Here is a 115343-nt window from a genome sequence, read left to right on the forward strand (position 1 = left end):
TGAATATAGATTTATATTGATTTTTATGTGAAATTTGTTTGACTTCCTTTAATGTGAGCGTTACCATAACGATAACTTTAACTTATGAGGGAACGATAGTGGGAAATCTATATAATAAAACTAATGCGCCATATCTTATAGCTGGTACTCTTGCTACTTTGGCATTGCTTGCATCTGGGACACTCGCTGTTGCTCCTTATGTTGCATTCTTATCTTCAATTGCAGCCTTTAATGTAGCTCTTCCTGTTGCCTTGAGTTTATCTATACTATCTACTTTGATACTCGTACTTTCATGCAAGATGATTAGTCGAAATAAAAAATTAGCTGCTCAAGGAGCGGAGCTTAATGAAAAAACTGAATTAGCTGCAGAGCAAGAAAATACAATACAAAGCTTAGAACCTCAAATCAAAGGGCTAAATAAGAAAGTTAGTGATCTCGAAACAAAATTAGATGAAATTTCAAGGCAAGCTAATGGTGCTGCAACAAAAGATGAAGTGGAAGAGCTAAAGGTAAAGATTGCTAGTGTTGCAACAAAAGAAGAGATAAATAAGCTTAGTAATGAAGTTGAAAAGCTAATTGGTAGTGCTGCAACAAAAGATGAAATGGAAGAGCTAAAGGCAAAGATTGCTAGTGCTGCAACAGAAAGTAAAACACAAGAAAAGATTTTTATGAAATTTTGCGCAAAAGGTGAAAAAAGAGGGAAGAAAGCATTTGAGGATTTTATATTTATAAAAGAGATAAAAACAAAATTAGTAAATATTTATGAATCAATAAAAAATAATATTAATATAGTGTCTTCAGCAAAATCAGGTGATTCAGAAGAAGAGCAAGAAAAAATACAAAGAGGATTCATTTTTCACGGTCCAGGAGGAACTGGTAAGAGTTCAATTGTTGAGGCGATTGGGGATCAGCTGATATCTCTAACTACATTTATAAAAGTTTCTGGAGCTGATTTGCTTGAAAAATCAAATATAAATGAGCTTTTTAATAAAGCAAACGAAAACGCTCCTTGTATAGTTCTTATAGATGAAATCGACAGCTTTGGCAAGGGACGCACTGATGCCAATCGAGTACCTTTAAATTATTTTTTCACTAGATTCGATGAAGCTGATAAAGGTGTGACGGTGTTTGCTACAACTAATGTTAGTCTGCAAGATTTAGATGCATCACTTGTTAGGGGAAGTCGTTTGAGTAGTAAACTCAAGTTTACTATGATAGAAGGAAGTATACTTAAGAATATACTGAAGGATGGTCTGAATGAAAAATTAAAAAATAAAAAGTACAAGCATGCTATCTTAAGAATTTTAAACGAAACAAGACTTACAACACTCTCTATCTCAGCAGCAGATGTGGAATGTTTTATAAATTATATAGTTGAAAAGTTAAACAACAAGATTGGAACTTCTGCTTATACTATAATTAAAGATTTTTGTATTGAATATAATATTGGAGAGGTGTCGAATAAGCAGACTAACAGGAAAATTGAAAATTCTATAGGAGAATCACAGCAATACACATCCAGACCATCACATAAGCTGAATGACGCTTTATGTGATTCTGGATATACCAGTATGTTCTACCCCGATCAATAGCTAACTAGACTTATAAGTACAATGGTACACTCGATACACAAGGTCTAAGTCATTTTTTAGCTAGCAGACTGAAGATGGGAAGTTTGTTGTAGGTGCAGCACTATAATTCCTCCACAGATAAGAGAATTTTAATAAATATATACAAGACTGCTGAACGTGGGGGGGAGGGGAGTAATGAGCAATTTGCTTAGTGAGGCTAATGCATTTTATTTTGTAGCTAGTTCCTTAGCTACTCTTACGTTACTTACATCTTTAGCGCTTATTGTAACTTCTAATGTGCCTCTTCCTCTAATTCTTGCTTTAGCTACATTATCTATTTTGGTGCTTGCACTTTCATGTAAAATAATTAGTAATAATGTAGAATTGGAAGCAAAAGTAAAAGGTCAGTTAGAACATAAGGAGGAGATGCTTTCTCTTGAACACCAAGAGTTACGTGATGAAAATACAAGATTGAATGAAAGAGTGGATTCTTTAATGGAGGAATTGTGTCAATGCAAATTAGAAAGTGAAAAGAATAAGTTATGTTTAAAGTCAGAATATGAAGATGAGTTACGCTTAAGATTGGAATATGAAGATGAATTAAACTTGGAATTAGAACATAAAAGTAGGGAAGCTTCTTCTCTGCGTACTCAATTAACTATGTTAAGAAAAAAAGTAGAAGTAGAAGAAGTAAAACAATTAAAAACTTTAGAATCGGAAGAACAACATGAGAGCTCAGAAAGCGACATAGAAGAATTAGAGAAGAAGTTATGCCAGTCGGAAAAGGAAAAGAAAGAATTAGAAGGTAAAGTTAGTGATGAACGTCAAAAGCGCACTGATCTTGAAAGTAAAGTTGATAAATTGTGTACAAAGGAGAAAGAGTACTTATCTAAAATTAAGGAGCTGGAAAAGGAGTCATTATCTTTACAAAAAGAAGAGAAAGAATCTGATAACACATTAACAACAGTGAATGATGATCGCGATAATAAGGTGAAAGAATTAAACAGTTCACTTTTGAAGCAATCCTCTCAAATAGAACAACTTCAAAAAGCTTTATTGGAAAAGAAAAAAGAAGAAGTGCTTTTTTTGCAACGGATGATAGAATATGTAACAGATGAGGTAGAAAAATTAGTAAGGGAAAATGAAGTGATCAGAGATGATGATAAAAAAGTAATATTACAAGTGATTCAAGCAACAAAGTCTGTGTTAGTAGAAGAAGCTGCACAATATTTGCCAGGCGAAACGTCTGTTCCTTCATTTATGGAAGATCCTGGATATACCAGTGGATGTTCTACCCCGACCAACAGCTGCCACACATTTTGAGTACAGTTGTACACTGGATACATAAAACCTTAGCTATTTTTAGCTAGCAGGCTGAAAAAGGAAAGTTTGTTGTAGGTGCAGCACTATAATTCCTCCACAGATAAGAGAATTTTAATAAATATATACAAGACTGCTGGAGTTTTGTCCGTGGTGGGAGGGGAGTAATGAGCAATTTGCTTAGTGAGGCTAATGCATTTTATTTTGTAGCTAGTTCCTTAGCTACTCTTACGTTACTTACATCTTTAGCGCTTATTGTAACTTCTAATGTGCCTCTTCCTCTAATTCTTGCTTTAGCTACATTATCTATTTTGGTGCTTGCACTTTCGTATAAAATAATTAGTAATAATAAAAAAATAGAGGTTGAGAGAAATAAATTCGCTCAGAAAGAGCAAGAGTTGGAAAATAAAATAACTCTAGGAAAGGAAGCTGAAGAAGCTGCAAACAAAGAAGTGAAGAATCAATTACATGAATTAACTAGAGAGAAGCAAAATTTAGACAAGAGAGCAAAAAGATTGGATCAGAAAGTAAATGAGTCAGAAGTTGAGAGAGAATCTCTTCTTGAAGAAAAAAAATCTTTAGAGAAAAAATTAGAAACAGCAAAGAATCGTACGTTTGAAATAGACAATGAATTGGACAAAACAAGAAAGGAAATAGGTAAGCTTAATGAGCAGGAAGAGAAATTAAAACTTGAAATCTCATGTTTGAAGAAACAGTTGGAAGAAAGAAGTAGATTTATTGCAAAGCTGAAGATGGAAGTGGATGATAATAAACATTTAGAGCTAGAGAATAAGGGGTTAAATGATAGAATAGAAACGTCACGTGAAGTACAAAAGGCACTACGTGAGAAAAAACATGAACTTAGTGAAAAAGTAGAGGCATTGAATAAGGAAAAAAATAGATTTTCTAAAGAAGTAGAGGAATTACGTGAAGAACAAGAAAGACTGCATGCAAACTTAGATAAGCTACAATGTAAAATTAAAGAGGTCAACAAAGAAAAGAAAAATTTATCTAAAGAATTAAAAGAGAAATTTGAAGAGTTAGATGAAGCAAATGGTTTAATTAAAAATCAATCTTTTGAGTTAGATGGGATAAGAAAAGATTGTAATAATGAAGTAAAAAGTTTAAGAAATTCACTTTTAGAACGAGACAGTCAAATAGAAGATTTTTTGAAAGAGAAAGAAAAACAAGTGAATTTTGCGCAACTGTTGATAAGATGCGTAACAGACAATATAGAAGAACCAATAAGAAATAATGATGGAAAAGCAATATTAGATACGATTCAAATATTAAAGTCTGCGTTACAAGGAGAAATTGCACGGCTTTTGCCAGACGAAACGCCTTCTTCTTCGCTGGAAGATCTTGGATATGAATCATTATTTGTCAGTCGCTCATCCACCCCGACCAAGTTGCCAAATTCACTATTGACAGAATCTTATGAACGCAGTCAGTTCAATCAGAGTGAAAGTATTTGCAAAACACAACAATGAGTCTTATTATAAGATAAATCATGCAAGATAATGAACCCAATAATATGCGCACTGGATACACAAGACTTAAATAAGGCTATTTCTCTAGCTAATGCTCTGCGTGGTAAAGTTGGCATGGTAAAGCTGGGATTAGAATTTTTTGCTGCTCAAGGTCTTTCTGGAGTGCAAGAAGTTGCAAAATGCAATGTACCAATTTTTTTAGATCTGAAATTGCATGACATTCCAAACACTGTAGCCAAAACAGTTGAAGTAATAAAAGTTCTGAACATTGAAATGTTAACTCTGCACATCAGCGGTGGAACAAAAATGCTTGAAGAAGCGCTAAGTGTAGTGCAAGGCACAAAAATAAAGCTGATTGGAGTGACAGTGCTAACTAGTATGAGCAATGAGGATTTAAACGAGCTTGGAGTAGCAAGAGAGGCAAAATCACAGGTAATTTTGCTTGCAAAGCTTGCAAAAAAGATTGGACTCCATGGAGTAGTCTGTTCTGCACTAGAAGCTCAAGAAGTGCGCCGAGAATGCGGTGAAGACTTTAAAATTATTACTCCAGGAATTCGTATAGATCCAGGTCATGACGACCAAAAAAGAACAGCAACACCAAAAGAAGCAATAAATTCAGGAGCTGATTATATCGTCATTGGCAGACCCATTACAAAAACTACAAGTAGTGCGGAGCTAATATTGAAATCCATGAAAGAATTTTAATATAATAACTTAATTTATAAAAATACTAACATATTAATTAGGAATAAGCATGAGTAATATCAATAGAATAATACGCGAAGTAATCAAGGAATTCCGCTCAAAATTACCAGATAAGGAAATAGAGGAATATTCTGGCAAATTGAATAAGCTACATATCTACCAGTGCAATAAGCATATAATAGAAAATAAGAAGCTATATCATTATACAATAAATGGGAAAACCCATGCTATGGGTCAGCATGGGCATAATTTTGTCAAGAGTTTAGAAGTTATCTTGAGGAATAAGCCACAAATTTCCTTAGAAGAGGTAATTGATTTTATGGAAAAAATAATTAATTTTGGTATTGATAGTTGTTATGGAGCATTTGAGATGATATTTGAATCTCGCTCTGGTGTTACAATAGATGATGCAGTTAATTTTGTAAAAGATAGCTTATCTAGTAAATTTTATGGATTCCATGGCAGTGGGATTTTCAAAGTAATATTAGAACTTAATCCAGAGAGCTCTCTTGAAGAGATAGAGAAACAATTTAGCAAAGTAGTAGATCCTTACTTTCTTAATGCTTGGAGTCGAGAAAGTGAAAGGGCTTTTGCTAAGATATGTAGGTTATGTAGAGAAGGACATGTGGAGAGTATGCAGAAATTTGATTTTAGCAATTTTAATTTAGATCAAGATAGTGCTGGAGCATTAAGAGCACTGTTACAGTATTGTGTTGACGTTTCTAATCAAAAAGCTTTAGGTGATTCACATGAATTGCATAGAGAAGAGATGGAGGGGATATATAAATTTGATGATAATTACGATTTAAATTTAGATAGTGATCATAATGATAGTATCTGGCATTGAAATTATACTACAATAATAAAATAACTGGATAAAAATTATCACCAAAAAAATTCAAAAAAGTGCTTGACATAAAAGAACGAACATTATATAGTGTCATTATCTTTTATTTTACCTCGCTTAATTTAATTACTGGATTAAGCTTACAGTACTAAGCGTGGCACAAAGTGCCACGCTATTTTCCGGTTTACATTTTCAACAGATAAAAAATGATGCCATTTCAGTGCCAAGCACATAACTGTACGGATATTCATTTTTAAAGGTAAATTGCACAACAGATGATGTCATTCCAGTGCTTGACACTGGAATCCAGAAATTTTGCTTATAACTGAGCTGATGAGCTAAAGGTAGTTGTCTTACGCTAAAACAAACGTTTTTAATTAAGTTGCATAGAAGCTGGATCCCAGTGTCAAGCACTGGAATGACATCGTTTACTATGTACCATATTGCAATATTCGTACAACTGTGGGAAACATCTATGGATGCCATTCCTATTACCTTATTTCCATTTTTATTTCATTTTCAAAGGAGGCTATTATGTCACTTACCGATATCGCTCACCGTATCAATGAACTCGCTTCATCATGGGAGCAATTTAAATTAATAAATGATCGCAAACTAAAAGAAATTGAAAGCAAAGGGCGTGCTGATTCTGCAACAATTGAGCAGCTATGCAAGGTAAATAATGCCATTGATAGTTGCAAAGAGCGTTTAGACTTGATCGAAACTGCAGCTCAACGCCCAGAAGTAAATACAGATTTTAGCACAAGCGATAAATATTTTTCTGATTATATCCGCAAGGGAATGGAAAGCGGTTTATCACACAAAACCCTCAGTGGAGATGACAGTGATATCGGAGGGTATCTAGTTACTCCGCATATTGTAAAACGCATAAACAAGCGCGTAACTGATTCGTCCCCAATGCGACAAATATGCTCCAGTCAAAGAATCTCTACTGAAACATTGGATTACATTATAGAAGATTTTGACCGCGCCGGTGCAGGTTGGAGCAGTGAAACAGTAGATGATGAGGACGGTGGCAATAAGTCTAAGTATGATTTTGCAAAAGATACGGACACGCCCAAAATCCAAAAGATTTCCGTCACAACTTACGAGTTATATGCTCAACCACAAATATCACAAAAGTTACTCGATGATGCGTTTGTCGATGTTGAGAGTTGGCTGGTGGAAAAGATTGCCGAGAGACTTTTAGTAAGGAAGAAAGCGAAGCCTTCATTAAGGGTGAGGGCACTTTTCAACCAAAAGGAATTTTAGCTTATGAAAATGGAAACAGTTATAATAAAATAGAGCAAGTTAAAACTGAAAAATTAGATAGTGATTCAATAATGATGTTGTATTACTCTCTGGACGAATATTATTCCAAAAATGCGTCATTTTTGATAAACAGGAGTACGTTGAAGGATATCAGGCTGCTAAAATCTCAAACAGGTCAGTATCTCTGGCAGCCAAGTCTGTCGCTTGAAGCTCCAGATACTTTAATGGGAATACCAGTATATCAATCTGCCGATATGCCACCAGCGCCAAACAATCAGCTACCAGTAATTGCGATGGCAGATTTCAAACAAGCTTATAAGATTGTAGATAACAGAGGAATGAGAATATTAAGAGACCCTTATACGAATAAACCTTATGTGAGGTTTTTTGTCACTAAGCGTGTCGGCGGAGAGGTTGTAAACACCAGTGCTATTAAATTGTTGAAAGTTGCGAGCAAGTACTAAAAACTTCCGCAGCATCATCTTTATAGCTGATCAAAGCAACACGTCATACCGCGATTCATTCCATAACTGTACGAACATTGTGATTTTGGCCCATCAGGAGGGTGTCATCCCAGTGCTTGACACATATAGCTAAACTGACTTAGATTTACCGACAGTTTGAAAAACAAAAATTCGTCATTCCGCTACTTGTTAGCGGAATCTATGCTGAGATATCGCGGCGGTATGACGTAGGAAAACCTTTCTTGGGTTAGCTATAGTTTGCTATATTATGTGATTTTATTTTTAGCGTTGCTTCTTATATTATGTAATTTATTTTCCATAATGTATATTATGTAATTTTCGATGCTAAGATCTGTTATAGCTCTCAGTATGATATGAGTGATTCTCTTTTAATAATTATTTTTTAAATAGTTTGTTGGTTCATCAATTTCTTTAGGATTGATATCTACAATTATTTTTCCGTTTTTTAACAGAATAATCCGATCTGATATTTTTGTTAAAAAATCCAAATTGTGAGAAGCGATAATCATAGTAATACCCATATCTCTAACTGATTGTAGTAGTTCCACAACGTCGACTATTGTTGCTACATCTAAACCAGACGTTGGCTCATCGCATAATAGAATCCTTGGATTCATCATTAAGCTTCTGGCAAGCGCAACCCGCTGTTTTTGCCCACCGGATAGATTACTAGGGTAATCATTTTTTTTAGAAGCAATACCCAAAGACTCAAGTAGTGAATCACTTTGATCCTGAGTTTTGTTTTTAAGTTTGGGAGCATATGTAAGATTTTCCCAGACAGTCATATGTGGGAAAAGTTGAAAATCCTGAAATACAAAACCAGTACTATCATTGCATTCAATGCTACCAGAATCTAAAACTTCGAGTTTTTGTATACAACGTAACAATGTTGATTTACCACTACCAGAAGGACCAGCAAGACCAACTATAGATTGTTCTATAATCAGGTTAATATTATTAAGTACTGGAACATTATTAAATAATTTACAAACATTATGCATTTTTATCATATATACCTTTCTGTTCAATCTTTTTGCCTATATATTCAATTAGTAATACAAGAGCGTAATAATAAGCCCCAGCAAGACAAAGTGGTATAAAATAAGTAAATTGTTCTGCTGCAAGCATTTGCGCAGAGCGCATAATATCAACACCACCAATAGTAGAGATTAATGCCGTTTCTTTAAGGAGTGAAATGATCTCATTTATCATTGCAGGAAGAATATTTTTAATAACTTGTGGTAATATAATATCTCTCCACATATAGAAACTAGGTATTTGTAAAGTTTTAGCTGCTTCAAACTGGTTTTTTGATATAGTTTCAATACCAGCTCGTAAAATCTCAGCAATATAAGCACAGCTATTTAGACCAAATGCTATAATGCCAGCACTAAATATGTTTAATTTAATTCCTGCAATGGTTGGAGTCATAAAATAAACAACACTTAACTGTAATATAAGGGGGGTGCCACGTATTACAGATATAATTCCATTAATTAATGGAATACAGATCTTATTATATCTGAGTACTGAAAATAACCCTCCTAGACTCATACCTAAAAGCAGTCCTCCAATCAATAATTTTAAAGTAAAGGCAAGGCCTGTTCCAACAAACAAGAAATTAGAAATTAATTCTTGCATCAGTTATCTCCTAGCCATTTTTCTGCTATCTTTTGTATTACACCTTTACTTTCTAAACTTTTTAACGCCTCGTTTATTTTATCCTTTAAATCAGATCCTTTATTCACAGCAATAGAATAACCATTATCTGACTTAGCGATGGCTGACCATGATAGACCAGGATTTTTTTTGCTAAATACTTTACCTTGGAATTCATCAATTAGGACGCCATCAACATGACCAGACTTTAATGTTTCTACAGCTTGATTATTATTGTCTATAGCAATAATTTGAGCTGTTGTAGGAACATGCTCTTTTAGCCAAATTTCCATGACAGTTCCTAGTTGAACGGCTATCTTCTTGTGAGTTAAGTTGTTTATACCGGCTATGGGTTTATTTTTGTGATATAGAATACCAAATTCCCCTGTATAATAACTATTTGAAAAATCAAAATTTTTTTCACGCTCTTCTGTGCTACCAATAGTAGATATAGCAGCATCTACAGAATTACTTTGCAATGCTGCAAATATAGTACTAAACTGCATATCTTTAAATATCGCTTCTTTACCTAACTCTTTTGCTACTAATTGAGCAAGCTCAATGTCAAAGCCAGTAAATTTACCATTTTCATAATATTCAAAAGGTGGATAATCTGCAGAAATTGCAAATCTAATGATATTATCGTGTTTATCTTCCTTGCATCCTGTTAATAGAATACTTATCACTATAATAGCATTTAAAATATATTTTTTCATATTACTAATTTATATTCATGTTTTATTCATCTTATGAGTATAGACATTAAAAATTGAATAGTCAAGAAATAATGAATATAATTTCAAATATACTTATTACATATTCAATATGAGGAAAATGCATAATGCATGACAACACACTAGGTGAACATATTTTAAATATTATTCAAAATCACGAAATTTTAGAGCAGAGCGATTTACAGACCTTGCTTAAAGAAAGAGGGCACAACATTCCTCAGGCTACTTTATCAAGAAAATTAAAAAAACTTAAAATTGCCAAAGTTGCTGGTGTATATAAAGTAATCGATATCAACCAGTATCAATTACCATTGATACTTAATATGCAAATTTCGGATTTTGGTTTAATAGTACTACATACCCAACCAGGACAAGCTAGCAGCCTAGCTTACTTTCTAGATCAGAAGTATGTTATTTATTCATTAAATAATAGCAAAAACATAGGAATTATAGGAACTATAGCAGGTGATGATACAGTATTATTGATCATCAAAAGTAAGGCTGAACTTAACAAAGTATTACAATCAATTTATGAAACATTTCCATATTTAAGTCCTGAATAAGAATGTTGTAAGTTAAAAATGTGATATAAAGAAGATAAGAGGGATTCCTTTGTTTAAATCTTTGTCTTCTTTTTTTCAATATACCTACATATCAGAATGGACAATTCATATAGAATCAGCATTGGTATTGCAAGCCCTACTTGGCTTAATACATCAGGTGGAGTTAAGATTGCAGCGATAATAAAAATTACCACTATCGCGATTCTGCGTTTATTTGACAAATTTTGTGTAGTGAGTAACCCTACTCTCACCATCAATGTAAGTATTACTGGAATTTGAAATGCAGTGCCAAATGCAAACATAAATTGGAGAACGAGATCTAAATATTCGCTAACTGATGGCATAAACTCTATCGGTATATCGAAGGATTTACCACTGTGTTCGAAGTTGATAAAAAACTTCCAGGCTAAAGGAAATATATAGTAATAGACTACAGTAGCTCCCGTTACAAATAAAACCGGTGTTGCAATTAAGTATGGCAACAACACTGCCCTTTCACTTTTATATAACCCAGGTGCTAAGAACATATAGAATTGCCATGCAAACACAGGAAAAGAGAGCAAAAGTGCACTCATTACAGCAACCCTAAGATATACAAAAAACGCCTCTGTTAAGTCTGTATAGATTAAAGAAAAATCATCGCTATCTTTTGTGACCTCTATTAAAGGTGCAAGTAGAAAACGGTATATATTTTCCTTAAAGTAATAACAAAAACCAAAAGCAACGCAAAAAAATAGAAAGCAAAAGATAACTCTTTTTCTGAGTTCCGCAAAGTGCTCACAAAATGAAGCATATTTGTTCGAGTTTTCATTCATACTTTACTATGGCTCAATAATGCTATATCTAACATTCTCAGCGAAAAAGCCCACTCATTGTCATACCACGCTGCAACCCTGCATATATCACCTGTAACATATGTACCAGTTAAATCCACAATTGCACTATAAGGGTTATGCACAAAATCTATTGAGACTAAAGGTTCCTCGCATATAGAAAGTACATTTGACATTGGATAACCCTCTGTCATCCTAGTACCCTCTGATGTCATCTTAGTACCCTCTGATGTCATCCGAGTAGCTGACACTGGGATCCAGAAATTAGATTCCAGCGTCACGCGCTGGAATGACGTAGAGGAGAGAGCTGCATCCTTAAACATTTCATTGATTTCTTCAACGGTCGCTTTCTTATCAGTCGTAAATGTAAAATCAACCATAGAAACATTGCTAACCGGAACTCTGACGGCAGTGCCATCTAGCTTTCCTTTTAATTCAGGGATGACAGAACCAATTGTTTTTGCTGCCCCGGTTGTAGTTGGCACCATAGATAATCCGCAAGCCCTTGCTCTACGCAAATCTTTATGATTACCATCAAGAACATTTTGATCATTCGTGTAGGCATGTATAGTAGTCATAAAACCGCTTTTTATGCTTAAACTAGAATGTAGGACTTTCACAATCGGAGCAAGGCAATTTGTAGTGCAAGAACCTGCTGATATCACTTTATGCTCTTTTTCGAGCATATCGTCATTCACACCATAAACTATAGTGACATCAGCATCCGGAACTGGAGCAGAGACAATTACTTTCTCTGCATTGTGCCTTATTGCTTCTTCACGTTTGTTGAATGCACCAGTACATTCAAGTATTACATCAACATTCCAAGGAATATTTTCAGGGCTCCGTTCTCTATACAAAGAAAACTTTCTGCCATTTATGGATAGCCAATTTTGAGACTCATTAAAATCAATATCACCACTGAATTTGCCATGAACAGAATCATATTTAATCAAATGTGCATGCTGCTTTGCACTGAGCGATCCATTGACAGCTACAACTTCTATTTGTTTGCTATATTCTTCTATTTCGAAAATAGCACGCAATACGCCTCTGCCTATTCTACCCAGACCATTAATTCCTACGCGAACCGTCATCTCTTCATTCAAAAAATTTAATTATAGAGGATATCACTTGATATTTCATTTTATTCTTTTGACTGCTAATTGGCAGTTTTAACCTTAATATATTAATATTCACCTTGACTAAAGAACTATAATACTGTATTATTTTATCAATAGTATTGAAACTTTAATAGGAGGCTAATTATGTTATTACAGAGGATCATTATAGATCAATTAGAAAAAATTTCAGGCCAATCATTTCTACACAAACTTGCTACCGATAAAGAATATTTTAAGGAAGTGTCAAGGTATTTGGAAGAAAATCATAAGATGAGCTTAGAAGAGTTTATAATTAGCGTTTATAGATCAAGTGGAGGAGATGTCAATTTTCGTGATTATAAGGATGAGGCAGCATTATATTCTGCATCAGAAAACGACAATCAAGATATGGTTCGTATTTTAACATCATGTGGTATAAGCATTGATGACTTTAATTGTGAAATTAGTAATAGAATACAGGAAAAATCTGAACAATCTAGGAGAATTTCATTAAGTAATAATGCTAATGTTTCACATATCTACGAAATAATACGCAGAATTACTAATATAAGAGATGCTTTCCAACATTTGGACCTTAGACACAGTGATAAGAGACCTTTTATTGTTGGGTGTATTACTAGCTTTGTGAGTTTGATGGCTATTAATGCTATTAAAGGTAATTACTATAATGGTCCTGGTAGTCTTACTTGCATTCCTGTTTTCCATGCCAACATGTCAAACTTTTCTGATTTTACTACTGATAGAATTAATACCTTTGCTAGCTTTATTATTGGAACAATAGCATATAAGGCCGCACAAAACATTTCTACGTTAGTAAGAGATGTTTCTAGTTTACTCCATAATAGATTGGAAGTGCAAAAAAATGAATCAGAAATCGCTAGATATAAAAAAATACAAGAGAACGTTATCTCTATTCTGTCAGAAGTAAAAGTAGGATCAAATTTGTCTAGAGATATCAATTGTTGATGTTACCTGAGTACAGATTTTTCTCATATCTCAATACTTTCTAGACTGTTATTGAGTGCTTTCACATCTGAGTTTTCCTACTGTCATCCCAGCGCGTGACGCTGGGATCTTTATTGCTTTCATAGTCTCATTTATTATTTTGTAACTAAAAAAAATACTTTCCCTTTTTAGAGAACTGCATATAATAGATTTGACATTGCAGTGCGTTGTGCAAACAGAATTCCCAATACTATAACCTACAGGAGGCCTTATGAATAAGAAATTTCTCTATTCACCATTGTCAATAAAAAGTATAGGAGAAAACGGTGTATTTTCTGGTTATGCGAGCGTTTTTAACATAGTTGATAAACAAAATGATCTGATATTGCCCGGAGCATTTAAGGAAAATTTAAACAGAAATAAAATAAAACTCCTTTGGCAGCATAATCCTGACGAACCTATAGGTAGCATCATAGATATTTATGAAAATGATGTTGGCCTGTATATAACCGCACATTTACTTTTGGGTATTCAGAAAGCAGAAGAAGTGTATTTGATGCTCAAAACTGGGGCAATTAACGGACTTTCCATCGGCTATATACCTATAGAGTATGATGTTGATCATAAAAGTGGAGCTAGAGTGTTAAAACAAGTGGAATTATGGGAAGTCAGTTTGGTCACTTTTCCTGCAAACTTGGCTGCTCAGGTAATCAATGTGAAAAATCAGAACAATGAACAGGAAGTGTTAGCAAGAGCGATAGAAAAAGCAAATGCTGTACTTGCAGACATGTACATTTCTGCTTAAAGTGTATTAGGCGGGCAAAGACTTTACCATAATTTGACACCTGCGTTAGTATTTGTTTAACATTTATACTAATATATATAACTTTATTACTATTAAAATTTTCTGTAAATTAAAGTTAAAAAATAAGGTAATTTTATGCTAAATATTAATAATAAGGTTAATTATGAAATTAATATTAAACGAAAGGAAAAAAAATACAGTTGGTCTACTGTATTTGCTTGGTTATATCTAAAAACGATTGGACGAATATTGCCCAAGAGATGGAATAGATGGGCAGAAAATATTTTGTACTACGATAAAACTACTGCAAACAATGAAGTTCAAACTGATGCTTTTAAGACAATAGATGGAAGTGTTCAAGTTGACTTAAAACCTGAAGTAGCAGTAAGAGAGAGCCAAAGTGGAGTAATAAGTAAGGATGGAGAGGTTCAAACTAATAAAGTAACATTTCACGATATAGCAATGCAGACCGAATACGTCGAAACAACGGATAAAAATAGTGATCAAGCACAGCAGGTTGAAGACTTACAATCAAAAAATGGCTTATTGGAAGTGAAAATTGAAGAATTGCGATCTATAATCATAAGGCTTAAAGCGGACTTACAATCAAAAAATAGCTCGTTAAAAAAGGAAAATAGAGAATTGCAATCTATAATCATAAGACTTAAAAAGAATTATAGAGAATTGGTAGAAGTTACAGATAAACAAGAGAAAGGGTTTTTAGTAAAGTTGAAGGCAAAATCTGAGATGATAGGGTGCCAGGGAAGAGAATTAACTGAACTCAGAGCAGAATTTACCAATAAAATAAACGAGCTTTTTGAAAGGGTGGAAGAAGTCAGGAAAGAAAAATCGAAGAAAAAAAAAGAAGAGTTACAAGAGCAAGTTGAACATCTGAATGCAAAATTAGAAAGAGCAAGAAATGTTGCAATATTTTCTATTGGAGAGCGTACAAAAACACTTGATGAAAATCTGACATTAAAAAATCAACAAATTGAAAGTTCACCAGCTAAAGATGAACAACAAAATGGGAAGTTAACAGAGAAAGATACACAAGGGCAAACAAAAACTAAAGCGCCAGATACAGTGAGTACAGTATCTACTGCAAAATCAACTACTGGTTCTATGAAGTCAAAAATTCCAAAGGGTTTATCTAAGCTTCGTGGGAATGAGAATTGCGATAAATTTTTATCTGATAAAAATAAAGAGTTGAAAAAAAGTTTTTCTGAATTTGAAAAGAAACACTTTTGCCATAACGTGCTTAATGAAACTATAAAGTCTCTATCAAATCAAGATGATGGCAAATTTGAAAGCAGTAAGCTGCTTGAATTATTAGAAAGTAATTTGAAACAATCCGCAAGGGAGATCATAGAAGCTAAGGTTAAAGAAGTTGTCAACGAACATTGTAACATTGGAAAAAATATGGGTAAAGAACTACGAGATGACACGTTAAAAGCCAAGTTGTCACCTTCTGTTAGAAAATGCGTAAAAAAATTAGAATTTAACAAACAAGAAGGGGTAAATAAGATTGTAGACTCTATCTTGCACAGCTTTAATAGCAAGAATAATAATAATAACGACTCAGGAGAATTGCTTAAAGAAATTGTTACAGGAAAATTAACAGAGGCTAAAATGAAATGTTTTTCAAATAAGATTCAAGAGTTACAACTGGCATTAAGCATAAGAGATAAATTTTTATCTCCAGATCAGGGAATGTGTAATCAAACTCAAGGAGGAGTAAACGAATATCAATTAACAGAAAAAGCTAAAAAAGAACATATACCTAATTCCTCTATGAGTTCCCCTAATATTGCAAGCATACATTCATTGAACAGTCAGAAAGCAGTTAGAATAGGCTCTTAGCATAAAGCACCAGCTCCTCTTTTGTTAAAGTGTAGGAGCTATCTTCCCAATGTTGTTTTAGCAATTCCAAGTTTCTACCTAAACTTTTTCCTGGCTGGTGACCTATACTTATTAAATCATCGCCAGATAAAGGAAATTTTGGAATATTGAATGTGTTAGCAAATGAAATGTATTCATCAACATTTTCTCCAGACTCAACACCACAAATTTTCACTAAATCACAATATAATTCTCTACCAAATAAAGATATGTATTTTTTTTGCTCTTTTTCTGAGAGTTCTGTTTTGATATCGTTGGATAATAAAAATAACAGCTTTTTCTTTTGCTTGTTTGAAAGACGTAGAAACTTACTTACATATTCTCCAAGACTTAGCCTGTCATTTTTGGTGGTCCTAAGGAGTAACGCTAATTTTACTAGTGCATCAGTGCCGAAAAGAAGTGACGAAGACAGAATTTCGCATTTTACTTCTTTTGGGATAATCTTTTGCAAAACATCAGATTCTTGCATGCTCTTAAGTGTTGGAAAAGGATCATTGCACTCCAGCAATTTAAGTATTTCATCTCTTATTCTCTCTCCAGAGAGGTTTTGAATCATATGCGAATGCTTTTTGCATACGTTTAGTATTTCATCACTCAAATCTCCGACACATATTTTTGCATGAAAACGAAATGCTCTTAAAATACGTAGATAGTCTTCTTTAATTCTATCTTCAGCGTTGCCTATAAAGTTTAACCTTCGCGCCTTTAAATCCTCAATGCCACCAAAGTAGTCATATATATGGCCATGCTTATCTGCATATAGAGCGTTAAATGTAAAGTCACGCCTTGAAGCATCAGCTTGCCAATTATTAGTAAATTCTACTTTTGCATGCCTACCATCACATTTCACATCATGCCTTAGTGTCGTAATTTCAAAAGACCTCTGATTTAAGATTGCAGTAATAGTTCCATGGTTTAAGCCAGTTGGAATAGTTTTTATATTACGGAGTTTTAGCGCTTTAATTGTTTGATTGGGAAGCAAATTAGTAGCTAAATCGATGTCGTGGACATCACGCTGCAAAATTGAGTCTCTCACACATCCGCCGACAAGCCTAGCCTCACCACCAAATTCCTCTATGGCATCAATAATTAAACTAGTTTCACGGTCAACTTGCATTTAGGTTAGTACGTACTGCAAGTTCATATTATATGAAATGCTTGCAAAAGCCCTATATAAAAATATACAGGGCTATGAAGATTTATTTTACACTTCCAATTGTGATATTTGTTGTTGATGAAATGTTTTTTCTGTTCTTGATTCCTCCATACTACATCTTGGTAAGCTTGAAGGGTTTTGCTGCTCTATGCGCTGCTTTATATCACTAACGCACTGCCCTACAACATCACGAATTTTTCCATCAGCATTTTCTGCCAATAACTTATCAAATCCCTTTTCAACCTCTGCTCTCTCAGAGATATCCTTTGAAAGGTTACAATATTCTAAGATCTCATCTAACTGAAGCTTTTTTGCTAATAGGAAATCTTCTTGTTCTTGCTCTTGTTTAAGTTTGGTTTCCTCTTGCAGTTGTTTTGCTAAACTTTTATTTCTATCAAGCAATGGTTCGAAATGCAATCCGCCTTTGTTTATTATATGCACAATACTACTATCATCATAATCAACTTTATTGTATTCACCTGCACTTTTTGAACCTGAATTGTCTATTAATTCATGCAAAGACAGATCTTGGTTATCAACAGTCTGGTTCTCTATAACATGTAGCTTTACCTTATACTTTTCACAAAGTATTCTGCCTTCAACGTCAGGATCACCCCACCTACTGTTACGCATAATGTCTGCTGTATAATCATCTACAGTTTCACTACGGTGCTGGCCATTGTTATCATGACTATTGACAATTGCATTTGTAAACCACTTTGGTGGATTCTTTTGCGCAAATTCCCTACAATCATTTCTTAATTTTTCGGCAGTAACTTGCTCTCCTGTCTGTTGTTCTAGACTTTGCCTGAACGAGTCAAAAAAACAGCTTCCATTACCAATTGCTTGTCCTACATAGAAATTGTCAGGGTAAGGGTTACTATTTAAAAGAGTTATTTCTTGCCCTGAGATCCTGGGCCTTTTTATTCCAACCTCAACATCATGAAAGTCACTTGGTAGTTTCCGTTTCTTAGCTGTAGTCATAGTTTTACCTTAATTTAAGCTATATATTACTATACCAACAAAATTGTCAATAAGCGACTAATTAAGTATAGCAGAAATTTTTAAATTATGCAATAGTTATAATTTTACATAGCAAATATGAGTTTTAACTGCGGTATAGTTGGGTTACCAAACATAGGAAAATCAACCTTATTTAATGCGCTTACAGAGTCAAGTGCAGCCGAAGCTGCAAATTATCCTTTTTGCACAATCGAGCCAAATATAGGCAAGATTTCGATAAAAGATCAACGTTTGAAACAAATCGCAGCAATTGCAGGCTCAGAGAAGGTAATCTACAACCAATTAGAAGTTGTAGATATTGCAGGTCTGGTAAAGGGTGCGAGTAAAGGCGAAGGGCTCGGCAATAAATTTTTAAGCCATATCAGAGAAGTTGATGCCATCGTTCATCTGCTCAGGTGCTTTACGGATGACGATATCAGCCATGTACACAGTAAAATAGATCCAATATCAGATGCTGAAGTGGTAGAAATGGAATTAATCCTAGCTGATATTGATAGCATAGAAAAAAGGCTTCCTCAATTGGAAAAGAAAGCAAAGCAAGGTGATAAAGAGCTAAAGAGACAACTTGAATTAATGCAAGAGGTATTAGCTACTTTAAAATTAGGTAAACCTGCAAGAAGTTTGGAGAATATCAATGAAGATGAGATGAAGTTGCTTCAATTGCTGACAACAAAGCCCGTTATGTACGTTTGCAATGTTGAAGATACAAATGTTATAACTGGCAATGAATTATCTAAAAAGGTAGAGAGAATGGCAGAGGAAAATAAAAGCAAATTTTATTGCATTTCAGCAAAACTCGAAGCAGATATTGCAAATCTTGATAGTGAAGAGGAAAAACAGAGTTTTTTATCGGAATTTGGCTTACAAGAATCAGGCCTTGATGGAGTAGCGCGTATTATGTATGAAGTGCTGAGTATGATAACTTTCTTTACTGTGGGCCCCAAAGAAGCACGGGCATGGCCAGTAAAAATAGGGTCAACAGCGGATAAGGCAGCAGGTATAATCCACACTGATTTTGAGAAAGGCTTCATAAAAGCAGAAACAATAGGCTTTGCAGACTACATAAAGTATGGAAGTGAATTAGCTTGCAAAGACGCAGGAAAAATTCGCTTCGAAGGCAGAGATTACATCGTGCAAGATGGTGATATAATGCACTTTAGGTTTAATGTGTAGCTTTCTGGGGAGCAGTCCTACGTCATACCGCGATTCATTCGCGGTATCTCTGAGCATAGATCCCGCTAACAAGTAGCGGGATGACGGTTGTCAGGGTGTCATGCAAGTAGCTGACACTGGTTCCTTTATGACGGTGTCATTCCAGTCTGGAATCCAGCTTTTAATACAACCCCTCACCAAAAATATTGTGTTTTAACATAAGGTTAGCTACTTTTATACTCACCAACTTAATCTCTAATCAAAATTCCTGGATCCAAGTAGTCAGGGCACTGGGATGACATCCTCCCTAGCGGAGATTGCTCTCAAATCACAATGTTCGTACAGTAAGCACTGACCACTTTGCTTCAATATTTGCGATGCCCCTGAACAGATACAAAAAATCTATTGTTTTTTTATAAATTAAATCCTAAGGCATTTTTTACTGTAGATTAATCATTTGATTATAGTATCATTTTAATTAAGCTTATGCTTGGGATATTTATGAAAAATATTTTATATTTTATATTATTAGCTGTTGTATTCGGATCACTGAGCCTATTTGCTGTAGAGCAATTTGAAGAAAAGAAAATTGAATCAGTTCATAAAAACGAAAATGTAGGTGTAAGGAAGCAAGATAGCACAAATCAAAAAGATGAGTTAAAAAGCAACGTCGATGCTAAACAAACACAAGAGGCTGAGAGCAAAAGATTAGACGGCACTACCGATAAAGAGAAACTGCAACACAACGAGAACAAAGCTTTCGTGGTTGAAAAAACTATAAGTGAAGGTGAAAGGATTGATAAAGATTTGCCAAATGACCAGCTAGAAGGAAGCACAGACAAATTTGCTCAAAATTTACCAAATGTGGCCAATAAAGAAGTGAATAAAGATTTGAAACCAGAGCCTTTGCCTTTAAGTGCTGATTTAAATGAGAATACAGCTAACCCGCAAAAAAATCTACAAGCTGATCAGAAGATTGATATAAAAGATAATGAACTTTCAAAAAGTGATGCGAGTCAATTATTAGAGGGAAAAAAAGAAAAAGTAGAGAATCAGTCTGAAGAAAAAAAAGTGAAAGAAACAAACAGTAATTCCAAGGACCGCAATAGAGTAAAACCTATAACTAAAAAAGATGAAGAAGAGCAAAGTGAAAAGAAAAGTTTACAAAAATGGACAAAGCTAAACAGAGAACCAATAAAAGAATGGGGTCATAAAGACATACAAAGCAAGTCAATATATAAACGACAATATGATAGCCTTAATGAGCATCTTCCTACAACTGTGTTTATTGATGATTACAGTAAGCAATTTTTTTACTGCATTAAGAAGAACAACTTAACTTGCTTAAGAGGAGTAATAAGTAAGCTAGAAAAAATTGGATTAACAATTCAAGAGATACTAAGGTTTAGAAATAAATTGGGTGATACTCCTCTCATTTATTCAGTTAAACAAGGTGAGGTAGACATAGTGCGCTTTCTCTTATTACAAGGTGCTGATCTTAGAGTAGTTAACAATAATTTTCAATCCCCAATTGATATAGCAATCGAAAAAAAGCAGATCAATATAATAAATGCGATTGCCGAAATGATGCCACATCTTTTGGAGGATAGAAAAATAGACAATAAAGAAAGCTCAGCAATGTACGATTGGGCTGTGAAAACGAAAGAAATACAGTGCGATAAGCAAGATGATTAGATTTTTGATATTAATTTTAGTTGGTCATTTATGTTATGGAAACGAAACAAATGATGAAAAAAATCAGATTAGTGATTTTTTAAACGCTTTGCGTGATGCAAAATACGTATCTTACAGTAAAAAAGACTTTGCTGAATTTTTGGTGCAGTGCCACAAAGAGGGCGTGCCAGAAGATTTTAAGAAAGGTTTTGGTTCTAACTTAAATGGAGCTAATTTTAACCAACTGTACCTAAGTAAATCTGTTTTTGATGGAGTAAGTCTGATTGGTGCCGATTTTTCTAACACCGATTTATCCGATGTGTCTTTCATTGATGTTGATTTACGTGGTGCTAATTTTTCCAATGCTAATTTACATGGCATTAAAATAAAAGGTACAAATTTGAGTTTTACAAAATTTGTTTCTGCAAACTTAACAGATATCGTATTTGATCAGTCTAATGTTAGTTATGCTGATTTTATCAGTTCCGATCTCAAAAAAGTGAGTATGCACAACGTAATTGGTTTGCATACTAATTTCTCGAATGTGAAAATGAATTTCTCCAACTTATCAAACTCGAATGTTAGCCACGTAAATTTTAGTGATAGTGAAATAAACGATACTGTTATGCAGAAAAACAACCTTAATAATGCAAGTTTCTTTGGAGTGGATGCATATAAATTAAAGATACAATTTTCTTCATTAAAAAATGCTAACATATATGGTGCAGAGTTAAAAGAATCAGACTTTACAGGTAGCAATCTTTCCGATGCTTGCCTTAATTCTTCTATCATAATTAACAGTAACTTCGACGAAACTGATTTAAGCAACACACAAATTTCCTATGTGAATGACGATAATTCAAGTTTTGTTCAATCTATACTAAATGGTTCCAAGATAAAACATGCATATGTTTCTGAAGCAAATCTTCATGATGCTGATTTATCCAATATTGATTTTAGTTTTAGTGAACTGCATCAAGTTAATGTCTCTAATGCTGACATTCGTCACGGAAAGTTTCATAATACTAAAGTTGCAAATTCTAACATGAATGGCTCATTTTTTGACCATTCACTATTTACCTCTGCAAAGATAGAAGATTCAGACCTTTCTACAACTTCAATGTATAAGATAAAAATCCAAGACTCTCAAGTTTATAACAGTACACTTTCTCGCCATAATATTGATTCCAGTGAAATAGAAAATTCAACATTCTTTAATTTATTAGCTGATAATTCGAGTTGGTCCAATTTAAAAGTAACTAATTCAAATTTTATTGAAAGCGATTTCAGATCTTCTTTGCTTCACGCTAATGCCTTTAGGAAAACTAGTTTTTTTCTTAGCAATTTGAGTAATTCAACAATTAGTGATATGTCTTTTCTCTCTTCAAGCATATATAAAAGTTCAGTTGCTAATGCTCATTTAACAGGTTGCAAGTTTGATAATTCAATTTTGATTGACAATCAAGGGCAGAAAAAACTTGCAGGCTTAGAAAATGCTATAACTTCGATTAAAGATTTGCAAGAGAAAATATCACAGGGTGAAAAATTTAATGTAAATTATTCTTACTTTGAATTTAAGAATATGAATTTAGAAAATGCCGATTTTTCTAATTCAACATTGAGTAGAGCAAAGTTTGTAAACGTTAATTTGAATAAGGCAAATTTTGAAAAGACCGATTTGCGCTATACTGTCTTTGATAACTCTTCTCTCATTGGCACCAACTTATCAAATTCTAATTTAGAAGGTTCTAGCTTTTTAAACTCTGATCCAAAAAGCACCATGTTAAAAAATGCAAAGAAAAATGACCGTAAAAAGTGAGGGCGTATTATTGGTTCTATCCTCCCCTTCTGGAGCTGGAAAAACTACTATATCAGCAAAATTACTTGAGCAATCAACTAATTTAGTTAGGTCTGTTTCTATGACTACACGCAAGCCTCGCCCCGGCGAAATAAATGGAAAAGACTATTTTTTCGTTACCGAAGAAAAATTTCACGAGTTATGCAAAGCTGGCCAAATGCTTGAATACGCCAAAGTTTTTGAGAATTTTTATGGTATACCAAGAGATTTTATAGAGCAAAACTTAAGCAATGGAATAAGCGTTTTACTCAGCATAGACTGGCAAGGAGCATTTCACTTATTCAAGCTCATGAGAAAAAAAGTTGTAAGTGTTTTTATACTTCCCCCTTCAATGGAAGAGCTTAGGTTGCGTTTGCAAAAGCGTAATAGTGATGATGCAAGCGAAATAGAGCGCAGATTAGCCGAAGCTCAAAAAGAGATAAGCAAACGTGATAAATATGATTATGTAATAATCAATGATGATATTGATAAAAGTGTAGAAGAGATAAGCTCCATACTAAATAAAGAAAGACTTAAAAAACTAAAAGAAAAACCAAGTCTGGAAGACTGATAAAAACATCAATTTGGATATTTGCAGCTATAGTTTCTTATCCTATTTTAGCCAGTAGCACGTTTCGCAGTTTAGCTATATTTATTATTTTTTAAGATTAAATGGTTAAAATAGTAGCAACTGTTCAAGTGAGGATTTGACTATGATAACAGATTTTCTAATAGAAACTAGTTTTCTGCCTTTCCACCTATACATATACAACGTTTAGCTCAATTTAAAAGTCAAACTTCTTGGTTGTTAGTTTAGTGCTGACAACTTAAATAGCTTTTAATATTGAGGTTTTAGTATGGGTATAGATATAACTGCACTAACTACTAATGCAGATAAATTAGGTGAATGCATAGATAAAAATAAAAAGCAAGAGCAGGATAGAAAAGACGAGCAATTGTATGGCATTATAGAGAGAAAGGTAAAAAAAGAAGAACACAAGCGTGAAAAACCAAGAGGTCAAGATGGAACCCTCAAGGAGTGTAAAAGGTTATTCAAGGAAGGTGCTAGCCCTGAAGTATTAACTAAATTAGAAGAATCACTTAGAGAACAAGAAAAATATTATAGGTATTATGTCCAATGCTTCCTTCCAGTGCTAGATAAAGCAATAGAACGATCGAAAAAAATATCAAATGAAACAAAAAAGCAAGTAATTTCTAAAATTACTGACAATAGCAGATATTGTTTTACCCACAACCGTAGGGACAGCGAAACAGAGAGTGGCTACGGCAGTGATGTTGGAGATGATCATGAAGTAAATGGAACAACGGACAACGACGCTCTATTACTAAAAGCGATCAAAAATGGAAATAACAGGAAATTTAGAAAATATCTAAAAGATTGTACGGATATTAGCAGCATAAAAGATGAAAAAGGAAATAATATTTTACACCTCATTGCGTCGTTGGAAAAGAAACAGAAATGCAAGTTTCTGGGTACCCTAATAAAAACGGTCACCAAGGAAGATCTAGCACAACTTGTTGATAGTGAAAATCAGGACGAAAAAACTCCTCTTCAGGTGGCACTAATTAACAAGATAACAAAAGAAAAACATGAGTCTCATACAATCCAAGATAACGATAACACACTTAAGTTTCTTACAAAATTGTTAGAGCATGGGGCCAGCTCTGATAATTTAGAATTATCTACAGAAGAATTACAAAACTTAAAAGAGGAGCAAAAGACATACTACCGTAATTTCTTAGAAAAATTAGCAGAGCAAGGAAAGAAATCTAAATTAAAGCCAGAAATAAGAATCAATACAGAAGCAAAAATTAAAGAAATTATACCACATACCATAAATACTCCAGATAGTAATGATAATTATCTATTACATCCAGTAATTAAAAATAGTGATAAAAAACTTTTTAAAGAACTATTGGAAAAAGGTGCGGATATTAGCCTTAAAGACACAGATGGTAACAATGCTTTACACTTGATTGTTAAACCTGAAACAAAACAAAAACTTAAACTTCTCAATATATTGCTAGAAACAGGCCAAAAAGAACAATTTATAAAAGCTGTAAATGATAAAAAAGAAGGGCAAACACCGCTCCATCAGATACTCCAGCGCATACAAGAGAAGAGTGAGAACCGATCACTTAAGAAATTTGAAAAAACTAAAAGGTATGAAACCCTAGAACTATTGCTAAAAAATGGTGCAGATATTACTGTGCAAGATAAAGATGGAAAAAATGCTCTGCACTATATTGCTTCATTCAAAGGAGAACAAAAAGTTGCATGTTTGAAGTTGACTTTAGGTAAGGATGAATTTAGTAAGGCTATAAATGCTGTTAACGGGAAAGAGCAAACACCGCTCCATCAGGTACTCCAGCGCATACAAGAAAAGAGTAAAGAACCTTCATTGAAAAATAAAATAAAAAATGTAGTAAAAAAAGAATTTAAGGATACTGGCAGGTATAAAACCTTAGAGTTATTTCTACAAAACGGTGCAGATATTACTGTGCAAGATAAAGATGGAAAAAATGCTCTGCACTATATTGCTTTACTAAAAGGAGAACAAAAAGTTACATGTTTAGAGTTGATTTCAAATAAAGATGATGCTGTAAATACTACTAACAAGGAAGGGCAAACACCGCTCCATCAGGTACTCCAGCGCATACAAGAAAAGAGTAAAGAGCCTTCATTGAAAAATAAAATAAAAAATGTAGTAAAAAATGTAGTAAAAAAAGAATTTAAGGATACTGGCAGGTATAAAACCTTAGAGTTATTTCTACAAAATGGTGCAGATATTACTGTGCAAGATAAAGATGGAAAAAATGCTCTGCACTATATTGCTTCATTCAAAGGAGAACAAAAAGTTACATGTTTAGAGTTGATTTTAAATTCGGTGGAAAAAGAGAAATTTAGTAAAGCTGCAAACGCCGCTAACGAAAAAGAACGCACACCACTACAAGTAGCGCTAATTACTAAGACGACAAAAGATAAACATAATTTGGTCAATCCTAAGAGCCGTGATAACACGATCAAGTTCTGTGTAAAATTATTGCAAAATGGTGTTGACCCAAAGCAGTTAATACTACCCGAAAGATTATGGAGCAAAGAGTATTATAAAACTATAAAAGGAATAGAGAAATCAATGGGTAGAGCGCTTATTCCAGATGATATGAGAACTGAACTGAAGTGCAACTTTGGCAGGAAGTTAAAAGCACGCGATATTGTGAAGTACATCAATAATGTTGCTTGTAAAGCAGTGACAACGCTTGTATTTGCTGCTTTAGCCTGTGCAGCAATATTCAGTGCTTCTCAAGGAATTATTACAATTGCAACTGCCTCATCTATTATAGCAGTTATTGGAGTTTGTTATCTTATTTACTTGAATTTAGAAAATATTTATGAAGGATTTGGAAAAATTAAAGGAAAGTTTACTGAAGAAAAGCAACTTACACTTCAAGATAACGCACCAAAAAATGATACACAATGCAATAACTCTGTTAAAGATATAGAAAATAAGTCCAACGATTTAGAAGAGCAAGAGGTGCAAAAATCATCAAATCAATCAGAGCATACTGAGAGTCCTCCAGACACTAAAATGAGTGCCATATCAATAAACTCGTTGAAAAATTGTGTAGGGATAGTGTAACTAGTAAACCCTCTTCTCTGGCGCTATGAAATCAATCTCACCGCTCAGAGTTTTTTCAGCCACTTTTTTATAATCAATTTTTACGTTAATTTGCCCTTTCTTTTCTTCAAGCCACGCTATAGTGTGCTTCATCCAGTTTTTGTCATCACGTTCAGGAAAGTCTTCACGAGCATGGGCACCTCTGCTTTCCTCGCGATTAGCTGCGCATTCCATGGTAATAACCGCTTGTGGGATCATGTTAGCAAGCTCCAGTGCTTCAACTAAATCACTATTCCACATCATACTGCGATCCTCAAGTGAAATATCAGGCATCATTTTTGCTACCTTTTTTATAGCTTTTTTGCCTTCTTCTAAAACTTCAGCAACACGGAACACTGATGCGTACTTTTGCATAGTGTTCTGCATTTCGCTGCGTATTTTTGCTACTTTTAGCCCACCGGAGGCAAATCGCATTTTATTAAATCTATCTACTATCCAGTCTGTGCAGTCTGAATGCAATTTTTTATGTGGTGTACCGGATTTTAGTTTCTCTCTTGCTCTGAGCGCTGCAGCTCTACCAAAAACCACAAGATCAAGAAGCGAGTTAGAACCAAGTCGATTTGCACCGTGCACAGAAACACATGCAGCTTCTCCAATTGCAAATAGTCCATCTACCACTTCTTCCTTACCTTGCTTCAGCGTGATCACTTCTCCATAATAATTGGTTGGAATGCCACCCATGTTATAGTGAACAGTCGGAATGACCGGTATTGGATCTTTAGTGACATCAACTCCAGCAAAAGTTCTTGCGGTTTCGCTGATGCCCGGCAATCTGAGTTTTATTACTTCCGGATCAAGATGCGCTATAGTTAAATACATATGATCTTTTTTTGGTCCAACCCCCCTTCCCTCTCTAATTTCAATTGTTATTGCGCGACTTACCACATCACGGGAAGCTAAATCTCTTGCTTTTGGTGCGTAACGTTCCATAAACTTCTCGCCCTGAGAATTAACGAGGTACCCCCCTTCACCACGGCATCCTTCTGTCATCAAGCACCCTGAGCCATATATTCCTGTTGGATGAAATTGTACAAATTCCATATCTTCAAGTGGTAATCCAGCCCTTACTACCATGCCATTACCATCACCTGTGCAGGTATGCGCACTTGTTGCAGAGAAATAAACACGTCCATATCCACCTGTTGCTAACACCACTCTATGCGCACGAAATCTATGTAATGTGCCGTCGCATAGCGACCAAGCAAGAACTCCGCAGCATGTTTCGCTATCCATAATTAAATCAATCACAAAGTATTCAACAAAAAATTCAGCGTTGAATTTAAGACACTGCTGATATAGAGTGTGAAGGATTGCGTGCCCAGTCTTATCTGCTGCCGCACAAGTGCGCTGCGCTGATTTTCCTTTACCAAAGTGAGTTGTCATTCCACCAAAGGAACGCTGGTATATTTTGCCATCTTCTGTACGAGAAAAAGGTACGCCAAAATTTTCAAGTTCAATAACAGCTTTAGCAGCGTTTTTACACATATATTCTATTGCATCTTGATCACCAAGCCAGTCTGAACCTTTTATTGTGTCATACGCATGCCAGCGCCAATCGTCTTCACCGATATTACCTAAAGCTGCACTAATTCCGCCTTGTGCTGCAACTGTATGACTTCGTGTAGGGAAAATTTTAGAAATGCAGGCAACTGAAAAATTAGTTGCAGCCATCCCAAGCGTTGCTCTGAGCCCTGCTCCACCTGCACCTACTACTACCACGTCATACTCATGTTCTATGATCTCATACGCTGACTTATCCATATTTACTTATTTTATCATTACAGGCTTATGATATCACAGAAGTAGAAAAAATCTATACAAGTTTTCTATAGTTAAGACGTCATGCCGCCGCGGCGCTAACAAGTAGCGGGATGACAGCAATCCTACGTCATACCGCCGCAGTATCTCAGCCACTAACACGTAGCGGGATGACGAGCTTATTGTCATGCCGCCGCGAACCGTCATACCGCGATTCATTCGCGGTATCTCTAGATCCCGCTAACAAGCAGCGGGATGACGATTGTCGTTTAGCTATAAACATTAAGAAATTTACCAAACGAAAAAAAAGGCAAAAGAAGCCCCGTGGTTATTATCCGCTTTAAAATATTGGCGTTTTTTATGTTTTAAACGCTTGACAAGCGAAATTCAGCTGCTTTTAATTGCAACTAACCTACGCTGCAAATGTTTAAGAAATTTACCAAGCAGAAAAAAAGACAAAGAATCCCCGAGTTAGCTAGTCTTTTACTATCTTTGTCGAGTATTGGCATTTTTTGATGTCTTGTAACGCTTTGTAAGCGCGTTCAGCTTATTTAGATAAAAATCTAGATGTAGATGAAGTTTTGTAAAGACATACAGTATCTATATACTGCAAAAAATTAAACATAAGACGCCGATACATTAAGTAATCCTTACCTTTTAATCTGCAGATTGGCGAAAGCAAATACAATAGCTTCACTGTCATGATAAAGGGGCTGGCAAAGCTTGTCAAGAAATTTTCTTATTTCATTTAAATTGCTTGTAACCTTCTTATACACTCATCTTTACCAAGAATCACCATGATATCAATGATTCCAGGTGCATCCATTACTCCAGTTATAGGGGCGCGTAATGAGTGGTATACATCGCTTATTTTCATATCGTGCAATTTTGCACATTCCTTGATCTGAGAAGATAAAAAACCCTTATTCCAATTTTCATCACCGATCTTTGACAGAAATGACGCGAGTAACTTGATTATATCGAGGTTAGATTTGACAATTTGCTCAGCCTCTTCACTTAAATCAAGTGGCGGATCTTGAATATAAAATTTTGCTAAATCCAATAATTCGGTCAGGTAGTTTGCTCTTTTTTTTAGCTCTGTCAGTCCCTGCAGTAAATAGCCCTTTTTTTTGTCAGTTAGAGTATTTTCTCCAAGCATTAGAGTCAGAATATCTTCATTGCTCATATTACTAATATAGTGGTTATTCAAATGCTCCAGTTTTTTGAAATCGAGCCGTGCAGGTGAACGACCAATACTTTCTAAATTAAACCACTCTATTGCTTGCTCATCGCTAATAATCTCATCGTTGCCGTGACTCCAGCCAAGTCTCAGCAAGTAATTACGCATCGCTTTTGGCAATATTCCCATCTTTTCATAATCGCAAACGCTTGTTGCACCATGCCTTTTGGATAGCTTATTCCCATCTTCCCCATGGATAAGCGGCACATGTGCAAAGCGTGGAATGTCAAAATCAAGAGCCTGGTATATTAGCAGATGTTTAAAGGTATTAGTGAGATGGTCAGAACCGCGTATTATATCAGTTATTCCAGCATCATGATCGTCAATTACGACAGCAAAAATATATGTTGGAGTGTTGTCAGAGCGTAAGATCACTATATCATCAAGCTGGTTGCTATTTACTTTGATTTGGCCGTATATTTTATCATCAATAACGATCTCTTGCGAATCTGGCACTTTAAAGCGGACAACTGACCTCACACCCGATGTCATTCCAGCGCGTGACCACATATTTTCTTCTGGATCCCAGTGTCGGCTACTTGGATGACAAGAAGGAGGTTTTGTAGTACATTTATGCTTGTATATCTTGCCCTCTTCTCTTGCTTTTATTTTCTTTTCTGCAACTTCATCCTCAGGGCAATAACAGTGATACGCCCTACCCTTCTCAACTAAAAGGTTTGCTACTTCTTTATGCCGCTCTATTCTTTTTGACTGATATACTATTTCCCCATCATAGCTCACACCGAGCCATCTTAGCCCTTCTATAATTGCATCAATTGCTTCTTTCGTTGAACGTTTTCTGTCGGTGTCCTCAATTCTTAGCAAAAACCTGCCACCATGATGCTTTGCATAGAGCCAATTAAATAACGCAGTACGAGCCCCACCAATGTGCAAAAACCCTGTTGGTGATGGAGCGAATCTCGTGACTACGTCTAGCATGTTATTGTTACAGTAAAGTATAGGCTATGATACCTAAAATCCACGTTTGTAACAATGTAGAATTTATTTATCCTGAGAGATTAAATTTTCTTTATTTTTAATAAATCGTGTTGTATAATTTAGTGTTGGTTAAATATAGCGAGGTGAGTTATGTATGAACTTGTAGATATAGCAAAATTGCTTTCAGATAATGAAGCTAATATCAATTGGCATTACACCGGCCCATTTGATAAAACAAAACAAAGAATTAGGGGAGATAATCTCCTGCATTTAGCTGCAAAAACAGGAAAGGTTGATAAGTTTTTATCTATTTTCAAGAAAAGTGTTGAAAGTAATGTTCATTTGTTAGAGTACAATAAAGATCATGAAAATCCATTTCATATAGCAGCAGAAGTGGGGATATTACCAAGTGTAGTAAAAGGAATATTCAAGCATTTGGAGTCTGAAAAAACTAACCCAAATTGTGATCCGAAAAAATTAGAAAATGTCAAAAATTATGTTAAAGAGGCATTGTGCAATAGATGTGCGCTAGATCAATCTAAAAAGACTCCTCTTGACTGGGTTAGTAAGACAGTCAAAAAAGAAATAAAAGAAATCGCAGGCATAAAAGACAGCTTTATATGTAACCAGAAGTTTCGCCTATGCTTATATATAGTAGGAGCGATAGCATGTATTGCTGCTTTATGTTTGTCTTTATACTTTTTATTTTTAGTTTCTCAGTCTCTTGCATTGGCTTCGATGGCTGGGATAATTTCTGGTGGGGCTGCGTATCTGTCAGGCAAAGTATTTAGTGAGATACATGACTTGCATGACGTGAGCACTCCAGTAGAAACTTTTAGTAATGCGGATCTTGCAAGGATATAACAAAAAATTGCAGGCAATGATATAGAAATTTACTTTCTCAAGCTAAGAAAGTATACTGATAAGATGACGGAAAAGAAGTACAGTAAGATTTTAATAGCAAACAGAGGAGAGATTGCCTGCAGGATTATCAGAACTGCCCATAAGATGGGTATATCTTGTGTGTGCATATACTCGGATGCAGATGTAAATTCTGTGCATGTAAGGCAAGCAGATGAGTTAAGATATATCGGCCCTTCGCCTTCTTGCCTCAGTTATTTAAACATTGAAAAAATATGTGAAGTAGCAGTTGAAACAGGTGCTGAGGCAGTTCATCCTGGCTATGGTTTTTTAGCAGAAAATCCAGATTTTCCACGTGCTCTTCAAAAACATAATATAGACTTCATCGGCCCCAGTGCAGAAACAATAGAAGTTACAGCCAACAAAATAACAGCAAAAGAAGCGGCAAAAAAAGCTGGAGTGAATGTAGTGCCAGGATATATGGGTAAGATTAGCAACGCTGCCCACGCAGCTCAAGTTGCTGAAGAAATTGGCTTTCCGGTTATGCTTAAAGCTGCATCAGGCGGTGGTGGCAAAGGAATGCGAATTGTAAACTCCAAAAAAGAAATTGAACTAGCATTTACATCAGCCACAAATGAAGCAGAGAAAAGTTTTAAGGATGGCAGTATCTTTATAGAGAAATATATAGAGTTGCCAAGACATATTGAAATACAAATCATAGCAGATAAATATGGCAATATAGTTTGTCTTGGAGAAAGAGAATGCTCGATACAAAGGAATAATCAGAAAATAATAGAAGAAACGCCAAGTCCATTCATTAGTGAAGAAGTAAGACAAAAAATGTATGTTCAATGTGTTTCTCTGGCAAAGCAAGTTGGCTATTTTTCAGCAGGCACTGTTGAGTTTGTTGTAGATAAAGACCAAAACTTCTATTTTCTTGAGGTAAATACGAGATTGCAAGTTGAGCATCCAGTAACAGAATTTATAACTGGAATAGACATAGTAGAAGAAATGATTAGAACTTCCTGTGGAGAGAAATTGAGATTCAATCAGGATGATATTAAACTTACTGGTTCTGCAATAGAAAGTAGAATTTGCGCTGAAGACCCATCGAAGAAATTTTTCCCTTCCAGCGGAAGAATAAAATATTACGATAAACCGGGTGAAAATGATTATGTAAGAATAGATGATGGAGTTGCTGCAGGTTCAGAAATTAGCACGTTCTATGACTCAATGATTGCAAAAGTTATAACATATGGAAAAGATAGAGTAGAAGCGATTAGCAGAATGCAAAAAGCATTGTCTGAATGCTATATAGAAGGAGTAACAAATAATATAGAATTTCTAGAATCCATCTTCCATCACCCAAATTTTATCGCAGCAAAGCTCCATACGAGATTCATTCCAGATCATTACCCTAGTGGGTTTCACGGCGATTTTGTTGCAGAGGAGTATATTAAAATATTTATTTTCACTGCGTTATATGTTCATTTGGAAAATGAAGAAAGGTACCATCATAAAGCAGTGAATGAAACATCTCAGGTGTCATTCCAGTGCGTGACACTGGAATCTAGTAAAAAAGAAGGGGCACCAGTATCAGCTACTCGGATGGCAGGTGACCGTGCAAGAGATTTATTCATAGTGAATATAAATGACAATGAGTACTCCGTAAATGCAAAATACCAAGATAATATATTAATAACAGTATATAATCACAATAAATACTCCGTTATAGGCAAGTGGAAATCAAGTTATAGATTGCTATATATCACAATTAATGACGATACCAATATAGCACTTAAAATAGAAAGACAAGGCAGCAAGTACTTCATAAGACATGCAGGCATGAAAGCTGAGTGTTGTATATTTAAGCCTCATGTAGCTGAATTAAGTAGGTTAATGCTAAATAATGAAACAGAAGGGATTTCAGCAGATGCTGTAAAATCCCCAATATCTGGTTTATTAGTTAAATTACACGTAAATGTAGGAGATCAGGTAGAAATAGGACAACCTTTATTTGTTGTGGAAGCGATGAAAATGGAAAATATTATATGTGCTGAAGCAGCAATGGTGATAAAAAATATTCCCGTTCAAGAAGGAAAAAATGTGCAGATCGGTGATGTAGTCTGCTTTCTTAAATAACACAAGAAGTACAAACTTGACCCAAACAAGATAAATGAAAACACTTGATGAGCTATGGCAATGGCTATTGGTATGTGTAACAAAAGAGTAACCACTCCTAAAATTATCTGAATGATGATGGAGAGCAGCATAATATATACCGGTTTTACGCTAGCATTTTTTACTGTGAGTATTACTACCAAAGTTAGTATTAGCAATGCCAGTGCTCGATGTATAAATTGCACTGTCGCTCTGTTCTCAAAGATATTCAGCCATATAGGCTGTAAGAAAAATAAATCTTCTGGAACGATTTGTCCGTCCATTAGTGGAAAGGTATTGTAAATCAAACCAGCATTTAATCCCGCAACAAATGCGCCGAAAATTATTTGTATTACAATTAGGACCAAAATCATCCTTGCGTAGTATATAGTGTTACCACTAACCTTAAGTTTTGTTTGTTGTGGCCTTATCTGATAATCAAAAAATTGATATGACAATAATGCAAAGATAACTAATGCTAATAATAAGTGAAGTGCGAGCCTATAGTGGCTAACATGAGGCTTGGCTACCAAGCCGCTTTTTACCATATACCAACCAGCAAAAGCTTGCAGCGCTCCAAATAACAAGACTATCAATAGCCTTATTATTACCTTTTTAGATATTTTTCTTCTTAATGTAAAATATATAAATGGCAGGACAAAAACTAAACCTGTTAGTCTTGCAATTAATCTATGCACATACTCTATTAAGTATATAGCGCGAAACTCCTCCATACTCATACCATAGTTGAATGCTTTATACTCAGGTGTAGCTTCGTATTTTAATTTTTCTTGTAGCCAGTCTTGCTCATTCAGTGGTGGTAATGTTCCAGTGATGGGTTTCCACTCCGTGATTGACAATCCCGCTCTTGTAAGTCTGGTAAATCCACCAATTCCTACCATAAGAATTACCATGACCGAGCAGAGAAAAAGCCAAATGGCTACAGGTTTTGCTTCCATAAACCATGTTTAGTTTTGTTCCATCGCTCAGGGTAAAGAATAAACTCCCACAAGGCAAGAAAAGCTGCAGAACCAACAAAAAGATTCAATAGCAAAATTCCCTTAAATCCAGTGTGTTTATAAAGAGACTTTATATTTTTTAAATGAACAATATAAGTTTGCATATAGCCTTTGATCCAGCGCGCTCTTTGCTTAATCCAAGCAAATACAGCAATTGGTGACTCTTCCAATGTTTCTGAGTCAATCATCCTGGTTTTATATCCCATTTGCGCAAGTCTCAAACCGAGGTCAGCATCTTCGGTAACACTATAAGCATCCCAGAAAAACATTTTTCTTAGAATTTTTACTGAAAAATGATTACTGCTACCACCCAAAGGCATTGGCATGTTCATTTTTTGGAATCCAGGCAATAAGTATTGAAACCAGTTCATATACTCCAGAGAAAAGGATTTTGTGAGAAAATTACAATCACAATTATAGTAATTTAATTTCGCCTGTACACAGGCTAACTTATCGTCGCCCTTATTAAATTCAATCAGTGCTTTTTTTAACTGCAATGGGTCTGGTTTATCGTCCGCATCATATATTACTGCATACTTTCCTCTAGCAAAGCTCATAGCATAATTGCATGACTTGGCTTTTGTTCTAGGCAAAGAATGAGGCACTTTTATTACTTCAAAATACTGCGGTAAAGTGTACTTTTCTATAGCTGCTAGCGTTTCTTGGTCATCACTTTCTACCTGAAGCTTCACATCTAATTTTGATTTTGGATAATCCAAACTTTCAATGCTTTCGATCAATTGCTCTATCACTGCACTTTCTTTAAAAGCAGGCAATAAAATAGTATATATAGGAAAATCTTCTTCATTCAGCTTACTATAATCCACTTTTTGATTAGAGGTTTCACATAAGTTAAAAATTGTAGCTATAAACTTGAATAAATAACTAGAACATCCGATTATAAATATCAACATCAAAGCAAAATATGTATATTTCTCTGTTAGTGTTAAAATTGAAGTTACAATAAAGAAAGAAGCAAAAAATATTGAGCTTAGTTTAATGCTTTTAGCTGAAAAATTAGGATTCTTGTAATATAAGTAGTTGCTTGCAAATTCTGAAATACCAAAGTGCGAGTTAAGAAGATTTAAAATCTGTTCGCTATCCACTTTTATTAATACATAGTCAATACCGTAATGAGCTTCGACCCAACGGTTGATATCTCGGCTTGTGTCTTCAACCATAAAAAAAGTAGTATTATTTAATTTTTGCCAAGGAATTATATTAAATTTATAGTAAAAAAGTTTCTCTGGCTCTTTGCACAAACTAGAATCAAACTTAATTTTTTCTACATTATCAGCTTGAAGTATAGGCAATTGTTGCATTGAACCTAATGCAATTTTTTATTTAAGTCACGTGAAAATGAAGATATGACCTCGCTACTACGCTTATCATCTTTACGTTCATGCATTATTTTTTTTACAGCATCAGCAGCTATATTCACTGTGTTAGTCTGTAAATCCCCAAGAGCTTTTTCAACTTGGTCAGTGACTTTCTTCAAGTTAGAATGGGCATTGTCATCTAATGTCTGATCTAGCTGCTGTCTATTGTGCTTAATGATACTATTAGCTTTATCAAGTGCTTCATTCATCATTTTATTAACTTCTGCATCTAATTCTTTGTATTTTTTAGAAGATTTTTTGTAATACTCCAACATATCTTTCCTGAATTTTTCAGTTTCTTCACTTGAAAATTTGCTTTTGTTACGCTTATTGTTAAGCGCATTTTTTATCACTTTCTTTAGCAATTTATACGAAAGGACAAAACTTACCAAGAAGGCAAGACCGATAATCAGTGATGTAGACATAAAAACCCCTAAAATTCTTTGGACACCAAGTCAGCAATAAATTCCTCTTCAATTTCATAATTAGTCAATTTAGTATAATAAATTAAAGCAATACTAGTAGCCATTTGTTTTAACTGATCAGTATATTCAGATTTAAATTCTGCCACTTTTTTTTCAATAAGCTTGCTCTTTTTTTTGTCTTCCTCTTCTAATATATTCTTAACATTAGCTCTCATTTCTTCTACCTGAGCAAGTGCATCATCTATGATTTTTTTTGCCTGTATTCTAGCTTGGTTTAAAGCGGCATTATACTTGGCAACCTGATCTTCCGTGAGTCTTAAAAGATGAACAGAACTATTAAAAGAATCCAATACTTCTTTACTTCTAGTGCTTATTATTTCATCTAACTTTGGCAAAAATAAACAACTTACTACGAAAAAAAGTGAAGAGAAAAAAATTAAAAACCAAAAAACTTGAGAAAAGAAGGTTGAAACATCAAGCTGTGGCATCTGTTAAGCAGCAAATATTAATAACATTGCAAGTACAAACGCAAGCAATCCCATGATTTCAACCATGGCAGCACCAATATAAACATAACTTTTCATTTTACCTTCTGATTCAGGGTTTCTCGCAATCCCATTTAACATAGCAGAGAAGATATTAGCTATACCTAAACCAGCACCGAGCATTCCAAACACAGCTAAACCAATTGCTATAAACTTTAAAGCTACTAAATCCATATATTACCTTTAATTATTTCTTTATAATATAATTGTAAAATATTCTACAAGGAAGTCAATTACTTTACTGCATCTGACAAATATACACATGTTAATATAGTAAATATATAAGCTTGTAAAATTGCAACAAATACTTCAAATCCTATCAATGCAATTATGAACAAAAACGGCGCAGGAGTGAAAAATATGTTCATATTTACAATAAACCCTGCTATCACTTTGATGATTGTATGACCAGCAATCATATTTGCTGCAAGCCTTATTGATAGGCTAACCGGCCTTACTAAATAAGCAAACAACTTAATAATAATTATTATAGGTGCAAGCCACGAAGGAGTTCCTTTTGGTAGCAATATGCGTAAAAATTCTACTCCCCTTTCTTTAAATCCAACAATCGTTATATAAATAAAAACCACCATCGATAAAGCGAAGGTGACTATCACATGACTTGTGACCGTGAAACTATAAGGAAGAACACCAACCAAATTACATGATAAAATGAAAATAAACACTGTAAATATCAATGGAATGTGCTGCAAGCCTTTGCTTCCAGTGTTATTTTCTATTATTGAAATAACAAAATCATATACATACTCAACTGCAGCTTGCAAATATCCTGGTATTACTGCCCCCTTCTTTATTCCAAAAAGCAAAAAGAGTATCACCAATATCACCGAAATCATCGTGAAAAGAGATGAATTGGTAAAGCTTACGTCATACCCAAATAACCTAGGTAACTCTATTACCGTATATACTTTAAACTGTTCCAGCGGATTTAATGCCATTTTAATCTGAATTATAAACAGTAAATAAAGTATGAATTTTATAGGACAAAGTCAAGAATTAAGATAAGGCTCTGTATTATTATAACATTAACATATTAACAAAATATGTAATTAGAATGTTAATTACAGTCAGCTCTGTATTTTAAAATTTACTAATCTTGTTAAATTATTCAATATCTTGACTTAATATCTTATTTTGATTATAATTTAATTTTTAGTGAGGTATATAATGAACGAAATAGATTTTATTAACACTAATCATCCTTTAAATTTGGAGCAGGAATTTGGTAACGGATACATCGAATCAGTAGATTGTTTCCTTGACGAAGATACTCGCGATTATTACATAGGACTCAACAATGCAATAATACACTTCTTTTTTGATGGTAACATTGATGAGGATGCCTGGGATTATGAAAGTCTTAAATTCTTTCTGGAGATAGATTTAAAAGGTGATATAGAAAAAATTCTTTCTCTTCGCAAGAAGATATAAAGTTACAAAAGCTTCTACATCATAAACAATGATGTAGAAGTATTCCACTACAACAAGCTTTAAAAGCACTACATTTTATATTACAATAACTTTTTTGTTTCTTGTTAGATCGATGAAATTCACGTTATCTTGGTTACTGGAGTATTTAGAAACCAATGCTAGTTTAGAAGAAATTACCGATAAATTAACTCACATAGGGTTAGAAGTAGAAGATGTGATCGACAATACAAAATTAGCTGGTTTTATTGTTGCAGAAGTATTAGAGGTGATACAGCATCCAAATGCTGATAAATTAAAATTATGTAAAGTAGATGACGGAAGTAAAATTCTACAAATAGTTTGCGGAGCAAACAATGTTAGAGAAGGTATGAAAACTGTGCTTGCATCTCTTGGTAGCACATTGCCAGAAAGTGATTTCACAATCAAGCCTACAAAAATACGAGGAGTGCTAAGTGAAGGGATGCTCTGCTCTGCTTCTGAACTTGCGTTGGTTCAAGAGGAAAGTGAAGGAATAATCGAGCTTTCCGATGATTATAAAGTAGGGGATAAATTTTTCAATTGTGACCCTGTAATTGATATAAATGTTACCCCAAACCGTGGAGATTGCTTAGGCATTTATGGAATAGCTCGCGACCTTGCTGCAACTGGAATTGGGACATTAAAGACTTTAAGCATTCCACAACTTACCAGCTTCATAAATTCACCAATCGATGTTGAAGTTACTGACGGGGAAAGTTTTATTAGTGGAATATACATCGCCAATGTAAAAAATCAAGAAAGCCCAAAATGGTTAAAAGATAGGCTGGAATCGATAGGAATGCGCTCCATTTCTGCAATAGTTGATATCACGAACTATATTATGATATCTTTCAGCCGCCCAATGCACGCGTATGATGCAAAAAAAATAGAAGGAGAGCTCACAGTACGCAAAGCAAACGACGGAGAAAAATTTGCTGGTTTGAACGGTAAAGAATACTTATTAAACAAAGACATAAGCGTTATTGCAGGTGATAAAAATATTCATGGAATTGCTGGAATTATAGGTGGTAAGTGCAGTGAATGTACTCTTGAAACTACTGATATCTTTTTAGAGTCTGCTTGGTTCGATCCCATCTCTATTACTAAATCTTCAAGGCAGCTCGGCATCTCCACAGACGCTAGTTACAGATTTGCACGTTCAGTTGATCCTGAATTTACTTTTGATGGACTCAACCTTGCAGCTAAAATGATTCTGGACTTATGTGGTGGAGAAACCTCAAGCGTAGTGTCTGCTGGCAGTTTAGATAGTGCTGACACCAAGGTGAGCTTTGATTATCAGGATGTGAACAAGTTTGGAAGTGTGTCTGTATCGCCTGATGAGGTGCTTGATATCTTAACGAAACTAGGGTTTAGTATTGATAAAAAAACCGAAGGCAATTGGAATGTACAAGTACCAAGCTGGAGACCGGACGTGACAATACCGGCTGACCTAATCGAAGAAGTAACAAGGATATACGGCTATGACAAAATAAAAGAAGAACCACTACCAAATAATGTTGAAGAAGTAGATAGTACATACGACAATTTGCGTATTTTGATGACAAACAGAGGGTTTCATGAAGTGCTAACCTGGTCGTTTATGAGTGAATCAACAGCTGAAAAATTTGGTTACTCGAATAAGTTATTTATCATCGATAATCCGTTTAACAATAGCTTTAATATAATGAGACCAAGTATTATGCCAAATTTATTGCAAGTTACTGCTGATAATATTGCCCATGGAATATCTGATCTTGCAATCTTCGAAATCGGGCCGATTTACGATGGTGAAGCTCAGTCTAAGTATGTTTTAAGTGGAATTAGGTCAGGAAATAATTTACCGCGAAACCATTATAATACTGATAGGAAAGTAGATGTTTTTGACGCAAAGGCTGATTGCATAGCAGCTTTGGAGTTTTTTAACGTTAATTGTGATAATTTAACGATAGAGAAAGCAGAAAAAGAACATTACCACCCAGGAAAGTCAGGCACTCTCTCTTTTAAGAATAAAGTAGCAGGTTATTTTGGAGAGTTGCATCCTAATATATTAGATCTTTTTGATATCAAGCAAAAAGTTGTAGGTTTTGAGGTAATACTAGAAAATATTGAAAATTTACCTGTAAGTAGAAAGAAATTTATCGATTATAAATACCAAAGTGTAAAACGTGATTTTGCATTTATAGTAAATAAGGATGTGGAAGTAGGTAACATAATCAATGTGATAAAAAAAAGCTCAGAGCTCATCACAGAAGTTTTGATATTCGATGTATACCATGGAAATAATATAGAACCGAATAAGATGTCTATAGCGTTGTCAGTTACTTTTTGCTCTCCAATCCACACTTTAACTGAAAAAGAGATCCAAAAAGAATCAAGTGCTATAGTTAATTTAGTATGTGAAAATACCGGAGGAACTTTGAGAACTTATCGTTGAGTCACAATCATAGTTTCCTGCCGTTGCTGTGTCACACTTACTTCATCCAATTTATTTCCAATATTGAATTCAATATCCTTGAAAAATCTATCCCACATTCCATGCAAATGCTCTTCTATTTTAGGCCACACATCATTTTTAAATGTTACCCCATCATCAGAAAATAAATTACCTAAAAAGGCTCCAATACCTTCATAATTTGACTGAAAACATTGAAGAAATGTCTCTCCTTCTTTATAAGTATTATGTGCCACATTTAACGCTTTTCTCTCTGTAGTCTCTTTATAAGCATTTGATGCTCCAATCTTTATTGCACCAAACATAACTTTACTCCAGTTCTTAACTTTCTGTATACAACCTTCACTATTTCCTGGTATATTATTTATTATATTTTTTGTCAAATTGTCTATCAAAGGAGACAATAAATTTTGACTAAAATGTTTGATATTATCTTTTGTTTTAATTACAGGATATTTGATGCGTTTTTCTGCTAAACAGTACTCCAGTTCTGCTCTTTCTAATAACTTCTTGATTTCTTTTTCATCAAAAGTTTCAAGCTTGAATACCTTCAGTAAATCATCTTCTATTACTGCAAATTTTATTTTTTCACGAGACGTTAGTTCTTCTTTATAATCATTTTTTGTTTCTTCATTTATCAATAATTCTTTTTTGCCTAATTCTAACTGTTTTAATGCTTTCAGAATTTCTTCATTCCTTTTTAAGAGCACTTCTATTGATCTTGTACCCGGATGCCCTTTTTCCCTGTTATTTTGTTCAGCTTGTAAACGCTTATTTTGATCTTTGAGTGTTTGTTCTAATGTAGATTTTTCTAAATGTCCTTCATCTTGCACGCGAAAAGCTTCAATTATTTCTGCTAGACCTGATTCACCATATTTTCTTAATTTCTTGCATAAACGTAAAACACCCTTTTTTTGTTCTCGAAGTAACCTTTGCACTTTATATTTTTTTATTTCTAAATACATCTTTTCTATAAAGTCATTTATTTTAGCTGAAGCTTCCTTATCCGATGGAACCTTTACTTTTTTTTCTAAATCTTCAAGCTGCTTCCTTAGGCTTTGCTTCTCCTTATCCGGTATATCTGATTGACTTAACTTACCTTGAACTTTTTTCATTACTGATTTTATCAGCCTGCGCTCAATCTCTTGATCATCATATTCGAATTTAAAAAGGTCTTCTAACCCCCTTTTTAAGGTGTCATTTGTTAAGCTACTGTTTTCATGTATTTCTTTTAATTTCTTATATATATTGTTACACCTTGTTTGACCTATTCCTCTTAAACTCTCTAATTCCTGTCTCACTAAAGAATTTTTTATCTCATCTTCCAGCGAAAAATCTTCTCCCCGTCTATCTCGCTGAAACTTAATTGCTTGTATAAAGGCAACTTGATAAGCACTTTGTATTAAGTGACTTGTCAAATTAGGACCTATACTATCTACCACTTTCGACTTGAATTCGTTCAATAATTCCTTCAATTTATCATATGTAATCTCTTTCTTTTCTAGCTTTATCAGTTCTTCCATAGTCTTCGCAAATTCCTGAATAGAAGTTGCAAGCACATCCTTGATTTCATTGCGTAAGGGCTTAAGACCATTTTTTAAATTGATGTTAGTTGACAATTTCAGTACGATGCTATGCTCTGAATTCCGCGTCACATCAAACCACTTGTTATTTTCATTTTCATACAAATCTCTAAGCAATCGTTTAAATTGCGGTGGAAATTCTATTTCCATATCCCACGCAATATTTGGTCCAGTAACTTCCTTTTCATGAAAAGACACCTCAATATTTTGATGCTTATTAGAATACCGCCCCATACTTATTTTAAGAGCAGTAACTAAAGAGTGAGATAAATCTCTATTTAAAAGATAAAAAGTAGCCAAAGCAATTGTTGCAGGAACAACTAAGGCTACAAGTACAGCCATATTAACAAAAATTGCTATTGCAGCAAGAACACCATATGCCAATCTTTTTGGCACGCCAGTTTCACTCTTTTTTGTCTTATCTTCCCCTACACTGTCTTGTGTCTTGCTGTTTGCTTGAAATCTACTGCATACGACTAATCCCAGTGCAGTAAAAGCAATATAAGGAAGCATTAAAACTGACAGAGCTAAATTTAATATTTTCTTTTCTGGGCAAGTTCTATTTATTTCCTTAAATATTTCGCTTGATATATTATACCAGGAAGTAAAAAAATCAGAGTTATAATCTTTATAATGAAATATACTGAGTGGAACGTTAAAATTAGCTAACGGCTCTTGTTCTTCCACAGCATCAAAAAATTCTTCTTCCTCTTCTGAAGTAGCAAGACCTAAATTATTCCCTTCTTCTACATTAGAAACAGCTTCCATAGCATCAAAAAACTCTTCTTCCTCCTCCAAAGTAACAACAGATTCTGCTTTACCTAAACCACCACTACTGTTAACAACTTCTTCATAATCATCTGCAACAGCTTTATTCATATTATAACCTTATCCAATTACCTTAAGTATAGCATAAATACTGACAATCTTGCAACTTTATTAAAAATTTAACGCTCAATACTAACACTTAAATCCTGATATTCCTTAGAATAGAAGTTAGTTCCAATTTCTGTATTAATGTCCAAAGATAAGGCAAGGGTCTGCTCTTTTATATATTCAAACCACGTATTTATTGCTTCCTTAATTTTCTCTTCTTCTGTTTTGATTATTACTCTGATTCTATCTGATATATGAAAATCAGCTTGTTTTCTGGTTTCTTGAATGAGCCTCACGACATCTCTCGCTAACCCTTCTAGAATTAATTCATCATTTAGTTCAGTATTTAGAATGACAACTCCTTTGTTGTTATCAAACACAGCAGAATATCCACTATTTGCTTTTAACAATAGTTCATATTCGCCTTTTTCTATGATGTAATTTTCTGACTCATTACCTAAAAAAACTTGCTCATTTTCAACTTGCTTCCATTTTCCCTCTTTGACATATTGAACTAGTTTCTTAATTTTATCTGGTATTCTCTTTCCAAGCAGGGGAAAACTTAGCTTTAACTCTAGTGATGCAATATCTTCAAGTCTGTTTACTAACTCCAGTTTTTTTACATTTACCTCATCTTTTATCATCTCTTGATATTCATTCATGCTTGGTGTCATTCCAGCACTTTTTTCTTTCTGGATCCCAGTGTCAGCTACTCGGATGACAGGAGAGAACTCTGGGATGACGGGAGAGAGCTCTGGGATGACAGAAAACGGCTCACCTTCAAGAAAACTACAGGAAGACTGATGATAAATGATCATACTGCCAAGTGGCTGTCTGATACGTATGTTAAAAGTGTTTCTAATAGAGAGTGCAGAGTTGCATATCTCTCTCACCAAATCCATCTTGGCAATGAGCTGACTATCAAACTTCTCTAATTGTGGAAAATTAGCCAAATGAACAGATGTTTCTTCATACTTAAGCCCTTGCCATATATTCTCTGTTATAAGTGGCAACAAAGGAGCTGCAGCTCTTAGTATGTAATAAAAAACCGTATATAGAACATTATAAGCATCAGTTTTATCCTGATCCAAATCACTTTTCCAAAAACGCTCGCGACTGCGACGAATATACCAATTATTTAGCACTTCAAAAAAGTTCATTAAAATTTTGCAAGCCTCTTGGGAGTTATAGTTGTTCATAGAAGCTTGGATACCTTCTACAGCTTCAAAACACTTGGAAATCATGTAACGATCAATAGTGCTTTGATAATCCTTACAAACTTCAGCTTTAATCCCATCTGCATTTGCATACATGGTAAAAAAGTGATAGCTATTCCAAATAGGTTTTATTACGTTTTTCAGAACATCTCGTATTGAGTTTCCTTCTTTATCGAGTAGCAAATTACCACCACAAACAATAGATCCAGAAAGCATAAGAAAACGCAGCGCATCAGAACCGTATCTATCAAAAACCTCCATTGGATCTGCATAGTTATTCAAACGTTTGGACAATTTTTGCCCTTTTACATCCAAAACAACACCGTGGCATATGCAGTTCTTAAATGGTTCCCTATCAAACAAAGCAGTAGACAATACAAAGAGCGTATAAAACCACCCCCTGGTTTGTGCTATGTACTCGGTAATAAAATCCGCAGATTCAAACCACTCCTTATTTTCAAACGGATAGTGGATTTGCGCAAATGGCATCGAGCCAGATTCAAACCAGCAGTCAAACACGTCAGGTACACGGCGCATAACTGATTTTCCATCAGGATTTGGTCTTGTTAAAGTATCGATAAATGGTCTGTGCAAGTCGTCTATTTTAACATTAAAATCTCTCTCCAGTTCTTCTATTGAACCATATACATCTACTCTTGGATATCTCGCATCGTCTGATTTCCATACAGGGATTGGCGTACCCCAGAATCGATTGCGTGAAATTGACCAGTCGTGTGCCCCTTCAAGCCATTTTCCAAATTGACCATCTCTAATGTGGTTTGGTATCCAATTAACTCTCTTATTTAGCTCTACCATTCTGCTTTTGAATTTTGTAACAGCAACATACCAAGAAGGCATAGTGCGATAGATCAAAGGAGTGTCAGTTCTCCAGCAGTGTGGATAATTGTGAATATATTGCTCAGTTTTAAACCAATTCCCTTGCTCTTTTAATTTTTTTATTACTGTATCATTGGTATCAAAAACATGAACCCCTGCCAAATCTGAAACTTCAGCAGTAAATTTTCCACTGTTATCAATTGGACAAATAACTGGAATATCATGGCTTTGGCAAAGGTAAAAATCTTCCTCACCAAATCCAGGAGCAGTATGCACAACGCCAGTACCGTCTTCTCCTGTAACATAATCAGCAATAAAAACGCGAAATGCATTTTTTGTGTCTTTAAAATAGTCAAACAGTGGTTTGTAAGAAAGACCTGCAAGATCATTCGCTTTAAGTTTTATATTGCAGTTTTCATATGGAATATTGTTTTGTTCAGAGTGGCTGATAAATTTCTCTAGGTAACTTTCAGCAAAGATATATATTTCATTAGGTTGATTTGATGTCACTTCAGCATGCAAACATTTATTACCTTCCTGGATTCCAGCTTCACGCGCTGCCAAAGAGTGGACTGACACTGCACAATACTTAATATCTTTTCCTATTGCTAAAGCCAAGTTGCTCGGCAACGTCCAGGGAGTTGTAGTCCAAGCAAGTAATTTACATTTTTGTTTAACACTTTTAAATTGCTGTGGGTTTTCTAAAAGCTCAAATGCAACAGTTACAGCTTTGCTAACTTTTTCTCTATACGCGTTATCAAGCCTTGTTTCGAAATTAGATAATGGAGTTTCGCATGCCCAGCTATATGGTACAACGCGCACTGATTCATACACCAGACCCTTATCATAAAGCTGCTTGAATGCCCACATGACCGACTCCATGAATGATTTATCCATAGTCTTATAGTCATTGTGAAAATCTACCCATCTTGCTTGTCTATTGACATATTTTTCCCACTCTGATGAAAATTTCATCACAGAAGTACGGCAATGATCGTTAAATTTATCTATACCAAACTTCTCTATCTCAGTTCTACCAGATATTCCAAGTTCTTTTTCTGCACCCATCTCAGCCGGCAATCCATGGCAATCCCAGCCAAATCTACGTTCAACCCTTTTTTGAAGCATAGTTTGATATCTTGCAAATGCGTCTTTGATGAAACCAGTGAGTAAATGTCCATAATGCGGAAGTCCATTTGCAAACGGAGGCCCATCGTAAAAGACAAAACAATTATCCTTGGAACGTTCTTCAACTGACTGCTCAAAAACTTTATTTTCCTGCCAAAATTTTATGATTTCCTTTTCTAACGACGAAAAATCAGGATTACTTACTGTATCAGGATAATGCTTTGACTTCATGTTCGCTATGTAAAACTAAAGAATATAGGGCTTTCTGAAAAATTACAAATTCAAAAATATTTCCGTAGCCCACACCCCAACAAATTACTTTGCCAAGCTTCTAATACTTTTTTTTTAATTTTACTTGCAGTTTTTATTGTTTTACTTAATGTTAACTCAAGCTTTAGAGGTATTTTATGGATCAGAAGGCAAGTAAGTTTCCACAATTTTTAAAAATGTTGTGCTTTGTTGAAATGTGGGAACGTTTCTCTTACTATGGAATGAGGACACTTTTGGTCCTATTTTTGACTTCTCACTTAGGTTTCACTGATAAGAGGGCCTTTACTGTTTACTCATTATTTGCTGCAACAGGTTATGCTATGCCAATACTTGGAGGTTTTTTAGCTGATAAGTTGATGGGATTCCGCAACATGGTATTGCTTGGAGGGATAGTGATAATAGCAGGTCATGCTTGCATGTCATTAGTTGAGTTTGAACCAGGTTTATTATATTTAAGTTTATCTCTAATAGCTGTAGGTACTGGTATGTTTAAAGGAAATGCAACTAACCTACTTGGTTCATGTTATGGTAAAGGCGATCCTGAACGTGGCAGGGGCTTTACTTTATTTTACGTAAGTGTGAATATTGGATCAATGTTGGCTTCCATTTCATGTGGTTATGTAGCCCACTTGTTTGGCTGGCACTATGGCTTTGGTTTAGCTGGTATTGGGATGTTCATAGGGCTCATCATTTTTCTCAAATTTCAGAGTCTTTTAGGAGATAGCGGCCTTTCTCCTTATCCAGAGCTTATGAATAAGCGCATATTCGGAATTAAAATTTTTGGTATAGTATTGATAGGAAGTCTTCTGTTATCATCAATAATTGCTAAAATGCTTATACATAGTGAATTTTTTACTAATGTGCTTATATTTGTTGGGATAACAGCTCTAGGCATATTTATTTATATAATATCTAAATCATCAGCAGAACAAAGACGAAAATTAGTGGCATTATCTATTCTTGTGATATTTTTCTTGTGTTTTTTTGCTTTAGAAATGCAGCTTGGCTCCTTGATTAACTTATTTACCGAAAGAAACGTTATTAACAATGTATTAGGTATAACAATTCCAGCTTCAGTTTTTCAAGCTATAAATCCTTTGTCAATTATAATATTTGGCTTTCTTTTTGGAACATACATGAAGTTTAAGAAAGAATATGCAACTTCCATATTTACCCTTGGCCTTCTGACAATGGCTATGTGTTTTTTCACACTGTACATAGGATGCCTAAACTCTAACAGCGAAGGTAAAGTAGAATACTTATATTTAATAATTGCTATCTCCTTTATGGGACTGGGAGAATTATGTATTGCTCCATTAGTCCACGAACAAACAACTACACTAGCCCCTAAATACCTTAGAGGAGTAGTGATGGGTATAGTAATGCTGTCATTAGCGTTTTCTAACCTAGCCGGAGTTGCAATATCAAAATTTATGTCAGTTCCTTCAGTAAATGGTAAAATAAATTATTTAGAATCTTTAGAAATATATAAAGAAGGTTTCTTAAAGTTGGGAATATTGAATCTAGTAATAAGTATTATATTTTTACTTTTCTTTAACTTAATACATAAAGTTATTACTAACTCATCTTACACAAAAAATTGATATAGGTAAGCTCAAATTTGTAGGTTTAAGGTACCCGTTCAGCAGAGGTAGCAATTAAACTTTGTAACTTTTGAAAAAGATTATGATTGCATTTTTTCAATACTCTTTGCTTAATGACTTATATTTAACGCTGCTTAAAATCAGTGAAAGGCACGCCCCAACAAACTATTTTGCCGAGCTTCCAACACTTTCACGTTTACTATTTTGTCCCTGTATTTACCTTCAGGATCATCAATGCACACTGATTGCATATATGGGCTTTTACCAATAATTTGGTTTTGGTGTTTGCCTTTTTTATCGCTAAATAGAACAGGAATAGTTTTGCCTACCATACTCTGGTTAAACTCAAGTTGTTGCTTACTAATTAATTTCTGTAAACGAAGAAGGCGCTCTGTTTTAACCTCTTCTGGTACTTGATCTTTTCTTTCCGCTCCCGGTGTGCCTGGTCTTGGGCTGTATTTAAAACTATAAGCCTGAGCGTATTTTACTTTTTCTACTAATTTCATAGTTTCTTCAAAATCTTTTTCGGTTTCTCCAGGAAAACCAACAATAAAATCAGAAGAAAATTCGATTTCAGGTTTCAATTTGCGAATTCTGTCTATTATTTCCAAATACTCCTCTGCAGTGTGTTTCCTGTTCATCACGCGCAATATTTTATTCGAACCTGACTGCACAGGCAGGTGAACAAACGGCATGAGTTTTGGTTCCTCCGCATGTACCAAGTAGAGAGATTCGTGCATATCTCTTGGATGAGAAGTTGTATAACGAATCCTCTCTAGCTTTTCAATTTTAGCAATATGACTAATTAATTTTCCTAAATCCCACACTTCCCCTTCGCACTCCCCATGGTAAGCATTGACGTTCTGACCAAGCAAATTGATCTCATTTGCCCCATTTGCAACTAATTTCAATGCTTCACGAAATATTTCATTCACTGGCCGTGAATACTCAGCTCCACGAGTATAGGGCACTACACAAAACGTACAAAATTTATCACAACCCTCTTGTATGGCAAGAAACGCAGAAGACCCCTGGCTATTGCCATAGCATTCATCTGGCAATTTATCAAACTTTGCAACTTCAGGAAAATCAGTGTTTATTACATGACCTTTACTTCTGCTTGCTTTGACTATCAGTTCCGGTAAGATAGCGATACTCTGCGGACCAACAACAATATCAACAAAAGGAGCCCTTCTGAAAACTTCTTCTCCCTCTGCTTGCGCTACACACCCAGCCACCACTATAGTCATTTCTTTTCGTAACGAATGAATCTTCCCAAGCTCTGAGTAAAGTTTTTCTGCTGCCTTCTCTCTAATGTGACAAGTATTCAGTATCACTAAATCGGCTTTCCCTGCATCACTAACAACGTTGAACCCCAAAGGTTTAATTACATTTTCCATTAAAACGGAGTCATAAACGTTCATCTGACAGCCGTAAGTTTTAATATATAGGCCTTTCATATTTGGTATGTCTTTTTCAAAATTTCTTCACCCTACACGTAAATGTCTAACAGACCAGCGCGTGACGCTAGTGAACTTGCTAGCACAATAGATTTTGACAAAATTATACGAAAAACTGGATCCCAGTGTCAAGCACTGGGATGACAAGTTCTCGGCAACCCCTACGTCATACCATCACGGTATCTCTAGATCCCGCTAACAAGTAGCGGGATGACGGTTGTCAGGGTGTCATGAAAGTAGCTAACACTGGCTTCCATCCAAGAGGGCAGTGCCCTCTTCTTGTCATCCCAGTGCTTGACACTGGGATCCAGGAAAAAGAATGGTGTCATGCAAGTAGCTAACACTGGGATCCAGGAAAAAGAATGGTGTCATCCGAGTAGCTTGACACTGGCATCCAGGAAACTTAATTGCAAGTAATGCATTGAGTTTGGTGAGTATGGGTTTTGCGTTATAGAATGAAGCACTTTTGGTGAATTTGTAAAGAAAGCTGGATCCCAGTGTCAAGCACTGGGATGACAAGAAAGGGAGCACTGGAATTTTTATTTCAGTATTGTACATTAGCCATGCATCTGAACAGATACGAGCTTTCTGCTTTTTTTGGGTAAGGTCAGTCAAAAAGGTTTTACAACAACCATAATAACTATAACTATTATCAATACTGTAACTGCTTCATTTAAAACGCGAAAATAAATATGTGACTTCTTATTCGAACCCATTGCAAAATTTTTCCTATATTTTGCAAGTAGCATATGAATAATTAACATCAAAAGTATTGCAAATGCTTTTACATGAAACCATCCTTCACGATATGCTTCCCTAATAACCATTAGTGTAATTCCAAGACCAAGTGAGAAAAGCATTGCAGGGTTTATGATATATCTAAGTAGCCTCTTTTCCATTGTTTGAAGCAAGCTATCATTTTCCGATCCCGGTTTTACAGTTGCATGGTAGACATAAAGCCTGGGTAAATAAAGCATACCTGCCATCCACATGATAACAGAGATAACGTGAAAAGCCTCAAGCCAGTGGTAATAGTTCATTAGCAAAAATTTAAAATTCCTGGTATTGTGTTAGTTTAATGAAAAAGAAATCGATATGAAAGCAGAAAATTTCACTAAAGAACAGATAATTGGATTCTACAGGAAAATGCTACTCATACGCAGATTTGAGGAAAAAGCAGGACAATTATATGGGATGGGATTAATAGGCGGGTTCTGTCACCTATCAATAGGACAAGAAGCAGTTGCAGTTGGAACTCAAGCTGCATCAAAATTAGGTGACGCTTTTATCACAAGTTATAGAGACCATGGCTTAATGCTCGCATGTGATTCTGATCCAAATGTTGTAATGGCAGAGCTTACCGGCAAAGAAACAGGATGCTCGAAAGGTAAAGGTGGTTCGATGCACGTATTTGACGTTGAAAAAAAATTCTTCGGCGGGCATGGAATAGTGGGAGCACAAGTTCCAATTGGCACAGGAATAGCATTTGCTAATAAATATAAGAAAAAAGATAATGTGGTATTTACATATTTTGGCGACGGTGCTGCAAATCAAGGACAAGTATATGAATCGTTTAATATGGCATCTTTGTGGGAGTTGCCTGTGGTTTACATCATAGAAAATAATGAATACGCAATGGGAACCTCCGTGCAAAGGTCAACTTTAGTAACAGAGTTATATAAAAGAGGAGAAAGTTTTGGTATTCCTGGAAAACAAGTTGATGGAATGGATTTTTTCTCTGTTTATGAGGCTACAAGCGAAGCAGCGGAACACACACGCAGCGGAAAAGGGCCTATCCTGCTTGAAATGAAGACATATCGATATCGCGGTCACTCAATGTCAGATCCTGCTACTTATCGCTTAAAAGAAGAAGTTGAAGATATGAAGCAAAATCATGACCCTATAAGCACTTTAAAGAAATACATGACAGATAATAAAATGGCTTCAGAAGAAGAGTGCAAAGTAATTGATAAGGAAATACGTGATTTAGTAAAAAAGTCGGAAGATTTTGCCAAAAATAGTAAAGAACCAAGCGTTGATGAGCTGTATACTGATGTTTATAAATTTGTTAGCTAATTTTTTTATCCAGAACTGTACAAACATTGTATAGTAAACGATGTCATCTAAATAGCTCCTTCTCCCGTCATCCAAGTGCCCTCCTTTTTTTGTCATCCCAGTGCTCTGACTACTTGGATCCAGCTGAGTTGGTGAGTATAAAAGTATAGCTAACGCAAGCTCTACGTCATGCCGCCGCGAACCGTCATACCGCGATTCATTCGCGGTATCTCTAGATCCCGCTAACAAGCAGCGGGATGACGGTTGTCAGGCTAGCTGTCATCTCAGTAGTCTCCTTCTCCTGTCATCCGAGTAGCTGACACTGGTTCCTTTATGACGGCAGTAGCCCCTTCGGTGTCATTCCAGTGCTTGACACTGGAATGACACCAATAATTGACATTTCACTAGATATTCATTATAAATAATGGAATGCTACAAAGTATAAAAACCATATTAATAGAAGACGATAACGTTAGGCTGGATAGGTACATCAGAAGAATCTTTCCTGATCTAAAGCAATCTGTAATTGAAAAATCTTTAAGGAAAGGATTAATCAAAGTTGATGATTGCAAAGCAAAGTCCAGTGATAGAGTAAATTCTGGGCAAACTATAACGCTGAAGCACTTGAATTATATTGAAAACGCTAATTCTGATCGCAAATATAATGAAAAGTTAGTGAATCTACTAAGAGAGAACATATTATATGAAGACGAATATATACTAGCTATAAACAAACCCGCAGGGGTCATCGTTCAAGGTGGCGTAAAAGTAAAGATTAGCATGAGTGATTTGCTTGACCAAATAAGAGAGGGAGAAACATTTAAAATTGTCCATAGGCTAGATAGAGATACGAGTGGAGTGATAATATTCGCACGCAACGCTAATGTTGCCAGATACCTTATGGAAGAATTTAAAGGACGAAGAGTAAAAAAAACTTATTTAGCATTAACTTCTGGCATACCGAGCAAGGATAGTGGAACAATAGACTATCCATTGGTGAAAAAATATGTTTCAGGTCAAGAAAAAGTGGTCGTTGATGAAAATTCACCTCAGAATGCCACTACGCATTTTTCAATTATAGCAAAATCCAAACACAATGTTGCTTATTTAAAATTACAACCAATTACCGGCAGAACCCATCAGTTACGTGCACATTTAGCTCATATAAATTGCCCTATTCTTGGTGACGGTAAATATGGTGGTAAAAAAGCTTTTATTGATGGGATAGCAAATAAAATTCACCTTCATTCGCATTCTTTATCTTTAAAACTGCCAAACAATAAAGAAATCACTATCACCGCTCCTATCACTAAACACATCGAAAAATCCATTGAAGCGCTATTTTTCGACTGAAACGATTTCACCAATCAACTTTTCTGTCTTTGGCTTTAATTTGAAGCACAGATATTAGGCTAATTAATGCGCAGGCAGTAAGATAAATGCCTGCTGCAAGTTTTGTTTCGGTTTTTTCTATAAGCCACATGCATATGTATGGAGAAAGGCCACCAAAAATTCCTGCAGATATATTATTTGCTAAGCTTACGCCAGTGCATCTTACTTTTGTTGGAAACAGTTCACAAATAACAGAACCATATATTCCAAAAGATGCACCTACTGGTATAGTAATCAATAAGTAAGTTATTATTACGACATAGTGGTTAACGGAAGATAATAATGGTAATACACATGTACCAATCAGAGATAGCATAATCAGTACAGGAATCATTACGCGTTTTCTTCCAACTTTATCAGATAAAATTGCAAAAAGTACCGCAGATGCTGCAAATACAACCTGTATTACTATCCTCATTAAATCTTTAACACTAATAGATAAAATAACTAGCTCTTTTATTGATATATTATAAAACATTATTGCTGCGTAGACAATTGCATTCTGAGCAATTCCCAGATTGATTGAAATAATAAGCGGTCTTTTATAGTTTCTTACTAGTTCTAACAATGGTGAATGTGCTAAATTATTAGCGTACTTATTAGTTTTATATGCTAAGCTTTCTTTTAATATGTACCTAGTTAAAAAACCTATTGTCCCCAAAAAAAAGCAAAAATAAAAAAGCAACTTCCATCCCCATATTTCATAGTTCTCACCTGTAACTCTTTTGCAGATAAATATCATTGTTATGCATAAGAGCGTTCCAAGGGCTCCGCTAAAGGGCTTCATACTTCCTAAGAAACCTAGATTTTTTTTATCTTTTGAATGCTCTATCGTAAATGCTGTATTAATGCTTGTTTCACCTCCTGCAGTTATTCCTTGCACTATTCTACAAAACACAAGCAATACAGGTGAAAGCAACCCTATTTCTTTATACCCAGGTATAATTCCCATAATTGTGGATGATATTGAAATTAATATTACTGAAGTAAGTAAAGTCTTTCTTCTGCCATACTTATCTCCCATATAACCAAAAATTACTGCACCAATTGGTCTAAACGCAAAACCAATTGCAAAAACACCAAGGAATTTGAGTGTACTCAAATAATGATCTTCTGATGGGAAAAAAACGTTGATGATTGTATCTGTTAATACTCCAAAAAGAGTGAGTTCATACCACACAATCATGTTACAGATCATGCCCGATAGTATTGCTTTTTGGATATTATTCATGGTCTTTCAATTTAACATAACCTAATATATCATTAACCGGTGCTCCTTGCTATAAAATTTTTCATTCAATAACCTTCAAGGATAATTCACGTAAATGCTTATCCTCCACCTTGGAAGGAGCACCCATTAGAACATCTTCACCTTGCTGGTTCATAGGAAAACAGATTACTTCACGAATATTTGGCTCATCAGCAAGCAGCATAACTATTCTATCAACTCCTGGTGCTATTCCACCATGAGGAGGAACACCAAATCTGAATGCACGTACAAGTGCACCGAATCTTGTATCAACTTCTCCCCGGCTATAACCTGCAATGGCAAAAGCTTTATACATGATATCCAGTTTGTTATTACGAATCGCCCCACTTGACAGTTCTATTCCATTGCAAACAAGATCATATTGGTAAGCAAGGATATCCAGTGGATTTTTGTCCTCTAAATCTTTCAGACCACCGTGTGGCATGGAGAATGGGTTATGAAAGAAATCGATTTTTTTACTTTTATCGTCATATACAAAATATGGAAAATCAATGATCCAACAAAACTTGAAGATATTATCATCTATAAGACTGAGTTCTGACCCTAAAAGAGTGCGTACTTTTCCTGCAATGTTTGCCGCCTCATTCTCTTTGTCAGAAGCAAAAAATACACTATCTCCTGGCTCTATGTTTGTTGCTTCTCTTATGTGGTTTAGCCTATTTTCATCAAGAAATTTAGCAATTGGGCCTTTCGCAGTTCCATCTTTATCAAACGTTATATATCCGAGACCCTTAGCACCGAATTCTTTTTGCGCATGTTCTATCTTTTTATCAAAGAAGCTGCGTGGTTCCTCTGCTGTTTTAGGTGCAGGGATGGCTCTCACTACCATACCACGCTCAATATTGCTTTTGAAAATATTGAACCCTGAATCACGGAAAATTTCTGTAACATCGCTGATTAATAGTGGATTACGCAAATCTGGCTTGTCAGAACCATACTTAAGCATTGCCTCTTTGTATGTAATGCGTGGAAAATCTTTATCGACAGACTTGCGAGAAAATTTGGCGAACACTTTATATAAAGCAGATTCAATAACGTCAAATATGTCCTCTTGAGTCACAAAAGACATTTCAAGGTCTAGCTGGTAAAATTCCCCAGGAGAGCGGTCAGCCCTTGCATCTTCATCACGAAAACACGGTGCAATTTGGAAATATTTATCAAACCCTGAGACCATGAGCAACTGTTTGAAAATCTGCGGAGCTTGTGGCAATGCATAGAACTTGCCAGGATTTAGCCTGCTTGGCACTAGGTAGTCGCGTGCTCCTTCAGGAGAGGAAGCAGTGAGTATTGGAGTTTGAATCTCTAAAAATCCTCGCTCTATCATGAGCTTGCGGAGCTCTGCAATAATTTGTGAGCGCAAAATAATATTGTTGCGGACTTTTTCACGTCTTAAGTCAAGAAATCGATATTTAAATCTCATGTTTTCTGGGTATTCTTGCTCGCCGGTAATGCTTGCCAATATACTTCTTTCTTCTTTTGCTATTTCTTCATCAAAGTGGAACTCAACTTCCGACTCAACGCGCAAATTGTTGACTATCACCTCGATTTCTCCGGTAGAAATAGAGCTGTTTACCGTATCTTCAGTTCTAGCTTCAACTATTCCTGTAACAGTAATTACACTCTCTAATTTTAAATTTGATATCTCATCAAAAAAGTCTTTGTCATTATTAAATACTAGCTGAGTGATTCCGTAGAAGTCTCTTAAATCAACAAAAATTAGGTTACCATGGTCGCGCTTACGATATAACCATCCAGAAAGGGTAACTTCCTTTTCTACGTCGTTCTTCCTCAGTTCATTGCACGTATGAGTTTTATAGCAGTTCATATTTGTTTTACTTCTAAATTCTTTAAGAAGTATAGAAATAAACCTTATTACATACAAGCCCGTTCGTCAGATATTTGCGCAATTTTCGAAATAGAGCAGTACTGCTTTTATATTGTCTTTACCCGCAAAAAAATTGCACAATTTCTATAATTATGGTATAATAGCAAGGGTATTTTTAATGAATTAGATACAGGAAATGCCACTTACACAGATCATATTATATAGCGTAACATTACTTGCTGTAGCTGCAGTATTTCTCTTTTTGAGAAAAATATACAAAAATCGCATTAGAAAAATCATATTTCCTAGAAAAGTTTTTAAAGAAGAGTGGGAAGAAGACAGAAAATTCAATGAATTATATCAAAAAAATAAGCAAAAAGAGTTGATGAAACAACAAGAAACGCTACGCGAGAAACAAAAAGATGTGCAAGTTTATAAAGAAGATCCAGAAATAGTTGACATAGCAAAACCGGTAGGTAAATGGACAAAGATGGTTATGATGGGTAATGGTTTAATGCAGCGTTTTGCACAATTGATACATAGAGAAGGCGGACAGAAAGGATTTTGGGAGCTGTTTGTAAAAGCTCAGGCTTCAACTCAAGGTAAACATAAGGGAAAGGGCAGATAATCCATGCTTGAATGTGAAAATTTATCCTGCACTCGTAATAATAAGGTACTATTTAAGAATCTCAGTTTTAAAGCTGAGCTAAAATCAAAGATTCTAATCACTGGTCCAAATGGTAGTGGTAAAACCAGCTTAATTAGAAGTTTATCTGGACTTTTACCGCCGGTATCAGGCAGTATAAAGCATTGTGGGAAAGACATATATGATGACCCAAAATCTTACATATCTTTTATGGTCTATATAGGGCATAAAAACGCCTGCAAGGACAGCTTAACTGTTGCTCAAAACATAGAATTCTGGGCAGGAATACGAAATACTAGAGAACTGATTGTGGCAGCTATTTGTTGTTTGCAGTTGCAACCTGTACTTAATATTAGATATGGCGAACTTTCTGCAGGCTGGAAAAGGAGAGTTGCGCTTGCTCGCCTCTTGATTTCTAATGCAAACGTTTGGCTGATAGATGAACCATTTTGTAATCTTGATAGTGCAACGTGTGAATTAGTGCTGAACTTAATCTCAATACGCTCTGAGCAAAATGGTATAGTAATTATTACAGGGCATAGCTCTACAGAGCAATTGTGTGATTTTACAACGATTGATATACGCGATTTCAATAGACTTCTTGTATAGTTTTTGGCAACAACCGCTAGAAATAAAAAACTTACTTGACAAACTCCGCCAGCCTCCTTATCATGAAACTGAAGCTATTTATTTATCTTCTCTGTACAGATTAAATGACAAAAAAACTCACGTATCTGGCGTCTCATGTTTAATTTTTTGCACTATGTGCACTCTATGTCTTTATCAAATTTCTAGGTTTTTACCTATACAAGCTGAAATACGCTTATAAAGCATTTAAAACATCAAAAAACGCCAACTTAAAAAATGGATAGTGAATAATTAGCTACCCTAGGGTTTCTTTTGCCTTTTTTTCTGTTTAGTAAATTTCTTAAACATTTATGACTAAAGGTTAGTTGCATTAAAAAGCAGCTAAATCGCGGTTATTAAGCGTTTAGAATAAAAAAACGCCATACTTGAAAGTATAATGTAAGTAATTAGCCAACCACGGGGCTTCTTTTGCCTTTTTTTTCATTTGGTAAATTTCTTAATGTTTATGGCTAAACGACAACCGTCATCCCGCTGCTTGTTAGCGGGATCTAGAGATACCGCGAATGAATCGCGGTATGACGGTTCGCGGTGGCATGACGATAAGCTCGTCATCCCGCTGCTTGTTAGCGGCTAAGGGATACCGCGAAGGGATACTGCGAATGAATCGCGGTATGACGGTTAATTATTCTGCGGCGGTATGACGTAGAGCTCGCGTTAGCTATACTTTTATACTCACCAACTCAGTATCCAATCTGGATCCAAGTAGTCAGCTACTTGGATGACAACCTGTTGAGGCTGCGCTTACACATTCCACTTTCTATGCTCACCAAACAAATTTGCTTACTCGCAGCAAAATTTTCTGGATCCAAGTAGTCAGCTACTCGGATGACATCTTTGTGTTTGAGGCAAAACCAGCTATAACATTTCTTCGCAAACAAATGTTCGTACAGTTGTGCGCGTGATGCTGGAATCTAGACAACAATTAGATCCTATTGTCAAGCAATAAGCTACATGTGCTATTTATTTAGTAGATTAAATATGAAGTTTAAAACTCTGCTATTGACTTCCTGTAGAACTAGTGAAAACCAAACTTGCTTAAAACCACTTAATTAGTTATAGTTATAAGTTTAGGTACAGTAAAATGACAGCTTTTGTCCCCTTGATTATTTTTTTAATCTTGTATCTTGGAAGTGGTGCTTATTTTTCTTTTATCGGAACTGATAATCCACTTCATCAGGTTTCACCAGTAATCTGCTTATTACCAGCACTATTTTTTGCTGTCTCACGTGGTACAAATAAAATTCAGCATAACATCGATACTGTTATCAAGGGCATGGGTGACAAAAACACCCTTACTATGTGTTTAATTTTTTTATTTTCTGGAGCATTTTCTGCGGTGACTCAATCAATCGGTAGCGCAGACACTGTTGCTAATTTAATTCTTAATTTCCTTCCAGCAAGATTACTGCTGCCTGGAGTATTTTTGGCTTCTGCTTTTATTTCAACTGCAATTGGCACATCTATGGGAGTTGTTGCGCTGATGGTACCTATAGCTGTTAATCTGGCAAAAAGTGGAGCTTTTGGTCTCGAAATAGGAACTGCAACTGTAGTAGGTGGTGCCGTGTTTGGCGATAACCTTTCGATGATATCTGATACCACCATTGCATCTGTTTCTTCACAGGAAGCTTCAGCAAAAGATAAACTTAAAATGAACTCTAAAGTTGCACTTATTGCCAGCATTATAACACTCATCTACCTAGCAGTTGCCTCAAATAGTACAAAAATTATTTCTATATCAAATTTAGATTATTATTCTATAATAAAAATTATTCCTTACATTTCTTTAATAATCATGGGGCTGCTTGAAGTCGCCACTTTAGTAACAATAACTATAAACATAATTATTGCTGGTGTGCTAGGAATAACTTTTTTTGACTATGCTATCATTCAATTTCCTCATGACGTGTATGACGGTTTCAAAAAAGTAAACGAAATAGTGATATTTGCTCTATTTATCGGTGGATTGAGCCATATAATGTACAAGCAAGGTCAAAAAGCGTTGCATAAACTCATCGATGAAAGCAATATCACAAAAACTAAAGCTGAATTTGTGATAGCAGGAATTGCGTCTATGTTTACTACCTTAGTTGCCAATAATACCATTGCTATTTTACTAAGTGGTGGCATTGCAAAAAGGCTTGCACAAAAACACAGTATTGCGCCACATCGCAGCGCATACTTATTAGATGTTTTTGCTTGTGCTACAAAAGGTATCTTACCTTATGGTTCCCAACTATTGCTAGCAGGTAGCATCGCCTCTGTATCACCTATTTCTTTATTAACACAGGTATATTATTGCTTTATTCTAGCGGCAGTTACAATAGGCGAAATAATCATCAACAGCAGAAAAGAGAAACATTGTGCGGCTGCAACTTAGAGTTTCTCTTTTTTTACCCATAAGGAACGGAATTACTTGACACCCTTCGCCAACCCCCTTATCATGAAACTGAAGCTATTTATTTATCTTCGCAATCTGTGCAGGTTAATGACAAAAAACTTAGGGTATTTGGCGTCTCATGTTTAATTTTTCGCACTACGTGCATCGCATGTCTTTAAAAATTTCTGGGTTTTTACCTATATAAGCCGAAACGCGCTTACAAAGCGTTTAAGACAGCAAAAAACGTCAAATTGACAAGGGAGAATTTGAATGCTAGCTACTACGGGGTTTCTTTGCCTTTTTTCCTGCTTAGTAAATTTCTTAAACACTTGCGGTGTAGGTTAGTTGCAAGTTAAAAGCAGCTAAATCGCTCTTAATCAAGCGTTTTAGAATAAAAAAAACGCCGATATTTTAGTACATAGTAAATAGCCAACCACCATGGGGCTTCTTTTGCCTTTTTTTTCATTTGGTAAATTTCTTAAACATTTATAGTTGCAATTTAAGAGCCCGTAAAGGGTGTCATTCCAGTGCCCCTGTGATGTATTCCAGTGCTTGACACTGGAATACAGTTTTCCATATAATCTCATCGAAAATGTTGTAACCACTTTCCATGCTAGTTTGCTTGTTCACAAGCAAACTTTTCTGGATCCCAGTGTCTGGGCACTGGGATGACAAGAGAAGGTACTAGCCTGACAACCGTCATCCCGCTGCTTGTTAGCGGGATCTATGCTAATGCCCTTTTATTCTTTCAATTATGTTATTTCCATTTAAATCTGTCTGTTCCGCAACTTCAGTGAATACAGTTGAATACTCCCTAAAACTGATTGTCATAACTTTACCCTACTTTGAATAATATTTTGATCATTACATATTGTAACAAAAAAAATCAACTCATTTCTTCCAAAGGCTCTATATTGAAGATAGAAAGTCCAGAAGCAATGACGTGTGCTAAGGCTTGGACAAGTTGCAGCGGTGAGATCTTTCTTATATTTTTAATTGTGTAATCTTCTGTGTTTGTAAATGTTTTTTCTATACCCCACTGCAGTAATAAGTACTCTGCGCTCTGAATGATTTATGCTGTAAATTATACAGTAGTTGCTAACCCTTATCCTATATTGCCCTCTAAAGCTATGACATAAAGGCTTTCCTAGATTAAAAGGATCAACTGTAAGGCGTTTCTTTATGGCCTCCTGAACCATTAATTTAATCTTTGCCGGAAGAGCTGGAATTTCTTTTTCAATAACATTTTTTAAGAATTTTATAGTGTAAGTTTTATTTCCAGATGTTTTCATCATCCTCTACTTCTTCTTCACCTTCAGAGAGGCGATCGTCAGCTATTTTGGATAGCTCTACATCTTCTTCGAACTCTTCTTCCACTAAATCTACTAAAACTTCAGAAATAGTTTTATTTTGAGTCTCTGCCATTTCTGTAAGATACTGAGCCAATTTACTGTCAAAACTTACATTAACATTGAGCTTTTTTTGACTGTGAGCCATATATTAACCAGAAAATACTACTATAAACTATAACATTTTTACTTAATTTTGTCAACTTCTCTATTCGTTGAAAAAACAATCTTGCATAAAAAAATCAACTCATCTCTTCCAAAGGCTCTATATTGAAGATAGAAAGTCCAGAAGCGATGACGTGCGCTAAGGCCTGCACGAGAAACATTCTTGCAGCGGTGAGGTTTAAGTTGTCTTCCAGTATGAAACGCATGTTTAAATCACTCTTGCCATACCCCCATAAAACGTGAAACGCTTCTGCAACTTCAAGTAAGTAGAAAGTAATTCTGTGTGGCTCACAAAGCCTTGCTGCAATTTCTACCACATCTGGCCACTTTGCTAAGGTTTTTATGAGGAAGAGCTCTCCACCTGTCCTTAAAAGTGAAGGATCTGCTGTTGGGAGCTCTTTTGGAGCATTACGCATTAACGAATGAGCACGAGCATGCGCATATTGCACGTAAAAAATAGGGTTGTCTTTTGACTGTTCTTTAACTTTAGCAAAATCAAAGTCCAAGACCATATCATTCTTGCGTGTTAGCATTATAAAACGAGTTATGTCCCTGCCAACTTCTTCCACTACATCTCTTGCTGTGAGGAAATTTCCTGATCTTTTGGACATCTTAACAGGTTTGCCGTTCTCGAAAAAATTCACAATATTATGCAGTTTTACCTCTATTTTTGCTTGATCATCACTTAGCGCAGAGACGACTGCTTTAAGTCTTTTGACATAACCGCCGTGGTCACTACCAAGCTCTACGATCATATTGTTAAAACCACGTGATATCTTATCAAAATGGTAAGCAATATCCGAGGCAAAATAAGTCCAACTGCCGTCCTCTTTCTTCAATGCGCGGTCAACGTCATCACCAAATTTTGTAGAGCGAAATAACATTTCTTTTCTGGAAGTCCAATTTTCACTTTCTTTGCCTTTTGGTTTCTCCAGGTACCCTTCATACACTAGACCCTTGTCAGACAATATCTTTATACTCTCTTCGATTTTGCCACTTTTTTGTAGCTCATACTCTGAAGTAAAAACATCATGATTTACTCCAAGCAAGTTCATGTCTTCCTTTATGAGTTCTAAGATAGAACTTAAAGTATAGTCTCTAATTATCTGATTATCTTGCTTTTTTAGAAGCTCCTTGCCATATTTTTTAGCCAGCTCCTCCCCTATCGGTTTTAAATATTCACCTGGGTATAAACCTTTTTCTATACTGATTTTTTCTCCCAGAGCTTCTTTGTACCGCAGATATACTGACTTTATTAGTGTATCTATCTGCGCTCCAGCATCGTTAATATAGTATTCCTTAGTAACTTTATAACCAACTTTTTTCAATAAATTTGCCAGAACGTCACCAAATACTGCCCCTCTTGCATGACCAATATGCAGTGGACCAGTTGGATTTGCAGATACAAATTCAACATTGATGGCCTGATTGTTCCCTATATCTAGGGTGCCAAACTCTGTTTTTAGCTCATTTATTTGTTTTAAAATCCCATGCCATACTTTTATTTTTAAGTGTATGTTGATGAAACCAGGGCCCGCTATTTCCACTTTTGCAACTTCATCAAAAAGTTCAAATTCTTTGGCTAAAACCTCTGCAATTTCAATGGGATTCTTCTTTTCATGCTTTGCGAGCACCATAGCAACGTTTGTGTAAATGTCTCCATGTGCTCTGTTACTTGGGGGTTCTACGATAAAGTTTGTTGTATCTGTATTTATAATACCCCTTTGCTTCAACTCGTTTAATTTACTCAAAATTAAGGAAGAAGCCCTTTTGAAAATGTTCATCAACTAGAAAAACTATGAAAACCTCCAACAATATAGCGAATAAGTGGGGCTAGTTGAAGGTTTATCTTAACTATTTTATCTTCCTGGATCAGAGTTTATATTAAGTCGTTGCCGTAACCATGGTAAGAGAAAGCCATACCTTCACTGTAACCATCATTACCAGCATCAGGTTCTTTAACATCATCAGTTACTACCTGATCTTCAGTTGTGATTTTATCCTTGATCGTCTCGTCTACACCCTCATCACTATAAGAAAATTTGTTAGTATATGAATAGCGATTATTGATTTTATCACTATAGTTATGTTTTAACATAGAGACCTCCTATACAGTCAAAATTGGAATTACATTAAGATAGAACAAGCTATGAATATAACGTGAATGAAAGAAACTACAGATCACGAAATTTCCGGATAACTATGGAACCATTATAAAATAATAAAATTAAAAATTTAATAATTTTAATTATAAATCTAGCATATCAACTAACGGTATGATTTAAATTTTCTTTCAATTCCACTGTATCTTCGCCAGTTTTGCATATAGCCCGTCTTTACTTATTAGAGAGTCATGAGTTCCTACTTCTTCTACTTTTCCATGATTAATTACTATAATCTTGTCAGTCTTGAGTGCGGTTGATAGCCTGTGTGTAATTACGATTGTTGTTCTGTTTTGCATTAACTTGCTCAATGCTTTTTGCACGAGGTTCTCACTTTTGTAATCAAGGGCAGAGGTTGCTTCATCCAGTATTAAAACCTGAGGGTTTTTGAGTATGGCTCTTGCTATTACAATACGTTGTTTTTGTCCTTCAGAAAGTTTTAATCCTCTTTTTCCTACAAATGTATCAAATTTATCAGGCAGCTTATCAATAAATTCCATCGCATAAGCGCTGATGGCTGCTTGCTTCACTTCCTCATATTCGGCACCTGGTTTGCCATATAGTATATTTTCCATTATTGAGCAAGAAAATATCATGTGATCTTGTGGCACTAAGCCAAACAACGATCTGAGGTCATTTAGCGCAATTGACTTAATATTGTGCCCATCGATAGTAATGCTACCTTTGTTTGGATCATGAAAACGGAGCAGAAGCTTTAAAATGGTGCTTTTACCACTGCCAGATGGTCCAACAATTGATACTGCTTGACCTGCCTCTATAGAAAATGATACGTTATCTAATGCTGGCTTATCAGCATAAAAAAATGTTACACCATTAAACGAAATTCCCTTTTGAACACTACAAATTTTTATAGGATCATCGGGATCTGCTATAGAGCTTTTCATATTTTTAAATTCAAATAAACGCTCTACTATTCCAAGACCTCGTTGTAAATCACTGATATTATCGCTCAAATTATTTATAGCTCCTGCCGCAAGCGCTGAATAAAACACAAATGAGGAGAGTTCTCCAATAGTTATATTATTGCTTAAGACTTCTTTAATACCAAAAAAGAGCAAAACAACTAGTGAACCTATCACACACGTGATAACTAGAGTTACTAGAATAGCACGCAAGAGTACTAATTTTACGTATGATTTTGATACTGAGTTTAAATACTCCTTAAAACGGGTTTTTTCATTTTCTTCGAGTACAAACGATTTGATAGTCACTATAGATCTAAAATTTTCCTCACTAAATGACGCAAGCTCACTTAATTTATCCTGGGCAAAGCGTGCATAGCTACGCACTTTTTTTCCAAGTGAGGTCATGATAATGAGTAGTATAGGTATTATTGCGGCTGCATACGCAGTTAGTTGTATATTTGTATATAATAACATAGCAACACTGCCAATCAGAATCACAAAATTTCGTAATATGGTTAGTAAGCTGCTGTTTATTACTGATTGCAGCACAGAGGTATCAGTAATTAACGCTGAGATAACATCTTGTACGCCTGTGTTCTCAAAGAAACTTGGTTGCAAGTTAGTGATACTGCTATATAAGTCATATCTGATTCTTGCGATAACTTTCTCGCTGCCAATGCCAATGAAATATAACCGAGTAAATGCAGTGAGAGAAATGGCTAAAACTATAAGTATTGCAACTAATAGTTTGGTAGTAAAATCGTGCTCTGTGCCAGAATCAATTATATTGCTTAAGCCTCTGCCAAAGAGGAGGATCGTTAAGGCTGAAAATAAAACTGCAATAAAAGCTATGACAAAATAGGATAGATTAGGCTTTATATAGTAAAATAACTGCCTAATATTAGATCGCATCGTATTTTAAAGTTTCTAAAGTTAAGTATATAGATTCTAGTTTCAGGGGAAAGGGAAAAGGTATGGCATTAGTCTACAGCATGTCTTCCAAGCATAACACGCTCACGAAACTTTAATGCGATAGCTTGGTTTCTACTGAAAGACAGCATTATGCCAAGTGCGATGCTCGAAGATAAAAGAGAAGAACCACCATAGCTAAGTAACGGCAGGGTTATGCCGGTGGTTGGAAAAACACTCAATGTTACCCCTATGTTTATTATGAATTGTGTGATGAATTGAATTGAGATACCGAGAATTACCAACAGATTAAATAATTCATTTTCCCTATATGCAACGTAAAGCAAGCGGGCGGAAATGATGCCAAATAACATCAATGTGGCTAAGCACGTAATCAAACCAAATTCTTCTGCTAAAACAGAAAACACAAAATCTGTATGACAATCAGGAAGAGAGGCTTTTACGCTACCTTCACCAGGTCCAACCCCAGTTAATTGACCTCTTTTGAATGCTTCTAATGATTTTGTGACTTGAAAGTTATCGCGCTGCGTAAAAAAGACAAAATTGTAAATCCTTTGCTTTATATGCGGGAGGCATAAGTAAGCTATTGTAGTTCCAGTTGTGGCCATTCCTATTATGCATAGAAAGTATAAAAATGGTATACATGCAATAAACATTTGACCGATAAAAGAATATGTTAAAAGCATAGACATACTGAAATCAGGTTGCAAAAGTAACAACACAAAAACTAACAGAAATATTATGATTGATATGTGCATTTTAAACCTCATTTCGCTGGCCAAGATACTAGCTATAACAACAGAAAAAAATGGCCTTACAAACTCAGATGGTTGAACAGAAATTTTGACAATATGTAACCATCGTTTCGCACCTTTTACCTCTATACCAAGTATTATCGCAGTTGCTACTAGAATAGTAAATAAAGCGAAACCTGCGAATGAGAGGTTAAGTATAGTTCTTGTGTTGAGAAAAGAAAATGTCACCAAGGTAATTAGTGACAGGACTATATAAATTGTATGGCGCCGTATAAAATAATCCTGTGGTAGAGAAAGACGCTGCGCAATTACAGGGCTTGCTGAATAAACAAGAATGAAGCTTATAGTGAGCAAAAAAAACACTGGAAGGATGAGATAATAATCCAGCGTTCTATACCAGAGTTTAATATTCATTTTGTTCCAATGTGTAATGCCACTATTCCATAGCTCATATTATGAAACTCAACATTCTTAAAGCCTACCTCTTCAATTTCCATTTTAAAATCAGCCTGAGTTGGAAACTCTCTAATGCTCTTCACTAAATATTCATAAGAACTCTTGTCTTTAGCAACTATGCTGCCAATTTTAGGAATTACTTTAAATGAATATAAGTCATAAAGTTTGGTAAATATCTCATTTTGATAGTGCATAGGGGCAAATTCTAAGCAGATAAATTTCCCATGTGGTTTTAATACTCTGTACGCCTCATTTAAAGCCTTCTTGCGGTCAGAAACGTTTCGAATGCCAAAAGCTATTGTGCAATAATCAAATTCGGAGTCTTCAAATGGTAAACTTTCTGCGTTCGCACATACCCAATCAAAATTAATTTGGTTTGAATTTATAGCTTTATCACGTCCTCTGTTTAGCATGTTTTGATTTATATCGCATACTGTAACCTTAGCACTTGGCTCTTTTCTTACTACTCTTATTGCTATATCTCCAGTTCCTCCAGCAACATCTAAAACCTTAGAGTTTTTTGAAAAATGCACACTATTTACCATCTTATCTTTCCATAATCTGTGCATTCCGAGGCTCATTATATCATTCATGGTGTCGTAGCGACTTGCCACGGAATCGAATACCTCTTTAACTAATTGCGATTTCTTCTTGATTTTTATAGTAGACATTACGTAAAGTCGCTCAACTCCTTTATAATTAGTAAAAATTAATTTGAATTAACGCAAATGTCAACGACAAGCCTTGAGCCTGTTAAAATCTTCTTCAGCGTGGTATGATGACCGAGTTAGTGGGCTTGATGCAACCACTAGGAACCCTTTGGAGTAAGCGATATATTTATAATGCTCAAATTCCTCTGGGGTAACATACCTATCAAGTTTTGCATGTTTTGGAGTTGGTTGTAGATATTGACCAATTGTAATAAAATCAACCTCAGCACTGCGCAAATCGTCCATAACCTGAAATATTTCCTCTTTTGTTTCTCCAAGACCAACCATAAGCCCCGACTTTGTGAAAACTTTAGGATTAATCTGCTTTACCATCTTCAGCAAATATAGTGAATGAAAATAGCGAGCTCGTGGTCTTATTTTTGCATACAATCTCGGCACTGTTTCAATATTGTGGTTATAGACATCAGGTGATGCAACAGCAATTGCTTCAAATGCTCCTTTCTTATTTAAAAAATCAGGAGTTAAAATCTCTATTGTTGTTTCTGAAGTTATCTTTCTAATTTCTTCTATGCACTGTATAAACTGATTTGCGCCACCATCTGGTAAATCATCACGATCAACAGAAGTAATGACAACATGTTTTAAGTTTAACTTTTTTATTGCTTTTGCTAAATTTTCTGGTTCATGAGGGTCTAGTTTATCAGGAATGCCAGTTGCAACGTTGCAAAATGCACAAGCACGAGTGCAAACAGAACCAAGAATCATCACAGTAGCATGACGTTTATTCCAACATTCACCAATGTTTGGACATGCAGCCTCTTCGCATACTGTATGCAAGTTATGCAGTTTAACGATGTTTAAGGTTTCATTGAATACTTCACCGGTCGGAGCTTTTGCTCTGAGCCATTGAGGTTTGCTATGCATCTGAAACTGCTAACTCTACCTCTTGCTTTACTAAAACTTTTTTCAACCTTCTTTTTATCTTCTGCGCTTTCTCACTTAGTTTAATCGTTCTTGTGTTGAGCAAAAAAGCATCTAAATCACCTTTGTAATCTATAGTTCTCAAAGTTCTTGTTGCCACACGAAATCTAAACTTTTTATTCAATATATCACTTGTCAACGTAACCTTATGTAAATTTAAAAGAAAGGTACGCTTTGTTTTACGATTCGAATGTGATACCTTATTACCAAAAGATTTTTTTCTATTTGTTAATTCACAAACTCTACTCACTTCAATATACCAAATTATTCTATGTACTTAGATTACCTTATATAGTCAAATAGTCAATACTCTCTTGCTTAATTTTTATACCATATACTGCTTTATAACCAAAAAATATCGTAATTTTTTCTATTATAAGAGAAATCATATGCTGAATTTCCAATGCTTTGCTGCCATTTGTTACTACCAGATGCAATACACCCGAATTTATATTCTGTGCATATGAGATCTTTTTCGGTTTTGTACACTCTGCTATTTCTTTCCCTACTATATTTCGCCAGTTTAAAATAAGACGTATTTCATTTTTGCTAATTTTATTTTTCATGCATTTTAATGCATAGTTTTCTATTATAGACTTTAATTTTTTTGGACCGCTACGTTTGAGCATTTTTCTGTTTTTTTAGTAGGTAGATAATATAAAAGTATACATATAACTTGAGATTTTGTCATTACTGCTACATGTTTGTGAGATACCGTGACGGTATGACCATAATCGTCACTCCGCAACGCATATTGCATAGTCGTCATTCCGCGGCGTGTTCGCGGAATCTAGCTCTGGTCACGCTACTTAGATGACAACCTTCTAACTGCTTTACAAAGGCTCTACCCTCTGGCCTCACACCGTAAAAGCAGTATTTTTATGCAAAACTTATCTCAACGTAGCACTTGCCAAGATCGTTCCATTTACCAAATTTTGTGCTGTCATCTTTGCCTCATAATTAACCTTATAGCTGTTTTAATTGTAATTAGTTAAATTATTATTAACTTGCCAGGCTAGATCCAAAAAATAGCATAATCAATATGCAAATTGTAATAGAAATCACGTTTGCGTATGGTTTATTGCTATGCGGTTAATCTTTCCTCAATCCAAGCTGCTTGAATAGCTTCGAGTATTTTTTCGTTACAGCGTTTTTCATCATCATCAAATTCCTCTAAACTCAAGACCTTTTTTTTAAGCTCAGTGAATCTGATACTAATTATATTCTCATTTGGAAATTTTTCCTCCAGAGCTTCCACAATATCTTCTATATCAAGCCATTTCATACTTTTTTGTATTTATCTGCTAAGTTAAATTGGTGCCCATGGGGAGACTTGAACTCCCAAGGTCGCAAAACCCACGGATTTTAAGTCCGCTGCGTCTACCGATTCCGCCACACGGGCTTTTTTTATCTATCTAGAGTAAAACTCTACTACTAAATTGACTTCCATGTCTGCTGAATAAGGAACCTCAGAATATTGAGGCGACCTCAAATATTTCACTGAATGCTCTTTACTATCTGCTTCTAAATAATCCGGAGCCTTGCGCTCTTGTTTTTGTTCAGCCTCTACTACTACAGGGATTTTTGCTGCCCTTTCTCTTATTTTTATTATATCACCTGGCTTCACTCGATAACTCGATATGTTAACCACCTTATCATTAACTGTAACGTGCTTGTGAGATATGAGCTGCTTTGCTGAGTAAATTGTTGGAACAAGACCAGAGTGGTATAAAACAGAACTTAATCTCGATTCTAAGATACCGATAAAATTATCAGCCGTATAACCCTTTCTGTTATAAGCATCTAAAAATGTACGTCTGAGCTGCTTACTTGAAATCGCGTAGTAAAACTTAAATTTCTTATGTGCAGCAAACTGCTTACCAAAGTCAGATAACTTCTTGAATCCAAGAATACCATGTTGACCTGGAGGGTATTTCCTTTTGTTTACTGGGTCTTTAGCTCTACCCCATAAATTTACACCAAGTCTACGGCTAATCCTATACTTTCTAGTGATAACAGTTGTCATATAAAAACTCTCACGATTTAACTTTAGATTATTAAGGATTTTAGCACTCAGTGTCAACTTGTTTTTGCTGATATAATCTTTTATACTTCATTTTTAAGTTTTTCTATTAACACATGAATCATTCACATTTAGAATCTATGGCAAACGCCATCCGTTTTTTATCAATTGATGCAGTACAAAAAGCAAACTCTGGACACCCAGGTATGCCACTTGGCATGGCAGATGTTGCAACTGTTTTGTTTGCTAAATATCTGAATCATAATCCTGATGATTCTAAATGGTTCAATAGAGATCGCTTTGTTTTATCAAACGGTCATGGGTCAATGTTACTATACTCAATATTATATTTGACAGGTTATATTAGCATAGATGAGCTAAAAAACTTCAGGCAAATGAGATCCAAGACCCCAGGTCATCCAGAGTTTGGCTTGACTTCCGGGGTAGAGGCAACGACAGGCCCTTTAGGGCAGGGGTTTGCCGCTGCTGTTGGCATGGCACTTGCTGAATCGATTCTTAAAGAACAATTTGGAGATAGCTTAATTAATCACTACACTTACGTGATGCTAGGGGATGGCTGTCTTATGGAAGGAATAAGCCATGAAGCAGCATCGCTTGCTGGGCATCTTAAATTGAATAAGCTCATAGCTCTTTTTGATGATAATGATATCTCTATAGATGGCGCTACTTGCCTTTCCTGCTCTGATGATGTAGAGAAACGCTTCTTAGCGTATGGATGGAATGTTGACAAAATTGATGGCCATGATTTTGATGCCATATCCCTTGCAATAGAGCAAGCAAAAAAGTCTGATAAACCTACAATGATCTGCTGCAAAACTATTATCGGAAAATTTTCAAGCCGTGCTGGCACATCCTCTGCTCACAGTGGTGCTTTTTCGGAGGAAGACATAAAACAGATGAGAGAGAAATTAAACTGGAATTATGAACCATTCCATGTACCAGAAGATGTGAAAAATGCCTGGAAGAAAACTGTTGAGAGAGCAAAACAAAACTACACGATGTCATTCCAGCGCGTGACCAGGAAAGAAGAAAAAGAATGGATCCCAGTGTCAAGCACTGGGATGACAGAAGAGAATGCTGGGATGACAGGGTATCATGCAGAACTTCAAAGACGGTTAGATAAACGTCTACCAGACAATATCGATAATGTTTTGGCTAACTTGAAGAAACAAATACACGAGACAATGCCAAACGAAGCTACACGTTCTTCTTTCGGCATGGTAATGGAACTTTTAACACAACATATGCCGGAATTAATCGGCGGTTCTGCTGATCTTACCGGGTCAAATTGCACTAAATATAAGCACATGCAGGTAATAAATAGCAATAATTATAGTGGCTCTTATGTCCACTATGGAGTGAGAGAGCACGCTATGGCAGCATGTATGAATGGTATGGCACTTCACGGCGCGATTCTTCCTTATGGCGGCACTTTTTTGGTATTTTCCGACTATTGTCGTCCTGCTATACGTCTTTCAGCTCTGATGAAACAGCAGGTTATGTATGTCATGACTCACGACTCAATTGGAGTGGGAGAAGATGGCCCAACTCATCAGCCAATAGAGCATTTAGCCTCTTTGCGTGCTATACCAAATCTATATGTTTTTAGGCCAGCCGATGCAGTTGAAACTCTGGAGTGTGTTAGCATTGCACTCGAAAAGAAAGAATCTCCAGCACTGTTTGCGCTCTCAAGGCAAAATGTCAATTACATGCATTCCGATATCGATCAATCTGCTAATCTATCGAAGTTTGGTGCATATATTTTGTGTGAATGTTCAAAAGAATTAAAAGTGACAATATTTGCTACGGGGTCCGAGGTTGAAATTGCAGTTGAAGCAAGGGAGAAATTGCAGGAAAAAGGTATAGGTACAAGGATTGTTTCTATGCCATGCTGGAGGCTTTTTGACGAGCAAAGCGATGAATATAAAGCGGCAATATTAAATAATGACAGCATTAAAGTTGCAATTGAAGCCGGAAGTGAAATGGGTTGGCATAAATATATAGGTTCAAACGGTATATTTATTGGCATGAAAAGCTTCGGAGAATCAGCACCTTATAAAACACTCTATGAGCATTTTAATATCAGCGCAGATCATGTGGTAAAATGTGTGTGTGAGAAACTGGTTTACATTCAGTAGACTTCTTGCATAACCATATGAAAGCCCACTCTTCTTTGTCATTCCAGCGCGTGACGTTATCCAAGATGATGTCATTCCAGTGCTTGACACTGGAATCCAGCTTTTGATCGAAAATGTTGTATAGTATGCTTGTTTACAATCAATTTTTCTGGATCCCAGTGTCTGGGCACTGGGATGACACCTTTTCCGGTAGAAGATCACTATCAAATCACATTGCTCTGGTCATTATGATCACCATTATTTTGTTCAACTGATTGATCGACCCCAGGTGAAGAAGAATCATCATAAGGTTGTGTGTCAGACTTTTCTTCGTCAGACCCAAACAACCATGAAAAAAAACCACCAAAAAATGATGCAATTAATGAAAAAGGCTTCATAAGTATACTAAACAAACTACCAAAAAAAGAGCTCGGCTGTTCTTCTGTTTGTGCAGGTTCTGTGGAAGCAACAGAACCTACATCGTTGTCTTGTACATCAGTTCCTTGTTCTGCACTGGTGGTGCTGGTTTTTTCCCCTTCTTTGCTATTATCTGATTGTAGTTCAGTATCATCACCTACTCGTTTTTCTTCCTCTTGACCCCCTTCACTATCTGTCGATGATCCACCCGCTGAACCATCATCAGATTTTTCTGCTGGTTGCAATAGAGTTTTTATTCCTTCATCAGTGGCTAATTTGAAAGGAGTGTTTCCATGTTTATCTTCTATATTAACATCGATTCCATCTTTTCCCAATAGGGCTTCTACTGCCTCTTTATGGCCCTTTACAACGGCCCAATGTAAAGGAGTCTGTTCTGCAAGTTTATCTTTTATATTAACATCGATTCCTTCTGCTCCCAGTAGAGCGTTCAATACATTTATATCTATGTTGTCCTTTTTAGCAGCCAAATGCAAAGGAGTCCTGTCATCTTTATCTTGTGCATTAACATTGATTCCTTCTGCTCTCAGTAGAGCGTTCAATACATTTATATCTATGTTGTCCTTTTTAGCAGCCAAATGCAAAGGAGTCCTGTCATCTTTATCTTGTGCATTAACATTGATTTCTTTTGCTCCCAGTAGAGCGTTCAATACATTTATATCTATGTTGTCCTTTTTAAGAACAGAATGTAAAGGAGTATCTTTATTCTTATCTGCTAAATTAACATCAATTCCCTCTTTTCTAAGTAGAGCGTTCAATACATTTATATCTATGTTGCCCTTTTTAAGAACAGAATGTAAAGGAGTATCTTTATTCTTATCTGCTAAATTAACATCGATTCCATCTTTTCCCAATAGGGCTTCTACTACCTCTTCATGGCTATTTTTAGCAGCACAATGTAGAGGAGTCTTTCCATCTTGATCTGTTGCATTAACACTTGCTCCTTGATTTATTAGATCGTTTACTGTATCGATATCACCTCTTCCAGCAGCCTTAAGTAATTCATCTGTGTTTTGTAATAGAGTTCGTATGTCTTGAGTAGTGGCTAAATCTAAAGGAGTGTCTCCATTTTCATCTTCTGCATCAACATTTGCCCCTTTGTCCAATAGAGCTTCTACTACCTCTTTATGGCCCTTGTCAGCAGCCCAATGTAGAGGAGTCTCTTTCTGCTGATTTGTTGCATTAACATCGATTCCTTTTACTTGCAGTAGGGCTTCTACTACCTCTTTATGGCCCCATACAGCAGCAATATGTAAAGGAGTCCTTTTCGACCAATCTGTTGCATTAACATTGATCCCTTTTACTTGCAGTAGGGCGTCTACTACATCTTTATGGCCCTTTTCAGCAGCCAAATGTAAAGGAGCCCTATCTCCATCTTGTACATTAACATCGATTTCTTTTGCTCCCAGTAGAGCGTTCAATACATTTATGTCTATATTGCCCTTTTTAAGGACCAAATGTAAAGGAGTTTCGCCATATTCATCTTGTGCATTAACGTTGATTCCTTCTGCTCCCAGTAGAGCGTTCAATACATTTATATCTATGTTGTCCTTTTTAAGAACAGAATGTAAAGGAGTATCTTTCTTGTTATTTGGTAAATTAACATTGATTCCATCTTTTCCCAATAGGGCTTCTACTACCTCTTTATGGTTCTTTACAGCAGCTAAATGTAAAGGAGTTTCTTGCAACCAATCTGTTGCATTAACATTGATCCCATTTACTTTCAGTAGGGCTTCTACTACCTCTTTATGGCTCTCTACAGCAGCCCAATGTAAAGGAGTCTTTTGCGACCAATCTGTTGCATTAACATTGATTCCATTTACTTTCAGTAGGGCGTCTACTACATCTTTATGGCCCTTTTCAGCAGCCCAATGTAGAGGAGTCTTGTTATCTTGATCTTTTACATTAACCTTTGCTCCTTCACTTATTAGACTGTTTACTTCCTGAATATTACCGCTTTTAGCAACCTCAAGTAATTTAGCTGTGCTTTGTAATAGAGTTTTTATTTCTTCGTCAGTAGTTAAAACTAAGGGAGTGTTTCCCTCTTCATCTTCTGCACTAACATTTGCCCCTTTGTCCAATAGAGCTTCTACTACATCTTTATGGCCCCATACAGCAGCAATATGTAAAGGAGTCTCTCCTTTATCATTTTCTACCTTAACATCTGCTCCTTCACTTATTAGACGGGTTACTGCATCAATATCACCTCTTTCAACAGCCTTAAAAAAATTATCTCTACTTTGTGAACTACTCATCCTACACCTCTTTGTAAAACTATATTGTTATGATAAAGCCGTTAATAATCTATGAGCTCTCACCCCCTGTAAAATTATATTATCATGATAAAGTCATTAATAACCCATGAGCTCTGGATCACGCAAATAATGGTTATTCCCTGTGTTTTTCAGTACATTTGAGCTGGCTGTACATAAGAATTGCAATTGTAGAGCATGCTATTGTTAATAGTAAATTTGGTAAAATACCATAGCGAAAAAATTTTCCTACTATATATATTCCAATAGCCCCAAACATCATATTGCAGAATGAGAGGACTGCACTACCAAGCCCTATACCTTTGATCGTTTCTAAAGCAGAAGTTACGTTATTGCTTATTATTAATGCAAGTCCGATATTGGCTGGAATCCAGGCAACTTGAAGAATTAGTATATTCAACTTGTCCGCGAAATAAAAATATACCAATAAACTATCGGATATTATCGGTAACACCAAACCTATTATTAGCATTTTGCTAACCCCTACTTTTGGTACATACCTTCTATTAATTAAAGTTCCAATTATGTAAAATATGACTATGATCGATATGAGGTAGCCAAAATACTGTACTTCAATGCCCATCGATTCAAATATGAAAGGGTAGTTAGCAATGTATGCCCAAAGCCACATGAAAGTTAATCCATGAATGGCTGAAAACCCAAGGAAACGATAATTTCTAAATATTGATATATATTGCTTGAAGATATTAGTAGTTATGTTAGTTATACTGGTTTCATTTTTATTTACAGTGAGTGTTTCTTGTAACTTAAAGTAGATAAAAATAAGTATAGCAATTGCTGCAAGTGATATAATAAAAAACAAAAATTTCCAACTATACCCATGTGAAATTATATAACTGCCCACCACTGGAGCTATTCCAGGTGAGAATGCCACAACCATATTTAATTTTGAAATGACTCTCGAGTATTCACTACCCGAGTACATATCCCTTATTGCTGCATACCCAACAACACCTGCAACACCAGCCCCTGTTCCTTGTATGAAGCGAATTAGTATCAAGAGCGCAATACTGTCGGCTATATAACACATGACACTTGCCAAAGTAAAAATTGTCATACCAATCAGCATCATTGGACGCCTACCATAATGGTCCGATAATGGACCATAAATTAAGCCAGATACCGCAAATCCAACTAGATTTAAGCTAATTGTAAGCTGCACTACACTGCCTTCTACTTTAAAATAATTGGCAATGCTTGGTAGTGCAACTGAGTATAGGTCAGTTGCCATATCGACAATTGCTACAGACAATATCATAATAAGAGAGATGATATTTTGCGAAAGAGCTGTTTTCACTTAATGATTTATTGGTAAATATGCTTAATTATAATGTATTTTTTTCATTAGTATAAGTACAATGTTACATAGTAAACGATGTCATTCGAGTAGCGGACACTGAAATCTTAAGCTAAAATCATGAAAAGCCTGAATTTCAATACCTTATCTTTGATTATTCACTTTAAGCTTTAAATATTGAGCATCAATTGTTTAGGACCTTTGCTTCCGTGTTATCTAATGAATCACCGTAAGTCACTGCTTTTAGGTAAAACTTTTTTCCCCTTTGCACTTCGAAAGATATTATTGAATCATCAAGTAGAACAAATTTTTCACCTGCAGTCTCTTTAGTACCTTCTTGTCCTCTGATTAGGTTACTAAGCTTATATTTATTTTTATCTATAAGTTCAGCACTCTGGAATTTTATTACCTCTTTTCCGATTAATGCTGAATTTGAATCGATAATTCCTAGCAGCTTACCAAAACGTAGCACTACTATAAGCCCCTCGTCGGTAGATTCCATTACATATCCGTAAGTAGACTGCTTGTTTGTGTTTGCGATAGGCTTATAATCCTTATCGTTGTACGAAATAAAGAGTGTTGCTCCTTTCCAATTCTTTTCCTCACTAATTAAAGTAAAGCTTGCACTATTACCTTTAATATCCGGTAAATCTATCATTTCTACGATGGTTTTGCTGATATGAGAAGGAGGGTATTCCTTCAGCATAAGTGACCTTGTTGAAGGAAAAGAAAGCTTATATATAGAGTGATCATAACCAACGCCAATTACTTGAATGGACATGCTTTCGAATTTTGTTTTTATAATTCTCACCGTATGCTTTTTCTCACCGTCTAAAATCGTTATTACATCACTTGGCACAAGCCACGCATATTTTATCGGCAGCTTGAAATTGTATATATTTCTCTCTTGCCACGAAGAATAAAGTAAAACCTCAGCGATATTTTGCGCCTCTCCCTCCTCCATAATGAGCGGTATTTCAACTGTTATAGCAGCGCCTTGCTTTGGCAACTCAGCATATTTAACATTAATTGGATAGCCAAAATTGCGATTAAAATAAACGACGTTAACTTTATTGTTTAAATCTAATTGACTGATATTAGCAAGTTTTGAATTGTTACTGAAAACCATTTCACCAATTGGCATTACAGTTGTAACTCCCCTGCCCTTTTGGACAAATTTCAGTTTAGAGTCCTGTTCAACCACATCAAAAAAATAGCAACTTTGCAGCATTTTAATAATTGAACGTACCGATTGCTGGTCATTTATTACATATCCAGACAATAATCCTTTAACATCACTCGTATCGAACTGATCGCTTTTTAAACCTGCTTTTTGTAACAGATCCGATAAAACATCGGAAATATTAAGCTGTGAAAGCTTTCCCTGAATCCAATGTCCTGTCTGCCAATTATGGCAGTCAGTCCACATATCACACAAATTGGGGAAATAAGGAAATGGCCTTGCATCCCATGCCCAGAGAAACATTTTTTCTACCATTTCCGAGCTTTGCCACTTCTTTAGCGTTCCTTCAATTGCAATTTTCTGTGAAAGAAAGCTCACCTCTCCGTTTGAATATCGTGGATATTTGCTCTCTATGCTGCCTTTGTCAACAAACACATTTGGCTCATTAGTGCAGCCGTTCATACTGGGAAATCCATACTCAGTAAACCATATTTTTTTCATTTTTGGTTGCCATTTCGTTTTACTACCACCTGGATTTATGTGAGTTTCACTCCACCATTTCTCTATATTTTTCCACGCATACCTGCTGTCGTTATACTTTACTTTTTCAGGTTCACTCTTTGAGTAATCATAGAAATAATCATACCCCACTCCACTGCTCCAACCACCCATTACATCTTCCGCGGAATAACCAAAAGGAGGCTCTGGACCATCAGTCAGTGGAAAATAAGCATCTATGCCAACAACGTCGATATACTCTGAAGACCACAGTTCATCCATATTATACCAACCATCATATGAATGGTATTCGCTCCAATCTGCAGCGTAGGTAACTGTTACTTCTTTTCCAAGATTAAGTTTTATCTGCTTTGCAAGCTTGACCAGCTCTATAACGGCAGGGTAATTCCCTTGTTCATCCCTGATTTTGGTAAGTTGCGCAAATTCAGAACCGATGATAAACCCTTCTACTTTAGTCTGTTTGGCAATGCTTGCATAATGCTCTATAAATTTGTTATATTGATTCTCAAAAAAATCACTTATATCCCCAGGGGTCCCGCTCAATTTTCCTCGCCACTCTTTATTTTCTGTGTCAAGTAAGGGCATCGGATAGAGTGTTACCTTGTAACCTCTGCTGTGTAGCTCTTCTATATATCTTATTAGCGCTGAATCACTAACTGTGCCACCATATCTTGGGTTTCCACTCGCATCTTTTGAAATTAGCTGAGCATTATCTCTGGTTACACCCCCTACTTGCCAATCATCAGGTAATATTGCGGAATCATCTTGAAATTCAACTGCAGGGTATATTTTACAATCTTTAATGTTCAGATTATTCACAAACCAATTGACTACCACCGACACCAACTCAACATTTGGCAAATCTCCCTTTAATTGATCCAAAGAAAGCACTGCATCGCTCTTTTTAGTGTGGTTGTTATGATTTACCCTTTGTGCTAGGCCATATGGGATATATTGGTTGCTGCTTATTTTCTCTTGCGCGATTTTCTTCTGTATTTTTGTATCATATACAAACTCACCTGAGCCTGGTATTATATTGATATTCCGAATATTTTCTGCTATTGAAAATCCACTGGGTTTTAATGCAGTTCGCACTTCAAATGTAAATATCGGGACACGATTGTTATAGTCTGCTAAAGGAAAATTCTTGATGACTATGTAAGATATTCCCCTATAAGCCGGCACATTCCCCTCTCCTTCAATTGATGACATAAATGGATCAGGATTTTGGTCTTCTCTGCCGCTGTAAAAAGTATAATCTATTTCATCAAAGCTAAGTGATGTTGTATCTGCCCAGATTCTGTTTAATTTTTCTACTTTCCCCTTGCAGATCGCAATTGCAAGCGTTGCGTAGTAATTATATGTAACGTTCATACCTCTTCCAATTTTGCTTTTGGTGGTTATCGCCTCTTCTTTTATTGGCTGTGACCAAATAATGTTCCCTGCAACACGAGCAGTGCCATAGATAATTGGGATCGTTCTGCCGTAGGTTGAGGTTTGAACTTGCAGATTTTTTAGTCTCGCACCATGCGTTACTTTCTGCTCAGCATCAAGGCTAAACATCGCACCATCAAGCTGCGCACCAAGAAGAGCACCGAGTTCTGAGCCGATAATCCGGCCAATTGGCCCAAAAATGCTGCCTGCTTGACCAAAAATTGATGATAAAATTATTGTGGACATGATAATCCTCCTTTTTGATAGATTTTTTTGAAATTGTTGAGAAAAGATCCAAGTGTCACGCTACTTGGATGACACCTATAACCTTGTCATCCCAGTGCTTCCTCCTTTGTCATCCCAGTGCTTGACACTGGGATCCAGGAATTTTAATTGTAAACGAGCAAACATTTTCGATAAAATTACCAAAAAGCTGGATTCCATTGTCAAGTACTGGAATGACACCATCCTTTTTTCTGGATCCAAGTAGTCAAGGCACTGGGATGACAAGAAAGGGGCTACTCGGATAACAGATACTATGATAAGAAATTCAACAACTTACAATGAATAATTGAAGTTTTTAATTAAGAAAAGCACATGGTGTAGCTATAATTATTGTAAGCAACAATGAAAAAGTGCGGAAGTGAAAAATTACCACTCTCATGGCAATCACTTCACCAGTGGCAAAGTGATACCATGCTGATTCATATATTTTCCTTTCATATCATCATATGATTTCTCGCATTCACTTTCGCCGCTTAAAAATACGAATTGGCATGCGCCTTCATTAGCGTAAATTTTCGCAGGAAGTGGAGTGGTGTTTGAGAATTCGAGTGTGACATGACCTTCCCATCCAGGTTCTAAGGGAGTAACGTTTACTATAATTCCACATCTTGCGTAAGTTGATTTACCAACACAAATGACCAGTACATTCCTTGGTATACGAAAATATTCCACTGTACTTGCAAGCACAAAGCTATTTGGTGGAATTATGCATACGTCTGTTTCCTTATCTATGAAACTATTCTCAGAAAAATTTTTAGGGTCCACGATAGCTGAATTAACATTAGTAAAAATTTTAAATTTATTATCCACTCTTGCATCGTAACCGTAAGATGATAGTCCGAAAGATATAACACCTTTGCTGCTTTTGTGATTCACAAAAGGCTCTATCATTCCAAAGTTTTCAGCTTTTTCTCTTATCCATTTATCTGGCATAACTGCCATAACTGTTCCTTAAAGTTGTGTAATACTTACAATAATATAAAATAAAATTTAAATGTAAACTGTAGCTTTTGTCATGCAATTAAAGCTTTTCAGTTTGATGTTTTGTTACAATAATTAGATTTATGTTCTTAACTAAAAATAATGCTTAGAAACTTTCTCCTGATTTTTGTATTCGTATTATTCACGCCGCTGTCAAATGCTGATGCCAGGAAATACATCAGAATTGTTGGGTCTTCAACTGTTTTTCCTTTTATCTCATTTATAGCCGAGGAGTTCAACCGTGTATTCTCCTTTAAGACTCCAGTTGTGGAATCGATAGGAAGTGGATCAGGATTCAAAATGTTTTGCTCAGGAATAGGGGAAGACACTCCAGACATCACCACTTCATCTCGCCCTATGAAGGAAGTAGAAAGAGAACTATGTAAAAGGAATAAAATTAATGAAGTGATAGAAATCATCATTGGCTATGATGGAGTTGTCATTGCAAATTCAAATCAAAGCCATAGATTTGATTTCACAAAGAAGGACTTATTTGAAACTTTATCTGCATATTCTCAAGAAAATGATAAATTAGTAAAAAATAATAAGAAGTTTTGGTCTGATGTAAATCAAGCCTTACCAAAAACAGAAATTGAAATTTATGGTCCACATCAAAATACAGGCACATACGAAACTTTGGTTAATTCTATTATGCTTGATCAATATTCATGCATGAACTCGAGAATTTTCAAAGAGAATTATAAAGATCAGGAAGAAAGAAAGCAAGCATGTGGTAATATAAGGGATGACGGAAGGTATATAGAAGTTGGAATTAATGAAAATATAATAATACAAAAATTGAAAAGCAACAAAAACGCCTTAGGGATATTTAGTTTCAGCTTTTTAATGAGGAATCAAGATAAAATACAAGGGAGCACAATTGCAGGAATTGAGCCAACTTACGAAAATATATCATCGGGAAAATATATATTAGCAAGACCTCTATACCTTTATATAAAGAAAGAACACCTGGATACTGTTGATGGATTAAGAGAATTCATAAAAGAAATTATAGATTCGATCGGCATTGAAGATGGGTACCTATCTAGGCTTGGTCTAATTCCACTTTCAAGTGAAGATATAAAGAAAGCTTCAGCAAAGGTTTATGATATAACGTGACGGCAACGTTTCTTTTATATTCTTTGTTCTAGCGTAGTCAGACCCAGCGCGGCGCGCTGGGATGACAATGGATTACTAATTAGACAGTTCTGCGTTGTTGCAACACCCCAGAAACAACCGGGTCCGAGCTTTTCGTATTTGGGCTTTCTGATTTCTCACAAACTCCTCCAATATAAGCTAGTACAGCCAATGCTGAAACTGCTAAAACTTCTAAAACTAATGCAACTACAGGATATGCCAGCACATAGGCTGCAATAGCACCAACTACGCATAGTCCAACAACGCCCAGAGCGATCTTCCCTTTGTGTTCACTCCAGAAGTTTGTATCGTTTTTTTCTGGGGTTTTGTTGTCTGCAGTTGGTGCAGAGTTTACGGTGTTTTGATCTAGATCAGTGTCATCTATAAAGTTAAGATCATCATTCTCAGACGGATCCTGATTGATTTCTTGTGAAAATCGAGTCGCATACTCTTTATCCCATGCTATCTGATCATTAATCTTGGCATTATCTAGTTCATTTTTACTAAGTTTTTCCTCAAATTCTTGAATCAAATCTTGAAAGCATTGCTCACCTACTCCAGGTATTTTAGCAAAACGTTTTTGTGCACATGTAAGTTTATCCATTACATAGTTATTTCCATTGGGCTCGAACCCAAGGAGCCCTGGAGAAGCAGCATCAAACATTAATTTAAAGCTTTCTTTTATCTTTTCCACATCTTCTTGGTTCAATTCTCTATCATAGTTAACCAGCAGAGGATAAACTAAAAGGGCATCTACGCTTCCATCATTCCAATATACCCCTCGCTCTAAAACCCTTGCTGCATTTTCACCATAATTCTCTAATGCTGCTTTAACTTGATCAATATCAAGGTTTTCTATTGCTTCTTGTAAGTTGGAATCAAGACCCATTACCCTCTTGTGCTCTTCCACTTCTTCAATAACTGTTTCAAGAGCAAAACATATATCTGTGTTATTAGAGTCAATTTTTCCTTGAAAGCGTTTAAGATCATCTATTGTATCCGTAAAATATTGTTGACCTTCTAAATATTTTGTTACCTTGTAATCACACAAAAAATCACGAGTTTTTTTATCAGCTTTCTGCCAAATTAGTTTAATGATCTCTACTTTAGTGCTAACGTTAGCATTAGAACAGTCAATAACATCATTTAAAATGGTACCTTTGTCACTAGTCAGAGTCCCCTCGTGGCTCAAAACTGCTTGTATATCACTACGTTCCTTATTGTCGAGTACGTTCTGGACTTCTTGAAAATTGTCATTCCTGACTGCCTGTCTTAATGAACCTAGAATTTCTTCTTGTGCATCAGTTAATTCAACCATATCTTACCTCTAATAAAAATTTAATTATCACACATATTTACAAGTAAATCAAGTATATTGTTAATAACTGTTAATAAAGGCCAACAAAATGCTTGACGTTAGAGTAGCTTTTATGGCTTTGTATAGCGAGGAAGTAATTCTATGAAAAATCATCAACGTTTACAAAATTTGCGTTCAATTGTATTTATTGTGGGAATATTCCTATTGCTGTTTAGCTTAGCAATGCTTATTCCTGCTATTACTAATAAATGTCTCAGCTACAAATGGAAAAATTTCCTCGCTGGATTCATAATTACCTGCACATCTGGCGCAATTTTTATTTTACTCGGTAAATTAAGTAGATTGCATGGAATGCCAGCAATTTTTGCGATTACTAGTTGCACCTGGATTGCCTTGTCTCTGTTTGCAGCTATTCCTTTCTATTTTGATAATCTGAGCTATGTTGATGCATTGTTTGAAACGATATCTGGCATCACAACCACAGGAGCAACTATATTTAATGATATTGAAAAACAATCTCCAGGAATACTGCTATGGAGAGCAATGCTACATGGCATGGGGGGTTTTGGTGTAATCACTTTAGGAATTGCAGTTTTTCCTATGTTTAAGGTTCTCAGCCTAAATAATTTACTTTATTCTGAGTATTCAGATGCTACCAAAAGGAAGTTGCCGAATACGCGAAGCGTAGTGATTCATGTTACGGCAATATATTATGGCTTAATTTTGTTATGCATATTTTCCTATTATCTAGCTGGTATGCCACTATTTGATGCAATATGTCACGGAATGTCTGCTGTATCAACTGGTGGATTTGCTAACTATAATGATTCTATAGGGCACTATAATAATCCCATACTAGAAGCCATAACGATCGTTTTTATGATTTTGGGTTCTCTGCCTTTTCTTAGCTATTTAAAAATCATAAGACGGTTAGACATTTGCTATGATGAGCAGGTCTCTTACTTTTTTAAGATAGCTATTGTTTCATCTTTATTTGCTTGTTTTTGGTTGTATAAAAATGTTGATTTAGGAGTGTCATTATCATTTAGATGCAGCACATTTACCATCACTTCCTTGATTACGTCAACTGGTTATGCAATCTGTAATCATATAGATTGGAGTTTCATTTCAGTCTTAGCTTTTTTTCTCACCTTTGTTGGTGGATGTAGTGGTTCTTCAAGTGGTGGTGTCAAAATCTTCCGCTTGATTGTTCTTTTAAGGTCTATAAGAAATTACTTTTACCTTTTATTAAACCCTGATGCAGACAATGGAGTAAAATTCAATGGAAAAACCCTGGAGAATGATGAAGTTCACTCTGTCTTTATATTTTTTGCAATTTTCATGTTAACGTTTACCATTTCATCAATAGTGATGTCTTACTTAAGCAATGCAGACTTTATAACTAGCATCAGTTCAGTCTCTGCAACGCTTACAAACTCTGGCCCGGGATTTAGTAATTTAATAGGTCCTTCGGGTAATTATTCCTCTTTCAGTAATGAAGTAAAATTATTTCTATCGTTTTTAATGCTGCTTGGCAGACTTGAAATATTGCCAATCTATTTTTGTATAGGCAATTTATTCTTATTTAATAGAAAGAAATAGTTGGTGAAGTTGTGAAATTTGATATTATAGCTAAACTGACTTACGACAATTTGAAAAACCGTCATTCCGCTACTCGTTAGCGGAATCTATACCGCGAATAAATCCACAGATGTACGAACATTGTGATTTGGGCACACCAGGAAGAATGTCATCCAAGTAGCCCCTTTCTCGTCATCCCGCTACTTGTTAGCGGGATCTATGCTAAGAGATACCGCGAATGAATCGCGGCATGACGGTTCGCGGCGGTATAGCTATAGATAGTATTAGCTATTTAATAAAAAGATCGTAGCTAAACCAAGAAATATAAAAGCTGAGAGAATATCAGTTGTTGCCGATGTTAGGATTGAAGAAGAAACGGCAGGGTCAGACTTTAAGCGATGAAGCATTATAGGAATGAAAGTTCCGATGAACGTTGCAATAATTGACATCATAATCATGGAGACCACAAAAATCATCTCCACTTTGAAGTTGTGAAACCTTATTGCTAACACTACTAATGAAATAGTAGATAAGATCACCCCGTTTATAAGACCTATTAAAAATTCTTTTACAAGTATTCTTTTTGCATTTTGCTCAGTTAGATATTTTGTTGCGATTGCCCGGATGGTTAGCGTTACTGTTTGGGATCCTGCATTTCCGCTCATTGATGCAATTATCGGCATGATTATTGGCAGTACTATAAAACTTTTTATTACATCATCGAAAAAGCCAACTACTATGGAACACATTGTTGCAGCTAAGAGGTTAAACAGTAACCAAGGTAGCCTTTTAATTATAGTTTTATGTATAGGGGCATTTATATCGGCTTTAGAAGATACACCGCTTATTTTGAGTACATCCTCTTCTGTTTCTTGTTGAACAACTTTTATCACATCTTCAATTAAGATCACACCAATAATTTTACCATTCTTATTTACTACCGGAGCCGATAATAGAGAGTAATCTTTAAATATTCTTGCTACTTCCTCTTGGTCTATTCCAGTTTTAATGATTTTTATGTCATGATCCATTATCTCTTTTATTATTGTGTCTCCTGAGTGAGATATTACCTTATTTAAATTAACACTGCCTATAGGCTCTAATTTTGAGTTGATAATGAATATCTGGTGAAATTTTTCTGGTATTTTTTTATAGTTGCACACAAATTCTGTCAGTTGATTTATTGTCCAATAATATGGAGCTATAACCATATCTTTATGTATTAACCTTCCTGCACTTTCTTCTGGATATGATAGCAACTCCTCTACCGATTTCTGAGTTTTGCTGGGCAAATAGTAAAGTATATTTTCTACAGACTTTCTATCTAAATCTTTCACTATGGTTACTATATCTTCTACATCAAGGAGCATTAGTAACTTTGCTGTATTTTCTATTCCCAATGTTTCTATGATCTCTATTTGTAAATCTGGCACTACATGCACTAGGGCATCACTTAACAAATGTTGATCGAGGATATTAACTAATTTCTCCCTGTGATCACTGATCGAAGTAGATAAAAAATAAGCTAACTGAACACTGTCTATCGTTTTTACAATATTACGAACATTCTCTAGCTCCTCGTTATCAAGTGACTCTATTAAGTCATCAATAGCCTTTTTGTCTAAACCATAATGGGAACTTATTTCAATATTCATTACTTTACCTTGTTTTTTAATAAATATACGCGCTTGATTTCCTTAAACATTAAAGTATAATGAAATTATTTAAATTAACTATCATATGGTTAAATTTCTATTTTGTTTACTGTTATTGTTATTGATAGTAAATATATTAAAATCTAAAGTATAATGAAAACTTATCCAGAAATTCTTGAACACTTTCAAAGCTTAAATAAAAGTATTTCTCTTATCAGGAGGTGTCTTTGACATAGAAAAATTAAAGTTGCGTCTTGAAGAGCTTGACTCCCAAGCGTCGAATGATGATTTGTGGCAAGATAACCAAAAAGCACAAGAAGTTTTAAAAGAACGTTCTAAAATTAAGAATGACGTAGAGTCGTTTTTAAAGCTGGAAAGCGATTACAACGATGCCATTAGCTTAATGAAGTCTGCTATTGATGAGAATGATGAAGAATTTTTCTCTGAAGTTGAAAATGAATTAGCTAAGCTAGAGAAATTAATCAAGTATAAAGAAACAGAGTCCTTATTTACTGGTGAAGCAGATAATAATAACTGCTTTTTAGAAATCCACTCAGGAGCTGGCGGAACCGAGAGCAATGATTGGGCTGAAATGCTGATGCGCATGTATATAAGGTGGGCAGAAATTTATCACAACTTTAAAGTTGAAGTTGTAGAAAAATTAGAAGGAGAGTCAGTTGGTATAAAGTCTGCAATGATAAAAATCGTTGGAGAAAAAGCTTATGGGTGGGCAAAAAGTGAAAGTGGAATTCACAGGCTGGTTAGAATATCGCCATTTGATGCAAATGGTAAACGTCATACCAGTTTTGCAAGTGTAGGAGTAACTCCAGTGATAGAAGATTCAATTGATATTGCTGTGGATGAAAAGGATCTAAAGATCGACACCTACCGTGCTTCCGGAGCAGGCGGTCAGCATGTGAACAAAACTGAAAGTGCAGTACGCATTACGCATATTCCAACTGGTGTTGTAGTTCAATGCCAAAATGGTCGTTCTCAACACAGAAATAAAGATGAGGCATTGAAATTACTTAAAGGACGTTTATACCAAATTGAACTGGAAAAAAAAGAACAGAAAATGGCTGAAGAATATGGTAAAAAATGCGATATAGGCTGGGGCAATCAGATCAGATCGTACGTTATGCATCCATATCAAATGGTGAAGGATTTAAGAACCGGACATGAAGTGGGCAATATAAATTCTGTTTTTGATGGTAATATAGATTGTTTCATAGTTAGTGTGCTTACTAAGCAAAATTAAGAATTCATTTGGAGTTGACTTTACTTGCTGTGATAGGTGATAATTAAAAATACTATTTAAAATTAGAGGTAAAGTTATGGCAATGAACTATAAGCAATGGGAAGAAATATTAAGTACAGTTAATAAAGAAGTGACCTTACCCAGAAAAAGTGGAGAGAAAGTTTGGAATGTTTTTCACAAAAAGAATGATGCATCAAATTGTTCTGGAATGCAATAGTTAATAGTGACGTTGTTTGTTATAAAAAATTTCTATGTATTCAAATATTGCAGTTCTAGTTTGTTGAGCAGAGTGTTGTGAAGTATCAATAAGTATTTCTCTTTTCAATGAGCTAAAGAAGCTTTCTGCAACAGAATTGTCGTAACAACAGCCTTTATTACTCATCTATATTCTTTACAGCTAAGAGATATTGATACCCTTGCGCAGTATATTGTGAACCTTGGTCACTGTGCAGCAGTAGATTTTTAACAGGTTTACGCCTATTAATGGCCATTAATAAAGAGTTCATAACCAATTGTTTATTTATTGCACTACTCATTATAGCCTTTCTTATAATAGTCCGAATGCGATAAGATATGTGTTTATGGCTATAGCAGGCCAGTAGCATATTACGGTCTGTTCGGATTATTGTAAAAAGAGCTATAACTACCATACGTGAGAATTATTGCTGCCAAATATAGCCATCCCTCCTTGGTTTTGATGTAAGTAATCCCATACTTTATTTGGTTGATCAACAATAAAGTTTTGATCTAGTATATTGGGAGCTACAGCTCTATTATCTGTTTGTTGTTTTTTAATTTTAAACTTTCTTCTCAGTATAGCCCTGATGTCATTTTTCTGCATAATACTTTGCACCGTTTTCAAATTGCAACTTTTACCCAAAGCCTTCAATTCAGCATGAATTTTAGGAGCTCCATATCTACATTTAGAAACTTGATATATTTTTTGAATAGCTTCGAGTAGCTCTTTATTCGCTGATTCTCTACTGCTTATTTTTCTTGTGGTCCACTTATAGTAGCCACTAGCAGAAAATCCTACATAATTCCTGTACTTTATAGCAGTTACTATATAAAAAAATATTTTACTCTTTTTGACTGGCCAGGGCTTTTTTTTAAATGTCTCTTTCCCTTGTTACTCTTGCTTTGTAAATCAAACCTCTCTTTGTCGTAAGGAGCCATGTTACCTCTACCTGGAAATGCATCTGCTGCCGACTTTTTTTCGTTGTGTTTCTTTATCCATTTTCCTAATAAACCACCCTTTATTCCTAAATCTCTTGCTATTTTTGTAATTGTTTGACCTGCCTTTCTTTGTTCATTTGCCAGTTTAACAGCTTCCAATTTGAATTCTGCCGTATATTCTCTTACCATTTCTAATCCTCCAAAATTTTATTTTACCCAAAAAAACTCTTTTCTTTCTCTCCACTTTTTCTGGGTAAGGTCAGAAATTTAATGATCCAGGATATACTCCTTTGTTAAGGGAGATTGAGCATTTTCGAATATTTCTTGAGTGCTTCCAGACTCAACAATTCTGCCATTATGAAAGAAAATTACACTATCAGATAACTTTTTAGCTTGCTTCATTGAATGAGTCACCATAATTATAGTAAATCTTAATTTCAGCTCTTGTATAAGATTTTCGATTGCATTGGTTGCCATTGGATCAAGAGCAGAGCACGGTTCATCCATTAATAAAATAGTTGGCTTCACTGCAATTGCGCGAGCGATGCATAGCCTCTGTTGTTGGCCACCGGATAAATTGAGTGCGCTATCTTGCAATCTGTCCTTCAATTCTTCCCATAAACCAACCTTGGTTAAACTATTTTCCACCATCTCATTCAATTTTTGCTTATCCTTCGCCATACCATGCAATTTTGGCCCATAAGCAACATTATCATATATTGATTTTGGAAAAGGATTTGGCTTTTGAAATACCATGCCAACTTTTGCCCTGAGTAGCACAACATCCATATCGCGTGAATATATATCACCCAGCCCATCGATATCTAATTCACCAACAGTTTTGCAACCTGGTACATAGTCATTCATACGATTAAAACAACGCAAAAATGTTGATTTACCGCACCCGGATGGTCCGATAAAAGTAGTAACTTTTCTTTTATAAATATTCAAATTTATATCGAATAAAACTTGCTTAGAGCCGTACCAGAGATTTAAATCTTTAACAGAGGCACGTGTATTGCTCATATCACATCCTGCATTGAATAGAGCCCCGGAATTTCTCTTTTATTTTCGTATAGCCATACTGCTGCTTGAACAGCTCCTCTAGCAAATGTTGTGCGATCAATTGCTTTGTGGTTTAGTTCTATCCGTTCATCAGAATTAACAAACATCACGCTGTGATCTCCTATTACTCCACCTCCACGAGATACTGCAAAACCTATTCCCCCCTTTTTCCTTATGTTTGAACCACTATGTAAATATTGATTGGACTGAAAATCCACTTTTGAAGCGTTAGCAATTGTTTTGCCAAGTTCTATAGCTGTTCCAGATGGTGAATCCTTTTTTAAGTTATGATGCATTTCCCAAATCTCAACGTCATATTCATTACCTAAAAGCTCAGCAGCTTTTTTTACCAATTTCAGCAACACATTAACCCCAACACTCATATTTGCTGACCATAATATTGGAACTTCAGCAGCATATTCTTTCAAATCGACACCTTCTATTCCAGTTGTGCCACTAACCAGCGGTGTTTTAAATTTTACAGCTGCTTTAAGGCAGTCTAACATACATTCTTTAGTTGTAAAATCTATTACAACGTCAGATGACTCAAATATGCCACTAATAGAACTTGTAACTTTAATTCCTAGATTGGCTATAATTGGTCCAATATCTGAATCTATGTACTTACTACCTGAACGGGCAACAGCACCTGCTATTTCCACTTTGGTATTTGTAATTAATTCATTGAGTATTTTTTTGCCCATTCTGCCTAAGCAGCCTATTACTCCAACTCTGATTTTCATAAAGCTTTTTACGTTTATTAAGAATGTTAGGCCTTTTTTTAAGCTCTGTCACTTCTGATCTATATTCTATAGCTGTACGAACACTGCAATTTCAGATCCCAGTGCCTTGACCACAACTATTGCAATATGGTACATAGTGAACGATGTCATTCCAGTCTGGAATCTAGCCTTTCTGCAATCTCATCGAAAACGTTGTAACCACTTTCTATGCTAGTTTGCTTGCTTACAAGCAAACTTTTCTGGATCCCAGTGTCTGGGCACTGGGATGACAGGAGAAGGCACTGGGATGACAAGAATAGGGCACTGGGATCTAGTGGGCTCAAACTACAATGTTTGTACAGCTGTGATCTATATTCTATAGCTGAATAATTTAACAATTCAAAATGAATACATATCCTATTGAGCTCTATATTACATACCAGGTTGCTTTGCCTTTTCCATGCTGAGTGATGTGATTACTCTTTACGAGATTAGATACGTGCTTCTTTAAGGTATTGCAGTTTGCTTTAGTAATATTTTCCAAATCCTTAATTGTAAGACGTCCATGTTTGCTGAGTAGTGCTAATACTTTAGCAGAAAGTGGTGGTAAATAGAGATTTAACACTTTTTCATGTGACACCTTTTGTTCAAGATAAAATTTTTGCTTTTGTAGTGACCTTAAAAAGAACATAAGCCATGGATTAAAATCATTGCTGCTCGTCTTCAAGGATTGTTAAGTACGACGCAAAGCCAAGTAGTAACTCTCCTTATTACTTTCAATTATACTTTCAAGGGAACTGTAAGGTACATAGATATACCCTAACTTTAGTAACAAGAAAGTTGTGAGAATGCGTGATAATCTGCCATTTCCATCCTGGAAGGGATGAATAGCTAAAAAAGTAACTATAAAAATGCCAATAATTAATAGAGGGTGTAACGATTTCACCTCTAATTGCTGGCTAGTCCAATAAATAAGTTCTTGCATTTGTGTTGCTGTCTCAAATGGAGAGGCTGTTTCAAAAACTATGCCCAAGCTTTTTCCAGATTCATCAAACGCCTCAACATGATTGGGGAATTTTTTATATTCTCCCATGTGCCTTTGATCTTTATATGAAAATTGTAAAAGCCAGATGTGAAACTGTTTTATAGTGTTTTCTGTAAATGGCATCTTGTTAAAGTTTTGAAATACTTCTTCACACACATACGCATATCCAGCTATTTCTCGTTCATCTAGAGAACGAAATGAGCGTGTATCAAGTTTGGATAGTAATTGCTCAACTTCACGGTCTGATAATCTTGCCCCTTCAATACGGGTAGAAGAACCAATACTTTCAATTGTTGCAATTTTCTTGAGCATTTGTAAACGTTCTGGAGCTAAATTACCAAACAATTGCCATGCTCCTTTAAATTCATCAATTTCAGCAACTAATTTTAACATTTCAGGTGTTATTACAATTTTTGAAATGTCAAACATATCTGTATTTTTATCTAGTTATATTCAATTATATTCGAAAATATCCTATTAGCAAAGAATACTTGTGAGACACACACTAAAGAATGAATTTTGGTAGGCATAAAAGCAGCTATTTTATGTTAAAATACAACATTTTGATGAAATTATAAGAAAGGCTGGATCCGAGTAGTCAGCTACCCGTCAGTGCATGTTGAAAAATCATTTTATGATCTAAATCAGTTTTTTTACAGGTAACTTCTAAGCTTATCAATTTTTCCAAGATCTTCTTAAGTTCTGAAAGTTGCAAACTTTTCAAATGAGATTTAAAACTCTGCAATTGTTTAAAAAACAATGGAGGGCTTAGCTGATCAATCGCAGCCTGCTCACTCATTCCACCTTGCACTGACAGCAAAACGTTTTCAAGGCGTAGGAAATAATTTGATATAATGCGAATTAGCGCTATCGGTGAAAAATTTTCTTGCGATATCAATACATCAGAAATTCTAATGAAGCGCGACATATCTTTACTTGCTATGGCAGAGCATAGATCATCAAGTGTAGCATAGTCGTTGCCGGAAGTTGAAAAGCATAATTCTATATCAGTAAGTTTTAGGTCTTTTCTCTCCCCTAAGTATAAAACTAACTTCTCAAGTTCTGAACATATAGGCAGCTTGCTATGATTAAAGTAAGATTGCAAATGGTAGATTATCTCATTTGTGCATTTTATATCATTTTGTTTTAAGTAACTTGATATAATGTCATAAAGATTGCTGTTGCTGTCCTTATAGCAAGCAATCACACCAAAAATTTTTGAACTCTCCATATAACTTTTAGTCGCAGAATTATATGGAAGATCACTTGCTACCATCATTACATAATGACCACTTGCGTTATAATCCAATACATTTTTTAACTCCTTGGATATACCTCCACTCACATTTATCAGCTTAATTAATTTTTTGCTGGTAAACATCGAAACGTTTGCCAATTCAGAAAACAGTAAACTGGGTGACTTATGCACTATTGCAAAATCCATCACCTGAACTGAATACTCACCCAAATTAGCAATTATTTCTTGTACATAAAAATCAACCCTACTGTTATCACTTCCATGAATTAACACACCACGTAAAGCATCAGGTTTCTCTAGGAATTTTTTAACTTTGGATGGTGTGACCCTCATGCTATCTATATGATATCATTCTCATTTGACTGTACATGAGTATCCAAAGACTCTGAGTCTCCTTGTGCAATATTATGCACATCACCTGCTACATCATCTGACTCTTCTGTTTTTCCTGTAATATAATTATAAAATTTTTTCACAGGTTGAGATATATATTTGGAAAAAAATCCTTCTTCGCTCATATTGCTTACTCCATAAAATTAACAACTTATCATTAGCATATAAATAATAGTATAGCAAAAACTATTTTGTGCTAAGATAGTGATGTTTTATAATGAGTATATTACAAAATTATTAACATTCGAGATCAAAATTAAGCCAACCTGCTTAATACTAGCCTTATAAAATAAGCGATAATTAAATATACCGCTGCAACAAGTATAATTGCAGGTCCAGTTAACAAATCAAAACTTGCAGATAACATGAGACCTGATATCCCAGAGATCACAGAAAAAACTGTTGCAACAATAATCATCTGCATTGGAGTTTTCGAAATGAGCCTTGCAGATGCTGCTGGTATTAGCAAAAATGCAGCAATGAGTAATATTCCTATTAGTTGGGCAGCAATTGCTATAAATATAGCAAGAGTGATTAAAAATTCTAGTCTAACAAAGGTAACATTAATTTTTTCAACTACTGCTAAATCTTGATTAATTGAAATCATTAACCAATAACGCCATCTAAATATTAATATCAAAGTAACTACTGCAGAGGTTAAAAAAATCAATACTATATCACTTTGATCGAGCGTTAATATATCACCAAACAGTGAGCTAATAATACTATTATTGCCAGATGGAAGAAAAGACATAAGTATTAAACTCGATGATAAAACTACATTGGTAACAATGTTCAATATCGTATCAGCAGAATATAATCTGTTAAAATTAAGAGAAAGTAGTATAGCAAATGTAATTGCAATGAGCATTATGCTAAGCGATGGGCTAATCTTAAAGATCAAAGCAAGTGCAATACCAAGCAATGAAGAATGGGACAAACTATCACCAAGATAAGATAACCTTTGCCATATCATAAACGATCCTAAAGCGCCTGTTACTAGGCTAATTACGACTACTGCAACTAGACTGTTGATGAAAAAATCCTGGGTAAACATTTCAAACATGCTATATGGCTATTAGATAACTGACAACAAATCTATCTTCGGATATCAGAATATTATGGGTTCTGCATGCAGAACCTGTTGTCATAAATTCAAAATTTAAACCTTTTTGTTCCATAAGATAGGACTTCACTGAAGAACTTAGTATATTGCGTGTTTTACCAGTACCTATTAACAAAATTTCTATTTCCTCTGTTAAAAAAGATTCAAAATACTCCTTGCTGTTTATATCACTTTCTTTCAATTTTATCACCTTTTCAGGAAAAATTATAATTGAGCCATAATATTCTTGATTGTTTACCAAAAATTTTCCTTCCCTGTAACCATTTATAAGATTTTTATTCTCGGAAATTAAGGGCATAAGTCAAACTATTAATTGAGTGTCACATACCCACCATTCTGGTTGCTTTTTTCCGATATTAACTGCAGCAGCTTTTGCATTTTCCTCACTATCGAATATTCCAAAACATGATACACCACTGCCTGACATGCGAGAAAGTATAGAGCCTTCTTGTGACTCAAGTGTTGATATCACATCCTTAATTTCAGGTACAAAGCTTATTGCTATTTCTTGAAGATCGTTTCTCGTCTCTTTAAGAAACTTCAACAAATCCTTTTCAGCGTCATCGCTCCATTTAATTGGCTCAGAAAATTTTCCTTCATGTTTGGAAAATACCTCTGGTGTACTCAAAAACCTTTTTTTCGGTTTCACAAGCACCACATTTGTAGGTAAAGAGAATTTTTTAATGTGGCATAATTCTTCGCCAATACCTCTAACAAAAACTGGCTTGCTATCTACGCTTGCGGGAACATCAGCACCAACGTTTAAGGCTATTTCATTTAAAATCGTCCTATCAATCTCCCACAGCTTCCCTAGCGTGCGTACCACAGCTCCAGCATCTGAGGACCCACTACCAAGTCCTGCAGCAATTGGTATGTTCTTTACAACTCTGATAGAAACTCTAGTACGCACTGGAGCATGTCTAAGCAGCAGATTAACCGCTTTCATTACAGTGTTATACTGGTTATTTATTCTAGACTCGGAGTTTATAAATTCAACTGTAGAGTTATCGTATCTAGAATCCTTCTCACCTACTTTTATTTCCAAAAAATTAGAGAGATTAGCAAAGACAAATAAACCTTCAATCAAGTGATACCCTGTTTCTTTTTTGTCTACAACATGCAAAAAAAGATTGATTTTTGCAGGCGCCTTTACACAAAAACTTTTCATTATATATCTTCACTAAGATTATTTTTACATTATATGTATAATGCTATTCTAGTCAACTTTTATAAGGTTTTCGCACTTCTGATGAGATCAAATGCCATAAATCCTAATTTCTCTGTATGGGTAAATGCGTCCGCTGGTACAGGCAAAACAAAAATCTTAATAGACAGAGTATTGAGACTTTTATTAGAAAACAAAAGAAATATTCTTTGCTTAACGTTCACCAATGCTGCAGCAAACGAGATGGAGAATCGCATTCACAGCATACTCAGTAAGTGGGCAATATGTTCAGAGAGTGAATTAATAATGGATCTGGAACAACTAGACCTATTGCAAATCAGAAAAAAAGAAACCTGGATCCCAGTGTCACGCACTGGGATGACAGGGGATGGCGCAGAAATAACGGAGAATGATGCTGAGGTGATAGCACCACATAACCACGATTTAAGTGAAAATCCAGTAGTCCACCCTTCGATGTCATCCCAGCATCCCTACTTGTCATCCCAGCACCCCTACTTGTCATCCCAGTGCGTGACACTGGGATCCAGAAAAAATAAAGATTATTTAACCAAAGCAAGAAGGCTTTTCTCTGAACTGGAAAATCTTGGTCTAACTATACAAACCATACACGCTTTCTGTTACAAATTAATTTCCAACTTCCCCATAGAAGCTGGCATCGCCCCAAATTGTACGCTGAGTGAATGCAAAGAATTACATCCCATCATATTCAATAAAGTGCTTCATAACGAAACTGTGCAGGATGATATCAACCTTATTGCAACTGAAATTGATGAAAATAAACTACGCGATTTGCTTTATACTTTATGTATAAAAAGATCGATGTCAGCAAATGATTCAGAATACATCAAAGAAAAACTCAATGTTCCAGATGGAATTCATGATTTACAGAGTGAAACGACTGAGCACATAAAAAGATTAGCTGAAATGTTAAGTGAAGGCAGTAAAAGAGATCAGAGTTATAGTGCAATGCTCTCTGATTGGTGTGAAAGCACCAATAAGGAGGATATAGAAAGTCTAGCCAAGGTATTTCTAAAATCAGAATCGCACGAAAAAAAGAGCATATCATCCATTGCAACAAAAAGTATTTTGGAGAAATTCAAAGATGCAGAGCAAATAATAGAGAGCGTTCAGAATGTAGTATTTACCCATATAAGAGACATGAACTCTTATCAAATATTCAAGAGAACCAGTAGCTTACTTGGTGTATTTAAAGTATATGTTGATTTGTATAATAGTGAAAAATCAAAAAATGCACTGCTTGACTACAATGATATAATTGACTTAGCAACAAATCTTCTCAGCAATCCAAACTACAAAGATTGGATATTGTTTAACTTGGATCAAAAAATAGATCACATCCTTGTTGACGAGGCACAAGACAATAGCATCAGCCAGTGGAAAATTATAACAAATCTCTGCGATGAATTTTTTGCCGGTAATGATGAAAAGCGAACCTTATTTGTAGTTGGTGACGTAAAACAATCCATATATAGATTTCAAGGAGCAAATCCCCATCTATTCAACTATATGCAACAATACTTTCATACGAAAACTGGTGGTAGAGATTGGATATCATGCCAACTTGAAAAGTCATTTCGTTCAACTCCAGAAGTTTTGATGCTTGTAGATAGAATATTTAATAACTTCCGCACAGAAATATCTTTTAATGATAATGAAATAAAACATGTTCCACATAGAGAAAATGATCAAGGATATATTGAAATTTGGCCAGCGTTACCAAAGTGTAAAGAGGAAGAACAGCAAGCTTTACAAATTCCTCTAACATGCAAGGAAGGTTATACAATAGCAGATCGATTACTTGCTCAAACAATAGCCAACAGAATTCACAATTGGTTAAACGAAGGGCGGATTTTAGTTGCTAAAGATCGCCATATAGAACCAAGAGACATTATGGTTCTGGTACGACAACGAAACGTGTTAGTTGATTACATAATAAGCGAACTTAAAAAAGCAAACGTGCCAGTTGTAGGCCGAGATTATTTTAGAATTATGGACTATATAGCCGTGCAGGACTTAATAGCTTTGGCCGAATTTTTACTCCTCCAGGCAAATGATTTAGCTCTTGCAAATGCTTTAAAATCACCGCTATTTAATTTCACCGAGGATGATTTATTTAACATTGCATACGACCGTAAAGAGCATTCACTATGGGAAAGAATTCAGGATTATTCTGTGGTTATCTATAGTGAATTAAACTATCTCATTAACTTATCTCGCACAGAATCCCCTCTCGCATTATTCACGCATATACTGCGCACAGGTAAGAAGAAATTTGCTGCAAGGCTAGGTCTTGAGTGCTTTGAGGTTCTAGACGAATTTATGAACCTCGTGTTGCAATTTGAAAACCCATCTCTTCAAGCGTTTGTTCAATGGATCAAGGAGAATAATCCGGAGATTAAGAATGATATGCAATCAGAACGCAATGCTGTGCGAATAATGACAATTCACAAATCAAAAGGTCTGCAAGCTCCCATAGTATTTTTGGTTGATACAAACACAGTGCCAAGAAACAGTGAAAGCATTATCTTTGATGGAACGGAAGCACCATTTTGGTGTGGAAAAAACAACAATGCTTATTGTGATCAAGTAAAAAGAGAGAAAAAACTAGAGGATTATAATGAATATTTGCGTTTATTATACGTAGCACTCACACGTGCTGAAGATGAGTTATACATCTTAAGTAAAGAGCCAGTGCAAAAGGGCTCTTGGTATGATCTAATCACTAAGTATGGAGAACCATATGAAAAGAAACAAGCATACTTACAGCCAATATTTAAAGAAAAAGTTGAAGTGCTATGTGTGAACGCAAACTACCCTTACATTTATAAAAAACGTGATTACTTTGACGTTCCGATCATTTCCCTTCCGCCAGCTTTAGCCCACTCTTCGGTGTCATCCCAGCGCGTGACGCTGGAATCCAGTGAAAAAGAAGGAGCAGAATGGATCCCAGTGTCAGCTACTTGGATGACAGATGGTTATGCAAGAGGCCTGATTATTCACAGCATATTGCAGTATATGCCCAAGATAGAAAAAGAAAGGAGAAAAAATTGGGTCAGAAAATACCTTGATAACATCAGCGAAGATAAGGATGAAATTTACAGTAAAATATTAGCCTTTAATGAAAAATATGGCTATTTGTTTGACTTGGAAGGCAAATCAGAGATTACACTGAGTGGAACAATTGATGGCAAGTCAGTATTAGTACGACTAGATAGGCTATGCATAACGCAAGATAAAGCAATCATAATTGACTACAAGTCACACCGTAACGTTTCTGTTTCCTCATTAAATGAAATAAAAAAGCAAATGTTGACCTATAAAACCTTAGTACAAGAAATATATCCAAACAAGCAAGTAGAGTGCGTGGTTATTTGGGTGGAAGATTTAACCATTCAATCTGACTTTTAACGAAACTTGATTGCAAGAAATAGCTACTACGTCATACCACCGCAAACCGTCATACCGCCGCGGTATCTCAGCCACTAACAAGTAGCGGAATGACGAATTACTCAACCGTTATCCTGCTGCTCCTTTCTCGTCATCCCGCTACGTGTTAGCGGGATCTCAGCATAGCTATCTTAAAGCTAAGTAATATAAGTCAACCCAGCTAGGATTCTTTTGATTGATCAAATTAATTTTCCACTGCCTTGGCCATTCTTTCAGGCGCCTTTCTCTTGCAATAGCTAAACTTATATCTTCAAACTCTTCAAAATATACAAGTTTATTTACATTATATCTTGATGTAGAACCTGAAACAATTTTGTTTTTGTGTTCCCAAATCCTCTTGATCAAATTTGCAGTTACACCAATATATAATGTGCTATTAGCTTTATTTGTAAGTATATAGATATATGATAACTTCATCTTAATCGTTTATAGCTAAAGTAACTGAGGTTTATCAACATTATACTACACCATCATGCCACAATAAATCTTACCGTCATACCACCGCGCCGCTAACACGTAGCGGGATGACGAGTTACTATACCGCGGCGGTATCTCAGCCGCTAACAAGCAGCGGGATGACAGCAATCTACGTCATACCGCGATTCATTCACGGTATCTCTTAGCCGCTAACACGTAGCGGAATGACGATTGTCGGTAAATCTAAGTTACTGTAGCTATAAAGGCTTTCACAACAACCTATTTTCCTTGAAACTAAAATAGCTACTGAATGTAATAATAATGTGATCTATTAATTCTATTCCTATACTTTGGCAAGCTTCTGCTAGTTGTCTAGTGAGAGATATATCGCTATTTGAAGGTTGTGTATCTCTGCTTGGATGATTGTGAGATATTACAATGGATGTTGAACCAATCAAAAGTGCGCGCTTGATGATCTCTCTGACATAAAGAGGAGTTTGATCTACTGTACCAATATTTTGCAGGTCTTCCGCTATTAGACGATACTTTTTATTCATATAGATGACGCGAAAATTTTCCTTATTGAGGCTTCCTATACTTATTCTTAAATAATCAAGCAATTTTTCCCAGTTATCGATTATAGGCAGGTCTTTTATTTCTTCTCTTGCAGAACGAACAAAGGCTTGTTTTACACAAAAGATGGCAGATATCGCTGCATTGCTGACACCATCAACGTTTTGCAGCGCTTCCAGGTCAGCATTAAAAACTTTATTCAAACTGCCAAAATTTTCTATCAAACTCTTTGCTATCGGCTTTACATCAATTCTACTGTATGCTGAATATAAAATGTGCTCTAAAACCTCATAATCAAGTAATGATTGTCCATTATCTAAAATAATTTTCTCCCTTAGGCGCTTTCTATGCCCCTTTTTGTAATTTTTCATCATCAATGAATTGCTTATCTCTTGTATAATAAGAAATTAGATTTTTAAGTAAAATATTTAATAAAGCGCATGACGCACAATTGTAAGAACATTCATTTTTAAAGACAGCAAATGGTGTCATGAAAGTAGCTGAGACACTGTCCTCCTTTGTCATCCGAGTAGCTGACACTGGTTCCTTTACGACGGCAGTGCCCAGAGGTGTCATCCCAGTGCGTGCACATAGTGCAAAAAATTAAAAATAAGACGCCAATACGTAATACTGTTGTCGTTTAATCTGCACAGATTGAAGATAAATGAATACCTTCAGTATCATGATAAAGGGGCTGGCGAAGGGTGTCAAGTAGTTTTTAGCTCTGCCTTCTAAGGCTTTTACTCGTGACAACCACTGTGCCTGCGATCTTATCGTGCCAAGTTTGACAGCGTTTGTTGAAATTTGACCATAAAAAGCCCAAGAATAATGGTGCAACTGACAATATAAAGGAAAAAAATCTCTTTGTTGCTTGCCTTAAAGTCATTTTTCCGAAGGTTTGTGCATCCACAACTCTGAGCCCAAATAATAGTTTTCCAGGTGTAGCAGCAAACCTTACCCACATGTATGCTACATAGCAAAAGAGCATAATAAACTGGACTATTTGATTTAGGATTAGTAATTTTATAAGTCTACTCTGCGTTGTCTTTTCTTCCGCAGACAGTGGTGCTTGCATTGGGGATTTTGCAGCAATTTGACTTAATATTTTGCTATCCTCTGAGTTCATAAAGAGCTGATTTAAGGCTTGGCTGCAAAACTGCAAGAACAAAACGATAATAATCAAATCAAGCAATACTGATATATAGCGCCTGAGGCCCGTTACATAACATATCCCATTTTCATCTTTCTTTACCTTTTGAATAACATTTATAGAAGAAAAAATAGAAAATAAACGATCAAAAAATTTATGTAACATATATACGCTTTCCAATATTTAACGTGCCCCTGGCCGGACTTGAACCAGCATGCTTTTGCAAGCAACAGATTTTGAGTCTGCCGTGTCTACCATTCCACCACAGGGGCATTAAGTTTTAATGCTATAGGCAACACGGAATTAGTCAAATTTTATATGTCTTTCAAATCAAAACTAAATATTCTACAATAATCGATAGTTACTCTTAAATGCAGAATGAATAAATTAGCTGATCTCCTTGATTCAAGAGGTGTAGACAAAGAAATATGTAAATTACCGCATAATTTAGAAGCTGAACAGATGCTTATTGGTGCAATGATTCGTGATAATAGAATCTGTGATGCGGTTGAAGACACAATTACAGCAGAAAATTTCTATGATCCACTGCATCAAAGTATTTTTACGCAAATATCCAAAACCAGGAAACACGGTATAGTTGCCAATGAACTAAGCCTCAAAATGTTTTTTGAGAACGACCATGCGTTTACCGAATGTGGTGGGGTAGAGTACTTAGCAAAGCTTGCAGCGAAGGCAAGTATTGCACTTGATATTTATAGTTTGACTAGAATAATCCGTGATACTTACTTAAGGAGATGTTTAATCAAGCTCGGGCAAGAAATAGTTGGTGATAGCTACAACTACGATATTGAAAATCCTGCACAGGCGCAAATTGAACAAGCAATGACAAAATTGTTCAATTTGGCAGTAAAAAAACAAGGTGAGAAAACATATATAAAACTTGCAAGTTCAGTCAAAGATGTGGTTGAGAAGATCAGCGCACTGAAAAATAATCCAGAAGCGCTAGGCATTACAACCGGACTTCAAGATCTAAATCAGCTTCTTGGTGGTCTACAAAAATCTGATTTATTAATTTTAGCTGCAAGGCCTTCTATGGGTAAAACAGCATTGGCGCTAAACATCGCACTTAATGCTTGTAAGATGTTGCAAAAAAGAGCAGATAAGCAACACTATGTAGCGTTTTTCTCGCTTGAAATGTCAGCAGAGCAATTAACTGCAAGGCTGATCACTATAGATTCAGGAATTAGTTATTATAAGGCATTAACCGGGAGAATTAGTGATTTTGAATTGCATGAATTTATCAATACTAGTACAGAATTATCTGAACTGCCTTTCATCATAGATGACACCCCTGCGCTATCAATTAGTGCCCTTCGCACCAGAATACGCTTGCTGTATCAATTATATAATGTAGAAGTGGTATTCATTGATTATTTGCAGCTAATCAGAGGAACAACAAAAAGGAGTAATGAAAATAGAGTGCAAGAAATCTCGGAAGTGACGCAGGGTTTGAAAGCAATTGCAAAGGAGCTAAATATTCCCATTGTTGCACTATCTCAGCTCTCTCGTTCTGTTGAGCAGAGGGATGATAAAAAACCACAACTTTCTGATTTACGTGATTCAGGGAGCATAGAGCAAGACGCAGATATAGTAATGTTTCTCTATAGAGAAGAGTATTATGAACTAAGAAAACAGCCAAATGAAGGAAACAATAAACATCGGGAATGGCAAGAGAAAATGGAAAAAATTAGAAACATTGCAGAGCTCATTATTGCAAAGCAGAGAAATGGACCAATTGGCAGTGTGAAGCTATATTTTGACTCTAACAGAGGTGCATTTAAAGATTACACGGAAAGGCATAGTTCATAGCTTGGCAGCAATCTTCTTGTTCCCAAGTTCATTGATTATTTTTTTTATGTAAAGATAGCTTGACAATTTCTTAAAAATCCTTTTATAATGGTATTATATTTTATAATACGTGAGGAATAATCATGATAAGTAAAGACAATGTACCCTATTATATAGCTGGAACTTTGGCTACTTTCACTTTATTAGCATCTGAAGTGTTTGCTGCAGCTCCTTATATTGGTTTCTTAGCTCCAGTTGCAGCATTAAGTGTTGGCCTTCCATTTATTATTGGTGGTGCTGTATTTTCTGCTGTAGCTATTGCACTTTCGTATGCAGCAGTTAGTAAGAACAAAACTATTTCTGAGTTAAAAAATGAAATGAAAGCTCAAGAGCAAACAATTTCTGGGCAAAAAACTCAACTAGCTAAAAAAGAAGCGGAAGTAAAAGCTAAAGAGGAAGAAAATTCTAAGTTAAAAGATCAAGTACGCACTCAAAAGCAGAAAAGTTCTGAGCAAAAAACTCAACTAGCTGAAAAAAATAAAAAGATAGAAGAAGACAAATTAAAAGTGGCAATTGCTGATGGCACTGTTCAGCTTGCAAAAGGAACAGTTAATAGCGCTGTTTGGTTTGCAAAAGAAGCAGTTAATGGTGTCTTGTATTCTGGCAAATATGCTTACGATAATTATGTGCCATCAACTGAGTCTACAAAAGGAACACTTAGTGGTATTGGAGGTGGCTTGAAAAATACTTATGATGCGTCAATTGCATCTGTAAGAGGAGCACTTAACAGCGTTGGAAGCAGCTTGTACAGTAGGATTTATGGTACTAAGGTTTCTAGTCCGGAAGAGCAGTTTAAGCGTGAAGATGGATCTAAACCTAGCATGCAAGAACTAACTCGTTTGGATTATTTAAATCTTGAGGTTCTTTCCAGTGAGCAAAAGCAACGAGCTAATAGTTTGGATTATTTAAATATTGATAACGTTCCTAAGCAACCTGATCATTTAAATGTTGATGCTGCTAAAAGTTATTTAATGAGTCTTTCTGAGGATCAGGATGTATTTTATGATGCAGAATTTGGTGATGAAAAAGGTACTGAGATTTCTAGCCCAGAAAGTCAGCCAACTAAAGAAGAAAATGGTCAAGGCTGGTTTGCATGGAGCCTAGGAAAGGTTAAGTCGGCAATGACTGAAGTAGTAGTGATAGATGCTGATGTTACTAAACCATATTTTGCTAAAGTAACTAAGGCACTTGCCACCTAACTTGAATATGTAGACAGCGGTGTGCACCGTTGTTAACTAAAGATAATCCCATCCAGGAGAAATAGTTTTTACACTATTTCTCCTCTTTAGCATCAACCCTCAAAAAAACCGGCGTAGGTTTAGGCAATGTTATGCCTGAACTTACGCATGCGTTGCACAAAGATTTTAAATCTCGTTGCTCTTTCGGAATTTGCAATTGATCAAGTATCATTTCCGCTGACCTCGGGACAATTGGCTGCAATAAAGTGCCAATTATCCTGATATATTCTAGTAATTTGTAGATTACTAAATTCATGCGTTCTCTATCAGTTTTGCTTAATATCCAGGGTGCACTTTTGTCTATATAAGCATTGGCTTCAGAAGAGAGGTTGATAATTAGAAGTATAATCTGGTTAAATTCATACTTTGATAGGTGATTCATCACTTGATCGAGTATAGCTTTGCAACCTGGAAGACTTTCTTCACCTTTAAGTAGGCTTTGATCGATTGTTGGTACAATTCCAGAACATTGCTTGTGTAAAAATGAAATTGTTCTTTGCACTAAATTGCCTATGTTGTTTGCCAGTTCTGAATTTATCCGGCTGATCATATTTTTCTTACTAAAGTTGCCATCTTGGCCGAAGCTTGCTTCCCGAAGGAGAAAATAGCGTAGCTGATCAACACCAAACTCTTGAGCGAGGCCAATTGGATCTATGACATTACCAAGGGACTTGGATATTTTCTCTCCCTCGTTCAACCACCAACCATGAACTGCAATTTGTTTTGGCAGTGGCAGGTCTGCTGCAAGGAGAATCGCTGGCCAATATACAGCATGAAAGCGCAATATGTCTTTACCGATTACATGAACGTTGAAAGAGTTGTCAGCTAGGTTTGCAGCGCTTGACACTGGAATCTGCGTTTTCCCTTGGTTTGGTGTCATTCCAGTGCTTGACACTGGAATCTGTGTTTCTGGTTCTGCCCAAAACCTCTTATATTCCTCACCTTCAGTACTAGGGAAACCTATTGATGTAAGATAATTGGTTAATGCATCTATCCAGACATAGATTACGTGTTTGTCATTACCTGGTACTTTTATTCCCCAGTTAAAACTAGTGCGAGAGATTGAGAGGTCAATGAGCCCTGATCTTACAAACGATATCACTTCATTTCTTCTGCTCTCAGGAAAGATAAAACTTGGCTGATTTTTATAGAGTTCCAGTAATTTTTCTTGCCAGTTTGATAAGCGAAAAAAGTAACTCTCTTCTTTTATCCACTGGACCTCAGCACCTGTTGGTGCTTTGCCATCTATCAGCTCTGACTCCTGATAAAATGCTTCATCACGAACTGAATACCAACCCGAATAGGAATCCAAATATATTTGCCCTCTCTCTTCAAGTCTATTCCATAAAGCTATAACTGCTTTTTTGTGACGTTCCTCCGTAGTGCGAATAAAATCGTCATACTCAAAATTCATGAACTTAGCCAATTCTTTAAATGAAACGCTCACTTCATCTGTAAATTCTTTTGGCTGCATTTCCTTTGCTTTAGCTGCTTTTTCTATTTTTTGTCCATGTTCATCTGTACCAGTGGTAAATTTGACATTTTTCCCAGCTAGTTTCATGAACCTTGCCACCACGTCACACAAGAGAGAAGTGTATGCATGACCAATATGTGGCTTATCGTTTACGTAATATACTGGCGTGGTGATGTAAAAGTTCTCGAATTGTTCCATGGTTTAGCATTTTGATAAAAATCAACTGAGTTAATTATAGTATTAAAAAGGCAGTAATAAATAAATATTGATTGGGTTAAGCATAATTTTTGAAAAAAGCTATTTACTGAAATTTTATTAAAATAAGAAACAATCAGGCATGATTATTGAAAGAACAATGAGAAATTTTCTTGTAATTCTATTTATAGTTTTCTATGCATTTGATGCACACGCTGATGGAGCAACAGATGTAATGTGTAATGTAATAGGTTACGTTCATGGAATAGGTGGACCAATGATTACAGTGGTAATAATTGGTTCAAGCTTACTTGCAATATTTGGCAGAATGCCTTGGCCTGCACTTTTCGCACTGGGTATGTTTGTTGCTGTGTTTTTTGGTGCTCCTCAAATTGTAACAAAGGTAACAGAAAAAGAAGTTTGTTGTCTTTTTAAAGGTCAAACCTTGGAGAATGGAAAGTGTGTTGCTGCTCCTGGATATGAACGTGTAGGTACAGGTTATGCTTGTCGTTCCGGTTGGGCGCTAACTAATAAAGGCTACTGTATAAAAGCTGGCCAAGATCCTTCAAAGTATTGGAAGTGAAAATGGTGCTTTTATAGAGTTAAATCTAACAAACCACAAAGTATATAATTAACATCTACTCCTTTAGTTAGATTCCACTCACGCTTTATTACGTTGTACTCCATACCAGCCATGTTTTGCAGCGTTACATTATTTTCTCTTAAGTGATTTGCAATTTCTGACGGCTTGAGAAATTTATTCCAGTTATGTGTACCTTTTGGCAGCCAATTTAATATGTACTCTGCACCAATTATTGCAAGGCAGAAGGATTTGATAGTTCTATTTATTGTGGATATAAATATCAGCCCATTCGGTTTTAGCAGTTCTATCGCTTTTTTCATGAAAAGCTCTAAATTATCCACATGTTCAACTACTTCCATCAACAGAACCACGTCGTACTTCTTGTCATTGCTTAGCTCTTCAATGCTGGTGTGTATATATTCTATATTTAACCCTACTTTTTTTGCATGTGAATGCGCTACTTTTATGTTTTCTTCACATACATCTATTCCCACAACGTTAATGCCAACGCGTGCCATTGACTCTGACAAAATGCCACCACCGCATCCAACATCAAGCAATGATAATTCTTTCAAATTGCATTTTTTTAACTCTTTTATTTTCTCAATAATGTAAGATACTCTAACAGGATTCATTATGTGCAATGGTTTGAATTTGCCGTTCTCATCCCACCACTGGCCTGCCATTTTAGCGAATTTTGATATTTCATCTTCGTTATAAGTTTTTGTTTTTTTTTTCTTAGAGGTTATATTGCTGAGTTTATCAAGGCGTTTTTTATGTCTGCTTTCTTTTGAAAATTCTGTTTCGAGGAATTGTTTGACTATGTCTTTTGCTAATCCACTCGCAGTAAACCCTGCACCAAGACACAGTACATTTGCGTTGCCATGCTCGCGAGCTAATTTTGCGATCTCAACACTGTTACATAAAGCAGCGTAGATTCCTTCAAAACGATTTGCCACAGTACTCATGCCCAAACCTGTACCACAAATTAATATCCCATAATTTGCTTTTTTGCTTGTTATATCTTCTACAACTTTAACAGCATAGTTTGGGTAATCTACACACTTTTGCTTAGCAGTGCAGCCTTGATCTACTACTCTGTAACCTAGGGCTTCCAGGTAAGGTTTTATTTCTGATTTTAATTCATAACCAGCATGATCTGAGGCAATTGATACTATACCTAACATATAAGAAATAAGGACATTTTATATGGGTTTGAACTTTCTGTCAAGTCATTCAATGCTTCTGACCTTTTGGGAGTTCTAAAGCTATAGCTAAGGTTTTCCTACGTCATACCGCAATTCATTCCACAACTGTACGAACATTGTGATTTGAGAATAATCTCCGCCAGGAAGGGTGTCATCCCAGTGCTTTGGCACTGAGATCCAGAAAACTTAATTTTAAATAAGTACACCAGATAGCTGTATAATAAGAACTGGATTCCAGTGTCAAGCACTGGAATGACACCTTCTGTATAAATATTAAGAAATTTACCAAACGAAAAAAAGGCAAAAGAAGCCCCGTGGTTGGCTAATTACTTACATTATACTTTCAAGTATGGCGTTTTTTTATTCTAAACACTTAATAACCGCGATTTAGCTGCTTTTAAGCCGCAACTAATCTAAATTATAAACGTTAAGAAATTTACTAAACAGAAAAAAAGGCAAAAGAAACCCTAGGGTAGCTAGTTATTCACTATCCATTTTTTAAGTTGGCGTTTTTTAATGTTTTAAATGCTTTATAAGCGTATTTCAGCTTGTGTAGGTCAAAACCCGGAAATTTGATAAAGACATAAGGTGCACATAGTGCAAAAAATTAAACATGAGACGCCAGATACGTTGAGTTTTTTTGTCATTTAATCTGTACAGAGAAGATAAATAAATAGCTTCAGTTTCATGATAAGGGCGCTGGCGAGGTTTGTCAAGGAAGTTTTTTGTTTCTGTGGGCTACCTGGATGACAGGATTGCTCTTGAATTTGTATAGCTACATTGTCGGTAAATCTAAATTGCTTTAGTTATAGAAATAAATTTCGAGTCAGATGTGTATAAATTCTATATAATTTTTATCCTACTACTAATTTAACAAGATGGATCATATAGATATTATAAAATCAAAATTATTATTATCCGACATAGTAGGTAAAAAAGTCAGATTAATAAAAAGAGGAGATAGTTTTGTTGGGCTCTGTCCATTTCATAACGAAAAAACCCCATCTTTTTCGGTGAGCAATACTAAGGGGTTATATTACTGTTTTGGTTGCTTGGCTAGTGGTGATGCATTTGAATTTATTTCACAAACTGAAGGATTAAGCTTTAAAGAAGCATTGGAAAAATTAGCATCGGTTACAGGTGTTGAACTGCCCAAAAATCTTAGTATTACAAAAGAGGACAATAAACTATTTTTAGCGCTTGATTTAGCTGCAAATTGGTTTGCACAAAAAAATCAAGGTGTTGTAGATTATTTAAAGCAGCGTAAGATTTCACCTAAAATCATAGATAAATTTAAGATAGGTTATGCACCAAGCTCTGGTTTGAAAGAGTATTTAAACTCTTCAGGTATTGAAGACAGAATTTTGATTGATATTGGATTAGTAAACAAAAATTTTCGTGATTATTTTTATGACCGGCTGATATTTCCTATACAGAGCATTGCAGGGAGAGTTATTGGTTTTGGCGGACGTGTGCTAAGTTCTGAGCAACAGCCGAAATATTTAAACAGTCCAGAGAGTCAGCTCTTTAAGAAGAGGGAGAATTTATACGGATTAAACTTTGCTTTAAGCGAAATACGTAAAAAACAGCACATACTCGTTGTTGAAGGATATATGGACACTATAGCGCTACATCAAGCGGGAATTAGTAATGCAGTTGCTCCGCTTGGTACCGCAATTTCTGCAGAACAGATAAAAAATCTATGGAGATTTGCTAAAGAAATCTCCATCTGTATGGATGGCGATAGTGCTGGACGTCATGCTGCTACTCGAGTTGCAGAACTTGCTCTGCCAATATTAGAGCCTGGATACACGTTAAAGTTTGTGACTTTGCCAAGTAATAAAGATCCATACGATATATGTAACGAACTGGCATACAAGAAAGAAGACGTGTTGACTGCTCTTGACCATTCAACAAAACTGCATTCTGAATATTTATGGCATCACATAATCGATAGCAATTTGCAAAATTATGAAAAACTTGCTCCGGAAAAATATTCAATTCTTGAGCACAAGTTCATGGAATATGTAAATACTATTAGCAACAGCAGTATTAGAAGGTATTACAGAGATTATTTTTACAATAAGGCTAGTGAACTAAGAAGTAGCTTCAAAAAACAGATTTTTAATAGTAAAACTGGAGCAACAAAAGGTGAGTATCTTCATAACAAATCTCCAGAGCTAATTGAAGCAGAGCAAAATCAGGCCGTAATTTTGCGTATAGCCGTAGAATTTCCTGAAATCTTGAACCGTCCTATATTTTTTGAGCAATTTTCTCATTTTGAATTTACTAATGAGATGAAAAGATTACAACAGCGTGTAATTGATGTAATAAGTAACAAAAGCAAACTCGATAAAGAGGCTTTGTTACAAGAATTGAAACAGTTTAACGTTATAAAGTATGTATTTGAAAAAACTAGTGTACTAAATAGCCAACTGAACGAGAGAAAATCTGCAGAAATTGTGTGGAATAATATAGTGTTACTAAAAGAATTAAATGCATTACGAAAAGAAAGAACCGAAGCGAGGCTGAGCGGTAATCTTGACTTAGAAGAAAGGTTAATAGAACAAATAGAGCAAATAGAAAGTAGTATACAAGAAATGCAAATGGAGTTTATTGAAAAGTAGATATCGCCTCGTTAGTCAACAAGAAAATTACAAAATAAGACAATATTTTACATAAGATTGAAATTTTTAACTAATTAAGCCTTCCTCTAACAGCTTTGCCCTGTAGTTTTTGATATGGTTAGGATCACTTGAAAATGTATAATTTTTGTAGTTAGCTCTGCTGTGCATATAAAGTTTACTATTGACTTTTATCACATTATCTCACATTATCTCACATAATATGCATGTGAGAAGAATATGAACTGGAAGAATTTTCGTCTTAGTACGCGTCTCAACCTAGAAGGGCCTGTAATTGAGCAAGTGTACGAGTTAATTACTGCAGTTGATAGTGTTAAAAATAGCTGGCAGATAACGAAAAAACTACTACCACAAACAATTGAAAGATTAACTCATTCAGTTATTGTTACATCTTCTGGCGCTTCTAACCGTATTGAAGGAAATCGTCTAACCGATAAAGAAGTTGAGGATCTATATAAAAACCTACGTGTCAAAAAATTTAAAAATAGAGATGAGCAAGAAATTGCTGGCTACTTAGAAATGCTTACACTAATATTTCATGATTATACGGATATTCCAATTAGTGAGTCATCAATATTGCACATTAACAACCAGATGCTACTTTATAGTGAAAAAGATTTGTATCATAGAGGAAAATACAAAGCAAGTTCTAATAGAGTTGAGGCAAAAGATCAGAATGGAAAAGTTGTTGGTATAATTTTTGATCCCACACCACCTTACCTTGTTAGAAAGGAAGTACAAGAGCTTATTGATTGGTATCACTGGTCCTTAAATAATAAATTTAAGCATCCTCTTATTATTGTTGCTAACTTTGTTTTTGAGTATCTGGCAATACACCCTTTTCAAGATGGAAATGGCAGAACTAGTAGATTGATGACTAATTTAATGCTGTTGCAGCAGGGTTATGATTTTGTATCTATTGTATCACATGAAAAGATAATTGAAACTAACAAACTTGATTACTACTTAGCGCTTAATAAAACACAAAGTAGCTGGAAAAGTGGCAAAGAAGATATTTCCCCGTGGTTAATATTTTTTCTTAATGTACTCAAAACGCAAGCAAATGAGGCGCATTATATTCTTGAGAGGGAGAATACTGAATATTTATTATCAAGAAAACAATTGTTCTTCTGGGAATGGGCACTTAGCCTTGCAGATAAAGAATTTAGTAGAAAAGATGCTATAGAAGCTCTAGGATTTCCTCCAAGAACAGTAGAGGCAATTACAAAGAAACTGCTAGGGATGAAATACTTACAGCGTCTTGGAGAAGGCAAAGCCACTAGATATAAAGTTATTATTTAAAAGTTTTAGTATGTTTTTCAAGATTTTTTTAAATCCAGTCTTATGCACAACTTTGTTTGCAATTTTACATTTTTATTCGATTAAAAATTGCATTTTAGCAATAAAAAACTTACTTATTGTAGGAAAATCTTGTGTTTGTTCTCATATAAAACTATTTATGGAGTGACAATGGTACATGTATTATACTTACATTTCTGATTCGAAAATTTATGCAGTTGTTTCTAACAAGATTGGTCAACAAATTCTATTGTTTAAAGGTGAGAAACAAAGTAATCATCATTTCCAGTATTGCTTTTATTCTACTGTTTTTTATCAGCAGTGCATTTTTAAAAAAAGATCAGGCGGTTCATAGCGATAATGCAACTAGTAGCTTTTCAGTAAAAACTCAAGAATGTGCGCCGCAAAACCGCACTATATATTTAAATTTTTCTGGTACAGTAAATCCCTTACATAGAGCTAGCCTTGTCTCAAAAATAAGTGGTAAGATTATTGCTATTTATTTACCTGATGGTGAAAAGGTAAAAAGAGATGATGTAGTGTTAAAGATAGAAGATTATGACAGGATTGAGCAAGCTCAGAAAGCCAAAGCTTTATTAAAGCAGCGTGAAATTGAGTATGATTCCTCTCACAAACTGAATAAAAAAGGCTATGGGGCACAAATACAAGTAGAAGCAGCTTTTACTGCGTTACAAAGTGCAAAAGCTGACCTAAAAAGGCTAGAATTGGATTTAGAAAATACTGCAGTCACATCTCCTATAGATGGTTATATTGATAAAATCAATGCAAACGAAGGGGATTTTGTTAATGCTGGGCAAAAAATAGCTGACGTGGTTAATTTCGATCAAATTCTTGTAGTGTTATACGTTTCGGAAAATGAAGTAAATAAAATAGAGCTAGGCAGCACAGCTCAAATTAATTTGCTGGACGGAAAAGAATTGGCAGGTGAAGTAAGTTTTATTAGTAAAATTGCTGAGCCTAAAACTGGGTCTTATAGGGTAGAAGTAAAGGTAACTAATAATAAAATGATATCCTTGCAGGGACTAACTGCCAACGTAAGGCTACCTTCAGGCGAAAGATTTGCATATAAAGTTCCTTCTTCAGCCCTGAGCTTAAGTGACGAGGGTGCTCTTGGAATAAAGATTGTTGATGACAATAATTATGTAGTATTTGCACCAATAGAAATTGTTGATCATGAGAGCGATGGGGTTTGGATAGTAGCAAATAACGAAGATAAACCCATAAAGTTAATAGTATTGGGCCACCTATTTGTTAAGCCTGGTGATAAGGTTTAAGACATAAGATCCTTTGACCTTACCCAGAAAAAGTGGAGAGAAAGTTTGGAATGTTTTTTACAAAAAGAATGATGCATCAAATTGTTCTGGAATGCAATAGTTAATAGTGACGTTGTTTGTTATAAAAAATTTCTATGTATTCAAATATTGCAGTTCTAGTTTGTTGAGCAGAGTGTTGTGAAGTATCAATAAGTATTTCTCTTTTCAATGAGCTAAAGAAGCTTTCTGCAACAGAATTGTCGTAACAACAGCCTTTATTACTCATCTATATTCTTTACAGCTAAGAGATATTGATACCCTTGCGCAGTATATTGTGAACCTTGGTCACTGTGCAGCAGTAGATTTTTAACAGGTTTACGCCTATTAATGGCCATTAATAAAGAGTTCATAACCAATTGTTTATTTATTGCACTACTCATTAACTACCATACGTGAGAATTATTGCTGCCAAATATAGCCATCCCTCCTTGGTTTTGATGTAAGTAATCCCATACTTTATTTGGTTGATCAACAATAAAGTTTTGATCTAGTATATTGGGAGCTACAGCTCTATTATCTGTTTGTTGTTTTTTAATTTTAAACTTTCTTCTCAGTATAGCCCTGATGTCATTTTTCTGCATAATACTTTGCACCGTTTTCAAATTGCAACTTTTACCCAAAGCCTTCAATTCAGCATGAATTTTAGGAGCTCCATATCTACATTTAGAAACTTGATATATTTTTTGAATAGCTTCGAGTAGCTCTTTATTCGCTGATTCTCTACTGCTTATTTTTCTTGTGGTCCACTTATAGTAGCCACTAGCAGAAAATCCTACATAATTCCTGTACTTTATAGCAGTTACTATATAAAAAAATATTTTACTCTTTTTGACTGGCCAGGGCTTTTTTTTAAATGTCTCTTTCCCTTGTTACTCTTGCTTTGTAAATCAAACCTCTCTTTGTCGTAAGGAGCCATGTTACCTCTACCTGGAAATGCATTTGCCGCTGACTTTTTTTCGTTATATTTCTTCATCCATCTTCCTAATACACTATCCCTTATTCCTAGATCTCTTGCTACTTTTGCAACTGGTTGACCTACCTTTCTTTGTTCATTTGCCAGTTTAACAGCTTCCAATTTGAATTCTGCCGTATATTCTCTTACCATTTCTAATCCTCCAAAATTTTATTTTACCCGAAAAAACTCTTTTCTTTCTCTCCACTTTTTCTGGGTAAGGTCACTACTGCTATTCCACGTCAAGAACAACCATAAGTTCATTAGGGTTCACATAACCTAAAGCATTTTTTGCTTGCTCATCAAGCAGATCTAAATCTAAGCTTTTTTCATATAAGCCAAATACTTTGTTGTCCAACTTTTCCTTTGCAGAAGAGACATCCTTTAGCAAAAGTTCATTGTACTCGATTTCTTTTTTTAAATCGATTAACGTCAATAAGCCACGTTTACCTGTAATTGTGCTAATGCTGAAATATAATGTAAGAGAAGAAATGAGTAAGGCTGCGCTTAAACACAGTAACTTTTGCTTCTTTTTAGATATAAGCACCGTACTTTCACATACAAGAAATATATAACATGAAAAGGTGAGCAGAAAGCTAAGAACCTTGACGCGCTTTACACCTTGGCTTTACCTTATTTATAATGTAAATCTTACCACCCCTTTTCACAACTTTACAATTTTTATCTCTGTTACGATGAGATTTTAGCGAACTTTTGACTTTCATATCTATAGTAAGAATTAAATTACCTTACATTATAATCACTTATCAAGAGTTAGTCAATTGATAACATTTTATTAAAAT

General features: G+C 35.4%; 101 protein-coding genes, 2 tRNA genes and 3 pseudogenes (2 of these 106 running past the window's edge). 41 read left to right on the plus strand and 65 right to left on the minus strand.

Features of this window, described 5'->3' with window-relative positions; genetic code table 11:
* From OOK89_RS03700 to OOK89_RS03725, 6 genes are all read left to right on the plus strand, one after another.
* A protein-coding gene (locus OOK89_RS03700; protein ID WP_264718727.1) for a valine--tRNA ligase crosses the window boundary here: on the plus strand, positions 1-20 show its 3' portion. The gene continues 2440 nt to the left of window position 1, outside the view; the window shows 20 of its 2460 coding nt (coding positions 2441-2460); its start codon lies beyond the left edge, outside the window; it ends in the stop codon at positions 18-20.
* A gap of 78 nt (positions 21-98) precedes the next feature.
* Entirely contained in the window at positions 99-1592 is a 1494-nt protein-coding gene (locus OOK89_RS03705; protein ID WP_264718729.1) for an AAA family ATPase, read from the plus strand.
* A 174-nt stretch (positions 1593-1766) separates the two neighbouring features.
* Complete coding sequence (locus OOK89_RS03710) at positions 1767-2894, plus strand: coiled-coil domain-containing protein (RefSeq protein WP_264718730.1); 1128 nt, start codon at positions 1767-1769, stop codon at positions 2892-2894.
* 164 nt (positions 2895-3058) lie between these two features.
* Positions 3059-4381 carry a coiled-coil domain-containing protein gene (locus tag OOK89_RS03715; protein WP_264718732.1) on the plus strand — a complete coding sequence of 441 codons (1323 nt, stop codon included), beginning with the start codon at positions 3059-3061 and terminating at the stop codon, positions 4379-4381.
* Positions 4382-4411: 30 nt separating this feature from the next.
* A complete protein-coding gene (pyrF, locus tag OOK89_RS03720) occupies positions 4412-5086 on the plus strand; it encodes an orotidine-5'-phosphate decarboxylase (RefSeq protein WP_006280567.1) in 675 nt (224 codons plus the stop codon).
* Positions 5087-5135: 49 nt separating this feature from the next.
* Complete coding sequence (locus tag OOK89_RS03725; RefSeq protein WP_264718733.1) at positions 5136-5933, plus strand: hypothetical protein; 798 nt, start codon at positions 5136-5138, stop codon at positions 5931-5933.
* Positions 5934-6125: 192 nt separating this feature from the next.
* Here OOK89_RS03725 and OOK89_RS03730 read toward each other — a convergent pair whose 3' ends face one another.
* Positions 6126-6419 (minus strand): hypothetical protein, encoded by a 294-nt coding sequence (locus OOK89_RS03730; protein ID WP_010962608.1) that lies wholly within the window; start codon positions 6417-6419, stop codon positions 6126-6128.
* A gap of 48 nt (positions 6420-6467) precedes the next feature.
* On the opposite strand from OOK89_RS03730, the gene OOK89_RS03735 reads away from it, so the two are divergent.
* On the plus strand, positions 6468-7205 hold the full coding sequence (locus OOK89_RS03735; protein WP_264718735.1) for a phage major capsid protein: 738 nt from the start codon (positions 6468-6470) through the stop codon (positions 7203-7205).
* Positions 7109-7669, plus strand: coding sequence for a phage major capsid protein (locus tag OOK89_RS03740; protein ID WP_264718736.1), 561 nt, complete (start codon positions 7109-7111; stop codon positions 7667-7669). The genes OOK89_RS03735 and OOK89_RS03740 overlap by 97 nt, the downstream gene beginning before the upstream one ends.
* Before the next feature lie 389 nt (positions 7670-8058).
* On the opposite strand, the gene OOK89_RS03745 is transcribed toward OOK89_RS03740, so the two are convergent.
* Genes OOK89_RS03745 through OOK89_RS03755 form a run of 3 tightly spaced genes read right to left on the minus strand, consistent with a single transcriptional unit; the run spans position 8059 to position 10065 of the window.
* Positions 8059-8700 carry an amino acid ABC transporter ATP-binding protein gene (locus OOK89_RS03745; protein WP_065094901.1) on the minus strand — a complete coding sequence of 214 codons (642 nt, stop codon included), beginning with the start codon at positions 8698-8700 and terminating at the stop codon, positions 8059-8061.
* Positions 8684-9331, minus strand: a complete 648-nt coding sequence (locus OOK89_RS03750; protein WP_264718737.1) for an amino acid ABC transporter permease — start codon at positions 9329-9331, stop codon at positions 8684-8686. The genes OOK89_RS03745 and OOK89_RS03750 overlap by 17 nt, the downstream gene beginning before the upstream one ends.
* Positions 9331-10065, minus strand: a complete 735-nt coding sequence (locus OOK89_RS03755; RefSeq protein ID WP_151807878.1) for a substrate-binding periplasmic protein — start codon at positions 10063-10065, stop codon at positions 9331-9333. Before OOK89_RS03755 ends, OOK89_RS03750 begins: the two co-directional genes overlap by 1 nt.
* Positions 10066-10190: 125 nt before the next feature.
* Between OOK89_RS03755 and OOK89_RS03760 the strand changes: the two genes are divergently transcribed.
* The gene (locus OOK89_RS03760) at positions 10191-10646 is read left to right on the plus strand and encodes an arginine repressor (RefSeq protein ID WP_065094904.1); all 456 of its coding nucleotides are present in this window, start codon (positions 10191-10193) and stop codon (positions 10644-10646) included.
* 53 nt (positions 10647-10699) lie between these two features.
* On the opposite strand, the gene tatC is transcribed toward OOK89_RS03760, so the two are convergent.
* Together tatC and OOK89_RS03770 are read right to left on the minus strand one after the other, a co-directional pair.
* The gene (tatC, locus tag OOK89_RS03765; RefSeq protein WP_264718738.1) at positions 10700-11461 is read right to left on the minus strand and encodes a twin-arginine translocase subunit TatC; all 762 of its coding nucleotides are present in this window, start codon (positions 11459-11461) and stop codon (positions 10700-10702) included.
* A complete protein-coding gene (locus OOK89_RS03770; protein ID WP_264718739.1) occupies positions 11458-12576 on the minus strand; it encodes a type I glyceraldehyde-3-phosphate dehydrogenase in 1119 nt (372 codons plus the stop codon). Before OOK89_RS03770 ends, tatC begins: the two co-directional genes overlap by 4 nt.
* Positions 12577-12747: 171 nt before the next feature.
* Here OOK89_RS03770 and OOK89_RS03775 point away from each other — a divergent pair, with 171 nt between their 5' ends.
* The 3 genes from OOK89_RS03775 to OOK89_RS03785 all read left to right on the plus strand — a co-directional run bounded on the left by OOK89_RS03775 (position 12748) and on the right by OOK89_RS03785 (position 16213).
* Positions 12748-13569: a hypothetical protein gene (locus OOK89_RS03775; protein WP_264718741.1), complete on the plus strand. Its 822-nt coding sequence runs from the start codon at positions 12748-12750 to the stop codon at positions 13567-13569.
* 250 nt (positions 13570-13819) lie between these two features.
* Positions 13820-14353, plus strand: coding sequence for an HK97 family phage prohead protease (locus OOK89_RS03780; RefSeq protein WP_006280514.1), 534 nt, complete (start codon positions 13820-13822; stop codon positions 14351-14353).
* 135 nt (positions 14354-14488) lie between these two features.
* Positions 14489-16213, plus strand: coding sequence for a hypothetical protein (locus OOK89_RS03785; protein ID WP_044471207.1), 1725 nt, complete (start codon positions 14489-14491; stop codon positions 16211-16213).
* Here the strand turns inward: OOK89_RS03785 and OOK89_RS03790 are convergent.
* Positions 16197-17369 (minus strand): CCA tRNA nucleotidyltransferase, encoded by a 1173-nt coding sequence (locus OOK89_RS03790; protein ID WP_264718743.1) that lies wholly within the window; start codon positions 17367-17369, stop codon positions 16197-16199. The genes OOK89_RS03785 and OOK89_RS03790 overlap by 17 nt on opposite strands.
* Before the next feature lie 87 nt (positions 17370-17456).
* Positions 17457-18392 (minus strand): OTU domain-containing protein, encoded by a 936-nt coding sequence (locus tag OOK89_RS03795; RefSeq protein ID WP_264718744.1) that lies wholly within the window; start codon positions 18390-18392, stop codon positions 17457-17459.
* A gap of 117 nt (positions 18393-18509) precedes the next feature.
* Here OOK89_RS03795 and ychF point away from each other — a divergent pair, with 117 nt between their 5' ends.
* From ychF to OOK89_RS03820, 5 genes are all read left to right on the plus strand, one after another.
* Complete coding sequence (gene ychF / locus OOK89_RS03800) at positions 18510-19604, plus strand: redox-regulated ATPase YchF (RefSeq protein WP_264718747.1); 1095 nt, start codon at positions 18510-18512, stop codon at positions 19602-19604.
* A gap of 480 nt (positions 19605-20084) precedes the next feature.
* On the plus strand, positions 20085-21278 hold the full coding sequence (locus OOK89_RS03805; protein ID WP_077188062.1) for an ankyrin repeat domain-containing protein: 1194 nt from the start codon (positions 20085-20087) through the stop codon (positions 21276-21278).
* Complete coding sequence (locus OOK89_RS03810; RefSeq protein ID WP_264718749.1) at positions 21271-23076, plus strand: pentapeptide repeat-containing protein; 1806 nt, start codon at positions 21271-21273, stop codon at positions 23074-23076. Before OOK89_RS03805 ends, OOK89_RS03810 begins: the two co-directional genes overlap by 8 nt.
* The gene (gmk, locus tag OOK89_RS03815) at positions 23060-23665 is read left to right on the plus strand and encodes a guanylate kinase (protein WP_151807884.1); all 606 of its coding nucleotides are present in this window, start codon (positions 23060-23062) and stop codon (positions 23663-23665) included. The genes OOK89_RS03810 and gmk overlap by 17 nt, the downstream gene beginning before the upstream one ends.
* A 286-nt stretch (positions 23666-23951) precedes the next feature.
* Positions 23952-26756, plus strand: coding sequence for an ankyrin repeat domain-containing protein (locus tag OOK89_RS03820; RefSeq protein WP_264718751.1), 2805 nt, complete (start codon positions 23952-23954; stop codon positions 26754-26756).
* Here OOK89_RS03820 and sdhA read toward each other — a convergent pair whose 3' ends face one another.
* Together sdhA and gltX are read right to left on the minus strand one after the other, a co-directional pair.
* Entirely contained in the window at positions 26757-28556 is a 1800-nt protein-coding gene (gene sdhA, locus OOK89_RS03825) for a succinate dehydrogenase flavoprotein subunit (RefSeq protein ID WP_151807886.1), read from the minus strand. It abuts the gene before it with no gap.
* A 745-nt stretch (positions 28557-29301) separates the two neighbouring features.
* Positions 29302-30732, minus strand: coding sequence for a glutamate--tRNA ligase (gltX, locus tag OOK89_RS03830; RefSeq protein WP_264718752.1), 1431 nt, complete (start codon positions 30730-30732; stop codon positions 29302-29304).
* Positions 30733-30882: 150 nt separating this feature from the next.
* On the opposite strand from gltX, the gene OOK89_RS03835 reads away from it, so the two are divergent.
* Together OOK89_RS03835 and OOK89_RS03840 are read left to right on the plus strand one after the other, a co-directional pair.
* The gene (locus OOK89_RS03835) at positions 30883-31596 is read left to right on the plus strand and encodes a hypothetical protein (protein ID WP_264718754.1); all 714 of its coding nucleotides are present in this window, start codon (positions 30883-30885) and stop codon (positions 31594-31596) included.
* Between the two features lie 63 nt (positions 31597-31659).
* Positions 31660-33735: an acetyl-CoA carboxylase biotin carboxylase subunit gene (locus tag OOK89_RS03840; protein ID WP_264718755.1), complete on the plus strand. Its 2076-nt coding sequence runs from the start codon at positions 31660-31662 to the stop codon at positions 33733-33735.
* Here OOK89_RS03840 and OOK89_RS03845 read toward each other — a convergent pair.
* From OOK89_RS03845 to OOK89_RS03870, 6 genes are read right to left on the minus strand one after another with little or no spacing between them, the layout of a single operon-like run.
* Positions 33684-34712: a COX15/CtaA family protein gene (locus OOK89_RS03845; RefSeq protein WP_264718757.1), complete on the minus strand. Its 1029-nt coding sequence runs from the start codon at positions 34710-34712 to the stop codon at positions 33684-33686. The two genes, OOK89_RS03840 and OOK89_RS03845, sit on opposite strands and share 52 nt — an antisense overlap.
* A complete protein-coding gene (locus tag OOK89_RS03850) occupies positions 34694-36085 on the minus strand; it encodes a glycosyltransferase family 2 protein (RefSeq protein WP_319803650.1) in 1392 nt (463 codons plus the stop codon). The genes OOK89_RS03845 and OOK89_RS03850 overlap by 19 nt, the downstream gene beginning before the upstream one ends.
* 14 nt (positions 36086-36099) lie before the next feature.
* Complete coding sequence (locus tag OOK89_RS03855) at positions 36100-36576, minus strand: F0F1 ATP synthase subunit B family protein (RefSeq protein WP_077188071.1); 477 nt, start codon at positions 36574-36576, stop codon at positions 36100-36102.
* An 8-nt stretch (positions 36577-36584) separates the two neighbouring features.
* Positions 36585-37064, minus strand: a complete 480-nt coding sequence (locus tag OOK89_RS03860) for a F0F1 ATP synthase subunit B family protein (protein WP_264718759.1) — start codon at positions 37062-37064, stop codon at positions 36585-36587.
* Positions 37065-37067: 3 nt separating this feature from the next.
* Entirely contained in the window at positions 37068-37295 is a 228-nt protein-coding gene (locus OOK89_RS03865; RefSeq protein ID WP_006014985.1) for a F0F1 ATP synthase subunit C, read from the minus strand.
* Between the two features lie 59 nt (positions 37296-37354).
* Positions 37355-38080 (minus strand): F0F1 ATP synthase subunit A, encoded by a 726-nt coding sequence (locus OOK89_RS03870; protein ID WP_155968396.1) that lies wholly within the window; start codon positions 38078-38080, stop codon positions 37355-37357.
* Positions 38081-38309: 229 nt separating this feature from the next.
* Here OOK89_RS03870 and OOK89_RS03875 point away from each other — a divergent pair, with 229 nt between their 5' ends.
* Positions 38310-38573 carry a hypothetical protein gene (locus OOK89_RS03875; protein WP_010962582.1) on the plus strand — a complete coding sequence of 88 codons (264 nt, stop codon included), beginning with the start codon at positions 38310-38312 and terminating at the stop codon, positions 38571-38573.
* Between the two features lie 112 nt (positions 38574-38685).
* The gene (gene pheT, locus OOK89_RS03880; protein ID WP_264718760.1) at positions 38686-41025 is read left to right on the plus strand and encodes a phenylalanine--tRNA ligase subunit beta; all 2340 of its coding nucleotides are present in this window, start codon (positions 38686-38688) and stop codon (positions 41023-41025) included.
* On the opposite strand, the gene OOK89_RS03885 is transcribed toward pheT, so the two are convergent.
* On the minus strand, positions 41016-43505 hold the full coding sequence (locus OOK89_RS03885) for a hypothetical protein (RefSeq protein WP_264718761.1): 2490 nt from the start codon (positions 43503-43505) through the stop codon (positions 41016-41018). The two genes, pheT and OOK89_RS03885, sit on opposite strands and share 10 nt — an antisense overlap.
* Positions 43506-43573: 68 nt before the next feature.
* Complete coding sequence (gene ileS / locus OOK89_RS03890) at positions 43574-46915, minus strand: isoleucine--tRNA ligase (protein WP_264718762.1); 3342 nt, start codon at positions 46913-46915, stop codon at positions 43574-43576.
* A 176-nt stretch (positions 46916-47091) separates the two neighbouring features.
* On the opposite strand from ileS, the gene OOK89_RS03895 reads away from it, so the two are divergent.
* Entirely contained in the window at positions 47092-48558 is a 1467-nt protein-coding gene (locus OOK89_RS03895) for a peptide MFS transporter (RefSeq protein ID WP_264718763.1), read from the plus strand.
* A 140-nt stretch (positions 48559-48698) separates the two neighbouring features.
* On the opposite strand, the gene miaB is transcribed toward OOK89_RS03895, so the two are convergent.
* The 3 genes from miaB to hemJ form a co-directional block, all read right to left on the minus strand.
* Positions 48699-50018 (minus strand): tRNA (N6-isopentenyl adenosine(37)-C2)-methylthiotransferase MiaB, encoded by a 1320-nt coding sequence (gene miaB, locus OOK89_RS03900; protein ID WP_264718765.1) that lies wholly within the window; start codon positions 50016-50018, stop codon positions 48699-48701.
* 282 nt (positions 50019-50300) lie between these two features.
* Positions 50301-50576, minus strand: coding sequence for a hypothetical protein (locus OOK89_RS03905; protein WP_147435380.1), 276 nt, complete (start codon positions 50574-50576; stop codon positions 50301-50303).
* A gap of 53 nt (positions 50577-50629) precedes the next feature.
* A complete protein-coding gene (gene hemJ / locus OOK89_RS03910; RefSeq protein ID WP_010082641.1) occupies positions 50630-51058 on the minus strand; it encodes a protoporphyrinogen oxidase HemJ in 429 nt (142 codons plus the stop codon).
* A 55-nt stretch (positions 51059-51113) separates the two neighbouring features.
* Here hemJ and pdhA point away from each other — a divergent pair, with 55 nt between their 5' ends.
* Both pdhA and OOK89_RS03920 read left to right on the plus strand, forming a co-directional pair.
* The gene (gene pdhA, locus OOK89_RS03915) at positions 51114-52094 is read left to right on the plus strand and encodes a pyruvate dehydrogenase (acetyl-transferring) E1 component subunit alpha (protein WP_006279887.1); all 981 of its coding nucleotides are present in this window, start codon (positions 51114-51116) and stop codon (positions 52092-52094) included.
* A 408-nt stretch (positions 52095-52502) separates the two neighbouring features.
* Entirely contained in the window at positions 52503-53426 is a 924-nt protein-coding gene (locus OOK89_RS03920) for an RluA family pseudouridine synthase (protein ID WP_006279888.1), read from the plus strand.
* A gap of 7 nt (positions 53427-53433) precedes the next feature.
* Here the strand turns inward: OOK89_RS03920 and OOK89_RS03925 are convergent, their stop codons facing one another.
* Positions 53434-54696, minus strand: a complete 1263-nt coding sequence (locus OOK89_RS03925; RefSeq protein WP_006280528.1) for an MFS transporter — start codon at positions 54694-54696, stop codon at positions 53434-53436.
* Between the two features lie 61 nt (positions 54697-54757).
* Positions 54758-56560 carry an aspartate--tRNA ligase gene (gene aspS, locus OOK89_RS03930; RefSeq protein WP_015589044.1) on the minus strand — a complete coding sequence of 601 codons (1803 nt, stop codon included), beginning with the start codon at positions 56558-56560 and terminating at the stop codon, positions 54758-54760.
* Positions 56561-56756: 196 nt separating this feature from the next.
* Between aspS and OOK89_RS03935 the strand changes: the two genes are divergently transcribed.
* On the plus strand, positions 56757-57188 hold the full coding sequence (locus OOK89_RS03935; protein ID WP_174515653.1) for a hypothetical protein: 432 nt from the start codon (positions 56757-56759) through the stop codon (positions 57186-57188).
* A gap of 3 nt (positions 57189-57191) precedes the next feature.
* Entirely contained in the window at positions 57192-57815 is a 624-nt protein-coding gene (ccmA, locus tag OOK89_RS03940) for a heme ABC exporter ATP-binding protein CcmA (protein WP_264718769.1), read from the plus strand.
* Between the two features lie 749 nt (positions 57816-58564).
* Here ccmA and OOK89_RS03945 read toward each other — a convergent pair.
* Positions 58565-58732, minus strand: a complete 168-nt coding sequence (locus OOK89_RS03945) for a hypothetical protein (protein ID WP_155975180.1) — start codon at positions 58730-58732, stop codon at positions 58565-58567.
* Between the two features lie 203 nt (positions 58733-58935).
* Here OOK89_RS03945 and OOK89_RS03950 point away from each other — a divergent pair, with 203 nt between their 5' ends.
* Positions 58936-60231, plus strand: a complete 1296-nt coding sequence (locus OOK89_RS03950) for a Na+/H+ antiporter NhaC family protein (RefSeq protein ID WP_006280467.1) — start codon at positions 58936-58938, stop codon at positions 60229-60231.
* A gap of 992 nt (positions 60232-61223) precedes the next feature.
* Here OOK89_RS03950 and OOK89_RS03955 read toward each other — a convergent pair.
* The 13 genes from OOK89_RS03955 to rpsD all read right to left on the minus strand — a co-directional run bounded on the left by OOK89_RS03955 (position 61224) and on the right by rpsD (position 70652).
* Positions 61224-61526, minus strand: coding sequence for a type II toxin-antitoxin system RelE family toxin (locus OOK89_RS03955; RefSeq protein WP_264718770.1), 303 nt, complete (start codon positions 61524-61526; stop codon positions 61224-61226).
* Positions 61504-61728, minus strand: a complete 225-nt coding sequence (locus tag OOK89_RS03960; protein WP_264718771.1) for a hypothetical protein — start codon at positions 61726-61728, stop codon at positions 61504-61506. Before OOK89_RS03960 ends, OOK89_RS03955 begins: the two co-directional genes overlap by 23 nt.
* Before the next feature lie 94 nt (positions 61729-61822).
* Complete coding sequence (gene argS, locus OOK89_RS03965; protein WP_077188093.1) at positions 61823-63529, minus strand: arginine--tRNA ligase; 1707 nt, start codon at positions 63527-63529, stop codon at positions 61823-61825.
* Between the two features lie 95 nt (positions 63530-63624).
* Entirely contained in the window at positions 63625-63843 is a 219-nt protein-coding gene (locus tag OOK89_RS03970; protein WP_077188094.1) for a hypothetical protein, read from the minus strand.
* Between the two features lie 195 nt (positions 63844-64038).
* Positions 64039-65745 carry an ABC transporter ATP-binding protein gene (locus OOK89_RS03975; RefSeq protein ID WP_264718772.1) on the minus strand — a complete coding sequence of 569 codons (1707 nt, stop codon included), beginning with the start codon at positions 65743-65745 and terminating at the stop codon, positions 64039-64041.
* Between the two features lie 68 nt (positions 65746-65813).
* Entirely contained in the window at positions 65814-66932 is a 1119-nt protein-coding gene (locus OOK89_RS03980) for an FtsW/RodA/SpoVE family cell cycle protein (RefSeq protein WP_264718774.1), read from the minus strand.
* On the minus strand, positions 66929-67645 hold the full coding sequence (ubiE, locus tag OOK89_RS03985) for a bifunctional demethylmenaquinone methyltransferase/2-methoxy-6-polyprenyl-1,4-benzoquinol methylase UbiE (protein ID WP_264718775.1): 717 nt from the start codon (positions 67643-67645) through the stop codon (positions 66929-66931). Before ubiE ends, OOK89_RS03980 begins: the two co-directional genes overlap by 4 nt.
* A 60-nt stretch (positions 67646-67705) precedes the next feature.
* Positions 67706-68569, minus strand: a complete 864-nt coding sequence (gene lipA, locus OOK89_RS03990; RefSeq protein WP_012673150.1) for a lipoyl synthase — start codon at positions 68567-68569, stop codon at positions 67706-67708.
* On the minus strand, positions 68562-68876 hold the full coding sequence (gene rpmB, locus OOK89_RS03995) for a 50S ribosomal protein L28 (RefSeq protein WP_006279619.1): 315 nt from the start codon (positions 68874-68876) through the stop codon (positions 68562-68564). Before rpmB ends, lipA begins: the two co-directional genes overlap by 8 nt.
* 37 nt (positions 68877-68913) lie before the next feature.
* Complete coding sequence (locus OOK89_RS04000; RefSeq protein WP_010082513.1) at positions 68914-69255, minus strand: DUF721 domain-containing protein; 342 nt, start codon at positions 69253-69255, stop codon at positions 68914-68916.
* 455 nt (positions 69256-69710) lie between these two features.
* The gene (iscX, locus tag OOK89_RS04005; RefSeq protein WP_007552114.1) at positions 69711-69911 is read right to left on the minus strand and encodes a Fe-S cluster assembly protein IscX; all 201 of its coding nucleotides are present in this window, start codon (positions 69909-69911) and stop codon (positions 69711-69713) included.
* Between the two features lie 30 nt (positions 69912-69941).
* Positions 69942-70028: transfer RNA gene (locus OOK89_RS04010), tRNA-Leu, on the minus strand.
* A gap of 9 nt (positions 70029-70037) precedes the next feature.
* Positions 70038-70652 carry a 30S ribosomal protein S4 gene (rpsD, locus tag OOK89_RS04015; RefSeq protein ID WP_010962555.1) on the minus strand — a complete coding sequence of 205 codons (615 nt, stop codon included), beginning with the start codon at positions 70650-70652 and terminating at the stop codon, positions 70038-70040.
* Positions 70653-70765: 113 nt separating this feature from the next.
* Here rpsD and tkt point away from each other — a divergent pair, with 113 nt between their 5' ends.
* Entirely contained in the window at positions 70766-72808 is a 2043-nt protein-coding gene (tkt, locus tag OOK89_RS04020) for a transketolase (protein WP_264718776.1), read from the plus strand.
* A 203-nt stretch (positions 72809-73011) separates the two neighbouring features.
* Here tkt and OOK89_RS04030 read toward each other — a convergent pair whose 3' ends face one another.
* From OOK89_RS04030 to OOK89_RS04040, 3 genes are all read right to left on the minus strand, one after another.
* The gene (locus OOK89_RS04030) at positions 73012-75477 is read right to left on the minus strand and encodes an ankyrin repeat domain-containing protein (protein ID WP_264718777.1); all 2466 of its coding nucleotides are present in this window, start codon (positions 75475-75477) and stop codon (positions 73012-73014) included.
* Positions 75478-75610: 133 nt separating this feature from the next.
* Positions 75611-76774 (minus strand): multidrug effflux MFS transporter, encoded by a 1164-nt coding sequence (locus tag OOK89_RS04035; protein ID WP_264718778.1) that lies wholly within the window; start codon positions 76772-76774, stop codon positions 75611-75613.
* A gap of 223 nt (positions 76775-76997) precedes the next feature.
* The gene (locus OOK89_RS04040; RefSeq protein ID WP_264718779.1) at positions 76998-80195 is read right to left on the minus strand and encodes a glycoside hydrolase/phage tail family protein; all 3198 of its coding nucleotides are present in this window, start codon (positions 80193-80195) and stop codon (positions 76998-77000) included.
* A 52-nt stretch (positions 80196-80247) separates the two neighbouring features.
* On the opposite strand from OOK89_RS04040, the gene OOK89_RS06530 reads away from it, so the two are divergent.
* Positions 80248-80439 carry a hypothetical protein gene (locus OOK89_RS06530; RefSeq protein WP_410529706.1) on the plus strand — a complete coding sequence of 64 codons (192 nt, stop codon included), beginning with the start codon at positions 80248-80250 and terminating at the stop codon, positions 80437-80439.
* A gap of 179 nt (positions 80440-80618) precedes the next feature.
* Here the strand turns inward: OOK89_RS06530 and dcd are convergent, their stop codons facing one another.
* Positions 80619-81176, minus strand: a complete 558-nt coding sequence (dcd, locus tag OOK89_RS04050) for a dCTP deaminase (RefSeq protein WP_006280485.1) — start codon at positions 81174-81176, stop codon at positions 80619-80621.
* A 141-nt stretch (positions 81177-81317) separates the two neighbouring features.
* Between dcd and OOK89_RS04055 the strand changes: the two genes are divergently transcribed.
* A complete protein-coding gene (locus OOK89_RS04055) occupies positions 81318-82334 on the plus strand; it encodes a substrate-binding domain-containing protein (protein WP_264705093.1) in 1017 nt (338 codons plus the stop codon).
* Positions 82335-82413: 79 nt separating this feature from the next.
* On the opposite strand, the gene OOK89_RS04060 is transcribed toward OOK89_RS04055, so the two are convergent.
* On the minus strand, positions 82414-83670 hold the full coding sequence (locus OOK89_RS04060) for a hypothetical protein (protein ID WP_264718780.1): 1257 nt from the start codon (positions 83668-83670) through the stop codon (positions 82414-82416).
* Between the two features lie 141 nt (positions 83671-83811).
* Here OOK89_RS04060 and OOK89_RS04065 point away from each other — a divergent pair, with 141 nt between their 5' ends.
* Positions 83812-85272, plus strand: coding sequence for a TrkH family potassium uptake protein (locus OOK89_RS04065; RefSeq protein WP_264718781.1), 1461 nt, complete (start codon positions 83812-83814; stop codon positions 85270-85272).
* Between the two features lie 263 nt (positions 85273-85535).
* Here OOK89_RS04065 and mgtE read toward each other — a convergent pair whose 3' ends face one another.
* Entirely contained in the window at positions 85536-86906 is a 1371-nt protein-coding gene (mgtE, locus tag OOK89_RS04070) for a magnesium transporter (protein WP_264718782.1), read from the minus strand.
* Positions 86907-87059: 153 nt separating this feature from the next.
* Here mgtE and prfB point away from each other — a divergent pair.
* A protein-coding gene (gene prfB / locus OOK89_RS04075; protein WP_141456981.1) for a peptide chain release factor 2 occupies positions 87060-88164 on the plus strand; the annotation gives its coding sequence in 2 pieces (ribosomal slippage) (positions 87060-87134 and positions 87136-88164; 1104 coding nt in all).
* Positions 88165-88240: 76 nt separating this feature from the next.
* Complete coding sequence (locus OOK89_RS04080) at positions 88241-88381, plus strand: hypothetical protein (RefSeq protein WP_264718783.1); 141 nt, start codon at positions 88241-88243, stop codon at positions 88379-88381.
* On the opposite strand, the pseudogene OOK89_RS06640 reads toward OOK89_RS04080, so the two are convergent.
* From OOK89_RS06640 to OOK89_RS04150, 11 genes and pseudogenes are all read right to left on the minus strand, one after another.
* Positions 88339-89529: pseudogene (locus OOK89_RS06640) on the minus strand (IS3 family transposase). The gene OOK89_RS04080 and the pseudogene OOK89_RS06640 overlap by 43 nt on opposite strands.
* Before the next feature lie 78 nt (positions 89530-89607).
* Positions 89608-90366 (minus strand): phosphate ABC transporter ATP-binding protein PstB, encoded by a 759-nt coding sequence (gene pstB, locus OOK89_RS04105; protein WP_065094809.1) that lies wholly within the window; start codon positions 90364-90366, stop codon positions 89608-89610.
* Positions 90363-91148 (minus strand): 4-hydroxy-tetrahydrodipicolinate reductase, encoded by a 786-nt coding sequence (gene dapB, locus OOK89_RS04110; protein ID WP_010962542.1) that lies wholly within the window; start codon positions 91146-91148, stop codon positions 90363-90365. Before dapB ends, pstB begins: the two co-directional genes overlap by 4 nt.
* A gap of 146 nt (positions 91149-91294) precedes the next feature.
* Positions 91295-91471, minus strand: a complete 177-nt coding sequence (locus OOK89_RS04115) for a hypothetical protein (RefSeq protein ID WP_153801318.1) — start codon at positions 91469-91471, stop codon at positions 91295-91297.
* 83 nt (positions 91472-91554) lie between these two features.
* Positions 91555-91818 (minus strand): DUF977 family protein, encoded by a 264-nt coding sequence (locus OOK89_RS04120; protein ID WP_264718785.1) that lies wholly within the window; start codon positions 91816-91818, stop codon positions 91555-91557.
* A 42-nt stretch (positions 91819-91860) separates the two neighbouring features.
* Positions 91861-92601 (minus strand): Fic family protein, encoded by a 741-nt coding sequence (locus OOK89_RS04125; RefSeq protein ID WP_264718786.1) that lies wholly within the window; start codon positions 92599-92601, stop codon positions 91861-91863.
* 169 nt (positions 92602-92770) lie between these two features.
* Complete coding sequence (gene holA, locus OOK89_RS04130) at positions 92771-93763, minus strand: DNA polymerase III subunit delta (protein ID WP_264718787.1); 993 nt, start codon at positions 93761-93763, stop codon at positions 92771-92773.
* Positions 93764-93768: 5 nt separating this feature from the next.
* Positions 93769-93948 carry a hypothetical protein gene (locus OOK89_RS04135; RefSeq protein WP_010082539.1) on the minus strand — a complete coding sequence of 60 codons (180 nt, stop codon included), beginning with the start codon at positions 93946-93948 and terminating at the stop codon, positions 93769-93771.
* A gap of 131 nt (positions 93949-94079) precedes the next feature.
* Positions 94080-94889, minus strand: coding sequence for a metal ABC transporter permease (locus OOK89_RS04140; RefSeq protein WP_264718789.1), 810 nt, complete (start codon positions 94887-94889; stop codon positions 94080-94082).
* A 1-nt stretch (position 94890) separates the two neighbouring features.
* Positions 94891-95247, minus strand: a complete 357-nt coding sequence (locus OOK89_RS04145; protein ID WP_174516000.1) for an Mth938-like domain-containing protein — start codon at positions 95245-95247, stop codon at positions 94891-94893.
* 3 nt (positions 95248-95250) lie between these two features.
* Positions 95251-96117, minus strand: a complete 867-nt coding sequence (locus OOK89_RS04150; RefSeq protein ID WP_264718792.1) for a 4-(cytidine 5'-diphospho)-2-C-methyl-D-erythritol kinase — start codon at positions 96115-96117, stop codon at positions 95251-95253.
* Positions 96118-96198: 81 nt separating this feature from the next.
* Here OOK89_RS04150 and OOK89_RS04155 point away from each other — a divergent pair, with 81 nt between their 5' ends.
* Complete coding sequence (locus OOK89_RS04155) at positions 96199-99564, plus strand: UvrD-helicase domain-containing protein (protein ID WP_264718793.1); 3366 nt, start codon at positions 96199-96201, stop codon at positions 99562-99564.
* A 165-nt stretch (positions 99565-99729) separates the two neighbouring features.
* Here the strand turns inward: OOK89_RS04155 and OOK89_RS04160 are convergent, their stop codons facing one another.
* The 5 genes from OOK89_RS04160 to OOK89_RS04180 all read right to left on the minus strand — a co-directional run bounded on the left by OOK89_RS04160 (position 99730) and on the right by OOK89_RS04180 (position 102015).
* The gene (locus OOK89_RS04160; protein WP_264718795.1) at positions 99730-100020 is read right to left on the minus strand and encodes a GIY-YIG nuclease family protein; all 291 of its coding nucleotides are present in this window, start codon (positions 100018-100020) and stop codon (positions 99730-99732) included.
* Positions 100021-100289: 269 nt separating this feature from the next.
* Entirely contained in the window at positions 100290-100964 is a 675-nt protein-coding gene (gene radC, locus OOK89_RS04165; RefSeq protein ID WP_006280440.1) for a RadC family protein, read from the minus strand.
* Positions 100939-101169, minus strand: coding sequence for a hypothetical protein (locus OOK89_RS04170; RefSeq protein ID WP_041573522.1), 231 nt, complete (start codon positions 101167-101169; stop codon positions 100939-100941). Before OOK89_RS04170 ends, radC begins: the two co-directional genes overlap by 26 nt.
* A 142-nt stretch (positions 101170-101311) precedes the next feature.
* Entirely contained in the window at positions 101312-101908 is a 597-nt protein-coding gene (locus OOK89_RS04175; RefSeq protein WP_264718797.1) for an RDD family protein, read from the minus strand.
* Positions 101909-101932: 24 nt separating this feature from the next.
* Positions 101933-102015, minus strand: a tRNA-Leu gene (locus OOK89_RS04180).
* A gap of 106 nt (positions 102016-102121) precedes the next feature.
* Between OOK89_RS04180 and OOK89_RS04185 the strand changes: the two genes are divergently transcribed.
* Together OOK89_RS04185 and OOK89_RS04190 are read left to right on the plus strand one after the other, a co-directional pair.
* Positions 102122-103573 carry a replicative DNA helicase gene (locus tag OOK89_RS04185; protein ID WP_264718798.1) on the plus strand — a complete coding sequence of 484 codons (1452 nt, stop codon included), beginning with the start codon at positions 102122-102124 and terminating at the stop codon, positions 103571-103573.
* A gap of 122 nt (positions 103574-103695) precedes the next feature.
* Entirely contained in the window at positions 103696-104811 is a 1116-nt protein-coding gene (locus OOK89_RS04190; protein ID WP_264718799.1) for a hypothetical protein, read from the plus strand.
* A 73-nt stretch (positions 104812-104884) separates the two neighbouring features.
* Here OOK89_RS04190 and metG read toward each other — a convergent pair whose 3' ends face one another.
* Positions 104885-106522 (minus strand): methionine--tRNA ligase, encoded by a 1638-nt coding sequence (gene metG / locus OOK89_RS04195; RefSeq protein ID WP_264718801.1) that lies wholly within the window; start codon positions 106520-106522, stop codon positions 104885-104887.
* A gap of 139 nt (positions 106523-106661) precedes the next feature.
* Here metG and OOK89_RS04200 point away from each other — a divergent pair, with 139 nt between their 5' ends.
* On the plus strand, positions 106662-107102 hold the full coding sequence (locus tag OOK89_RS04200) for a TrbC/VirB2 family protein (protein ID WP_010082521.1): 441 nt from the start codon (positions 106662-106664) through the stop codon (positions 107100-107102).
* An 11-nt stretch (positions 107103-107113) separates the two neighbouring features.
* Here OOK89_RS04200 and ubiG read toward each other — a convergent pair whose 3' ends face one another.
* Positions 107114-108289, minus strand: coding sequence for a bifunctional 2-polyprenyl-6-hydroxyphenol methylase/3-demethylubiquinol 3-O-methyltransferase UbiG (gene ubiG, locus OOK89_RS04205; protein WP_174515933.1), 1176 nt, complete (start codon positions 108287-108289; stop codon positions 107114-107116).
* Positions 108290-108484: 195 nt separating this feature from the next.
* On the opposite strand from ubiG, the pseudogene OOK89_RS06445 reads away from it, so the two are divergent.
* From OOK89_RS06445 to OOK89_RS04220, 4 genes and pseudogenes are all read left to right on the plus strand, one after another.
* Positions 108485-108574 (plus strand): annotated as a pseudogene (locus OOK89_RS06445) (WPE palindromic element domain-containing protein); the annotation flags it as partial.
* 614 nt (positions 108575-109188) lie between these two features.
* Positions 109189-110937: a DNA primase gene (gene dnaG, locus OOK89_RS04210; RefSeq protein WP_264718804.1), complete on the plus strand. Its 1749-nt coding sequence runs from the start codon at positions 109189-109191 to the stop codon at positions 110935-110937.
* 237 nt (positions 110938-111174) lie between these two features.
* On the plus strand, positions 111175-112257 hold the full coding sequence (locus OOK89_RS04215; RefSeq protein WP_006280480.1) for a Fic family protein: 1083 nt from the start codon (positions 111175-111177) through the stop codon (positions 112255-112257).
* A 209-nt stretch (positions 112258-112466) separates the two neighbouring features.
* The gene (locus OOK89_RS04220) at positions 112467-113549 is read left to right on the plus strand and encodes an efflux RND transporter periplasmic adaptor subunit (protein WP_213863078.1); all 1083 of its coding nucleotides are present in this window, start codon (positions 112467-112469) and stop codon (positions 113547-113549) included.
* 57 nt (positions 113550-113606) lie between these two features.
* Here OOK89_RS04220 and OOK89_RS06645 read toward each other — a convergent pair.
* The 4 genes and pseudogenes from OOK89_RS06645 to OOK89_RS04255 form a co-directional block, all read right to left on the minus strand.
* Positions 113607-114693, minus strand: a pseudogene (locus OOK89_RS06645) (IS3 family transposase).
* 79 nt (positions 114694-114772) lie between these two features.
* Positions 114773-115087 (minus strand): FtsB family cell division protein, encoded by a 315-nt coding sequence (locus OOK89_RS04245; RefSeq protein ID WP_264718807.1) that lies wholly within the window; start codon positions 115085-115087, stop codon positions 114773-114775.
* A gap of 49 nt (positions 115088-115136) precedes the next feature.
* Entirely contained in the window at positions 115137-115265 is a 129-nt protein-coding gene (ykgO, locus tag OOK89_RS04250) for a type B 50S ribosomal protein L36 (RefSeq protein WP_250296744.1), read from the minus strand.
* Between the two features lie 49 nt (positions 115266-115314).
* Positions 115315-115343 carry the 3' portion of a pyruvate, water dikinase regulatory protein gene (locus OOK89_RS04255; RefSeq protein WP_006280267.1) on the minus strand. It continues 802 nt past the right edge of the window, so 29 of the gene's 831 nt are visible here — the last part of the coding sequence; its start codon lies off the right edge, out of view; the stop codon is at positions 115315-115317.

It is taken from the genome of Wolbachia endosymbiont (group A) of Lasioglossum morio (assembly GCF_947250585.1).
In the GTDB taxonomy this organism is placed as follows: domain Bacteria; phylum Pseudomonadota; class Alphaproteobacteria; order Rickettsiales; family Anaplasmataceae; genus Wolbachia; species Wolbachia pipientis.

Coding starts and splice junctions, on each gene's coding strand:
- OOK89_RS03710 (WP_264718730.1), top strand. CDS start 1,767: ATGAGCAATTTGCTTAGTGAGGCTAATGCATTTTATTTTGTAGCTAGT.
- OOK89_RS03715 (WP_264718732.1), top strand. CDS start 3,059: ATGAGCAATTTGCTTAGTGAGGCTAATGCATTTTATTTTGTAGCTAGT.
- pyrF (WP_006280567.1), top strand. CDS start 4,412: ATGAACCCAATAATATGCGCACTGGATACACAAGACTTAAATAAGGCT.
- OOK89_RS03725 (WP_264718733.1), top strand. CDS start 5,136: ATGAGTAATATCAATAGAATAATACGCGAAGTAATCAAGGAATTCCGC.
- OOK89_RS03730 (WP_010962608.1), bottom strand. CDS start 6,419: ATGGCATCCATAGATGTTTCCCACAGTTGTACGAATATTGCAATATGG.
- OOK89_RS03735 (WP_264718735.1), top strand. CDS start 6,468: ATGTCACTTACCGATATCGCTCACCGTATCAATGAACTCGCTTCATCA.
- OOK89_RS03745 (WP_065094901.1), bottom strand. CDS start 8,700: ATGATAAAAATGCATAATGTTTGTAAATTATTTAATAATGTTCCAGTA.
- OOK89_RS03750 (WP_264718737.1), bottom strand. CDS start 9,331: ATGCAAGAATTAATTTCTAATTTCTTGTTTGTTGGAACAGGCCTTGCC.
- OOK89_RS03755 (WP_151807878.1), bottom strand. CDS start 10,065: ATGAAAAAATATATTTTAAATGCTATTATAGTGATAAGTATTCTATTA.
- OOK89_RS03760 (WP_065094904.1), top strand. CDS start 10,191: ATGCATGACAACACACTAGGTGAACATATTTTAAATATTATTCAAAAT.
- tatC (WP_264718738.1), bottom strand. CDS start 11,461: ATGAATGAAAACTCGAACAAATATGCTTCATTTTGTGAGCACTTTGCG.
- OOK89_RS03770 (WP_264718739.1), bottom strand. CDS start 12,576: ATGACGGTTCGCGTAGGAATTAATGGTCTGGGTAGAATAGGCAGAGGC.
- OOK89_RS03775 (WP_264718741.1), top strand. CDS start 12,748: ATGTTATTACAGAGGATCATTATAGATCAATTAGAAAAAATTTCAGGC.
- OOK89_RS03780 (WP_006280514.1), top strand. CDS start 13,820: ATGAATAAGAAATTTCTCTATTCACCATTGTCAATAAAAAGTATAGGA.
- OOK89_RS03785 (WP_044471207.1), top strand. CDS start 14,489: ATGCTAAATATTAATAATAAGGTTAATTATGAAATTAATATTAAACGA.
- OOK89_RS03790 (WP_264718743.1), bottom strand. CDS start 17,369: ATGCAAGTTGACCGTGAAACTAGTTTAATTATTGATGCCATAGAGGAA.
- OOK89_RS03795 (WP_264718744.1), bottom strand. CDS start 18,392: ATGACTACAGCTAAGAAACGGAAACTACCAAGTGACTTTCATGATGTT.
- ychF (WP_264718747.1), top strand. CDS start 18,510: ATGAGTTTTAACTGCGGTATAGTTGGGTTACCAAACATAGGAAAATCA.
- OOK89_RS03805 (WP_077188062.1), top strand. CDS start 20,085: ATGAAAAATATTTTATATTTTATATTATTAGCTGTTGTATTCGGATCA.
- OOK89_RS03810 (WP_264718749.1), top strand. CDS start 21,271: ATGATTAGATTTTTGATATTAATTTTAGTTGGTCATTTATGTTATGGA.
- gmk (WP_151807884.1), top strand. CDS start 23,060: ATGACCGTAAAAAGTGAGGGCGTATTATTGGTTCTATCCTCCCCTTCT.
- OOK89_RS03820 (WP_264718751.1), top strand. CDS start 23,952: ATGGGTATAGATATAACTGCACTAACTACTAATGCAGATAAATTAGGT.
- sdhA (WP_151807886.1), bottom strand. CDS start 28,556: ATGGATAAGTCAGCGTATGAGATCATAGAACATGAGTATGACGTGGTA.
- gltX (WP_264718752.1), bottom strand. CDS start 30,732: ATGCTAGACGTAGTCACGAGATTCGCTCCATCACCAACAGGGTTTTTG.
- OOK89_RS03835 (WP_264718754.1), top strand. CDS start 30,883: ATGTATGAACTTGTAGATATAGCAAAATTGCTTTCAGATAATGAAGCT.
- OOK89_RS03840 (WP_264718755.1), top strand. CDS start 31,660: ATGACGGAAAAGAAGTACAGTAAGATTTTAATAGCAAACAGAGGAGAG.
- OOK89_RS03845 (WP_264718757.1), bottom strand. CDS start 34,712: ATGGAAGCAAAACCTGTAGCCATTTGGCTTTTTCTCTGCTCGGTCATG.
- OOK89_RS03855 (WP_077188071.1), bottom strand. CDS start 36,576: ATGTCTACATCACTGATTATCGGTCTTGCCTTCTTGGTAAGTTTTGTC.
- OOK89_RS03860 (WP_264718759.1), bottom strand. CDS start 37,064: ATGCCACAGCTTGATGTTTCAACCTTCTTTTCTCAAGTTTTTTGGTTT.
- OOK89_RS03865 (WP_006014985.1), bottom strand. CDS start 37,295: ATGGATTTAGTAGCTTTAAAGTTTATAGCAATTGGTTTAGCTGTGTTT.
- OOK89_RS03870 (WP_155968396.1), bottom strand. CDS start 38,080: ATGGCATTAAATCCGCTGGAACAGTTTAAAGTATATACGGTAATAGAG.
- OOK89_RS03875 (WP_010962582.1), top strand. CDS start 38,310: ATGAACGAAATAGATTTTATTAACACTAATCATCCTTTAAATTTGGAG.
- pheT (WP_264718760.1), top strand. CDS start 38,686: ATGAAATTCACGTTATCTTGGTTACTGGAGTATTTAGAAACCAATGCT.
- OOK89_RS03885 (WP_264718761.1), bottom strand. CDS start 43,505: ATGAATAAAGCTGTTGCAGATGATTATGAAGAAGTTGTTAACAGTAGT.
- ileS (WP_264718762.1), bottom strand. CDS start 46,915: ATGAAGTCAAAGCATTATCCTGATACAGTAAGTAATCCTGATTTTTCG.
- OOK89_RS03895 (WP_264718763.1), top strand. CDS start 47,092: ATGGATCAGAAGGCAAGTAAGTTTCCACAATTTTTAAAAATGTTGTGC.
- miaB (WP_264718765.1), bottom strand. CDS start 50,018: ATGAAAGGCCTATATATTAAAACTTACGGCTGTCAGATGAACGTTTAT.
- OOK89_RS03905 (WP_147435380.1), bottom strand. CDS start 50,576: ATGTACAATACTGAAATAAAAATTCCAGTGCTCCCTTTCTTGTCATCC.
- hemJ (WP_010082641.1), bottom strand. CDS start 51,058: ATGAACTATTACCACTGGCTTGAGGCTTTTCACGTTATCTCTGTTATC.
- pdhA (WP_006279887.1), top strand. CDS start 51,114: ATGAAAGCAGAAAATTTCACTAAAGAACAGATAATTGGATTCTACAGG.
- OOK89_RS03920 (WP_006279888.1), top strand. CDS start 52,503: ATGCTACAAAGTATAAAAACCATATTAATAGAAGACGATAACGTTAGG.
- OOK89_RS03925 (WP_006280528.1), bottom strand. CDS start 54,696: ATGAATAATATCCAAAAAGCAATACTATCGGGCATGATCTGTAACATG.
- aspS (WP_015589044.1), bottom strand. CDS start 56,560: ATGAACTGCTATAAAACTCATACGTGCAATGAACTGAGGAAGAACGAC.
- OOK89_RS03935 (WP_174515653.1), top strand. CDS start 56,757: ATGCCACTTACACAGATCATATTATATAGCGTAACATTACTTGCTGTA.
- ccmA (WP_264718769.1), top strand. CDS start 57,192: ATGCTTGAATGTGAAAATTTATCCTGCACTCGTAATAATAAGGTACTA.
- OOK89_RS03950 (WP_006280467.1), top strand. CDS start 58,936: ATGACAGCTTTTGTCCCCTTGATTATTTTTTTAATCTTGTATCTTGGA.
- OOK89_RS03955 (WP_264718770.1), bottom strand. CDS start 61,526: ATGATGAAAACATCTGGAAATAAAACTTACACTATAAAATTCTTAAAA.
- OOK89_RS03960 (WP_264718771.1), bottom strand. CDS start 61,728: ATGGCTCACAGTCAAAAAAAGCTCAATGTTAATGTAAGTTTTGACAGT.
- argS (WP_077188093.1), bottom strand. CDS start 63,529: ATGAACATTTTCAAAAGGGCTTCTTCCTTAATTTTGAGTAAATTAAAC.
- OOK89_RS03970 (WP_077188094.1), bottom strand. CDS start 63,843: ATGTTAAAACATAACTATAGTGATAAAATCAATAATCGCTATTCATAT.
- OOK89_RS03975 (WP_264718772.1), bottom strand. CDS start 65,745: ATGCGATCTAATATTAGGCAGTTATTTTACTATATAAAGCCTAATCTA.
- OOK89_RS03980 (WP_264718774.1), bottom strand. CDS start 66,932: ATGAATATTAAACTCTGGTATAGAACGCTGGATTATTATCTCATCCTT.
- ubiE (WP_264718775.1), bottom strand. CDS start 67,645: ATGTCTACTATAAAAATCAAGAAGAAATCGCAATTAGTTAAAGAGGTA.
- lipA (WP_012673150.1), bottom strand. CDS start 68,569: ATGCATAGCAAACCTCAATGGCTCAGAGCAAAAGCTCCGACCGGTGAA.
- OOK89_RS04000 (WP_010082513.1), bottom strand. CDS start 69,255: ATGCTCAAACGTAGCGGTCCAAAAAAATTAAAGTCTATAATAGAAAAC.
- iscX (WP_007552114.1), bottom strand. CDS start 69,911: ATGAAATGGCTTGATATAGAAGATATTGTGGAAGCTCTGGAGGAAAAA.
- rpsD (WP_010962555.1), bottom strand. CDS start 70,652: ATGACAACTGTTATCACTAGAAAGTATAGGATTAGCCGTAGACTTGGT.
- tkt (WP_264718776.1), top strand. CDS start 70,766: ATGAATCATTCACATTTAGAATCTATGGCAAACGCCATCCGTTTTTTA.
- OOK89_RS04030 (WP_264718777.1), bottom strand. CDS start 75,477: ATGAGTAGTTCACAAAGTAGAGATAATTTTTTTAAGGCTGTTGAAAGA.
- OOK89_RS04035 (WP_264718778.1), bottom strand. CDS start 76,774: ATGATATTGTCTGTAGCAATTGTCGATATGGCAACTGACCTATACTCA.
- OOK89_RS04040 (WP_264718779.1), bottom strand. CDS start 80,195: ATGTCCACAATAATTTTATCATCAATTTTTGGTCAAGCAGGCAGCATT.
- dcd (WP_006280485.1), bottom strand. CDS start 81,176: ATGGCAGTTATGCCAGATAAATGGATAAGAGAAAAAGCTGAAAACTTT.
- OOK89_RS04055 (WP_264705093.1), top strand. CDS start 81,318: ATGCTTAGAAACTTTCTCCTGATTTTTGTATTCGTATTATTCACGCCG.
- OOK89_RS04060 (WP_264718780.1), bottom strand. CDS start 83,670: ATGGTTGAATTAACTGATGCACAAGAAGAAATTCTAGGTTCATTAAGA.
- OOK89_RS04065 (WP_264718781.1), top strand. CDS start 83,812: ATGAAAAATCATCAACGTTTACAAAATTTGCGTTCAATTGTATTTATT.
- mgtE (WP_264718782.1), bottom strand. CDS start 86,906: ATGAATATTGAAATAAGTTCCCATTATGGTTTAGACAAAAAGGCTATT.
- OOK89_RS04080 (WP_264718783.1), top strand. CDS start 88,241: ATGGCAATGAACTATAAGCAATGGGAAGAAATATTAAGTACAGTTAAT.
- pstB (WP_065094809.1), bottom strand. CDS start 90,366: ATGAGCAATACACGTGCCTCTGTTAAAGATTTAAATCTCTGGTACGGC.
- dapB (WP_010962542.1), bottom strand. CDS start 91,148: ATGAAAATCAGAGTTGGAGTAATAGGCTGCTTAGGCAGAATGGGCAAA.
- OOK89_RS04120 (WP_264718785.1), bottom strand. CDS start 91,818: ATGTTCTTTTTAAGGTCACTACAAAAGCAAAAATTTTATCTTGAACAA.
- OOK89_RS04125 (WP_264718786.1), bottom strand. CDS start 92,601: ATGTTTGACATTTCAAAAATTGTAATAACACCTGAAATGTTAAAATTA.
- holA (WP_264718787.1), bottom strand. CDS start 93,763: ATGAGGGTCACACCATCCAAAGTTAAAAAATTCCTAGAGAAACCTGAT.
- OOK89_RS04135 (WP_010082539.1), bottom strand. CDS start 93,948: ATGAGCGAAGAAGGATTTTTTTCCAAATATATATCTCAACCTGTGAAA.
- OOK89_RS04140 (WP_264718789.1), bottom strand. CDS start 94,889: ATGTTTGAAATGTTTACCCAGGATTTTTTCATCAACAGTCTAGTTGCA.
- OOK89_RS04145 (WP_174516000.1), bottom strand. CDS start 95,247: ATGCCCTTAATTTCCGAGAATAAAAATCTTATAAATGGTTACAGGGAA.
- OOK89_RS04150 (WP_264718792.1), bottom strand. CDS start 96,117: ATGAAAAGTTTTTGTGTAAAGGCGCCTGCAAAAATCAATCTTTTTTTG.
- OOK89_RS04155 (WP_264718793.1), top strand. CDS start 96,199: ATGAGATCAAATGCCATAAATCCTAATTTCTCTGTATGGGTAAATGCG.
- OOK89_RS04160 (WP_264718795.1), bottom strand. CDS start 100,020: ATGAAGTTATCATATATCTATATACTTACAAATAAAGCTAATAGCACA.
- radC (WP_006280440.1), bottom strand. CDS start 100,964: ATGAAAAATTACAAAAAGGGGCATAGAAAGCGCCTAAGGGAGAAAATT.
- OOK89_RS04170 (WP_041573522.1), bottom strand. CDS start 101,169: ATGACACCTCTGGGCACTGCCGTCGTAAAGGAACCAGTGTCAGCTACT.
- OOK89_RS04175 (WP_264718797.1), bottom strand. CDS start 101,908: ATGTTACATAAATTTTTTGATCGTTTATTTTCTATTTTTTCTTCTATA.
- OOK89_RS04185 (WP_264718798.1), top strand. CDS start 102,122: ATGAATAAATTAGCTGATCTCCTTGATTCAAGAGGTGTAGACAAAGAA.
- OOK89_RS04190 (WP_264718799.1), top strand. CDS start 103,696: ATGATAAGTAAAGACAATGTACCCTATTATATAGCTGGAACTTTGGCT.
- metG (WP_264718801.1), bottom strand. CDS start 106,522: ATGGAACAATTCGAGAACTTTTACATCACCACGCCAGTATATTACGTA.
- OOK89_RS04200 (WP_010082521.1), top strand. CDS start 106,662: ATGATTATTGAAAGAACAATGAGAAATTTTCTTGTAATTCTATTTATA.
- ubiG (WP_174515933.1), bottom strand. CDS start 108,289: ATGTTAGGTATAGTATCAATTGCCTCAGATCATGCTGGTTATGAATTA.
- dnaG (WP_264718804.1), top strand. CDS start 109,189: ATGGATCATATAGATATTATAAAATCAAAATTATTATTATCCGACATA.
- OOK89_RS04215 (WP_006280480.1), top strand. CDS start 111,175: ATGAACTGGAAGAATTTTCGTCTTAGTACGCGTCTCAACCTAGAAGGG.
- OOK89_RS04220 (WP_213863078.1), top strand. CDS start 112,467: ATGCAGTTGTTTCTAACAAGATTGGTCAACAAATTCTATTGTTTAAAG.
- ykgO (WP_250296744.1), bottom strand. CDS start 115,265: ATGAAAGTCAAAAGTTCGCTAAAATCTCATCGTAACAGAGATAAAAAT.